The sequence below is a fragment of the Ruegeria sp. BI7 genome, from assembly GCF_056537925.1.
In genome coordinates, this window is the sequence record NZ_JBQFSK010000001.1 from 1,353,818 (window position 1) to 1,466,705 (window position 112,888).

General features: G+C 57.7%; 114 protein-coding genes (2 of these 114 cut by a window edge). 50 read left to right on the forward strand and 64 right to left on the reverse strand.

What is annotated here, in order from left to right; translation table 11 throughout:
* The 4 genes in view from ACR0JB_RS06790 to ACR0JB_RS06805 are tightly spaced (at most 38 nt apart) and all read right to left on the reverse strand, a layout consistent with a single transcriptional unit that may run on beyond the window.
* A protein-coding gene (locus ACR0JB_RS06790) for an RSP_2647 family RNA methyltransferase (protein WP_170396120.1) crosses the window boundary here: on the reverse strand, positions 1–1,092 show its 5' portion. The gene continues 111 nt to the left of window position 1, outside the view; only the first 1,092 of its 1,203 coding nucleotides appear in the window; its start codon is at positions 1,090–1,092; its stop codon lies off the left edge, out of view.
* Between the two features lie 38 nt (positions 1,093–1,130).
* Entirely contained in the window at positions 1,131–1,403 is a 273-nt protein-coding gene (locus ACR0JB_RS06795; RefSeq protein ID WP_170396122.1) for a hypothetical protein, read from the reverse strand.
* Complete coding sequence (locus tag ACR0JB_RS06800; protein ID WP_170396124.1) at positions 1,390–4,179, reverse strand: [protein-PII] uridylyltransferase family protein; 2,790 nt, start codon at positions 4,177–4,179, stop codon at positions 1,390–1,392. The genes ACR0JB_RS06795 and ACR0JB_RS06800 overlap by 14 nt, the downstream gene beginning before the upstream one ends.
* Positions 4,176–4,565, reverse strand: a complete 390-nt coding sequence (locus ACR0JB_RS06805; protein WP_170358901.1) for a nuclear transport factor 2 family protein — start codon at positions 4,563–4,565, stop codon at positions 4,176–4,178. The genes ACR0JB_RS06800 and ACR0JB_RS06805 overlap by 4 nt, the downstream gene beginning before the upstream one ends.
* A gap of 152 nt (positions 4,566–4,717) precedes the next feature.
* Here ACR0JB_RS06805 and ACR0JB_RS06810 point away from each other — a divergent pair, with 152 nt between their 5' ends.
* The 4 genes from ACR0JB_RS06810 to ACR0JB_RS06825 all read left to right on the forward strand — a co-directional run bounded on the left by ACR0JB_RS06810 (position 4,718) and on the right by ACR0JB_RS06825 (position 6,934).
* Positions 4,718–5,140, forward strand: coding sequence for a DUF2852 domain-containing protein (locus ACR0JB_RS06810; RefSeq protein ID WP_170349002.1), 423 nt, complete (start codon positions 4,718–4,720; stop codon positions 5,138–5,140).
* A gap of 66 nt (positions 5,141–5,206) precedes the next feature.
* Positions 5,207–5,638, forward strand: coding sequence for an RDD family protein (locus tag ACR0JB_RS06815; protein ID WP_170349003.1), 432 nt, complete (start codon positions 5,207–5,209; stop codon positions 5,636–5,638).
* 75 nt (positions 5,639–5,713) lie between these two features.
* Positions 5,714–6,538 (forward strand): arginyltransferase, encoded by an 825-nt coding sequence (locus ACR0JB_RS06820; RefSeq protein WP_170396126.1) that lies wholly within the window; start codon positions 5,714–5,716, stop codon positions 6,536–6,538.
* Positions 6,539–6,544: 6 nt separating this feature from the next.
* Positions 6,545–6,934 carry a VOC family protein gene (locus ACR0JB_RS06825; RefSeq protein ID WP_170396128.1) on the forward strand — a complete coding sequence of 130 codons (390 nt, stop codon included), beginning with the start codon at positions 6,545–6,547 and terminating at the stop codon, positions 6,932–6,934.
* Between the two features lie 131 nt (positions 6,935–7,065).
* Here ACR0JB_RS06825 and ACR0JB_RS06830 read toward each other — a convergent pair whose 3' ends face one another.
* The 3 genes from ACR0JB_RS06830 to ACR0JB_RS06840 form a co-directional block, all read right to left on the reverse strand.
* Positions 7,066–9,420, reverse strand: a complete 2,355-nt coding sequence (locus tag ACR0JB_RS06830) for a TRAP transporter large permease (RefSeq protein WP_170396130.1) — start codon at positions 9,418–9,420, stop codon at positions 7,066–7,068.
* Positions 9,421–9,437: 17 nt separating this feature from the next.
* Entirely contained in the window at positions 9,438–10,364 is a 927-nt protein-coding gene (locus ACR0JB_RS06835; RefSeq protein WP_170396132.1) for a TRAP transporter small permease subunit, read from the reverse strand.
* Positions 10,365–10,484: 120 nt separating this feature from the next.
* Complete coding sequence (locus ACR0JB_RS06840; protein WP_170396134.1) at positions 10,485–11,567, reverse strand: TRAP transporter substrate-binding protein; 1,083 nt, start codon at positions 11,565–11,567, stop codon at positions 10,485–10,487.
* A 248-nt stretch (positions 11,568–11,815) separates the two neighbouring features.
* Between ACR0JB_RS06840 and ACR0JB_RS06845 the strand changes: the two genes are divergently transcribed.
* Positions 11,816–13,249: a cache domain-containing protein gene (locus tag ACR0JB_RS06845; RefSeq protein ID WP_170396136.1), complete on the forward strand. Its 1,434-nt coding sequence runs from the start codon at positions 11,816–11,818 to the stop codon at positions 13,247–13,249.
* Positions 13,246–13,893, forward strand: coding sequence for a response regulator transcription factor (locus ACR0JB_RS06850; RefSeq protein ID WP_170349009.1), 648 nt, complete (start codon positions 13,246–13,248; stop codon positions 13,891–13,893). Before ACR0JB_RS06845 ends, ACR0JB_RS06850 begins: the two co-directional genes overlap by 4 nt.
* 79 nt (positions 13,894–13,972) lie before the next feature.
* On the opposite strand, the gene ACR0JB_RS06855 is transcribed toward ACR0JB_RS06850, so the two are convergent.
* On the reverse strand, positions 13,973–14,356 hold the full coding sequence (locus ACR0JB_RS06855) for a bleomycin resistance protein (protein ID WP_170396138.1): 384 nt from the start codon (positions 14,354–14,356) through the stop codon (positions 13,973–13,975).
* A 47-nt stretch (positions 14,357–14,403) separates the two neighbouring features.
* On the reverse strand, positions 14,404–15,249 hold the full coding sequence (locus ACR0JB_RS06860) for a HalD/BesD family halogenase (protein WP_480789771.1): 846 nt from the start codon (positions 15,247–15,249) through the stop codon (positions 14,404–14,406).
* Between the two features lie 425 nt (positions 15,250–15,674).
* On the opposite strand from ACR0JB_RS06860, the gene ACR0JB_RS06865 reads away from it, so the two are divergent.
* The 3 genes from ACR0JB_RS06865 (at position 15,675) to ACR0JB_RS06875 (ending at position 19,089) form a co-directional block, all read left to right on the forward strand.
* Positions 15,675–17,426: an acetolactate synthase 3 large subunit gene (locus ACR0JB_RS06865; protein WP_170349012.1), complete on the forward strand. Its 1,752-nt coding sequence runs from the start codon at positions 15,675–15,677 to the stop codon at positions 17,424–17,426.
* Between the two features lie 59 nt (positions 17,427–17,485).
* On the forward strand, positions 17,486–18,046 hold the full coding sequence (gene ilvN, locus ACR0JB_RS06870; RefSeq protein ID WP_170349013.1) for an acetolactate synthase small subunit: 561 nt from the start codon (positions 17,486–17,488) through the stop codon (positions 18,044–18,046).
* Positions 18,047–18,336: 290 nt separating this feature from the next.
* The gene (locus ACR0JB_RS06875) at positions 18,337–19,089 is read left to right on the forward strand and encodes a helix-turn-helix domain-containing protein (protein WP_226688333.1); all 753 of its coding nucleotides are present in this window, start codon (positions 18,337–18,339) and stop codon (positions 19,087–19,089) included.
* 2 nt (positions 19,090–19,091) lie between these two features.
* Here the strand turns inward: ACR0JB_RS06875 and ACR0JB_RS06880 are convergent, their stop codons facing one another.
* From ACR0JB_RS06880 to ACR0JB_RS06905, 6 genes are all read right to left on the reverse strand, one after another.
* Complete coding sequence (locus ACR0JB_RS06880; protein ID WP_170349014.1) at positions 19,092–19,874, reverse strand: DUF2189 domain-containing protein; 783 nt, start codon at positions 19,872–19,874, stop codon at positions 19,092–19,094.
* A gap of 25 nt (positions 19,875–19,899) precedes the next feature.
* Positions 19,900–21,300 (reverse strand): amidase, encoded by a 1,401-nt coding sequence (locus tag ACR0JB_RS06885; protein WP_170396144.1) that lies wholly within the window; start codon positions 21,298–21,300, stop codon positions 19,900–19,902.
* Between the two features lie 172 nt (positions 21,301–21,472).
* The gene (gene prfB, locus ACR0JB_RS06890) at positions 21,473–22,597 is read right to left on the reverse strand and encodes a peptide chain release factor 2 (protein ID WP_170349016.1); all 1,125 of its coding nucleotides are present in this window, start codon (positions 22,595–22,597) and stop codon (positions 21,473–21,475) included.
* Positions 22,598–22,687: 90 nt separating this feature from the next.
* Complete coding sequence (locus ACR0JB_RS06895) at positions 22,688–25,174, reverse strand: penicillin-binding protein 1A (RefSeq protein ID WP_170396146.1); 2,487 nt, start codon at positions 25,172–25,174, stop codon at positions 22,688–22,690.
* Between the two features lie 95 nt (positions 25,175–25,269).
* Positions 25,270–26,490: an N-acetylmuramoyl-L-alanine amidase gene (locus ACR0JB_RS06900; protein WP_170505592.1), complete on the reverse strand. Its 1,221-nt coding sequence runs from the start codon at positions 26,488–26,490 to the stop codon at positions 25,270–25,272.
* Positions 26,491–26,556: 66 nt separating this feature from the next.
* Entirely contained in the window at positions 26,557–27,720 is a 1,164-nt protein-coding gene (locus ACR0JB_RS06905; RefSeq protein WP_170505588.1) for a pyridoxal phosphate-dependent aminotransferase, read from the reverse strand.
* Here ACR0JB_RS06905 and ACR0JB_RS06910 point away from each other — a divergent pair.
* The 4 genes from ACR0JB_RS06910 (at position 27,719) to ACR0JB_RS06925 (ending at position 32,212) form a co-directional block, all read left to right on the forward strand.
* The gene (locus tag ACR0JB_RS06910; RefSeq protein ID WP_480789772.1) at positions 27,719–29,101 is read left to right on the forward strand and encodes a M48 family metalloprotease; all 1,383 of its coding nucleotides are present in this window, start codon (positions 27,719–27,721) and stop codon (positions 29,099–29,101) included. The genes ACR0JB_RS06905 and ACR0JB_RS06910 overlap by 2 nt on opposite strands.
* On the forward strand, positions 29,098–29,856 hold the full coding sequence (locus ACR0JB_RS06915; RefSeq protein WP_170396154.1) for a DsbA family protein: 759 nt from the start codon (positions 29,098–29,100) through the stop codon (positions 29,854–29,856). Before ACR0JB_RS06910 ends, ACR0JB_RS06915 begins: the two co-directional genes overlap by 4 nt.
* A gap of 193 nt (positions 29,857–30,049) precedes the next feature.
* Positions 30,050–30,946, forward strand: a complete 897-nt coding sequence (locus ACR0JB_RS06920; protein WP_480789773.1) for an FkbM family methyltransferase — start codon at positions 30,050–30,052, stop codon at positions 30,944–30,946.
* A 195-nt stretch (positions 30,947–31,141) separates the two neighbouring features.
* Positions 31,142–32,212, forward strand: coding sequence for an agmatine deiminase family protein (locus ACR0JB_RS06925; RefSeq protein WP_480789774.1), 1,071 nt, complete (start codon positions 31,142–31,144; stop codon positions 32,210–32,212).
* Between the two features lie 21 nt (positions 32,213–32,233).
* Here ACR0JB_RS06925 and ispG read toward each other — a convergent pair whose 3' ends face one another.
* From ispG to hemA, 3 genes are all read right to left on the reverse strand, one after another.
* Positions 32,234–33,355 (reverse strand): flavodoxin-dependent (E)-4-hydroxy-3-methylbut-2-enyl-diphosphate synthase, encoded by a 1,122-nt coding sequence (gene ispG / locus ACR0JB_RS06930; protein ID WP_170396160.1) that lies wholly within the window; start codon positions 33,353–33,355, stop codon positions 32,234–32,236.
* A 71-nt stretch (positions 33,356–33,426) separates the two neighbouring features.
* Entirely contained in the window at positions 33,427–34,638 is a 1,212-nt protein-coding gene (locus ACR0JB_RS06935) for a helix-turn-helix domain-containing protein (RefSeq protein WP_170349025.1), read from the reverse strand.
* 128 nt (positions 34,639–34,766) lie between these two features.
* Positions 34,767–35,990, reverse strand: coding sequence for a 5-aminolevulinate synthase (gene hemA, locus ACR0JB_RS06940; RefSeq protein WP_170358931.1), 1,224 nt, complete (start codon positions 35,988–35,990; stop codon positions 34,767–34,769).
* A 320-nt stretch (positions 35,991–36,310) separates the two neighbouring features.
* Between hemA and ACR0JB_RS06945 the strand changes: the two genes are divergently transcribed.
* Positions 36,311–37,696 (forward strand): M20/M25/M40 family metallo-hydrolase, encoded by a 1,386-nt coding sequence (locus tag ACR0JB_RS06945; protein ID WP_170396162.1) that lies wholly within the window; start codon positions 36,311–36,313, stop codon positions 37,694–37,696.
* Between the two features lie 144 nt (positions 37,697–37,840).
* Here the strand turns inward: ACR0JB_RS06945 and lpdA are convergent, their stop codons facing one another.
* Complete coding sequence (gene lpdA / locus ACR0JB_RS06950; RefSeq protein WP_170505574.1) at positions 37,841–39,235, reverse strand: dihydrolipoyl dehydrogenase; 1,395 nt, start codon at positions 39,233–39,235, stop codon at positions 37,841–37,843.
* 216 nt (positions 39,236–39,451) lie between these two features.
* Between lpdA and ACR0JB_RS06955 the strand changes: the two genes are divergently transcribed.
* The gene (locus ACR0JB_RS06955; RefSeq protein ID WP_170375761.1) at positions 39,452–39,886 is read left to right on the forward strand and encodes a hypothetical protein; all 435 of its coding nucleotides are present in this window, start codon (positions 39,452–39,454) and stop codon (positions 39,884–39,886) included.
* Here ACR0JB_RS06955 and ACR0JB_RS06960 read toward each other — a convergent pair.
* The 4 genes from ACR0JB_RS06960 to ACR0JB_RS06975 all read right to left on the reverse strand — a co-directional run bounded on the left by ACR0JB_RS06960 (position 39,883) and on the right by ACR0JB_RS06975 (position 46,419).
* Positions 39,883–40,461 carry a DUF924 family protein gene (locus ACR0JB_RS06960; protein WP_170375763.1) on the reverse strand — a complete coding sequence of 193 codons (579 nt, stop codon included), beginning with the start codon at positions 40,459–40,461 and terminating at the stop codon, positions 39,883–39,885. The genes ACR0JB_RS06955 and ACR0JB_RS06960 overlap by 4 nt on opposite strands.
* A 109-nt stretch (positions 40,462–40,570) precedes the next feature.
* Positions 40,571–41,842 carry an MFS transporter gene (locus ACR0JB_RS06965; protein ID WP_170375765.1) on the reverse strand — a complete coding sequence of 424 codons (1,272 nt, stop codon included), beginning with the start codon at positions 41,840–41,842 and terminating at the stop codon, positions 40,571–40,573.
* A 112-nt stretch (positions 41,843–41,954) separates the two neighbouring features.
* The gene (gene queA / locus ACR0JB_RS06970; protein ID WP_480789797.1) at positions 41,955–43,001 is read right to left on the reverse strand and encodes a tRNA preQ1(34) S-adenosylmethionine ribosyltransferase-isomerase QueA; all 1,047 of its coding nucleotides are present in this window, start codon (positions 42,999–43,001) and stop codon (positions 41,955–41,957) included.
* A 31-nt stretch (positions 43,002–43,032) separates the two neighbouring features.
* Entirely contained in the window at positions 43,033–46,419 is a 3,387-nt protein-coding gene (locus tag ACR0JB_RS06975) for a YhdP family protein (RefSeq protein ID WP_367648488.1), read from the reverse strand.
* A gap of 68 nt (positions 46,420–46,487) precedes the next feature.
* On the opposite strand from ACR0JB_RS06975, the gene ACR0JB_RS06980 reads away from it, so the two are divergent.
* The 6 genes from ACR0JB_RS06980 to aqpZ all read left to right on the forward strand — a co-directional run bounded on the left by ACR0JB_RS06980 (position 46,488) and on the right by aqpZ (position 51,574).
* A complete protein-coding gene (locus tag ACR0JB_RS06980) occupies positions 46,488–46,949 on the forward strand; it encodes a peroxiredoxin (RefSeq protein WP_170396168.1) in 462 nt (153 codons plus the stop codon).
* A gap of 61 nt (positions 46,950–47,010) precedes the next feature.
* Entirely contained in the window at positions 47,011–47,850 is an 840-nt protein-coding gene (locus ACR0JB_RS06985) for a ferritin-like domain-containing protein (protein ID WP_170505568.1), read from the forward strand.
* Between the two features lie 180 nt (positions 47,851–48,030).
* Positions 48,031–49,356, forward strand: coding sequence for a DUF5930 domain-containing protein (locus ACR0JB_RS06990; protein WP_170505565.1), 1,326 nt, complete (start codon positions 48,031–48,033; stop codon positions 49,354–49,356).
* The gene (locus tag ACR0JB_RS06995; RefSeq protein WP_170349036.1) at positions 49,346–49,846 is read left to right on the forward strand and encodes a bactofilin family protein; all 501 of its coding nucleotides are present in this window, start codon (positions 49,346–49,348) and stop codon (positions 49,844–49,846) included. Before ACR0JB_RS06990 ends, ACR0JB_RS06995 begins: the two co-directional genes overlap by 11 nt.
* Positions 49,847–49,943: 97 nt before the next feature.
* Positions 49,944–50,765, forward strand: coding sequence for a M90 family metallopeptidase (locus tag ACR0JB_RS07000; RefSeq protein WP_170505562.1), 822 nt, complete (start codon positions 49,944–49,946; stop codon positions 50,763–50,765).
* Between the two features lie 122 nt (positions 50,766–50,887).
* Positions 50,888–51,574, forward strand: a complete 687-nt coding sequence (gene aqpZ, locus ACR0JB_RS07005) for an aquaporin Z (RefSeq protein WP_170358950.1) — start codon at positions 50,888–50,890, stop codon at positions 51,572–51,574.
* Between the two features lie 42 nt (positions 51,575–51,616).
* Here the strand turns inward: aqpZ and ACR0JB_RS07010 are convergent, their stop codons facing one another.
* Positions 51,617–52,165 carry a peptidylprolyl isomerase gene (locus tag ACR0JB_RS07010; RefSeq protein WP_170396176.1) on the reverse strand — a complete coding sequence of 183 codons (549 nt, stop codon included), beginning with the start codon at positions 52,163–52,165 and terminating at the stop codon, positions 51,617–51,619.
* Entirely contained in the window at positions 52,158–52,664 is a 507-nt protein-coding gene (locus ACR0JB_RS07015; RefSeq protein ID WP_170349040.1) for a peptidylprolyl isomerase, read from the reverse strand. Before ACR0JB_RS07015 ends, ACR0JB_RS07010 begins: the two co-directional genes overlap by 8 nt.
* 132 nt (positions 52,665–52,796) lie before the next feature.
* On the opposite strand from ACR0JB_RS07015, the gene ACR0JB_RS07020 reads away from it, so the two are divergent.
* From ACR0JB_RS07020 to ACR0JB_RS07050, 7 genes are all read left to right on the forward strand, one after another.
* On the forward strand, positions 52,797–53,993 hold the full coding sequence (locus tag ACR0JB_RS07020) for a phosphoglycerate kinase (RefSeq protein WP_170396178.1): 1,197 nt from the start codon (positions 52,797–52,799) through the stop codon (positions 53,991–53,993).
* Between the two features lie 64 nt (positions 53,994–54,057).
* A complete protein-coding gene (locus tag ACR0JB_RS07025; RefSeq protein ID WP_170396180.1) occupies positions 54,058–54,402 on the forward strand; it encodes a lysozyme inhibitor LprI family protein in 345 nt (114 codons plus the stop codon).
* A 132-nt stretch (positions 54,403–54,534) separates the two neighbouring features.
* Positions 54,535–54,834 (forward strand): FtsB family cell division protein, encoded by a 300-nt coding sequence (locus tag ACR0JB_RS07030; RefSeq protein ID WP_170349043.1) that lies wholly within the window; start codon positions 54,535–54,537, stop codon positions 54,832–54,834.
* Positions 54,835–55,000: 166 nt separating this feature from the next.
* The gene (gene pdhA, locus ACR0JB_RS07035) at positions 55,001–55,990 is read left to right on the forward strand and encodes a pyruvate dehydrogenase (acetyl-transferring) E1 component subunit alpha (RefSeq protein WP_170349044.1); all 990 of its coding nucleotides are present in this window, start codon (positions 55,001–55,003) and stop codon (positions 55,988–55,990) included.
* 15 nt (positions 55,991–56,005) lie between these two features.
* Positions 56,006–57,376: a pyruvate dehydrogenase complex E1 component subunit beta gene (locus ACR0JB_RS07040; RefSeq protein WP_170396184.1), complete on the forward strand. Its 1,371-nt coding sequence runs from the start codon at positions 56,006–56,008 to the stop codon at positions 57,374–57,376.
* 14 nt (positions 57,377–57,390) lie between these two features.
* The gene (locus ACR0JB_RS07045; protein ID WP_170396186.1) at positions 57,391–58,695 is read left to right on the forward strand and encodes a pyruvate dehydrogenase complex dihydrolipoamide acetyltransferase; all 1,305 of its coding nucleotides are present in this window, start codon (positions 57,391–57,393) and stop codon (positions 58,693–58,695) included.
* 154 nt (positions 58,696–58,849) lie between these two features.
* A complete protein-coding gene (locus tag ACR0JB_RS07050) occupies positions 58,850–59,089 on the forward strand; it encodes a hypothetical protein (RefSeq protein WP_170396188.1) in 240 nt (79 codons plus the stop codon).
* Between the two features lie 7 nt (positions 59,090–59,096).
* On the opposite strand, the gene cysE is transcribed toward ACR0JB_RS07050, so the two are convergent.
* Positions 59,097–59,906 (reverse strand): serine O-acetyltransferase, encoded by an 810-nt coding sequence (gene cysE / locus ACR0JB_RS07055; RefSeq protein ID WP_170349048.1) that lies wholly within the window; start codon positions 59,904–59,906, stop codon positions 59,097–59,099.
* An 84-nt stretch (positions 59,907–59,990) separates the two neighbouring features.
* On the opposite strand from cysE, the gene ACR0JB_RS07060 reads away from it, so the two are divergent.
* Positions 59,991–60,329 carry a TraR/DksA family transcriptional regulator gene (locus ACR0JB_RS07060; protein ID WP_170505559.1) on the forward strand — a complete coding sequence of 113 codons (339 nt, stop codon included), beginning with the start codon at positions 59,991–59,993 and terminating at the stop codon, positions 60,327–60,329.
* Here the strand turns inward: ACR0JB_RS07060 and ACR0JB_RS07065 are convergent.
* The 19 genes from ACR0JB_RS07065 to ACR0JB_RS07155 all read right to left on the reverse strand — a co-directional run bounded on the left by ACR0JB_RS07065 (position 60,310) and on the right by ACR0JB_RS07155 (position 76,137).
* On the reverse strand, positions 60,310–60,606 hold the full coding sequence (locus tag ACR0JB_RS07065) for a DUF7742 family protein (protein ID WP_170349050.1): 297 nt from the start codon (positions 60,604–60,606) through the stop codon (positions 60,310–60,312). The two genes, ACR0JB_RS07060 and ACR0JB_RS07065, sit on opposite strands and share 20 nt — an antisense overlap.
* An 8-nt stretch (positions 60,607–60,614) precedes the next feature.
* A complete protein-coding gene (locus ACR0JB_RS07070) occupies positions 60,615–64,577 on the reverse strand; it encodes a baseplate multidomain protein megatron (protein WP_170396192.1) in 3,963 nt (1,320 codons plus the stop codon).
* On the reverse strand, positions 64,577–65,023 hold the full coding sequence (locus tag ACR0JB_RS07075; RefSeq protein ID WP_170396194.1) for an NlpC/P60 family protein: 447 nt from the start codon (positions 65,021–65,023) through the stop codon (positions 64,577–64,579). Before ACR0JB_RS07075 ends, ACR0JB_RS07070 begins: the two co-directional genes overlap by 1 nt.
* Positions 65,020–65,907 (reverse strand): DUF2163 domain-containing protein, encoded by an 888-nt coding sequence (locus ACR0JB_RS07080; protein ID WP_170358971.1) that lies wholly within the window; start codon positions 65,905–65,907, stop codon positions 65,020–65,022. Before ACR0JB_RS07080 ends, ACR0JB_RS07075 begins: the two co-directional genes overlap by 4 nt.
* On the reverse strand, positions 65,907–66,539 hold the full coding sequence (locus ACR0JB_RS07085; RefSeq protein ID WP_170375798.1) for a DUF2460 domain-containing protein: 633 nt from the start codon (positions 66,537–66,539) through the stop codon (positions 65,907–65,909). Before ACR0JB_RS07085 ends, ACR0JB_RS07080 begins: the two co-directional genes overlap by 1 nt.
* A gap of 16 nt (positions 66,540–66,555) precedes the next feature.
* Complete coding sequence (locus ACR0JB_RS07090; RefSeq protein ID WP_170349055.1) at positions 66,556–67,218, reverse strand: phage tail tape measure protein; 663 nt, start codon at positions 67,216–67,218, stop codon at positions 66,556–66,558.
* Entirely contained in the window at positions 67,205–67,414 is a 210-nt protein-coding gene (locus ACR0JB_RS07095; RefSeq protein ID WP_170505549.1) for a rcc01693 family protein, read from the reverse strand. The genes ACR0JB_RS07090 and ACR0JB_RS07095 overlap by 14 nt, the downstream gene beginning before the upstream one ends.
* Entirely contained in the window at positions 67,411–67,731 is a 321-nt protein-coding gene (locus ACR0JB_RS07100) for a gene transfer agent family protein (RefSeq protein ID WP_170505546.1), read from the reverse strand. Before ACR0JB_RS07100 ends, ACR0JB_RS07095 begins: the two co-directional genes overlap by 4 nt.
* A 4-nt stretch (positions 67,732–67,735) precedes the next feature.
* On the reverse strand, positions 67,736–68,149 hold the full coding sequence (locus ACR0JB_RS07105; protein ID WP_058280596.1) for a phage major tail protein, TP901-1 family: 414 nt from the start codon (positions 68,147–68,149) through the stop codon (positions 67,736–67,738).
* Positions 68,150–68,169: 20 nt separating this feature from the next.
* Positions 68,170–68,583 (reverse strand): DUF3168 domain-containing protein, encoded by a 414-nt coding sequence (locus ACR0JB_RS07110; RefSeq protein ID WP_170505544.1) that lies wholly within the window; start codon positions 68,581–68,583, stop codon positions 68,170–68,172.
* Complete coding sequence (locus ACR0JB_RS07115) at positions 68,580–68,918, reverse strand: phage head closure protein (RefSeq protein WP_170505540.1); 339 nt, start codon at positions 68,916–68,918, stop codon at positions 68,580–68,582. The genes ACR0JB_RS07110 and ACR0JB_RS07115 overlap by 4 nt, the downstream gene beginning before the upstream one ends.
* Positions 68,915–69,514: a head-tail connector protein gene (locus tag ACR0JB_RS07120; RefSeq protein WP_170505537.1), complete on the reverse strand. Its 600-nt coding sequence runs from the start codon at positions 69,512–69,514 to the stop codon at positions 68,915–68,917. The genes ACR0JB_RS07115 and ACR0JB_RS07120 overlap by 4 nt, the downstream gene beginning before the upstream one ends.
* Positions 69,515–69,692: 178 nt before the next feature.
* Entirely contained in the window at positions 69,693–70,871 is a 1,179-nt protein-coding gene (locus ACR0JB_RS07125) for a phage major capsid protein (RefSeq protein WP_480643928.1), read from the reverse strand.
* Between the two features lie 34 nt (positions 70,872–70,905).
* A complete protein-coding gene (locus ACR0JB_RS07130; RefSeq protein ID WP_480789775.1) occupies positions 70,906–71,451 on the reverse strand; it encodes an HK97 family phage prohead protease in 546 nt (181 codons plus the stop codon).
* A 26-nt stretch (positions 71,452–71,477) separates the two neighbouring features.
* The gene (locus tag ACR0JB_RS07135) at positions 71,478–71,696 is read right to left on the reverse strand and encodes a GTA head formation protein, RCAP_rcc01685 family (protein ID WP_058280601.1); all 219 of its coding nucleotides are present in this window, start codon (positions 71,694–71,696) and stop codon (positions 71,478–71,480) included.
* Positions 71,689–72,858, reverse strand: coding sequence for a phage portal protein (locus ACR0JB_RS07140; protein WP_480789776.1), 1,170 nt, complete (start codon positions 72,856–72,858; stop codon positions 71,689–71,691). Before ACR0JB_RS07140 ends, ACR0JB_RS07135 begins: the two co-directional genes overlap by 8 nt.
* Positions 72,859–73,024: 166 nt before the next feature.
* Entirely contained in the window at positions 73,025–73,837 is an 813-nt protein-coding gene (locus ACR0JB_RS07145; protein ID WP_170396211.1) for a class I SAM-dependent methyltransferase, read from the reverse strand.
* Positions 73,838–73,957: 120 nt separating this feature from the next.
* Complete coding sequence (locus ACR0JB_RS07150; protein WP_480789798.1) at positions 73,958–75,328, reverse strand: DNA-packaging protein; 1,371 nt, start codon at positions 75,326–75,328, stop codon at positions 73,958–73,960.
* Between the two features lie 434 nt (positions 75,329–75,762).
* Positions 75,763–76,137, reverse strand: coding sequence for a VOC family protein (locus ACR0JB_RS07155; protein WP_170349066.1), 375 nt, complete (start codon positions 76,135–76,137; stop codon positions 75,763–75,765).
* Between the two features lie 39 nt (positions 76,138–76,176).
* Here ACR0JB_RS07155 and ACR0JB_RS07160 point away from each other — a divergent pair, with 39 nt between their 5' ends.
* Positions 76,177–76,713, forward strand: a complete 537-nt coding sequence (locus ACR0JB_RS07160; protein WP_170505525.1) for a winged helix-turn-helix transcriptional regulator — start codon at positions 76,177–76,179, stop codon at positions 76,711–76,713.
* A 295-nt stretch (positions 76,714–77,008) separates the two neighbouring features.
* The gene (locus tag ACR0JB_RS07165; protein ID WP_480789777.1) at positions 77,009–78,265 is read left to right on the forward strand and encodes a DEAD/DEAH box helicase; all 1,257 of its coding nucleotides are present in this window, start codon (positions 77,009–77,011) and stop codon (positions 78,263–78,265) included.
* Between the two features lie 39 nt (positions 78,266–78,304).
* Here the strand turns inward: ACR0JB_RS07165 and mltG are convergent, their stop codons facing one another.
* From mltG to fabD, 7 genes are all read right to left on the reverse strand, one after another.
* A complete protein-coding gene (gene mltG / locus ACR0JB_RS07170) occupies positions 78,305–79,465 on the reverse strand; it encodes an endolytic transglycosylase MltG (RefSeq protein WP_480789778.1) in 1,161 nt (386 codons plus the stop codon).
* Positions 79,466–80,731, reverse strand: coding sequence for a beta-ketoacyl-ACP synthase II (gene fabF, locus ACR0JB_RS07175; RefSeq protein WP_170396220.1), 1,266 nt, complete (start codon positions 80,729–80,731; stop codon positions 79,466–79,468). It abuts the gene before it with no gap.
* A 204-nt stretch (positions 80,732–80,935) separates the two neighbouring features.
* Positions 80,936–81,679: a 1-(5-phosphoribosyl)-5-[(5-phosphoribosylamino)methylideneamino]imidazole-4-carboxamide isomerase gene (locus ACR0JB_RS07180; protein ID WP_170349071.1), complete on the reverse strand. Its 744-nt coding sequence runs from the start codon at positions 81,677–81,679 to the stop codon at positions 80,936–80,938.
* A 119-nt stretch (positions 81,680–81,798) separates the two neighbouring features.
* Positions 81,799–82,338 carry a GNAT family N-acetyltransferase gene (locus ACR0JB_RS07185; protein WP_170396222.1) on the reverse strand — a complete coding sequence of 180 codons (540 nt, stop codon included), beginning with the start codon at positions 82,336–82,338 and terminating at the stop codon, positions 81,799–81,801.
* Positions 82,339–82,476: 138 nt separating this feature from the next.
* Complete coding sequence (locus ACR0JB_RS07190) at positions 82,477–82,710, reverse strand: acyl carrier protein (RefSeq protein WP_008756330.1); 234 nt, start codon at positions 82,708–82,710, stop codon at positions 82,477–82,479.
* Positions 82,711–82,919: 209 nt separating this feature from the next.
* Positions 82,920–83,657: a 3-oxoacyl-[acyl-carrier-protein] reductase gene (fabG, locus tag ACR0JB_RS07195; protein WP_170359008.1), complete on the reverse strand. Its 738-nt coding sequence runs from the start codon at positions 83,655–83,657 to the stop codon at positions 82,920–82,922.
* Positions 83,658–83,697: 40 nt separating this feature from the next.
* Positions 83,698–84,636 (reverse strand): ACP S-malonyltransferase, encoded by a 939-nt coding sequence (fabD, locus tag ACR0JB_RS07200; RefSeq protein ID WP_170349074.1) that lies wholly within the window; start codon positions 84,634–84,636, stop codon positions 83,698–83,700.
* A gap of 170 nt (positions 84,637–84,806) precedes the next feature.
* Here fabD and ACR0JB_RS07205 point away from each other — a divergent pair, with 170 nt between their 5' ends.
* Positions 84,807–86,033 (forward strand): cytochrome b/b6 domain-containing protein, encoded by a 1,227-nt coding sequence (locus tag ACR0JB_RS07205; RefSeq protein ID WP_170396224.1) that lies wholly within the window; start codon positions 84,807–84,809, stop codon positions 86,031–86,033.
* 57 nt (positions 86,034–86,090) lie between these two features.
* Here ACR0JB_RS07205 and ACR0JB_RS07210 read toward each other — a convergent pair whose 3' ends face one another.
* Together ACR0JB_RS07210 and ACR0JB_RS07215 are read right to left on the reverse strand one after the other, a co-directional pair.
* Positions 86,091–86,663: a YceI family protein gene (locus ACR0JB_RS07210; RefSeq protein ID WP_170349076.1), complete on the reverse strand. Its 573-nt coding sequence runs from the start codon at positions 86,661–86,663 to the stop codon at positions 86,091–86,093.
* A gap of 126 nt (positions 86,664–86,789) precedes the next feature.
* Positions 86,790–87,308, reverse strand: a complete 519-nt coding sequence (locus ACR0JB_RS07215) for a hypothetical protein (RefSeq protein WP_170577641.1) — start codon at positions 87,306–87,308, stop codon at positions 86,790–86,792.
* A gap of 294 nt (positions 87,309–87,602) precedes the next feature.
* Between ACR0JB_RS07215 and rpsF the strand changes: the two genes are divergently transcribed.
* The 6 genes from rpsF (at position 87,603) to ACR0JB_RS07245 (ending at position 91,362) form a co-directional block, all read left to right on the forward strand.
* Entirely contained in the window at positions 87,603–87,956 is a 354-nt protein-coding gene (gene rpsF, locus ACR0JB_RS07220) for a 30S ribosomal protein S6 (protein ID WP_170349078.1), read from the forward strand.
* 27 nt (positions 87,957–87,983) lie between these two features.
* Positions 87,984–88,211, forward strand: coding sequence for a 30S ribosomal protein S18 (rpsR, locus tag ACR0JB_RS07225; RefSeq protein ID WP_005982441.1), 228 nt, complete (start codon positions 87,984–87,986; stop codon positions 88,209–88,211).
* Between the two features lie 12 nt (positions 88,212–88,223).
* Complete coding sequence (rplI, locus tag ACR0JB_RS07230) at positions 88,224–88,844, forward strand: 50S ribosomal protein L9 (protein ID WP_170349079.1); 621 nt, start codon at positions 88,224–88,226, stop codon at positions 88,842–88,844.
* Positions 88,845–89,034: 190 nt separating this feature from the next.
* Entirely contained in the window at positions 89,035–89,475 is a 441-nt protein-coding gene (locus ACR0JB_RS07235; RefSeq protein ID WP_170396481.1) for a lytic transglycosylase domain-containing protein, read from the forward strand.
* 239 nt (positions 89,476–89,714) lie between these two features.
* Positions 89,715–90,416 (forward strand): helix-turn-helix transcriptional regulator, encoded by a 702-nt coding sequence (locus ACR0JB_RS07240; RefSeq protein WP_170349080.1) that lies wholly within the window; start codon positions 89,715–89,717, stop codon positions 90,414–90,416.
* 97 nt (positions 90,417–90,513) lie between these two features.
* Positions 90,514–91,362, forward strand: coding sequence for an acyl-homoserine-lactone synthase (locus tag ACR0JB_RS07245; protein ID WP_170349081.1), 849 nt, complete (start codon positions 90,514–90,516; stop codon positions 91,360–91,362).
* Between the two features lie 98 nt (positions 91,363–91,460).
* On the opposite strand, the gene tig is transcribed toward ACR0JB_RS07245, so the two are convergent.
* The 3 genes from tig to ACR0JB_RS07260 all read right to left on the reverse strand — a co-directional run bounded on the left by tig (position 91,461) and on the right by ACR0JB_RS07260 (position 96,141).
* Positions 91,461–92,792 (reverse strand): trigger factor, encoded by a 1,332-nt coding sequence (tig, locus tag ACR0JB_RS07250; RefSeq protein WP_170359017.1) that lies wholly within the window; start codon positions 92,790–92,792, stop codon positions 91,461–91,463.
* Positions 92,793–92,976: 184 nt separating this feature from the next.
* On the reverse strand, positions 92,977–94,101 hold the full coding sequence (locus ACR0JB_RS07255) for a porin (protein ID WP_170375824.1): 1,125 nt from the start codon (positions 94,099–94,101) through the stop codon (positions 92,977–92,979).
* Positions 94,102–94,404: 303 nt separating this feature from the next.
* A complete protein-coding gene (locus ACR0JB_RS07260) occupies positions 94,405–96,141 on the reverse strand; it encodes an NAD(P)H-hydrate dehydratase (protein WP_170577639.1) in 1,737 nt (578 codons plus the stop codon).
* 169 nt (positions 96,142–96,310) lie between these two features.
* On the opposite strand from ACR0JB_RS07260, the gene ACR0JB_RS07265 reads away from it, so the two are divergent.
* The 5 genes from ACR0JB_RS07265 (at position 96,311) to ACR0JB_RS07285 (ending at position 100,461) form a co-directional block, all read left to right on the forward strand.
* Positions 96,311–96,649, forward strand: coding sequence for a P-II family nitrogen regulator (locus tag ACR0JB_RS07265; protein ID WP_058280621.1), 339 nt, complete (start codon positions 96,311–96,313; stop codon positions 96,647–96,649).
* A gap of 27 nt (positions 96,650–96,676) precedes the next feature.
* Positions 96,677–98,083, forward strand: a complete 1,407-nt coding sequence (gene glnA, locus ACR0JB_RS07270) for a type I glutamate--ammonia ligase (protein ID WP_170410281.1) — start codon at positions 96,677–96,679, stop codon at positions 98,081–98,083.
* A 139-nt stretch (positions 98,084–98,222) separates the two neighbouring features.
* Entirely contained in the window at positions 98,223–98,501 is a 279-nt protein-coding gene (locus ACR0JB_RS07275; protein WP_170349086.1) for a hypothetical protein, read from the forward strand.
* A gap of 54 nt (positions 98,502–98,555) precedes the next feature.
* Positions 98,556–99,350 (forward strand): lytic murein transglycosylase, encoded by a 795-nt coding sequence (locus ACR0JB_RS07280; RefSeq protein ID WP_170396233.1) that lies wholly within the window; start codon positions 98,556–98,558, stop codon positions 99,348–99,350.
* 199 nt (positions 99,351–99,549) lie between these two features.
* Positions 99,550–100,461, forward strand: a complete 912-nt coding sequence (locus tag ACR0JB_RS07285) for a hypothetical protein (protein ID WP_226688305.1) — start codon at positions 99,550–99,552, stop codon at positions 100,459–100,461.
* A gap of 36 nt (positions 100,462–100,497) precedes the next feature.
* Here ACR0JB_RS07285 and ACR0JB_RS07290 read toward each other — a convergent pair whose 3' ends face one another.
* Positions 100,498–101,238 carry a heme-dependent oxidative N-demethylase family protein gene (locus ACR0JB_RS07290; RefSeq protein WP_170396235.1) on the reverse strand — a complete coding sequence of 247 codons (741 nt, stop codon included), beginning with the start codon at positions 101,236–101,238 and terminating at the stop codon, positions 100,498–100,500.
* A 122-nt stretch (positions 101,239–101,360) separates the two neighbouring features.
* On the opposite strand from ACR0JB_RS07290, the gene dddP reads away from it, so the two are divergent.
* A complete protein-coding gene (gene dddP / locus ACR0JB_RS07295) occupies positions 101,361–102,704 on the forward strand; it encodes a dimethylsulfonioproprionate lyase DddP (RefSeq protein WP_170505507.1) in 1,344 nt (447 codons plus the stop codon).
* A gap of 4 nt (positions 102,705–102,708) precedes the next feature.
* Here dddP and ACR0JB_RS07300 read toward each other — a convergent pair whose 3' ends face one another.
* Positions 102,709–102,900, reverse strand: coding sequence for a hypothetical protein (locus ACR0JB_RS07300; RefSeq protein WP_170505504.1), 192 nt, complete (start codon positions 102,898–102,900; stop codon positions 102,709–102,711).
* Between the two features lie 235 nt (positions 102,901–103,135).
* On the opposite strand from ACR0JB_RS07300, the gene ACR0JB_RS07305 reads away from it, so the two are divergent.
* Positions 103,136–104,350 (forward strand): bifunctional alpha/beta hydrolase/OsmC family protein, encoded by a 1,215-nt coding sequence (locus ACR0JB_RS07305; protein WP_170505501.1) that lies wholly within the window; start codon positions 103,136–103,138, stop codon positions 104,348–104,350.
* Between the two features lie 361 nt (positions 104,351–104,711).
* Here ACR0JB_RS07305 and ACR0JB_RS07310 read toward each other — a convergent pair whose 3' ends face one another.
* From ACR0JB_RS07310 to ACR0JB_RS07325, 4 genes are all read right to left on the reverse strand, one after another.
* The gene (locus ACR0JB_RS07310) at positions 104,712–105,272 is read right to left on the reverse strand and encodes a hypothetical protein (RefSeq protein ID WP_480789779.1); all 561 of its coding nucleotides are present in this window, start codon (positions 105,270–105,272) and stop codon (positions 104,712–104,714) included.
* A 138-nt stretch (positions 105,273–105,410) separates the two neighbouring features.
* Positions 105,411–105,998, reverse strand: coding sequence for a biotin transporter BioY (locus ACR0JB_RS07315; RefSeq protein ID WP_170359042.1), 588 nt, complete (start codon positions 105,996–105,998; stop codon positions 105,411–105,413).
* A gap of 76 nt (positions 105,999–106,074) precedes the next feature.
* Positions 106,075–106,497 carry a DUF6314 family protein gene (locus ACR0JB_RS07320; protein WP_170396239.1) on the reverse strand — a complete coding sequence of 141 codons (423 nt, stop codon included), beginning with the start codon at positions 106,495–106,497 and terminating at the stop codon, positions 106,075–106,077.
* A complete protein-coding gene (locus tag ACR0JB_RS07325; protein ID WP_170349096.1) occupies positions 106,494–106,826 on the reverse strand; it encodes a hypothetical protein in 333 nt (110 codons plus the stop codon). The genes ACR0JB_RS07320 and ACR0JB_RS07325 overlap by 4 nt, the downstream gene beginning before the upstream one ends.
* 88 nt (positions 106,827–106,914) lie before the next feature.
* Between ACR0JB_RS07325 and purB the strand changes: the two genes are divergently transcribed.
* From purB to ACR0JB_RS07345, 4 genes are all read left to right on the forward strand, one after another.
* Entirely contained in the window at positions 106,915–108,219 is a 1,305-nt protein-coding gene (purB, locus tag ACR0JB_RS07330; protein WP_170396241.1) for an adenylosuccinate lyase, read from the forward strand.
* A 379-nt stretch (positions 108,220–108,598) separates the two neighbouring features.
* Entirely contained in the window at positions 108,599–109,141 is a 543-nt protein-coding gene (locus ACR0JB_RS07335) for a tetratricopeptide repeat protein (protein ID WP_170396242.1), read from the forward strand.
* Positions 109,142–109,209: 68 nt separating this feature from the next.
* Positions 109,210–110,301: a flagellar motor switch protein FliG gene (locus ACR0JB_RS07340; RefSeq protein WP_480789780.1), complete on the forward strand. Its 1,092-nt coding sequence runs from the start codon at positions 109,210–109,212 to the stop codon at positions 110,299–110,301.
* A gap of 97 nt (positions 110,302–110,398) precedes the next feature.
* Positions 110,399–111,322 carry a lysophospholipid acyltransferase family protein gene (locus tag ACR0JB_RS07345; protein ID WP_170349100.1) on the forward strand — a complete coding sequence of 308 codons (924 nt, stop codon included), beginning with the start codon at positions 110,399–110,401 and terminating at the stop codon, positions 111,320–111,322.
* On the opposite strand, the gene ACR0JB_RS07350 is transcribed toward ACR0JB_RS07345, so the two are convergent.
* Positions 111,323–112,024, reverse strand: a complete 702-nt coding sequence (locus ACR0JB_RS07350) for a DUF1223 domain-containing protein (protein ID WP_170396246.1) — start codon at positions 112,022–112,024, stop codon at positions 111,323–111,325. It abuts the gene before it with no gap.
* 218 nt (positions 112,025–112,242) lie between these two features.
* Here ACR0JB_RS07350 and acnA point away from each other — a divergent pair, with 218 nt between their 5' ends.
* On the forward strand, positions 112,243–112,888 hold the 5' portion of the coding sequence (gene acnA, locus ACR0JB_RS07355) for an aconitate hydratase AcnA (protein WP_480643953.1). It continues 2,045 nt past the right edge of the window; only the first 646 of its 2,691 coding nucleotides appear in the window; its start codon is at positions 112,243–112,245; its stop codon lies beyond the right edge, outside the window.

Genomic DNA, 112,888 nt, shown 5'->3' on the forward strand with positions numbered 1-112,888 from the left:
CCGGCCAATCCCCCGCGAGGACGCGTCGCGGAACCGACTCAAATCGGCTGCGTGTGAACAAGAACAAAGCCCCAGATAGCCGCCCGGTTTCACCAACGGTGCGGCCAGCCGTGCGATACGCTCATAAGCGCGCAGGCCCGCGTCCAGGGCTTGTTTCGACGGCGCAAAAGCGGGTGGATCACAGATGACAACTTCAAATTGCGCACCTTCTTCGCCCAATTTGGTCAGCACCTCGAACGCATCGCCCTGACGGGTTTCAAATCGATCCGCGCATCCCGAAGCCTCGGCACCGTTCGTCGCCAATTCCAGCGCCGCAGCCGAACCATCGACAGACAGGGCCTGCGCCGCGCCGCCAGCCAGCATCGCCAGACCAAAACCGCCCACATGGCTGAACACGTCCAGCACTTGCGCACCCGGCTGCACCAGCCGTGCAGCAAATGCATGGTTGGGGCGTTGGTCGTAAAACAGGCCGGTTTTCTGGCCTCCGGTAAGATCAGCCATATAGGTCGCGCCATTCATTGGCACCGGCAGCGGAGCGTCAGGCGCAGTTCCACGCAAGGTCTGGTTTTCATCATCCAGCCCTTCCAGTCCCCGAGTGCGGCCCGAGGCATTTTTCAGCACAGTTGTAACACCCGTCACAGCAACCAACGCGTCGGTCAGCGTTTCCAGATGCGCCTCGGCCCAGGCGGCATTGGGTTGGATCACGCAGGCAGCACCAAAGCGGTCGATGATCACGCCAGGAAAGCCATCCGCTTCGGCGTGGATCAGGCGGTAATAGGGGGCGTCAAACAGGCGTTCGCGCATGTCCAAAGCGTGGCGCAGGCGGGATTCGAACCATTCAGCATTCAGATCGGCGTCAAGGTCGCGATCCAGTACGCGGCACATGATTTTCGACTCGGGGTTCACGGCGACCAACGCAATGGGCGCGCGTTTGTCATCCTCCAGCACGGCCAATGCGCCAACCGGTATCTTGCGTGTACGCCGGTCGGTGACAATGTCGTTGGCATAGACCCACGGGAAGCCATGGCGCAGGCCGCGCGCGTTGGCTTTGGGTTTCAGGCGGATACGGGGGCGGTCGGTGGCTTGGGTCATGACGCCCTCATAGTGGTGAACGCGCCGGGGGAAAAGCCCTAGCGAGACCGGGACCGCCAGCCGCCGCGCCTCTTGGGTGTCTGAGCCGATTGTAGCCCTTCGGCCAGCACTTGTGTCATCGGATGATCGGCCTCTTGCGTGGCATAGATGGCGTGTAACGCAGTAAGGGCCTGTGTCTGATCGCGATCCGCAGGCAGGCTCAGCGCCCAGTCCAGAAAAATGCTGCGGCATTCGGGCAGCGTGATGCCGTCGATGCGGTACGCCTCGCGGATCAGGCCCTTGTGATCGTTTGGATCGTCATTGCGCGGCATCTTGCCCCTCCTCAAGCACGCGACCGATAATACCGGCGGCGGCGGTGTAACTGTCCTGCAGCGCGCCCTGCAGGTGTTCGACCTGTTCGAACCCGGTGGCCCGACACAGGAAAGCCGCGCCGCCCTCGCCGATCTTGTCCGCTTCGATCACTTTACCCGACAGCAGCCGGGCAGCGCATTGCACGGACCAGCATAAATCGTAGCAATCCTTGAGCGTTTGCACTTGCGCGACGTCCAGCAAACCGGCAGCGACAGTGCCGTCCAACCCGGACTGCACGTTGCGCTGTGTCACACCAGACAGTAATGCCCCCGTTTCGGCCATCAGTTCGATATCCATCATCCGCCCGGCGCCGTTCTTGGCATCCCATATCCCCGCCGGGGATTTGGCGGCGGCCAAACGGGCGCGCATTTCGGACACTTCGCGCAGGACCTTCTGGCGGTCTTCCGGTTGCGCCAGAAAATCAGCGCGGAAGCTCTCGATATCCTGCGTCAAACCCGCGTCGCCTGCGACCACGTGGGCACGGGTCAGGGCCAAATGCTCCCAAACCCAGGCTTCGTTGCGCTGGTAATTGGTGAAGCTTGCCCAGCTGGTCGCCACCGGCCCCTGATTGCCAGACGGGCGCAGGCGCATGTCGACCTCATAAAGCCGCCCCTGCGACATCGGAGCAGAGAGCGCCGTGATCAGCGCCTGTGTGAACCGGGCGTAATAGGTACGCGTGGCCAGAGGGCGCGGACCGTCCGACATGTCCTGATCCAGCGGGTCATAGATCACGATCATGTCCAGATCGGATTGCGAGTTGATCCGCCCTGCCCCCAGCGATCCCATACCCAGTACAGTCGCCCCGCGCCCCGGCGCAGGTCCGTGCTTTTTGGCGAATTGTTCAGTCACGCAAGGTAGGATCGCGGCTATAACAGCGCTGGCCAGTTCGGCATATTGTTGTCCGGCCTGCACACCGTCAATCAGACCGCGCAGGTGATGTACACCGATACGGAAATGCCATTCCTTGCACCAGCGACGTGCGAAATCCAGCTGCGTTTCATAGTCCGATTCCTGCTGCAGCGCCTGCTCAAGATCAGACTGAAGTACCGTTTGCCCTGGCCAGTCGCTGAAGAAACTGCCCCCAATCACCGCGTCAAACACGGCGGCGTTATGGGACAGATGCGCCGCCAATGCGTGCGAGGTGCCCACGATATCGACCAGCAGGTCGATCAGGTGGGGATTAGCCTCGAACAGGGAAAACAGCTGCACACCTGCTGGCAACCCTGCAAGAAAACCGTCCAGCGCCCGCAGTGCCTCGTCCGGTTTTGCAGTTTTCGACAGGCGCGAGAGCAGCTCGGGCTTGAGACGTTCAAAGATCCGCGCGCCGCGTTGCGAGCGTAGCGCTGGATAGGTCGTCCAGCGGGCCAGGACATTTTGGTCAAAATCGGCCTCACTGGCAGGTGCGGGCGTCGAAGATCCTGGGGCAAAGAACCCCTCGGTCAGCTCATGCACTTCGGTCAGACGACGGGTCAGATCTGCGGTCAACTCGGCGCTGTCCATCCCCATCAGGCAGGCAACGCGTTCGATCCCATCCGGTGATTGGGGCACCTTATGGGTCTGAGCATCGTGAACCATCTGAATGCGATGTTCGACCTCGCGGTGGGAGCGGTAGTGGTCGGTCAGCTTTTCGGCCACGTCCTGCGGTATCCAGTCTTTTCCGGCCAATGCAGCCAGACCGGGCACCGTGCCGCGCACGCGTAGGTCAGGGTCGCGACCTCCCGCGATCAACTGGCGGGTCTGGGTGAAGAATTCGATCTCACGAATGCCACCCTGCCCCAGCTTCATATCGTGGCCGGGAATGGTCAGCGTGCCGCCGGTGCCTTTGTTCTCGCGAATGCGCAGGCGCATGTCATGGGCGTCCTGAATGGCGGCGAAATCCAGATGCCTGCGCCAGACAAAGGGGCGCAATGCATCAAGAAAGCGTTGCCCGGCGGCAATGTCACCGGCACATGGGCGCGCCTTGATATAAGCTGCCCTTTCCCAGGTGCGGCCAAGGCTTTCATAATACCGCTCGGCCGCCTCGGTCGCCAAACAGACCGGGGTCACCGCCGGATCGGGACGCAATCGCAGGTCAGTGCGGAACACATACCCATCAGCGGTCTTGTCGCTGAGCGTGGCGCAAAAATTGCGCGTGGCCCGCACCATCCCCTGACGCGCATCGAAGAAATCATCGGGGTCAAAGCGGGTCTCATCAAACAGAACGATCAGGTCGATATCCGAGCTATAGTTCAGCTCGTGCGCGCCCATCTTGCCCATGGCCAGAATGATCATCCCGGCAGCGGTTTCCACATCGTCTTCGGTCATCCCCGGCAGCTTGCCGCGCCGGATCAGTGCCGCGATCTCGGCCTTGGCGGCAACATCCGCAGCCAGCGCGCCGAAATCCGTAAGCGCAGCGGTCACTTTCTCTAACGGCCACGCGCCCGCCAGATCGGCCAGCGCGGTCAGCAAAGCCATGCGCCGCTTGGCTTGCCGCAAACCGGATTTCAACTGATCCGGTGGTAAGGCACGCGCTGCATCCATCACATCCGCAAAAGCCTGATCGGGCTCTTGCAAGGCCGACGGCAACCAATCGCGTTCGTGTTCGATCAATCCCTTTAGGTATGGACTCGAACCCGCCGTCCCTGCAATCAGCTCCCCTTGTTCAGGCGTGATACCAGATACCGCATTCAGCGCTTCATCACCCAGCGATGCATCAAACGCCCGCGGAACACGGTGGATGGTCAGCGGACCGGTCATTGCGCCTCCAATGGAGTGTCCTGACTGAAACTGTTGACCCAGACGTCATGGCGGCGCTCCCACAGGGAAGAGATCAGCATCGCCTCCCAAGCATCACTGTCCGGGCGTTGGTAATCGGCACGATAGGACAACAGGACAATATCAGCGTTCAGAACCCGCAGTTTTGTCTCGCTCAACTCGTACCGCGACATCGTTGGCGCATCAGCGAATTGCCCGACATGATCATCGCGGTTGGCGAACCCGGTGGGATAGACCCCCAGAAAATCCGCGCTCAGCAACGCCCGGTCGGCCGAGGCGTTGCCTTCAACTAGTGCAGTCCAGACTTGCTTTTCCAGTTCCAGAATTTCGGCAAGTGACGGGGCGGTTTTTCGTTCTTCGACAGACATTTTTGCAAACTGCTTTGTTCTCTGGGTGACGTCAACCAAACTCGGCCCCGACGCATAATGTAAATCTTTTTCACATCGACCTCTTGCATCCAGCCATCTGCTTCCCATCTTATCAATGTGAAAACGATTTACATCAACCCCGGAGACCCCAAATGACCGCACTGTCCGACCCCGCCGTCCCAGAAAATCCGGGATGGCTGCACCGCATCGAAACTTGGCTTGACGACAAAGGCAAAGGCGCCTGGATCGCCGTCATGGTCCTTGGTTTCATCTTCTTCTGGCCCGTTGGCCTGGCCCTGTTGGCCTACATGATCTGGAGCAAACGCATGTTCAGCAAATCCTGCAGCCGCCGCAAATCCTGGCACAGTCACATGAGTGCAATGAAACCCTCGGGCAACAGCGCGTTTGATGCCTATAAGGCGGACACTCTGGCGCGGCTTGAACGTGAACAGCAGGACTTCGAAGCCTTCCTGCGCCGCCTGCGTGACGCCAAGGACAAGGCTGAATTCGACCAGTTCATGGACGAACGCGCCCGCGAAAACCACGACGAGCCCGAAAACGGCGAGCGCGCCTGATCAAAGCTTGCCCTGTCCCGCCATCCGGGACAGGGTAATTTCCGAACAATATCCGGATATTACAACATGACCCACCTGCCCGACCCTGATACCCAGCCCGAGTTCTACCAGTCGGTAGCAACCAAACGCTTTGTCGCGTGGCTGTTTGATATCGCCTTCATTTCGCTGCTGTGCATCGTGCCGGTTTTCCTGACATTTGGCGCGGGGCTGCTGTTTCTGCCCTTGATCTATGGCGTCATCAGCTTTGTGTACCGCGTTGTTACCATCGCCAACGGATCGGCGACACTGGGCATGCGTTTCATGGGCATTGAATTGCGGGACGCATTCGGGTCCCGTCTGGATATGGGCAAAGCCGTGGCCCATACCGCCGGGTATTTCATCAGCATGGCGTTTTTCGTGGTTCAGATCATCTCGGTCATCATGATGCTGACCAGCGCACGTTGTCAGGGCCTGACGGATTCGTTCCTTGGCACGGTCATGATCAACCAGCGGGCTTAAAAATCTGCCAATTGAATCACTTGGCGGCTCAGGGAACCGTTGTTATCATCCTGTGTCAGGAAACACGGAACCTTCATGCGACACACGCTGCCCATCGCGCCGCAATTTTATGTGACGGCCCCGCAACCCTGCCCTTACCTTGAGGGCAGGATGGAGCGTAAGCTGTTCACCGCCCTACAGGGCGAAGGTGCCGATCAGCTGAACAATTCCTTGTCGCAACAGGGGTTTCGCCGTTCTCAAAACGTGCTTTACCGCCCATCCTGCACTGATTGCGCAGCCTGTCTGTCGGCCCGCATCGACGTGTCGGCTTTTCGCCCCAGCAAAAGCCAAAAGCGCACGGCCAAACGCAATGCCTACCTACAGCGCCGTGCAAACTCGCCTTGGGCAACTGATGAGCAATACGAACTGTTCCGCCGCTATCTGGACACACGCCACGCCGATGGCGGTATGGCCGATATGGATGTGTTCGAATTCGCCGCAATGATCGAAGAAACTCCGATCCGCAGCCGCGTGGTGGAATATGCCGACCCCGAAAACGGAGAACTGATTGCCGTCAGCCTGACTGACGTTTTGGATGACGGGCTTAGCATGGTTTATTCCTTCTATGACCCTAAACAGCCGCAAAGCTCTCTGGGAACGTACATGATCCTCGATCACATCGACATCGCGCGAGAGGCTGGCCTGCCCTACGTCTATCTGGGCTACTGGGTACCAGGCAGCCCCAAGATGGGGTACAAGGCGCGGTTTTCAGGGCTCGAAGCCTATATCCAAGGCAACTGGAAGCGTATCAACAATCCGTCTGAACTGGCGGACGGCAAGCATCACCCGCTATCCACCGCGCCGATTGCCGAGCAGGTCGCCAGTATTCAACTGCCCGACCGCCACCCGACCAAGGGCTAAACTTCCATGCGCCAAACACTATACGCCGTCACCCTGGTGGTGCCGGATTACGATGCAGCTATTGCGTTCTACACCCAAAAACTCAGCTTCACCCTGACGCAAGACGTTGACCTGGGTGGTGGCAAACGCTGGGTGCTGGTGTCTCCTCCAGGATCAGATTGCGGGTCACTATTGCTGGCGCAGGCAGACGGTCCAAACCAGATCGCCGCCGTGGGCAATCAGACCGGAGGCCGCGTTGGCTTCTTTCTGCAAACGGATGATTTCAAACGCGATCACGCCGAAATGTTGTCAAAAGGCGTCCATTTCGAAGAAGGCCCCAGACAAGAACCCTACGGTTGGGTCGCCGTCTGGCGCGATCCATTCGGAAATCGTTGGGACCTGATTCAGTTCACCTGATCCACCTTCATCTGGCCAAAAATATCTCGGGGTTGAATTGGCCGCAGGCCAAGATGGGGCTGGCCCCTTCAACAAACAAAAAAGCAAAGGGGGCCAATCGGCCCCCTTTTCCGTGGGATCACAGTAACCAATCAATTCGGGATCAGGTCCGGCACAATGGTCACAATCGACGGGAAGGACCACAAGATACCAATCCCCACCACCTGAATGATCACGAATGGTATAATCCCACGATAGATATGGCCCGTCGTCACCTCTTTCGGCGCAACCCCCCGCAGGTAGAACAGCGCAAACCCGAACGGTGGCGTGAGGAACGAGGTCTGCAGGTTCACCGCCACCATGATCGTCACCCATTTCGGATCGAACGACCCGCCATAGATCACCGGGCCCACGATGGGGATCACGATGTAGATGATCTCGAGGAAATCCAACACAAAGCCCAGAATGAACAGCACCAACATCACGATCAGGAAGACCGTGAACTCGTTGTCAAAGCTGCGCAGGAATTGCTGGATGTAATGTTCGCCGCCAAACGAGATCACCACCAGGTTCAACAGCTGCGAGCCGATCAGGATGGTAAAGACCATTGACGTCACCTTGGCCGTCTCGCGCACAACCGGGGTTAGAACTCCGCTTGAGAACAGAACCCAACAGGCAAAGATCAATCCGAACAGCGCATAGAGGTAAGCCGCGTAGGCAAAGATGAAGGCGATCCAGCTTTCGACCGAGACATCGCCTTGATTGATGCGCAGATCGAAATTTATGCCCATCAGCATGCAGATGATGACGGCGAAAGTTGACCAGATGATCACTTTCCCCGAGCGCCCCTGATCCTGCAGCTTGCGATAAGCCGCCAGCATGATCGCCCCGCCGGCACCCAGCGCCGCCGCCGGTGTCGGGTTGGTAATGCCGCCAAGAATCGACCCCAGCACCGCGATAATCAGAACCAGCGGTGGAAAGACCACACGGATCAGATCGTTGGTGGCACAGCGTTCAGCCGCGAACTTGCAGCCATAGATCGCCAGCGCAAACGGTATCGCCATGATCACGAAGGCCACCCCTGACGAGGTCGTCGGCGCAATCAGCAGCACATCCACCAGCACCATCAACAACAGGCCGATGGATCCAATGATCAGTGGTTGTGTGGATTGCGACGGTGCTATGCCGCGACCAAACAGCAAGGTCAGACCCAGCAGCACAACGATAACCGCGACACCAGTACCAATGGGTGCAGTAGCGGCAATCTTGGCCCCCTGCGCAGCGGCCAGCTCTTCTTCGGTCAGGCGCTGAGCCTGAGAAACACCGCCCGCCTCATCCAACGCTTGCTGCTCGGCCACGGCCTGATCCCAGGCGGATTGACCGTGCAGTTCGATCATCGAGACCTTGCATTCCTCAGATACGTTGGTGCGCAGCGAAGCGCCCTCACCGATATCCGAAAAGGCCGAGACAGTGATGTTCTGGCTGCCAATCACACCTGTGCTGCCCAGCAGAACGGCACCCACGATCAGCGCGACGGGCGCCCCCAGCAGCCATGTCAGACCTTCACCGCGGGTGATCGGTTCACCGCCACCGCCGCCCAGTTCCACGGCCGGGGCTTTTTCGGGGTTCATCAACGCATAGCCAAAAGCATAGAGCGCATACAGCAAGGCCAGCATGATCCCCGGCAGCAAGGCCGCCTGGAACAATGTGCCGACCGAGACCACCGCAGGCTCACCCAGATAGGTCAGCGCGTCGGTACACCCGGCCTCAACCGCGCGGGTTTCCTGCGCAGTTGAATACAAATCACCAGCCAGCGTGCCTAGCAGAACGATCACGATAGAAGGCGGGATGATTTGCCCCAACGTCCCCGAGGCGGCTATCACACCGGTTGCCAGTTCAGGCGAGTAGTTGTTTCGCAACATGGTCGGCAGCGCCAACAAACCCATGGTCACAACGGTCGCGCCCACAATCCCGGTCGAGGCCGCCAGAAACGCCCCCACAACCACGATCGACACGGCCAGACCACCCGGCAACGGGCCAAAGACACGCGCCATTGTCGTCAGCAGATCGTTGGCGATCTTTGAACGCTCCAACGTGATGCCCATCAGGACGAACATCAGCACGGCCAAAAGGGTTTCGATGGATTGCCCAGCCAGAACACGTTCGTTGATACGGTTCACAATGAACGACACGTTGCGGTCCAGCGCAGTTTCCCAGCCAGAGGGGAAGACCGGCTCGCCAATGGTTGGCAATTCCGGGTATCGGAAAACAGATATGGTGTCAGGTTTGACGCCCGAATTCACCAGATCCCGATAGGCCTGCGTGCCCGAGTCGATGGCCTGATGCACCAGCAACCCGGCACTGTCCAATGCCGCGATGATCCCGAATGAGATGATACCAGCCCCACCGATGGCAAAAGCCACCGGGAACCCGGAAAGGATGCCTCCGAAAAGGCAGAAAAATACGATAATGAGGCCTATCTCGACGCCATCAAGTCCGAATAGCATAGTCTTGGTCTCCGTCCTTAATGTACGCCTTCGAAGGCTTCTTCACCCTCACCAAGGCTATCCTTGTCGAGGTATTTTCCAGCACTGTCCGGTCCTTCCACGTATTCAAGATACGATCGGTACAAGAATGCGATCGCATGCAGGAACACCATTCCCGCAAAAAGGACCAGAAGGACCTTGAACAGGAAATACGCATTGAAGCCATTTGGGCTGAAACCTATGGTTTCGACATTCCAGCGCAGCGCGCGGGATTTCATAACCAAACGGTCCAAGGTGTCACTTGCCGATGGCTTCGGCACGATCAGGTGCCGCCACATGAAGTACCAGCCATACATCCATGTCAGCACCGCCATTGGCATCATGAACAGCAGCGAACCCAGCATATCGATCACGCGTTTGGCTCGGTGGCTAATGCCAGCATAGATCAGGTCAACCCTGACGTGCCCACCCTGAACGAATGTGTAGGTACAGCACAGGCAGACTACCATGGCGTTGTAAAGCTTTAGCTCTTCGGCATACCAGCTGATGTCCAACTGGAGCGGAATACCCAGACCGAAGGCTATATCCGGTCGGGTGAAGATCCGTTGCATGAAAACGATAACGATCTGCTGCAGCACCATCAGCAGGCCTGCCCAGGCAAAGAACCGCCCGGTGGTGTTGGCGAACCCTTCAAGGCCCCGCACCATCCCCCACATGAAATTCCGGTAGTACAGCCCAATGACAGTCAAAACCAGGAAGATGGTGAAAACCACAAAGAAGAACTCAACCGATCCGCCATAATAGACGAAGCGCATAATGGCCTCTTTGTCCGACCAATCTAGCCAGAGCTGCGGATGCGTGATGGCGTATCCGAAATTATAGAAGGCTTCGGCAATGTTCTGAACGAACCAAACAAGTCCGTTCCACAGGGCGCCGAAGAACGAGAAACCGTTTTCGTCCTGCATGTTGTCCCCAGGTCTCGTCAGTTGCACTGCTGATTATAACGGGTTTGATAGGTCCGCGCATTCGCAACAGGAAAGGGTTCCCCGAACAAGCGGGGAAACCAATTGATTAATGTCTGAGATTTAACCCAGAACGCGATTACGCTGCTCTGTGTAGATTCCTTCGGAGATGGACAGCCAACCGGAAGTGTTCGTTACGGCATCTTTGACACTGTCATGGATTTTCGCAAACAGGTCGTCGCTGCGATAACCTTCCATAACTTCCACAGTCTTCTCACCAAAGGCATCCCAAACTGAATCCGGGAATTCCTGAACTTCTACGCCTGCTGCGCGCAACCGGCCCAATGCGGGGCCGTTGTTAGACAGGAATTGAGCATAGTTCCACTGGTTGGTTTCAGCGGCTGCAATCTCAATAATTCTCTGCTGAGCATTGCTGAGGCCATCAAATACTTCGCGGTTGGTTGCCAGCGACAGACCCACGCCCGGCTCATGGAAACCAGCAGTGTAGTAGGTTTTCGTGATCTCGAAGAAGCCAGCCTTTTCGTCCGCCCACGGTCCGATCCATTCAGTCGCGTCGATAGCACCCGATGACAGTGCCTGATACACTTCTGATCCAGGTATGTTCTGAACAGACGCACCCAGCTTACCGATGACTTCACCACCAAGACCAGGCATACGCATTTTTAAACCATTGAAATCGTCAGGACTATTGATCGTTTTCGAGAACCAGCCGCCCGCTTGTGCGCCGGTATTGCCGGCAATGAATGATTTCAGGCCAAAAATTTCACCCAGTTCATCATGCAGTTCGTGACCGCCTTGCTGATAGTACCAGGTGTTGAATTCCTGCGTGGTCATCCCGAATGGCACGCCAGTGAAGAAAGCATAACCAGGGTGCTGACCCACGAAATAGTAATCGGCGGCATGGTACATATCAGCTTGACCCGACGACACCGCGTCGAAAACTTCAAACGCACCAACCAATTCACCCGCCGCTTTGATTTCAACTGTCAGATTGCCGTCCGACATTTCGGTAATCATGTCGGCCGAACGCTGTGCCGCATCAAAAACACCTGCAAGGCCACGACCCCACGAGGTGACCATGGTCAGCGTACGCTTGCCCTGCGCAAAAGCCGGAGCCGCCAGCGTGGTGGCCGCAACTGCCGAACCGCCCAGAGCAGATGTTTTTAGAAATGAACGACGATCCATGTGAGTGTTCCTCCCAACTTTCTCTTGACCCGGGTCAATGCCGGGCTTTGTCGTTATCAGTGCGCGCCAGACTAATGAGCATGTGTTGAAAGTGAATACCTACTACTACGTAGACGAAGGTAAATTTGACTGTTTCTGCCGATGAAACTGCGTCGATTTAAGCCATTTCTTCGTGTTCTCAAGCATTTCAGCATGCGCAGTTTCATAAAGTTTTGCATTTTCCCTCTCTGTTTCGTATCGATTCGACCATGAGGGGATTTCGCAATCTGATTTCGCTGACATACGGCCAGAAACTATCGCTTGTTGCCGCGATTCCACTGGTCGTCGCGGTGGCCGCAATTGCATTGTTGGTTGCCTATGAATCCCGAGCAACCGCCCAACGCGAGATTCAGGCGTTGGAGCACCGTTTGATAGAAGCTAAGAAAGAAGAGCTTCGGAACTACGTCACGCAGGCACGGAATGGCTTTGCCTATATCTATGGGCGCGCGTCTCCGGATGATCGTGATGCTAAGAATCTGGTGACCCAAATCCTGTCGGCCATGATCTACGGTAAGGACGGTTTCTTTTTCGTTTATGACTATGACGGCACCAATCTGGTCAGCCCACGCCAGACAGAGTTCATCAACCGCAATTGGGAGGGTCTGAGCGACAGTGACGGCACGCCAATTGTAGAAGAATTCATCCGCCTCGCCCGGCAAGGGTCGGGGTGGCACAATTTTATGTGGCAAAAACCATCGACCGGGGAAGAGGCGCAGATGATTGCCTATGTCGTGGGCTTGCAGGACTGGCGCTGGGTTGTTGGCACCGGTGTCTTCATCGACGACATAGTGGCGACCGTTGCCAACGCCCGCGCCGAGGTTGAGGCCCGCGTGCAACGGACGTTTATGTATATTGGCGGCATCGTTCTGGCAGCGGTGCTGGTCGTTTTTGCCTCGGGCATGTTCCTGAACTTTCGAGAAAGGCGGCTGGCGGATGCCAAGCTGAAGGACCTGACGCAACGGGTTCTCGACGCGCAAGAGGAAGAGCGGGGCCGAGTGGCGCGCGAACTGCATGACGGGATCAGCCAGATACTCGTCGGTGTGCGCTACGCGCTGGACAATGCCCGGCGGCGGCTTGCGCGGGGCGATGACGACGGGGCCCACGCTCCTTTGGACAAGGGGATCGAGCATCTCGGCACCGCAATCACCGAGGTGCGCCGCATCAGCCGCGATTTGCGCCCTGGTGTGCTGGACGATCTGGGCCTTGGCCCCGCAGTGAAGGCGCTGACCGACGATTTCCGCGAACGTACGGGGATTGAGACCGAATTCTCGACCGTCGTGTTTCGAAACCGGTTGGATCAGGACGCCAAGATCGCCCTTTACCGTATCGCACAAGAAGCCCTGACCAATATCGAACGCCACGCCGACGCAACACATGTTACAATTGATCTGCGCGGTCACAAAAAGGGTGCCACCATGCGCATCACCGACAATGGTCGCGGCCTGCCCCGCGAGGCTGAAGGCGTCAGCACCGGGATCGGGCTGCGCAACATGCAGGAACGCATCGAACAGCTTGACGGATCACTGCGTATTCTGTCATCACGCAGCCCGCACGGCGGCACCGTAATCGAGGTTACCCTGCCGCTTAGCCACTTGCTTCCGCCTCAGGAAGACGCAACTCCGAACCGAAAGGCCGGTACATGAGCGCACAGTCGATCCGGGTCCTGATCGTGGATGACCACCCGATGGTGGCTGAAGGGATTCAGTCGATCCTTGAAAGCTATCCCGACATCGAAGTGGTCTGCACACTTGGCACCGGGCAAGAGGCCGTCGATCAGGTAGCCGATCTGTCCCCCGATGTGATCCTGATGGATCTGAACATGCCTGGCCTAGGCGGGCTCAGCGCCACCGAGATGATTTTGGAGCGCCTGCCCGAGACCCGCATCCTGATACTGTCGATGCATGACAGCCCCGAATATATTTCGACCGCACTGAACCACGGCGCCAAGGGTTATGTCCTCAAAGACGTACCGACGGATGAGATCAAACAGGCCATCGACGCGGTGATGCGCGGCGAGCAGTACCTTTGCACCGGTGCCAGCGGGTCGCTGCAGCCCAAACAAGACAGCGCACGTGAGGCGCTGACCGGCCGTGAACAGACCATCCTGCTGGAACTGGCGCAGGGAAAGTCCAACAAAGAGGTGGCGCAGACCTTGGAAATCTCTGTGCGCACGGTGGAAACTCACCGCAAGAACATCAAACGCAAACTGGGTATCTCATCCACTGCGGGTCTGACCCGATACGCGCTGGAACACGGTGTCCTGCAAGGCACCAGCCCCGGTTTCTAAACACGCCCACAGCGCGCAGCGCTGCCCGGCCTAACCGGAGGAGATGCGCCGCAGGTGTATTGACAACGGGCGGGAGGGCCTACCCCCTCGGGCTGATATCCTGTCCAAAGAATACCAACGTCCCGTCTTCGTCGATAACGTGAAACTCGCGCTGCAGATAGAGTTGATCAAACGGCGGGCGCACGCGCCCTTCGGGCAGATCAGCCAGGCCCGGTCGTAAACTTTCGTACAATGCGTCGATCCCGTCGACGTCTATGTAAAACGACTGATCCTCTCCCAACGGGCGACCATCATCGCGTGGCGGACATTCCAATAGCCGAATTGCGACCGAACCCAATGACAAAAAAGCGTAATTGTCCTGCCGAAACCCGCAAGAAAATCCCAAACGGTCGCAGTAGAAATCAATCTGCTTTTGCAGGGAAGAACACAGAACAAATGGCGTAAGCTGTAAAATCGTAGGCATCGGACCCTCCGGTCGCTGAAAACCCCTTTATTCTAACCCCAGATTTTTCAGTCCAGCAATTGATCCTTTCGCATCCCTTCACGCGCTTGATGATGCGGTAACACGCGCCCGTACAGTTGCCGTGTGCGTTCAACACCTCCACACATCCCTTCCGCTTCGACGAATGAGAAGATCCCAACGTACCGGGTGCGCGCACCCGTTACTGGGGCCACCCTGTGCAGCGCGTACCGTCCCTTGAAAATCTGTAGGTCCCCCGGTTGCAACACCAGCTCTCGCACCCGCGCCCTGTCTCCGTCCAAAACCGAGGCCACGGACTTAAAATTTTCATCCTCGGCCGTGCGCAGGTTCGGTACATATTCAAAGGTGCCTCCAACTTCTCCGTTCTGGATGGCCAGCGTAACGGTGTAGTTGTTGGTGTCGAAATGCCAGGGAAAGCCCTGCCCCTCTTCGACCACGTTAATGATCACATCTGCCAGCGGATCATCATAGCGAAAGAACCGATCCTCGGGCTCGTCCAATGCGTCACGGACAAAAGGCATGAACCATTCATATTCGTAAATCCGCCGCAAAGGACCCGACGTGGGGAAATTATCTGCGGGAACAAAGGCGTTTGAGCGGTCATAAAAACGGCGTATCGGATGCCCGATCCCAAAGCGCGGATCATCCTTGGTGAAATAGGCGTTGGTCCTGTTGAAAGAGCGATGCGCTTGTGGGGCAACCTCATCCGCCTCGCTCACCAGCAACTCCAAACCGTCCTCATGCACAAATCCTGGCAGAACCGCGCAGCCGTCTTGATCAAGTTCTTTCCGCACATCTGCAATCGTCTGATCATAGCCCCGCGACCCGGGCCGATCGATCGGATACCGCCCTAGATCTATGAGGTCCTGCAACATTCTTCGCCTCCCTTATCTGTTCAACTGAGACCAGCGTGCCGCACAGAACCGGGTCGCTCATGTCAATTTTGGACATTGCCTTGACGCTTTCAGACCTGCCAAATTCCAGCCCAAACCATCATGAGCGGGCAGAAATTCGCGGAAATTCCCAACCTGCGGCAATCTGCGCAATAAAATGTCGCAAAATCTGCATCTCAGGTTACAAAATTGGTACGATTGCCTGTTGACGCCCCTTTCGCCCGCCCATAATGTCCCTGCCAAGCTGAAAAGGAGCCTCTGGCGATGAAAGCGCTAGTCGTAATCGTAGGAAACACGCGCATGGGCCGGTAACGGTAAACCATAATCGAACCCATGCGCCTCCGAAAAATCTCGGGGGCTTTTTTTATGCTAAACGCAAGACACATGTCGCGAACGGAGCAAAGCAGATGACACGTGAGATGACCGGCGCAAAAATGGTAGTTCAAGCCCTCAAGGATCAGGGCGTGGACACGGTATTCGGATACCCCGGTGGCGCCGTGCTACCGATCTATGATGAGATCTTTCTGCAAAACGACATTCGGCACGTTCTGGTGCGCCACGAACAGGGCGCGGTTCACGCCGCCGAAGGCTATGCCCGGTCAACCGGCAAACCCGGCGTTGCACTGGTGACTTCTGGCCCCGGCGCCACCAACGCGGTGACCGGCCTGACCGATGCGTTGCTGGATTCGATCCCGATTGTGGTTCTGACCGGGCAGGTTCCGACCTTCATGATCGGCTCGGACGCCTTTCAAGAGGCCGACACAGTCGGTATCACCCGCCCCTGCACCAAGCATAACTGGCTGGTGAAGGACACGGATTCGCTGTCTGAGACGATGCATGAGGCATTTCACGTCGCCATCTCGGGCCGCCCCGGGCCGGTGCTGGTCGATATTCCCAAAGACGTTCAGTTTGCCTCGGGTGAGTATACCGCGCCAAAACCGTCAACATCGCACTACCAACCGGTTCTGAAAGGCGATCTGGAAGAGATCACCGAACTGGTTGCGGCAATCGAGACCGCAAAGAAGCCGGTCTTTTACACTGGCGGCGGCGTCATCAACTCGGGCCCTGCTGCCAGCCAATTGCTGCGCGAATTGGTTGATGCGACGGGCTTTCCGGTCACCTCGACTCTGATGGGTCTGGGCGCTTATCCGGCATCGGGTGAAAACTGGCTGGGCATGCTGGGGATGCACGGCCTGTATGAGGCCAACCTGGCGATGCATGACTGCGACCTGATGATCAATGTCGGCGCACGGTTCGACGACCGGATCACCGGACGGATTGATGCGTTCTCGCCGAACTCGAAAAAGGCGCATATCGACATTGATCCCTCGTCGATCAACAAGGTGATCCGCGTGGACATCCCGATTGTCGGCGACGTGGCACATGTGCTTGAGGATATCCTCAAGGTCTGGAAATCGCGCGGCCGCAAGACCGATGCGGCCGCCGTCAAGAAGTGGCAAGCCCAGATAAGCGACTGGCGCAAGGTGAATTGCCTAGCGTTCACCAACAGTGAAAAGACCATCAAACCGCAATATGCGCTGCAACGCCTTGAAGAGCTGACCAAAAAGCACGACCGCTACATCACGACCGAGGTCGGTCAGCATCAGATGTGGGCGGCGCAGTATCTTGGGTTCGAAGACCCTAACCGCTGGATGACCTCGGGTGGTTTGGGTACGATGGGCTATGGTTTCCCGGCCTCTGTTGGAGTGCAGATGGCACATCCGGACGCGCTGGTGATCAACGTGGCTGGTGAGGCGTCGTGGCTGATGAACATGCAGGAAATGGGCACGGCCGTTCAGTACCGCCTGCCCGTGAAACAGTTCATCCTGAACAACGAACGCCTTGGCATGGTCCGTCAGTGGCAGGAGCTGCTGCATGGCGAGCGGTATTCGCATTCGTGGTCCGAGGCCCTGCCCGATTTCGTCAAACTTGCCGAGGCATTCGGCGCCAAAGGCATCCTGTGTTCTGACCCTGCCGATCTGGATGACGCGATCATGGAGATGATCAACTATGACGGTCCGGTGATTTTTGACTGTCTGGTGGAAAAACACGAGAACTGCTTCCCCATGATCCCGTCAGGAAAGGCACACAACGAGATGTTGCTGGGCGAGGCCGAAACACAGGGCGTGATCGACTCCAAAGGCTCGGTTCTGGTTTGACGAAATTTGTTGGGCGCGGCGGCGCGCCCAACACCACAAGGATGATGAAAGGGACGTAAATGTCTGCCCTACATATCAAAAAAGGTTCTACCCGCCATTCTGCCTATAACCTACGCCCGACCTTTTCGGACGTGCAGGAGCGCCACACGATTGCGGTTCTGGTCGAAAACGAACCCGGTGTCTTGGCCCGTGTGATCGGGTTGTTCTCGGGCCGTGGTTACAACATCGAAAGCCTGACCGTGGCCGAGGTTGACCACACCGGGCATCTGAGCCGTATCACCATCGTCACCACCGGTACGCCGCAGGTGATCGAGCAGATCAAGGCGCAGCTGGGTCGTATCGTCACCGTTCACGACGTGCATGATTTGACCGTCGAAGGCGACGCGGTCGAGCGGGAACTGGCGATCATCAAAGTGGTTGGCGCAGGCGACAAAAGGGTCGAGGCGCTGCGTCTGGCCGATATCTTCCGCGCCAACGTGGTCGACAGCACGCTGAACTCTTTCATTTTTGAAATCACCGGAGCCCCAGACAAAATCGACGCCTTTGCCGATCTGATGCGCCCTCTGGGTCTGGTCGAAGTGGCCCGCACTGGCGTAGCGGCCCTGCTGCGTGGCGAGTAACATTTACCCCACCCTGTCGGCTCGCGTATGGGTGGGGAAACTCTGGCCTGTCATGCTGCCTTGTAAGCTAAAACTGGCCGAATAACGTTTATTGGCGCCAAAGCGCCCAAAAAGATCACGCAAAACAAGATAAAGCCTATTGCGTTTGTAAGATTGGACGTTAGCCTCTGGGGGTGACGTGGCGTTGGGATGCGCCCGTTCGTGTCATCTGTACGATATGTGCGTTATGTCGACCGTCAGGTCGAACATGTTGCGTACTATAAAACAAGTCGCGAGAACCTGGGACACCTATGACCAAAGACATCCGCAACCCGGACGAATTGCGCAGGATGTTCGGCGCCAATCTCAGACAACTTGCGCAGCAATATACATCAGTATCAGAACTTTGCCGACAATTGGGCGTCAACCGGACGCAATTCAACCGATACCTTGGTGGCGAGAGTTTTCCAAGACCTGACGTGCTGGACCGGATTTGCCGGTTTTTCGAAGTGGACGCCCGTATTCTGCTGCGCCCGCTGGACGAGATCGACCGCTCTCCGACACATCCCGCAGCGTCTGCCCTTACAGATTTTCTGGGCTCGGGCCCCACAACACTGACCGAGAACCTGTTTCCGGCGGGGTTCTACTATGCGACGGAGACCGAACTGGATGATCCTAAGCCCTCGCGTCATCGGTTGATTCACGCGCGCCGGTTGCCGCAATGCACGCTGGTGCGTGGTTATGAGCCGCGCCCTGGCATGCCGAGCGCCGCTCCGACAGAACGTGAAGTGCAAGGCATCGCCGCCTGTGCTGGCCGGCAGATTTATATCCTGATGTCCAGCCGAGCCTCGCAAAACAGCCGTATTTATCTGGTAACGCGCGGGACCGATGAGCATTCGGACCGTTGGCGCGGGGTGGCTATCTGTTTGTCCAGAACGACCGCCAGCGAGACAACGACCCGGCGCATTCTACTGCGTCATCTGGGCGAAGACCCTTCGGCCGTTCTGGCAGCGGCGCGAACCGCCCGCCGTGCAGAACGCTCGCTACAGCAAGCGGCAAGCTGACGTCACGCAGCGTTTTCGCCCGACGCTTGAGTGATCAGCCGATATAAATGCCAGCTAGCATGCCCCAACAGCGGCAGCACAAAAAACAAGCCCAAAAACCACGGAATCATGGCTAGAAAAGTCAGGATGGCGATAAAGATTCCCCACAACAACATGACGCTGAAATGATCACGGACATAGCTGAAACTGGCGATCATAGCGGTCACGAAATCCAGCTCTCGGTCCAACAGCATGGGGATGGAAAGTACGGTGATCATATAAAGCACCGTCGCAAACACAGCGCCCACAACGCTTCCCACAGCCAACATCGTCAACCCGTTGGCGGTCAAATACACCTCTAACGAGGTCGACACGTTTGTCATCGTCGACAACCCCATGAACAGGGCAAAGATCATGTGGCCCAGAAAGAACCAGAATAAAAACATCACCACAATAATCGCGCATATCGAGGGCAACTGACGGCGCCCCTGCTGCACCACCACTCCGAAAATAGACTTGAATTCCAAGGTCTCACCCTGCTCCAGCCTGTGAGAGACTTCATACATCCCCACCGCCGCAAAGGGTCCCAGCAAAGGAAACCCGATAGCAGCCAGAACCAACCAGTACGACGTGCCCGTCTGCAAGGTGATCCAGGCCATGAACCAACCGGCCAGCACGTAAAACCCCGCAAACAGAAGCCCAAAAACCGGAGCCCGACGAAAGTCGGTCCAGGCCCGGCGCAGGGCTTCGCGCAACATCCCCAAATTCACCGGCCCCATTTCCGGAACACCAAATGGCTTGTCCATGTTCTGTCCTCCTCCCTTGCCGACCCTACGGTTGGGCCGGTCGTTTTTGCGGCCACATGGTGGTGGCGTGATAGGCTGCGCCAATCGACAGGATGCGGGCGTCGGAGCCGCGTGGACCAAACACCTGAATTCCCATCGGTAATCCGTTGGCTCCAAAACCCGCCGGTGCTGACAGGCAGGGCAAGCCGATCAGGCTGACTGGCACCATGACCTCCATCCACCGATGATAGGTATCCATCCCTCGCCCCGCAATTTCCGTTGGGTATGGCGTCTCAATCTCAAAGGGCCAAACCTGCGCAGACGGCAACACCATGGCATCATAATCACGCATCAACTCTGCCACGCATCGAAACCATTCGGACCGGATGACGCTGGCTTCATGCACTTGCATCGCCGTCAGAGTCTGCCCTCGGTCCAACTCCCATTGCGCCGTGTCTTTCAACACGTCACGTTGATCTGCAAGCGGCGCAAGACTTGCGGCCACGCTCCAGGATCGCAGGGTTATCCAACTCTCCCAAAGGCGCTCAGCCTCAAATGGCGGCGCAACGGGGATGACCTCGGCCCCCAGCTGAGTGAACACATTCAAAGCACTTTCACATTGCGCGTGTATGCCATCCTCAAATGGATAAGCCCCTCCCCAGTCATCCAGCCACCCAATCCGCACGCCGCGCATGTCTGCCGCCTGCACCGGCGACACTATGGGGTTGGCCCCACCAAACGGCTGCCGCACATCCGGCCCTGAGATCACGTCCAGCAACAGGCCCAGATCCTCGGGGCTGCGCGCCATCGGGCCAAGCGTGGACAGCTGATGCAGAAAGCCATCACCTACCGGTTCCGACGGCACCCGCCCCCAACTTGGCCGAAACCCGTAAACATTGTTCCAGGCCGCCGGGTTGCGCAGGCTGCCCATCGCGTCTGACCCATCCGCAAGCGCCACCATCCCGGTCGCCAGCGCCACCGCCGCGCCGCCGGATGACCCGCCGCAGGTCCGGACCCGATTATAAGGGTTCGTCGTCGCGCCATGGACCGGATTAAAAGTATGGGACCCCAGCCCGAATTCGGGAACATTGGTCTTGCCGATCAGGATCGCTCCGGCCGCCCGCATCCGCGCGGCAATCAGATCATCCCTTTGCGCAACGTGATCCCTAAAAATCGGAGATCCCTGCGATGTTACGATCCCCGCCACGTTCACCAGATCTTTGACCGCAATCGGCAATCCATGCAGGGGGCCACGGATTGGACCAGCATCCAAAGCGCGGGCCTCGGTCATCAAATCATCCCGCTCGCGCAAAGCCACAATGGCGTTCGCGGCCTCGTTGACCCCGCCAATCCGCTCCAGCGTTTGCTGCATCACCTCTTGCGCCGACACCTGCCGGTCCGTCAGCGCGTTCAACAGGCCACTTGCAGTTGCTTGGCTCAGATTCATCTCAGGTTCGTCCCTTTTGCAAGGTCAACCTAGCCGGGGCATCCCCCCATTTAAACCCACTGTTTAAATGAATCTTTTCCGTTCCCACAGAAAACTGGGATCCGCTTCATCTGGCCAAAAATATATCGGGGGAGGCTCCGCTTGCGGAGACCGGGCAAAGCCCCTGCCCGCCTTAGTCGCCCTGCGCCTCGGACCGGCTTTTGCCCGCCACGTTCAACGCCAGTGTGGCAGCCATGAACCCATCCAGATCACCATCCAGCACACCCTTGGTGTCTGATGTCTCATGGTTGGTGCGCAGATCCTTTACCATCTGATAAGGCTGCAGGACATAGGACCGGATTTGGTTTCCCCAGCCCGCGTCGCCCTTGGCCTCGTGCGCAGCGTTGATATCCGCGTTGCGGCGATCCAGCTCTTGCTGATACAGGCGCGACTTCAGCGCTTTCATCGCAATATCGCGGTTTTGGTGCTGCGACTTCTCGGAACTGGTTACAACGATCCCGGTCGGAATGTGCGTAATCCGAACTGCCGAGTCGGTGGTGTTCACGTGCTGACCACCCGCGCCCGAGGACCGGTATGTATCGATACGGATGTCCGAGGGGTTCACCTCGATCTCAATATTGTCGTCGACCACCGGATAGACCCAGACCGAGCTGAACGACGTATGCCGCTTAGCCGCCGAGTCATACGGTGAAATCCGCACCAACCGGTGTACGCCGCTTTCGGATTTCAACCAGCCATAAGCGTTATGACCGGAAATCTTGTAGGCGGCGGATTTAATCCCCGCCTCTTCACCCGAGGTCTCGGATTGCAGCTCGACGGTATAGCCTTTTTTCTCGGCCCAACGCACATACATCCGCGCCAGCATCGAGGCCCAGTCGCAGCTTTCCGTGCCACCCGCGCCCGAGTTGATTTCAAGGAACGTATCGTTGCCATCAGCCTCGCCATCCAGCAGCGCCTCCAGCTCTTTCTTGGCGGCTTTGGCCTTCAAGCTTTTGATGGCGTTTTCGGCGTCGGTGACAACCTCTTCGTCCTCCTCCATCTCGCCCAGTTCGATCAATTCGATATTGTCGCTTAGATCGGTTTTGATGGTTTCATAGGTTTCGATGGCATCAACCAACATCTGACGTTCGCGCATCAGTTTCTGCGCGTTCTCGGGGTTGTCCCAAAGGTTGGGGTCCTCGACGCGCGCATTAAATTCCTCAAGGCGGTGGGGCGCAGTTTCATAGTCCATACGCTGCGCCAGCAGCTCCAGCGACTTTTCAATTTCCGCCACGGTATTCTGGGTTTCGGCGCGCATGGTCTTGTCCCAACTTGCTCAATCAGGCCTGCGTGATAGCAAGAGGTTCGGGGCACCACAAGACAGCGAAGCCCCTAAACATATCGGTTATCAGTAAAGCCCACCGGTCGAGAGATCACCCTGGCTGGCATTGGGGCCAACAGTGACCGTATTCCCGGTTGATGTGGTCACCTGACGGCCGGTGTTGACCTCTTCGAACAGCGGCAGGTCCGAACCAACCGCAAAGCCACCGTCGTAGACACGATCGATAAAGCCGTCGACGCCATCGCGGAAATACTCGGCCACGACATAATCTCCGGTCGCATCCGCAGGCAGGCGCGCGCCACTGAAACGGTCGATTTTGATAAAGTGGCCACCCTCGGGCACTTCAAACGGACCGCCGCCATATTTCTCGACAGCTTTTTCCATAAAACTTTGGAAAACCGGGCCACACATTGTGCCGCCATAGGCCCCCCGCCCCATCGGGCGCGGGCGGTCATACCCGATATAGCAGCCGGCCACGATATTGGACGTAAAGCCGATGAACCACGCATCTTTGGATTCGTTGGTCGTACCGGTTTTACCCGCTGTGGGCACGGGCAGATTGACGACGCTCGACGCAGTTCCCCGATCCACCACGCCCTTCATCATCGACGTCAGCTGATACGCGGTGATCGCATCCATGACCTGCCAGCGATCGGTCACAATGGTGGGCGACTCGTCCGGCTCAAGCCAGCTAGAGTTACAGTCCACACACTGGCGGTCGTCATGTCGGTAAATCGTCTTGCCGAACCGGTCCTGAATTCGGTCGACCAGAGTGGGCTCGACCCGTTCACCACCATTGGCGAACATCGCATAAGCCGCGACCATCTTGTACAACGTGGTTTCCTCGGATCCCAGCGAGTTGGCAAGGAACGCACCCATCCGATCGTAAACGCCGAAACGCTCAGCGTAGCCCGCGACAACCGGCATCGTGACCTCTTGCGCCAGACGGATCGTCATCAGGTTCCGCGACTGCTCGATCCCGGTGCGCAGTGGCGTCGGACCATAGAACTTGTTTGTCGAGTTCTTGGGCCGCCACAAACCTTGCGGCGTGTTCACCTCGATCGGGGCATCCACCACGATTGTTGCTGGGCTATAACCACTGTCCAGTGCCGCCGCGTAAACAAAAGGCTTAAAGCTGGACCCCGGCTGACGCTGCGCCTGCGTAGCGCGGTTGAACACCGTATCCTGATACGAGAACCCGCCCTGCATCGCCAGAACCCGGCCCGAATTCACGTCCATCGCGACAAATCCGCCCTGTACTTCGGGAATTTGACGCGCCGACCACTGACCTTCTTCGCCGGCCATGACCAGGATGACGTCACCACGTTCGAAATTGGCGGCGAAATCGCCCTGCATCCATTTGATATCGGAACGGGGCACAACGCCGTCGGCTGGGCCGTTCTCGATACCGACCGTTAGGGATTGATCGGCCACGTTCAAAACCACCGCCGGATACCACCGCGTTGGCAGCACTACGTCGCGCGGGATTTCCAAGATCGCCAGCGCCTCGCGCCACTGGGCTTCATCGGTCAGTTTATCTTCGGCGATCACTTCTTTCGTGCCGCGCCATTTACCGCGTGAGCGGTCGTATTTCTGCAGCGCGGTACGCAGGGCCTTGGCCGCTTCAACCTGCATCTCTTCGTCCACCGAGGCGCGGACGGTAAAGCCGCCAGTAAAGAACTCACCCTCGCCGAAATCCTCGCTCAACTGGCGGCGGATTTCGTCGGTGAAATAGTCACGCGGTGGCAGCGCAGTGCGGAAGCTTTCGAAGTCACCGTTTTGGACCGAGCGCAGGGGTGCATCGACCTCGGTCTCATAGGTCGCCTTATCGATATAGCCATTCTGGTGCATTTCGCGCAGTACGTAATCACGGCGCGCCAGCAGGCGTTCTTTCTGGCGAACTGGATGGTAATCGGACGGCGCTTTGGGCATTGCGGCCAGTGTGGCCGCCTCATGCGGGGCCAGTTCCTGCAACGTCTTGTTGAAATAGGTCTGCGCCGCAGCCGTCACACCATACGAGTTCTGGCCCAGAAAGATCTCGTTCATATAGAGTTCGAGAATCTGTTCCTTGTCCAGCGTATCCTCAAGCCGGGTGGCGAGGATGATTTCCTTGATCTTGCGCTCGGCCCGGCGGTCGCCGGACAGCAGGAAGTTCTTCATCACCTGCTGCGTGATCGTAGACGCACCACGCACGTTTTCACCCTTGGATTTCACAGCCTCGACACCGGCAGCGATGATGCCGCGCGGGTCATAGCCTTGATGCGTGTAAAAGTTCTTGTCCTCGGCCGAGATGAACGCCTGCTTCACCAGGTCGGGAATTTCTTCGGACGGGGTAAACAAGCGGCGTTCCTGCGCGAACTCGTCGATCAGTTGACCTTCGCCCGAATAAATCCTGCTGATCGTCGGCGGCTTGTATTGCGCCAGCGATTCATGGCTGGGCAGGTCGCGCCCATACATCCAGAACACCGCGCCGATCACCAACGCAGCCATGAAGATACCCAGGGTGACGAGGCTGAAGATCGCCCCGAAAAACGAAAGAATGAAACGGATCACGTTACTGCCTTTTACTCGCGCTGCCGCCTATATAGTGGTGCCCCGGCGCAGGGTCAAAACACGATGGCCAATTTTAGCCGGTTTGCGCCGCAGGGTCACTGCCCAATCAGGGCGCGTTTAACCAGATCGTCCTGCCGCCATTGCTCTAGCCCGGCCAGGATTCCGCGCGCCATCCGTTTGCGCCATTCTGGATTCGTGACGTTTTTTAGATCTCTGGGGCTGGACAGAAACCCAAGCTCGACCAAAATCGACGGGATATCCGCCGCCTTTAGCACAGAAAAAGATGCCGTGCGGATCGGTCTGTTGTTCATCGGCCCGCCCTGCTGCGTCATCCCATCGGCCACGGCCCGCGCCAACGCGTCTGTGCGTGGTTTGGTCTCTTGCCGCGCGATATCCAGCAGGATGTCGGCCACCTGGTCGTCGGCACCGCTGAGGTCCACGCCCGAGATCAGATCGCCCCTATCGTGACGTTCGGCCAATTTGTGGCTGGCAACGTCCGAGGCATCGTCGGACAGCGTATAGACCGCCGCACCATGCGCGCGACCCTCGGAGAGACTATCGGCATGAAGCGAGATAAACACGTCCGCACCCGCCCGATGCGCCAGAGCTATGCGTCGTTCGAGGCTGACAAAATGGTCGTCCACACGGGTCATCACCACCTGATATCCGCCGGCCCGCAGCAGTGTTTCCCGCAACTCGCGCGCGAAGGTCAGCATCAGGGTCTTCTCGTTAGATCCCGCGACCTCGGCCCCCGGATCGATACCGCCGTGGCCTGGGTCCAGCATCACCAGCAAAGGGCGTGTTCCGTTTGGACCGGGCTTGGCAGGCGTCACCGACGGTTCCGGCAGGTCCCATCCTGGCTGGCGCGGCGCCCCGGCGCTGGCCGCGAAACTGTCGAAATCGGTGCCGCTCAGACCAAGCGACAGGTGCGCTGTTCCATTGACCTGATCCACCCTCAAGTCAGAGGTATCAACGGCCAGTGGTGCGCCCAGCTCCAACACCATGCGCGACCAGCCGGGAACATAGGCGCCGAATTGCACACCACTGATCCGGTCGGTTTGCAGGAAAGTGTCGGCGTCCAGGCCAGTCCAGTCGACCTCCTGAAAATCCAGCACGACACGGTACGGATCGCGCAGTGTGAAGACACGGTAAGGAACGCCCTGACTGAGGCCAAGTTCAACGCGAACTCCGGCGCGGCCATCTTGAGTTATGCGGCTATCGTCGGGCAAAACCCGCGCAAGCGCGCTGAAATCATGCGCGAGCGCAGCACTGCTCAGCGCCCAGATCAGCGCGATGACGTAGAAAATCCTGCTCATGGCCTCAAGTTTTCCCGAGATCGTTTGGCGGTCAGACTAGCGGACCGAAGCTAATTTGTGAACGGGTTACGCCGGAGTTGTGATCGCACCGCGTTCAACCATGAAACGCTGAAGCCGCATCAGACCTTCCTCGATATCTGCCGTTGATCGCGCATAGGAAAACCGCAGCGTGTGGTGCCCGCGCACTGGGTCGAAATCCAGCCCCGGAGTCACGGCCACCCCGGCCTTGCCCAGTATCTCGGCCGCGAAGGCACGGCTGTCTTCGGTCAGGTCCGAGACATCGGCGTAAACGTAGAACGCCCCGTCAGGCGGCGCGATATTGGTGAAGCCGGCCTTGGGCAAACCGTCCAACATCAAAGTGCGATTGCGGCGATAAACATCCAGATTGGCTTGCAATTCCGCGTCGCAATCCATCGCGGCTAGTGCTGCCAACTGGCTGGCATGGGGCGCACAGATGAACATGTTCTGGGCGATACGCTCGACGACGCGCACCTGATCTTTGGGCACCACCATCCAGCCAACACGCCAGCCGGTCATCGAGAAATACTTCGAAAATGAGTTGATCACATAGCACTCGTCCGTCAACTCCAGCGCAGTGACGGCTTTGGCCTCATATTCCAGACCATGGTAAATCTCATCGCTGATGAACGAGGCTCCCTGCCCGTGCGCGGCCTCGATCAGCGCGCCCATTGACGCATGATCCAGCATGGTACCGGTCGGATTGGCAGGTGACGCGACCATCAGCCCCTGCAGATCAAGCCCTGCGAAATCTGCGGGCACCGGTTGCAGGCGGTTTTCCGGCGCAGTGGGCAGATCAACCGGCACCAAACCCAGTGCTTTCAGAATCTGCCGGTAAGACGGATAGCCCGGCGCGCCGATGCCGACGCGGTCACCGCTGTCGAACAGCGCGGTGAAAGCCAGTAGAAATCCGCCAGAAGATCCCGGAGTAATCACAACGCGTTCGGGGTTCAGATCAACATTATACCAATCGCCATACAGACGTGCGATCCGTTGCCGCAGTTCAGGCAATCCCAACGCGACCGTATAACCTAACGGGGCTTGCTCCATGGCCTTCGCCAGAGCCTTAACTGCCCCCTTAGGCGCACCGGTGCCGGGCTGGCCGACCTCCATATGGATAATGTGGCGCCCGGCCTCTTCGGCGCGGCGCGCGGCCTCCATCACGTCCATCACGATAAAGGGATCGACCCCGGACCGGGTTGAGTTTCTCATGCCAATCTCCCATGTTTCAGCCATGGCTTTTGAACGCTTATCCAGGGTGGCGTCAATCCCGACCCTGTTGCTGGTGGCAGTGACATGGATGGCAAGCCTTGTTCCGGCAAACGCTCAGGGCCTGATCCGAGACCCCGATATCGAACATGGGCTGCGCGAACTGGCCTTTCCGATCCTGCGTGCGGCCGGGCTGAACACCAATCGGGTCAAGATATTTGTCGTCAATGATCGCACGTTCAACGCCTTTGTCATCGATTACAGCGCGATTTACCTGAATTACGGGCTGATCCTGACCGTCGAAAGCCCTGAAATGCTGCAGGCCGTGATCGCGCACGAGGCCGCGCATATCGCCAATGGCCATCTGGCCCGGCGGACGCAAAACCTGCGCGCGGCGCAACGCAAGGCGGGGTTAGGGACTGCGCTGGCCCTAATTGCCGCTGCCGCCGGAGGTGGTGAGGCCGCAGTAGGCATTGCCGCAGGAACCCAAAGTGCTGCTCTGCGCAGTTTTCTGGGACATACCCGCGCCGAAGAATCCTCGGCCGACCAAAGCGCCGCCAGTTACCTCCGATGGGCCGGTATCTCGCCCATCGGGATGGTTGAACTGCATCGAAAGTTCGCTGGTCAAGAGTTGCTAAACGCGGTCAATCAAGACCCCTATATGCGGTCGCACCCCACCAGCCGCGAGCGCCTGCGCGTGGCTGAGAGGTTTCTAGCGCAATCTGGCGACTGGTCCAAATCGGACCCAAATGCCGATTACTGGTTCGCGCGGGTCAAGGGTAAGCTTTCGGCTTTCCTCCGATCCCCAACATGGACCATGCGACGCGCAAAAGAGGAAGACGCGCAAGACATCCGTCTGATGCGTGAGGCATCGGCCTATCATCAGAACCATGATCTGACCAACGCCCGCGCCGCCATAGATGGCGCCCTGGCCATTCGCCCAAATGATCCGTTTTACTATGAGCTTAAGGGCCAGATTTTACTGGAAAACCGGCAAATACAGGACGCCGTGAAAGCCTATGGCAAAGCTGTTGAAATGGCCCCGAATGACGCGTTGATCCTGGCTGGGTACGGGCGTGCATTGCTGGCGCAAGGTCAGACAAAGAACGCCTTGCAAATGCTTGTAAAGGCACGTCAAAGAGATTACCGAAATGCCCGACTGATGCAGGACCTCGGGGTCGCATATGCGAAGGTCGGCAATAATGGCATGGCTTCGGTCGTGACCGCTGAACGATATGCCTTGCGCGGCCGGTTGGCCGACGCGGGTATTCACGCAAAACGGGCCTTAGGGCAATTGCCCGAAGGCTCTCCGGGTTGGCAAAGGGCGCAGGATGTGCTGATTGCCTCGGAACGCGCTAAGAAAGCAAAAAGGAAACGGAAATGATCCTCAGACATGCAGCACCTGCCCTACTGGGGCTTTCCTTGATCACTGGCCCTGCGCAAGCGTTGGATTTGAACGCGCTTAGCGCCTCGGAAAAGGAAGAATTCGGCGCCCAGGTGCGCGAATATCTGCTGGAGAACCCCGAAGTGATCATCGAGGCGATCAACATCCTTGAACAACGCAACGCGGTTGCCGAGGCCGCCGCTGACCAAGAACTAGTGGCCGCCAATGCCGAAGAACTGTTCAATGACGGCTATAGCTGGGTGGGTGGCAATCCAGAAGGCGACATTACTCTGGTCGAATTCATGGACTACCGCTGCGGCTATTGCCGCCGTGCGGTGCCCGAAGTGGCCGACCTGCTGGCTGAGGACGGCAATATCCGTTTGGTGATCAAGGAATTCCCGATCCTGGGCGAAGCTTCGGTCCTGTCTTCGCGCTTTGCGGTGGCGACCAAACATGTGGCCGGCGACGACGCATATAAACAAGTTCATGACGCGCTGCTGGAATTTGGCGGCGAACCGACCGAGGTTTCTCTGCGTCGCATTTCCGATGGTTTGGGTCTGGACAGCGATGCAATCGTCGCGGCGATGGACAGCGATCAGGTGACCGATGAGATCACCCGCACCCGCGCCCTTGCACAACGGATGCAGATTACCGGAACGCCGTCGTTTGTTTTGGGCACTGAAATGCTGCGCGGTTTCCTGCCTGCGGATCAAATGCTTCAAATCGCCAAAGGCGTGCGCGCTGAACAAGGCTGAGTAAAGGGGCGGTTCACCCGCCCCCCCCCCTCTCGCTTCTGACGCAAGTGTTCGGGCAATAGGTCGGACTTGTTCAGCAACCTATTGCCACGCACATCTTTCAAGGTTTGAAATCCAAATTTTTGTGTTGAACGAGATTTTGGTCTCGGGCATTGAACACGCTAAAGTAATTTATCCAAAGTCAGAGGCACGCATGAGCGATAACAAGAAATCTGGACTGTCCCGCGCGGCGCGAAGCGTACGCGAAGCAGGTCGTGTTCTGCGTGGCAAGAAAAAACATACCAAACCAACCTATATTGATCAGCAATCCAAGGATAAAACATCGGCAGAGAACCAGTTCCCCGCTGCGGATCAGGGAGTTATTGTCGATATCGGTATGAATGACGGAAAAGACACCGTTTATTACCGAAAAAGGGGATTTGAGGTCATCGCCGTAGAGGCCATCCCAGATTTGTGCGCTGCAATGTCCGACTATTTTTCCGACCTAGAGGTCGATGGCGTCGACATCAGGAATTTTGCTGTTACCGATGACGGCAAGGACGAAGTCACTTTCTATGTGAATAAATACAACACAGCGTGGAGTTCCGTCAAAGAAGAATACGGAAGCCGGAAGGACGGAGCCGAGAAAATCGTTGTTCCAACGATTGATCTTTCGCAGGCGCTTCAGCCGGTTTCGAAACAAATTCTTTACGTCAAAATTGATATTGAGGGTCTTGATAAGGTTGCTCTTAAGCAAGTCATGGCCCTGCCTGATCTGCCATCCTACGTTTCGGTTGAGAACGGAAGCCTGAGCATGCTCAATACCCTGCACGAGAACGGGTATGACAGATTCAAGTTCTCCAACCAAAAATATGTTGAATATCAAATAATTGCCCCGTCTTCCCCACACGGACATATTCCCGTGCACACGTTTAAGTCCAGCGCATCAGGTGTGTTTGGTGAAGACCTACCGGGAGCTTGGATTCAATATGAAGACGCGGTGAAAATCCAACAAGCGTTGAAAGAAGCAAGACGAACCGCCCCTGACAACCTGTTTTCCATGGCCATCGGGTGGTTTGATCTGCACGCCAAGCACTCATCGGCCAAGTAAGTGCACCCGCTTTGCCGGGGATACCGGGTCAGAGGTATTGCGAAATGCCAATGTCTTTGCCCCTTAGGGTTCGACCCTGAAAGTCTTCGCACTGGCCAGCCTACACTGCGTCAATCGGAAGGTCCAAAACCTTAACTACTTTCGGGCCATAAACGATGACGTGCTTTAACGTCCGGGAACCGATATAAGATTGCCATGAACAGAAGGCATTTGATCCTGACCGGAGGGGCGCTGGGATTGATGGGTTGGTCCAATCGCTCTGCATCGCAACCGGACTTGGGCTATTTTGTACCCGCCGAGGAAACCCGCCATCAGCGCACCTTTATGCAATGGCCTAGCAGCCGACGGGTGTATTGGGATGCAGCCCATCTGGAAGACACGCAACAGACCATCGCCGACATAGCCAACGCCATATCCGCATTTGAGCCCGTAGTCATGCTGGCTTCTGCGGCTGAGCATGCATCGGCAAAGCGAAAGCTCTCGCCATCCATCGAACTCTGGGACATTCCGACCGAAGATCTTTGGTGTCGCGACTCTGGGCCGGTATTCGTCGTTAATGAAAGCAGTCAGTTGGCGATCCGTCAGATTCAATTCAATGGTTGGGGCAAGAAGCAGGTCCATACGCATGACGCGCGCATCGCTGGTCGCGTAGCGGAACACTTGGACCTGCCCCTGCTGACAAGCGGTTTACAAGGCGAGGCTGGAGGGGTTGAACAGGACGGGCACGGGCTGCTAATGGCGCATGAAAGCTCGTGGGTGAACAAGAACCGCAATCCTGGCCTATCGCGAGACCAGATCGAAACGCGCTTGCTGGCCGCCTACGGAGCAGATCGCATGATCTGGTCCGAGGGGGTATGGGGCGAAGATATCACCGACTACCATATCGACTCTTTGGCTCGTTTCACGGGGCCGGGGCGCGTTTTGATGAACCTGCCCGATGAGCCCGACATGCGGGACCCGTTTCATCTGGCTGCACTGGATACACATGACCGATTGGCCGCCGAAGGGCTGCAAATCGAGGTGATCCCAGAGCCCCATTCACCGCGCATCAGAGACCTGGATTTCGTCGCGTCTTATGTGAACTATTATGTGTGCAATAATGGTGTGATCATGCCTGAGTTCGGCGACATTGAAACCGATCTACTAGCGCAAGATGCAGTTACTAGCCACTATCCTGGGCGCGAGGTCATTGCCCTGAACGTGGACGTACTAGGGCAATCTGGCGGCGGGATTCACTGTGCAACACAGCAGATGCCAGCGGTTTGAAACTGCCCACCTTAGGTTATGTTATTCTGCCGCTTCCTGCGCGGCGTCCAGCTCGGCTGCCTTCTTTTCGACCTCTTCAACGATGTGGTCGATCATCTGGTCGTTGGACATCTTGTGGCTGGCCTTGCCCGCCAGATAGACCATACCCGACCCAGCCCCACCGCCGGTAAAGCCGACATCGGTCATCAAGGCCTCACCCGGGCCGTTGACCACGCAGCCGATAATGGACAGGCTCATCGGGGTCTTGATGTGTTCCAGCCGCTGCTCAAGCGCCTCGACCGTCTTGATCACGTCGAAGCCCTGCCGCGCGCAGGACGGGCATGAGATGATGTTCACGCCGCGATGGCGAAGGCCCAGAGATTTCAGGATCTCATAACCCACCTTCACCTCTTCGACCGGATCGGCAGACAGGCTGACACGGATTGTGTCGCCAATACCCATCCACAAAAGGTTACCCAGCCCGATGGCCGATTTGATGGTACCGGACACGAGCCCCCCTGCCTCGGTTATCCCTAGGTGAATAGGGGCGTCGGTGGCCTCGGCAATACCCTGGTAGGCAGCGGCGGATAGGAATACGTCGCTGGCCTTCACACTGATCTTGAATTCGTGGAAATCGTTGTCCTGCAGGATGCGGATATGCTCCAGCCCGCTTTCGACCATCGCTTCGGGGCAAGGTTCGCCATATTTCTCAAGCAGGTGCTTTTCCAGACTGCCCGCATTCACGCCAATTCGGATCGAGCAATTGTGGTCGCGCGCCGCCTTGATGACCTCTTTCACGCGCTTTTCGTCACCGATATTGCCCGGATTGATCCGCAAACAGGCAGCACCAGCCTCGGCAGCCTCAATCCCACGGCGATAATGGAAATGAATGTCAGCGACGACCGGCACCGGGCTTTCGCGTACGATCTCTTTCAGGGCTTTTGATGACGCCTCATCCGGGACAGACACACGTACGATATCGGCACCGGCCTCGGCGGCGGCTTGCACCTGTGCCACGGTCGCCGCAACATCGGTTGTCAGCGTGTTGGTCATCGTCTGAACGGCAATGGGTGCGTCACCACCGACAGCAACATCCCCAACCATGATCTGACGGGACTTGCGGCGGTAGATATTGCGCCACGGGCGAACGTGATTGAGCGACATGAGGACGGGTCCAAGACAACCTAAGTTGCGTCTTTAGATAGTCCGCCTGTCAGGACACCGCAATGGCTAGATCACTCGGCGGGGTCTTCTGAAACCTGTGCCTGAAGTTCAGCCACCAATTGTTTCAGCGCGCTGTTCTGATCAGCCTCAAGATCGGCAACTGCATAGGTTTCGGCAACCGCGTCCTTGGACAGAACAACGCCTTTGGCGACGGTCCCCGGCGCGCCCGCCGGTCCGTAATGTTCGCCGTTCATCGAAAAGAACACCGAACCCGAAGCACCCGCGCGCAGTTGAGGCGGCTCTTCCGTTAGCGGAACCTCGAACACATTACCTTGTTCAACCGTGCCAAGGGTGCCTTCGAAGATGACGCTTCCATCAGCTGCGGTGACCCGCATCCAGGCTGGTTTCACGGCGACAATTTTCAAGGTGGTGTCGATCTGCTCGACCACCTGCGGCAAGGCCGGGCGTTCGACAGTGTGGACCTCGGCGACCTCAACCTTTGGCAATTCCTGTGGCAGGAAGGTGCCCACAGTGCGCGGGTCCAAGGTAGAGATCGGAGCATCACGGGCGACCAGAACAGGAACGTCCAGCGCCTGTGGACGATACAGACGGTCCAACGCCTCGGCGCTGGGGGTGGCCGCAACGGCAACTTCAGTTTCGGCACTGTCGCGCGCCGCATCCAACGGATCGAGATCGGAAAGAACCACCGGGGCCTGTTCGACCGGGCTTACCTGTACCTGCTGAATCTTGTTCAGCACCGACCAGCCGCCATAGCCAATGCCGCAGATCACTGCGACCAGAACCAGTGACGAGCCGATAGCCCGCGGTTCAATCTGGCTGACAAGGGATTCGCGACCGGGAATGTATGGCGTGTTGGGCGAGGTAAACGGATCACGCCCCATCGGACCGCGCGCCGGAACCGCGCCCGTGGGCTTGCGAACAACCGAAGCCTCGGCCGACATGCCATGCGCAACCTCGAACCCGCTTTCCTTACAGAAGGCAGCAAAAGTCTCATCCGGGTTCATCCCCAGATACCGGGCATAAGAACGCACATACCCGGCAATGAAGCCGGGTGTGTCGAACGCGTCAGGATCGGCGTCTTCGATGGCAGCTATGTAGTTGGCTTTGATCCGCAGTTCGCGCTGAACATCCAACAGGGACTTGCCCATCGTTGCCCGTTCGCCGCGCATCCTGTCACCAAGCCGCACTTCGTAATCGTCAAAACCCTTTGGCCTGACGTCGGCTTCGTCCTTGGAATCGCGCTGAGATCTGCGCCCAATCATCCCTGCTGCCCCATTCTGCCTGCGCGCGTTTCGCGCTAACGGCGAATCATCCCATTAACGATTCGTCCGATACTTTTGTTAGCCTAAGCTTAACACGCGGCAAACGCGTTGCACACTTTAGCGTGAGGTTAACCGGCAAGTTCGGCGCGATTTAGCGCACAATGTGACCAAAGTTCGTCCATCGCCTGTACCAAACGGTTCATTTCGTCAGGCCCATGTACCGGAGATGGGGTAAAGCGCAGACGCTCGGTTCCGCGCGGGACAGTGGGGAAATTGATCGGTTGAACATAGATGCCATGATCATCAAGCAGCCGGTCGCTGAGGATCTTGGTGTGTACCGGATTTCCAACAATCACCGGCACGATATGTGTACCGTGATCGATCAATGGCATGCCCAGCCCCTTGAGCCGCAGCTTAAGGATCTTGGCCTGTGTCTGATGCTGCTCACGCAGATCGCTCGCCGTTTTCAGGAAAGCGACCGAAGCCGCTGCCCCTGCGGCCACTGCAGGCGGCAACGAGGTGGTGAAGATGAAGCCCGGTGCATAAGAACGCACGGCATCGCACATTTTCTCGCTAGCGGCGATATAACCGCCCATTACGCCAAAGGCTTTGGCAAGGGTTCCGTTGATAATGTCGATGCGATGCGCCAGGCCATCGCGCTCAGTCACGCCGCCACCGCGCGGGCCATACATGCCAACTGCGTGGACCTCGTCGATATAGGTCAGCGCACCAAACTCATCGGCCAGATCACAAATCTCTTCTATCGGACCAAAATCGCCGTCCATCGAATAAACGGATTCAAACGCAATCAGTTTGGGGGCTTTGGGATCGTCGGCCTTAAGCAATTCGCGCAGATGGGCAACATCGTTGTGACGGAAGATACGCTTGGCCCCACCATTGCGGCGCACGCCCTCGATCATCGAGGCATGGTTCAACTCGTCCGAATAGATGATCAGGCCGGGGAACAATTTCGGCAATGTGCTGAGCGTCGCGTCATTGGCGATATAGGCACTGGTGAAAAGCAGCGCGGCCTCTTTGCCATGCAGATCGGCCAACTCGGCCTCAAGCTTTTTGTGATAGACGGTCGTCCCCGAGATATTGCGGGTCCCGCCCGAACCGGCGCCGGCTGCGTCAACGGCTTCGTGCATTGCGTTCAGAACAACCGGGTGCTGGCCCATGCCCAGATAGTCATTGCCGCACCACACAGTTATATTCTGCTGCGACCCGTCCGGGCGGGTCCGCACCGCATGCGGGAAATGACCATTGCGACGTTCGATGTCGATGAAGGTCCGGTAACGTCCTTCATCATGCAGCTTGGCAATCGCTGTATCGAGCTGAGCAGTATAGTCCACCGGTATCTCCTTACATGCCCGACCCCTTGCATTTGTAGCCGGACAAAATTTCTGACGCTCTCACCGGACGAATCCGATTATACGCCAATGCGTTCCCTTGTGCCCCGTACGTATAGACAACATTGGGATCACACATTTGATTTGCATCAAATATCCCCTCGCACTCGCATCGACAAGTAAAGTTACGGCCATCGGGCGCGAGGAAACGACGCAGGCGCCACTCGGAGTTTCCGATATTATATCATATTCCCGCCAAAGCGCACTGGACGGCGCCGATTGCGCTGATAGGTTCTGCCAAATCTTGAAAGCAGGAGAACCCCATGTCGCTGGACGCCGTTCTGAACCGCATCGACACTGATCTGCAAACCTCAATCGATCGCCTGATGGAGCTGCTGCGCATCCCATCCATCTCGACCGACCCTGCGTATAATGCGCAGGTAGATCAGGCCGCAGACTGGTTGGTCGCTGACCTACAAAGTATTGGCATCGCAGCGGAAAAGCGTGAAACCACCGGCCACCCCATGGTCGTCGGCCATGTCGGAGAGGACAGCAACGCACCGCATGTGCTGTTTTACGGGCACTATGACGTGCAACCCGTTGATCCGCTTGAGCTGTGGAAACGCGACCCGTTCGATCCCGCCATTGAAGACACCGACAACGGCCCCGTCATTCGCGGTCGCGGGTCGTCGGATGACAAAGGCCAGTTGATGACCTTTGTCGAAGCTTGCCGGGCCTGGAAGGCCGTCAATGGCTCCCTGCCCTGCCGCATCACCTTTTTCTTCGAGGGTGAAGAAGAATCAGGATCGCCGTCCCTGGTGCCTTTCTTGCGGGAAAACGCGGCCGAGCTGAAAGCTGACTTGGCACTGGTGTGCGACACTTCGATGGTGTCTCGCGGTGTACCGTCAATTTCCTCGCAACTGCGCGGCATGCTCAAGGATGAATTCACTATCACTGGCCCCCGCATCGATCTGCATTCGGGCCATTACGGCGGCCCCGGCCTGAACCCCCTGCGGGAATTGTCCAAGATCATCGCCTCGTTCTATGACGACGAAACCGGCCGTGTTGCGGTCGAGGGGTTCTATGAAGGCGTTCACGAAGTGCCCGCCGAGCAACTGCGCCAGTGGCAAAACTGTGGGTTTGACGAGGTCGAGTACCTGAGCTCGGTCGGCTATTCGCAACCCCATGGCGAAAAAAGGTATTCGACGCTGGAACAGCAATGGGCGCGCCCTACGCTTGAGGTTAACGGGTTGTGGGGCGGTTACAATGGTGCAGGCTCGAAAACCGTGATCCCGTCGCAGGCACATTGCAAGATCACCTGCCGTCTGGTCGGTGACATGGACCCTGACGCTTTGCGCACCAAAATCCGCAAACATGTGGAAGAGCGTCTGTCGCCCGACGCCACGGTCGAATGGGACAATGATCTGGAAGGGTCCCCAGCGTCGGTCATGAATCTGGATCGCCCCGAGTTCGAAGCCGCCCGTGGCGCCCTGTCGGACGAATGGGGGCGCGAGGCCGTGTTCACTGGGATGGGTGGTTCGATCCCCGTCGTCGGTTATTTCAACACTGAACTTGGGTTGGATTCGATGCTGGTTGGCTTTGCCAACGATGACGATGCAATTCACTCGCCGAACGAAAAATACGACGTGAAAAGCTTTCACAAAGGCATCCGGTCCTGGGCTCGCATTCTGGACGCGCTGACGCGCTGATGAGTCCATGCGAAGCTCTGCCTCGCGCTCCGAGGTGTTTTCGGCCAGATGAAGTTAAGGATCCCTTGCTTCATCTGGCTATGAACATCTCGGGGGAGTCGCCCGGAACGGGCGGCGGGGGGCAAAGTCCCCACCCACCGCAGATTACATGTGGATGACCTTTCCATAAGCGTCCAGAACGCTTTCATGCATCATCTCTGAGAGTGTCGGATGCGGGAAGACCGTGTTCATCAGGTCTTCTTCCGTGGTTTCCAACTGACGACCAACCACATAGCCCTGAATCAGCTCGGTCACCTCGGCACCGATCATGTGGGCCCCCAGTAATTCGCCAGTTTTGGCGTCAAATACTGTTTTGATCAGACCTTCGGGTTCACCCAGCGCAATGGCCTTGCCATTTCCGATAAAGGGGAAACGACCGACTTTGATGTCGTAACCCAACTCTTTGGCTTTTGCCTCGGAGTATCCGACTGAAGCCACTTGCGGCTGACAATAGGTGCAGCCGGCGATGCTTTCGGGCTTTACGGGATGCGCGTGTTTGCCTGCGATCAGTTCGGCGACCATGACGCCTTCGTGGCTTGCCTTGTGCGCCAGCCACGGTGCGCCCGCGATGTCACCAATCGCATAGAGACCATCAACTCCGGTGCGGCAGAACTCATCCGTTACAACATGGGTGCGGTCGATTTTCACGCCCAAAGCCTCAAGCCCAAGGTCTTCGACATTCCCGACGATCCCCACGGCAGAGATCACGGTATCGAAATCGTGCTTTTCGACCTTACCCTTCACTTCGATATGCGCGGTGACCTTGCCCTTGGCCCGATCCAGCTGCTTGACCATCGCTTTTTCCATGATGGTCATGCCTTGCTTGGTAAAGGCTTTCTTGGCCAGTCCGCTGATTTCGGCATCTTCTACCGGCAGCACGCGGTCCATCACCTCGACAACGGTCGTGTCAGCGCCCAACGTGTTGTAGAAGCTGGCGAATTCGATACCAATCGCGCCCGAGCCGATGACCAGAAGTTTCTTGGGCATCCGCGGCGGTTGCAGCGCGTGCTTATAGGTCCAGACCAGATCGCCATCAGCTTCAAGCCCCGGCAATTCACGCGCTCGTGCGCCGGTGGCCAGTACGATGTTTTTGGCCGTCAGCTGTTCGGTTCCTTTCTCGGTTTTGACCGAGACTTTGCCCTTAGAAGGAATCGTCGCTTGCCCCATCACCACGGTGACTTTGTTCTTTTTCAGCAAGTGACCGATGCCGCCTGAAAGCTGCGCCGCCACACCGCGCGAGCGTTTAACGACAGCATCAAGATCGTATCCGACCTTGTCCGCCTTGAGGCCGAAATCCTTGGCGCGCTCCATCAGGTGAAACACTTCGGACGAACGTAGCAGTGCCTTGGTAGGGATACATCCCCAGTTCAGGCAGATGCCGCCCAGATGCTCACGTTCAACCACGGCCGTTTTCAGGCCCAGCTGCGCCGCACGAATGGCAGCGACATAGCCGCCCGGACCAGCGCCGATTACGATCAGATCAAAAGATTGTGCAGCCATGTTTCCCTCTCGGCGCAGGACGATTGAAAATTTAGTTTACCATTAAACTAATTTTCGAAACGCATCAACACACCATTCCCGCGACAAATACGACGTGGGATCATCGGTATCAGTTTATGCGGTTTTCAGCCTATACCGGGCATCCTTCAATGGCTAGAACATAGATGTCGGGTTCACCCGCCATTTCATAAACGCAAATCATTCGAGAGGCTTACCATGGCCAAAACACTTAAAGATCTGCTGCTTGCATTGCTCAACGCGACACTCATCCTCGTGGCTCTTTGCTTATTTCTAGGCTGGAAACTGGCATCGACAGTCGAGGGCGTCACCACGGTCTTCTCGGAAAAAGTCCAGGTTATCGCGCCCTTGAAGGACGAAATTCTCGGCGTTCGGGGGGAACTTGCGGCGCTACGCAATGATCTTGCCGAGGTGCAATCAAGCGGCTCAGTCACAGATATTGCCGAAAAACTGCGGATATCCACGGCGCTGGTAAAACTGGATAATCTGGAACAAAGAATGCAAGGCGCGCAAGCCAGCATTGCCGAGTTGACCGACTCTCCGGACAAGCTGATCAATTCCGCCATAGAGAAATCAGCCGACGTGGTCGCCGACCGAATTATTGCCATTCGAGGTTGCGTGCCGCAGTCCTAGAGGGACGCCTGCAATTCGCGTACCGTCGAACCATATCCACCCATGTCGACATAGGCGGCTTCGTGTTCGGTCATCGGACGGTCCAGTGCTTCGTTCCGATAAGGGAAACGCCCAAATTTACGTATCACCTCACGATGTGCTCGTGCGTGCAGCAGATTGCTTTTATCGCTGTCACTCATGTTCTGGCACATCAAACGGACACAGCGTTCCTGATCACACAGATTTTCCGAATGCATCATCGGCAGGTAAAAGAACTGCCGCGCTGGTTCGTCGATCTTGAGATCCCACCCCTTGTCCACCGCACATTTCGCGGCCGACAATGCGGCGCGATCTGACGCGAAAGCCTTGGCGCTGCCGCGGAACATGTTGCGCGGGAACTGGTCCATCAAAATGATGTAGGCCAGTGACCCACTAGGATACGTCAACCAAAGAGAGAATTTGCCTTCATTCGCGGCTTCCCAGGTGGTCAAAAACCGTTCGCGAATGTCTGCGTCCAAGGCATCGTCCTGTAGATACCAACCTTCGGGACCAATCTCATCTAACCAAAAACTCAATACTTCTTCAGGCCCTACCATTGCCCTAACTCCGTCGTGTTGCCCTCCCCAGGGACGTAAGGTCATTTAAGGATGTTTTTCAGGATTGTAACAGTAAAAAATTGCAACATTCGCGACATATTCTTGTGTCTTAGGCAACATCTTGCGTTTCGGCCTCGGCTTCGGCGGCTTCAATGGCAACCTCTTGCGCCACTTCAACCGCAACTGGCGAGGCCGTCGGATAGACCGGGGACATGGTGCCCGTCTCATCCACCGGGATCGCCGCACGCTGTGTCATACGGTACAGCGCATAAACAGCCATCGTCGCAAGTAACGCGGCGATGAACAGGAAGAACCCCTGCGGGCCAAAGACGCTGTCCCCCATCAGCCAGCCGGTGATCAACGGGCCGGCAATCGCGCCAAGACCGTTGATGAACAGCAAACCGCCCGAGGCTGCGGCCATGTCTTCATGATCCAGAAAATCGTTCGCGTGGGCGATCAACAGCGAATAAAGCGGGTTCGACATTCCCCCGATCACAAAGGCCGCGCCCAACAGGATCGGGAAAGTGACGCCGAATAGCATGCCCGCTAATGCAGCACACGTTCCCACCCCTGCAACCAACATGATCAGGAAACGACGGTCCATGCGGTCCGACATCCAGCCCAGCGGGTATTGCAGCACCAAGGCACCGACATAGAACGCAGCGATAAAGGTCGAGATTTCAACCAACGACAGGCCCGCGCGGGCGCCGTAGACCGACGCCATACCGAACTGAGCCGAGAATACACCACCCAGAAGAAACATACCGACACAGCCCAGCGGCGAGCTTTTGAAAAGTTCGCGTAAGGTCATTGGTTTGGTTGTGTCGAACGCCGGTGTTGGTGAAATAGACAGCAGGATTGGCGCAAATGAGACGGAAACCAGGATGGAGGCAATCACGAAAGTGTCAAACCCAGCCGGGTCGCCCAACAATACCAGCCCTTGGGCAGTGATGATGCCCGTCATCTGGAAGATCATATAAAGCGACAGCGCCTGACCGCGGTTCTCGTTGCTGGCCGCGTTGTTCAACCAGCTTTCTGCGGTGACGTACACGCCGGAAAAGCAAAATCCGATCACGACACGACCCAAAATCCAGATGACCGGGTCGGTCATCAATGGGTACAGGATCATGACGGCCGAGATGAATGAGGCCAACGCCGCAAACACACGCACATGCCCAACCCGTCGGATCATCTCGGGCGCCAGACGCGACCCGCCCAGAAATCCCATAAAATAGGCTGACATCACGAAGGACATTTGCAGGGTCGAAAAGCCCTCAATCTCACCCCGAACCCCCAGGATCGTCCCTTGCAGGCCGTTTCCGACCATCAATAGGCCCATACCAAGAAGAAGCGCCCACGCGCTGGACAGGACCTGAATCATTGGGGCCTCCGAAAAATGCCGACCTGAACTCTGGATTCGTTTTTATATGAAAAACGGCTCTGATCGCGCTTGTCTACGACATTGCAATCAGACGATCCCGACAACGCGCCCCTTATGGGATCAAAAGCGACGCGTCCCCGTAAGAAAAGAAACGATATTTCTGTTCAATCGCATGCGCGTAGACATCACGCATCCGGTCCTGCCCCATCAGTGCCGAAACCAGCATCAGCAGGGTAGATTTCGGCAGATGGAAGTTGGTCATCAACGCGTCGCTGACGTGGAATTCAAAACCGGGATAGATGAAGATATCAGTATCACCCTCCCACGGCTCGATCTGCCCGGACCGTGCGGCGCTTTCGATCAGGCGCAGGGCAGTTGTGCCCACGGGGATCACCCGCCCTCCGGCGGCTTTGGTGGCGCGGATTTCTTCGACGGCCGAGACGCTGACCTTGCCCCATTCGGCGTGCATCTTGTGGGTGGTCACGTCCTCGACCTTGACCGGCAGGAAGGTCCCCGCCCCCACATGCAAGGTTACATGGCTGATGGCGACGCCGCGGCCTTCAAGCGCCTGCATCAGCACCTGATCAAAATGCAACGACGCCGTGGGGGCTGCGACGGCACCCGAATTGCGTGCCCAGATCGTTTGATAATCGGTCTTGTCTTGTTCGTCCGCCGGGCGTTTGGCCGCAATGTAGGGCGGCAACGGCATTGCGCCGGCCTGTTCCAGCGCGGTATCGAAATCCTCGCCCGTCAGGTTGAATCGCAGATAAGCCTGGCCATCTTCGACCCGGTCCAGCGTGGCGCTGAGGTCATCGGAAAACCTGATGTCTTCACCAAGCTTGACCTTTTTCAGCGGTTTGATCAGCGCCGCCCATGTGCCGTCGGCCTGCGGGTCCAGCAAAGTCGCTTCGATCGCGGCCGAGACCGGCCCCTGTGCGGTGTCGCGATGGCGGCGACCGTTCAGGCGCGCGGGGATAACGCGCGTATCGTTCAGCACCAGCCGGTCACCGGGTTTCAGCCAATCCGGCAGATCAAACACATGGGCGTCCGTTACCGTTTCACCATTGGCCACAAGCAGCCGCGCAGACGAGCGTGGGCTCGCCGGGCGCGTGGCAATCAGGTCTTCGGGCAGGTGGAAATCAAAGTCGCTGAGTTTCATGGCCGCGCCATACAGCGCCCCACTTCCCAATTCAACGGTCTGATGGTGGTGCCCCGAAAGTTCGTTTCGGCTCATCCGGTTTTATCGGCTGTGCATTTGGCCCATCGGACACCGTGGGTGCTGGAGCCCTCAGTAGGTTTCGCAGAAACAGTGGTGCCAGCCCAGACAACGGATTGACCGACACTTTCGGGTCCCGCAACGGTCCGGTCAGGGTATAGTTGAAACCAATGACGCCCTCACCTTTTTTAGTGAAAACACTGCCAATCGCGTTCACCAGATAGATCGGAGAAATCGCGCCACGCAGGTTCAGCGTTCCGGCAACCGTGTTGATGGTGCCGTCAAAGGACAATCCCATCGACGGCCCGACCGCACTGCCGCTGAGAACTTTGACCTCGGTCGGGGTGATGCGCATCCGGCTTTCGATTGACGAGAAAAAGATGCCCTGCCCGGCCATTTCATTGACCAGACCAACAAGGCTGATGGCGTTCAGCAGCGCGGCCATGGCCGGGGCATCCTTAATATATGTATTGGTGATCTTCGCGATGACGTCGTAATTTCCGGGCCCCGCAACCGGTTCCAGTTGCACGTTCAGGGACCCGCTTCGCGCCTGTGTGATCATGCCCGCAGACCGCAGTACCGCCCCCGCATCATCCGAGGTCAGCGTCACCGCGCTGCGATCCGCACGTGGAGAGACCTGCCCACGCACAGACGCGCCCCCGTTTACGTTGGCGGTGAAGGCACCGTTGACGCCGCCGGTGGTTTGAAAAGCGCCCTTGAACCCGGTCAGGGCTATGGTCTCGGTTACTTGCAAACGGTCCAATGTCACGTCCATTCGGGGGCCGGTACCGGAACCGCCACCACTACCGCCGCCGCCACTGCCAAAAGTCGCGCGCCCCAGATCCATCACGCCACCCAGCACCCGAATATCCGGCACTGCCCCACCTCGATTGACAAGCTCGGCCGGAACCGCCAGCCAATTGCCCAGATCAAACGAGCTGAACTGAACCCGGTCGAAATTTCCGTCGTTGAACGAGATCGACGCAGTGGTGCGCAATCCGGCTGCATCCAGCTTGAGTTCGTCCACTCGCAGGTTGTCCCCCAACGTGGCCTCAAGCGTCATTGTGCCGGCCGTGCCGGTCCCTTTGCGCCAGCCCAGTTCGGGAATAGCCAGCGCGACGCCTTTCAAGTCGGACGATGCGGTCAGCTTTGGCGGAGTACCTGCGCCAATACCCAGCGCAATATCCGCCGTGCCCTGCCCCGTCAGCATCCCCCGAGGCAACCCGGCATTCAACTCGGTCATCAATCGGGGGGACAATTCGATCTGGCCCGTCAATTCGCTGCGCTGCGCTTCGGTTTCACCGATCGGTTGTTGCCACGCAGCTTGGATGGGAACATCGCCAAACAATCCTTCGCCGGAAATTTCAACGCCGGTTTGGTTGCCTTCAAGCGCAAGCTGGTCGGCGCTGACCGAAAAGCCAGGAACCAGTTTGTCACTTTCTACATTGTCGATATCACCAAGAAAGTGGAATTCGGTGTCTTCGAATTTCAACCCCTTCTTCATTGGCAGCGACAATGTTCCGGCAAGATTTACAGTACCTTCGACCAGATCAACCGGCAGGTTCGCTTTGGTTAGCAAGCTGAGCGGCGGGCGATCAAGCAGCGACAACGCAGCGGTCGCACTCCCTTTGGCCGTGATCCGGGTAATCGACGGGGAAATCCCCTTGATCTCGGTATCGGGGATGATGAAGGACGTGCCCGTGGCATCAACTGCGCCCCCTTCATCCGCGATGACAACACCCGATTCAGCGGTGGCGGTGAAACGGTGATTGATCAGACTGGCCTGTCCCTGTGCGTTCTCAAGCGGCGGCAGGGTCTTGGCGAACCTGATCTTTGCCTCGTCAAAACCGAAATCCAGATAGATATCTGGTTTGCTGTCTGGCCGCAGCCGCAAAGCAAAGTCAACGTCCGAGAACCGCCCCTCATACAAATTCTCTTGAACCCAAAGCCGTGGTTTTGACGCCAGGCGTTCAGGCCAGTAGTTCAACAGCTCATCCCCGTTCATGCTGTCCAGATGCGCATCCAGTTGCGCCGCCCAACCCTCGGGTTCGCCGATCAGCTTGCCAGAACCCAGCAACCGATAGTTGGCGTCTTCGACCATGATCTGACCCAACCGCAATTCGAACGGGGCCAATTTCATCTTCATATCAAGTTCGGCGCGTGCCAGGTTCAGCGATTCTGGAAACAGGTTGGCCGGGTTGATGTTGATGTTGCTGAGGCTCAGCTGCGAGGTCAGACTTTCCAACGCACCGTTTTCAATTCCACGCAGGAACGCCTTGCCCTCGGCATGAAACGCGCCCCATGCGGACACCACCGAGACTTCGTTGAAGTCCAGCTCCTGCCGCGTGGGGTTGTAGGTGAAGTAGGTTCTGGCGGACTCGAAGGGAATGGGGCGCGTTTCCTGCGTGGGCTGCACCGCGCCTGCCCCAAGGTTTAGCGTTGCAAACAGCGGCCCCAACGCCGCCTTGTCGTCAATGCTGCCGCGCAACGCCCCAGAGATCGGTGCCTTGAGAACCTGCAACCACGACAGAGCAAGACTTTGGCTGGCGATGTCTTCGGCTGGCAGGTCGGTGATCGAAATGCCAAACCGCGCCTGTGGCGTACCCAGAACACTGGTATAGTTCGCCTCGATCGAGCTTGCATAGTCGCGCCCGGTCAGCACGGAAAACCCCGTGGCCAGATGCATTTCATCGCCGGTGCGGGTCACAGTGATATGCCCCCCGTCGAATACCCAGGCCCGCCCAAGGCGCAGATCCTGATAATCCAGCGTCAGCGATTCCAAGTCGACCGAACGCAACCCGGACAGGATAGGCGACAGGAATACATCATCCGATTGCTCGATCAGTTGGGCCAGGTCCGGTGCTTGCTGCACAGGGGCGCTGCCCGAACCAACTGTCAGCGACAATGCCCCGTCCAGGCCCCGGGTCAGCGCGATCTGTGCATCGCGAAGGATGATGCGGCGCGGGCGGATTTGACCCCGTAAAAGCCCGCGCATCGACAATCGGGTGCGCAGGTCCGAAACCTGCGCAATCTGCTGCCCGGCTGCGTCGCTGATCGTCACGTCCCTCAGCTGCAGACGGGGACGCCATTCCTCATTCACGATAAAGTTGACGTCGCCAAACCGGATTTTTAGCCCTCCGAGGCTGTGTTCAAGGCGCTGTTCAACCTGCTTTCGCAACCATTCGGGTGCATGAAGATTCTGGCCGATCAGAAAAAACCAGCCCACAAAGACCAACAGCCCCAGCGACAGGACCGTCCAACCGGAAAAATGCGCGGCAATACGACGACGGGACCGGCGACGCCGGGGCTTTTTGGGCTGCGACGCACTTTTGTCTTCGTGCTGCACCAATTTTCTATCCACGTCTTCCAACCCGCCCGCGCCGCCCTATGATGTCTGGCAGCCCTTAAAAAACTTTAGCGGAGTTTCCAATGCCCGACGTTTCAGACATCGCCCCTGATTTCACTTTGCCCCGCGACGGAGGCGGCGAGGTCACATTGTCAGCCCTGCGCGGCGGCACCGTCGTTCTGTTCTTCTATCCTCGTGATGATACGCCGGGCTGCACCAAGGAATCCATCGGTTTCTCGGAACAACTTCAAGCCTTTGGTGACGCGGGCGCTCACGTTTTCGGCATCTCGCGGGACAGCGTCGCCAAGCACGACAAGTTTGTTGCCAAGCACAATCTGACCACTCCGCTGTTGTCGGATGAGGGCTCGTCGGTCTGCGAGGACTATGGCGTATGGGTTGAAAAGAATATGTACGGTAAGAAATCGATGGGCATTCAGCGCTCGACATTCATCATCGACGCCGATGGCAAAATCGCCAAGATCTGGCGCAAGGTTAAAGTGCCCGGTCACGTGGATGAGGTGCTGGAAGCCGTACGGGCGATGTAACGCCCCTCGACCACGCGCGCCATCCGGTCTAAGAGCCGCGCGTGCAATCAAGCGGAGAAACATGGTGCCCAAAACGCTGACCCAGATGGCGACTGAGGTTCTGACAACGGCGGATGGTCGGGAAAAAACCGCCCTGTCCAAAAGTCATGCCGCCGCGTGGTTCGCATCGCGCAGCGGTGAAACGCCAGAGATCGAGATCGGCACCGCTACGCCACCGCTGCAACCCGCACGCCCGGATCAGCCTGAACTGCTTTCCCCGCGCGAGGTACCAAAACGGAAACCGGGTACAGAAGCGGGCCGTGTCGCCCTGCTGCACGCTGTCGCGCATATCGAGTTGAACGCCGTTGATCTGCATTGGGACATCATCGCCCGCTTCGGTCATGTGCCGATGCCTGTCGGGTTTTATGACGACTGGGTTAAATGCGCCGAAGAGGAATCGCGTCATTTCGAGATGGTGTGCGATTGCCTTGAGGCCATGGACAGCAACTATGGCGCTCTGCCCGCCCATGCCGGGATGTGGCGCGCGGCCGAGGACACCGCCGAAGATTTGATGGGTCGATTGGCCGTGGTTCCCATGGTGCTTGAGGCACGCGGGCTGGACGTGACCCCCGGCATGATCGACATATTCCGCAAGGCCAAGGACGAAAAAGCTATTGCTGCGCTGGAAGTCATTTATGCCGAAGAGGTTGGGCATGTGGCTTATGGCTCAAAATGGTTTCATTTCCTGTGTGGGCGCGAGAATGCCGATCCCAAGGATGTGTTTCACCAATTGGTTCGCCGGTACTTTCACGGCGTGTTGAAGCCACCTTTCAACGAAGAAAAACGCGCCGAGGCCGGGTTGCCGCCTGATTTCTACTGGCCCCTGACCGAGGAGCTGCCCGCGCCCGGCTCAGCTCAATAAACGCGCGCAAATTGATGTTATCGGCAATTTCCCGCCGAGATTTGGCGGGAATAACGCGGTTTCATGTGTGAACTAGTTTACAAACTTGCCCAAATCACGCGTGCCCTCTATGCACTTCGCCAAAGGGACGGCTATCACTCACGACCGGTCCCGAATCTTGGGGATGAGAGGTGAAGACGCGTGCGAACACGTCTGGCAATTAAGTTACACTCACTGCTCGAGCGGCATTTTCCCGAACGCCGAGTCTTTCTGAAATCTGACAACGACACGCGGTTTATCCGGCTCAGCTCGGAAACGCAGATTTTCGCCGTTGCTGGCGTTGCAGTATTCGTTGGCTGGACCGCCGTCGCCACGGCGATCCTGCTAATGGACAGCATCGGATCGGGTAATTTCCGCGAGCAAGCCAAGCGCGATCAGGCGACTTATCAAGACCGTCTGAACATCCTGTCGACGGAACGGGATGCCCGGGCGCAAGAAGCGCTGGCCGCGCAAGACCGGTTCAACGCGGCGCTGGAACAGATCTCGGCGATGCAATCGGAGCTGCTGGCGTCGGAAAACCGCCGCCGCGAGCTTGAGACCGGGATCGAGGTCATCCAGACCACCCTGCGCGCCACGATGAAACAGCGCGAAGAGGCCCGCACTGAGCTGGCCAGCATGCAGGTCGAGACCGATGACGGCGACATTTATATGACCGCGGCAGGCGACCCGGAACAAATGAATTTCATGACCGACGCTCTGGTCCGGACGGCACTAGAGCGCGACCAAATCGCCGCCGATGCACAGGATGCTCTGGCACAGCGCGACGATCTTGAGTTGGAAATCCGTTTGATGCAGGAACGCAGCGACGAGATTTTCCGCCAACTGGAAGAGGCGATGATTATCTCGGTTGAGCCTCTGGACAAAATGTTCCGCCAGGCCGGTATGCCCACCGACCGTATTATCGAAGAAGTCCGCCGCGGCTATAGCGGCATGGGTGGCCCCCTCACCCCCATCTCATTCAGCACGCGCGGAGAGGACCTGACCCCCGACGAAATCCGCGCGAATGTGTTGCTGCAACAGATGGACCAGCTGAACCTGTACCGCATTGCCGCCGAAAAAGCCCCCTTTGCCAGCCCGGTGCATGATGTGGTGCGCTTTACCAGCGGTTTTGGCACGCGACGGGATCCAAAAACCGGGGGGCGGCGCATGCACAATGGGGCGGATTTTGCCGGTGCCCACGGAACCGACATCTTTGCCACCGCCGACGGAATCGTCACCCATGCGGGCTGGCAATCCGGGTTCGGCAGGCTGGTGAAAATCAAGCACGCGTTCGGGGTTGAGACTCTTTACGCTCATAATACCAAGATCCGGGTCAAGGTTGGCCAAAGGGTCTCGCGCGGGGATCATATTGCTGATATGGGTAGCACTGGACGGTCTACCGGCACGCATCTGCACTATGAGGTTCGCGTCGACGGTGTGCCAAGAAATCCAATGACTTACATTAAGGCTGCGAGAAATGTTTTCTAAGAGCAAAATCAACGAGCCCGCATCCGACGCCCCCGAGACAGCAAAACCTGCTGCTCCGGCGACACCGGCTGCCCCTGCACCGGCGGAAACCAAGGCCAGCACCGCACCCAAGCCCAAACCTCCGGCATCGGTTCTGTCCTCGGATCTGCACATCACAGGCAATCTGAAAACCACGGGCGACATCCAGGTCGAAGGCACAGTAGAAGGCGACATCCGCGCGCACCTGCTGACCATCGGCGAAACCGCGACCATCAAGGGCGAAGTCACCGCTGATGACGTCGTGATCAACGGCCGCATCGTGGGCCGCGTGCGTGGCCTGAAGGTGCGCCTGACCTCGTCTGCCCGTGTCGAAGGCGACATCATTCACAAGACCATCGCCATCGAAAGCGGCGCGCATTTCGAAGGTTCAGTGCAGCGTCAGGACGACCCGCTGAATCCTGGCCGCAGCGGCAAGTCGGGCGCCAACCCGGCGGCCGAGGTCAAGCAGTAACACTGCCCCTAAATATGAATAAGCAAACGCCGCGGGTCAGCCTGCGGCGTTTTTCTTTTGCCCTTGCCGGTTGCTGTGGTCGGTATAGGGTTCTGACATGTTGATCTTTTTCTCTATCCTTCTGTTGATTGCGGGCTTCTTTCTGTACCGCCACTGGTCAAAGTCCCAAGCGCGGCAGGCCCTGCTGGCCACGCCCTTGACCGACCACCAGCGCAGGCTGATCGAGCAGCAAGTACCACTGATCCGCCGCCTTCCCGCCGATCTGCGGGCCAAGCTGGACGGCAAGGTGAACCTTTTTCTGGACCAGGTGGAGTTCCACGGCTGCGACGGGCTGGAGGTCACCGAAGAGATGGAGCTGGCCATTGCTGCGCAAGCCAGCCTTTTGTTGGTTAACAGCGACCTTTGGTACGATCACCTGACAACCATCCTGATCTATCCTAGCGCCTTCAAATCACGTCAGCGCCGGCAGGATGGCTATGTCGTCAGCGAGAAAGAGATCGTACGCACCGGCGAAAGCTGGGATCGCGGGCCGGTCATTCTGTCGTGGTCGCACAGCAAGCAAGGCGCCGCGAATGATCACGATGGGCAGAACGTCGTCCTGCACGAGTTTGCGCATCAGGTCGATGACCTGTCTGGGGGCACCAACGGCGTTCCGATCCTGAGCGACGGTCAGAGCTTTGCGGAGTGGGAACGTGTTTTCCTGACAGCCTATGACGCCCACGTTCGCGCAGTCGAGCATAGCCAACATACAGTTATCGATCCCTATGGTGCCGTGGGTCACGAAGAGTTTTTTGCCGTGTCGGTCGAGGTGTTTTTTGAACAGCCCCGGCAGCTCGAGGCCGCTGTTCCCGATGTTTATAAACAGCTGTCAAAGCTGTTTCGACTGGATCCAGCCAGTTGGGACAACGCAAAGAAATGAAGCCAACAGGGACGTGAAAAGTCATCCCTGAACACAGTTGGAGAATTTTCTCCTTATCCTGACATTTCACAAATTGTAATTTTTGAATTACGCTTAAACCAGTGTTTTCAGGAGGGATTTTCATGGCACCTAAACTCATGGCCGAGTTCTTCGGCACATTCTGGCTGGTACTGGGCGGGTGCGGCAGCGCCGTTCTGGCGGCTGGCGTTGCTGACGTAGGCATCGGCTGGTTGGGCGTTTCCTTTGCCTTCGGCCTGACGGTTCTGACCATGGCATACGCGGTTGGACATATCTCGGGCGGGCATTTCAACCCGGCGGTCAGCCTTGGTTTGATGATCGGTGGCAGGTTCCCGGCGCAAGAACTGATCCCCTATTGGATCGCGCAGGTGATCGGCGCCATTGCTGCTGCGGCCGTTTTGTACCTGATCGTCAGCGGCGCACCAGGGTTCGAAGGTGTTGGCGGGTTCGCCTCGAACGGGTATGGCGAGGCGTCACCCGAAGGTTATTCAATGATGTCCGCATTGGTGATTGAGATCGTGATGACCGCGTTCTTCATTGTGGTCATACTGGGCGCAACATCCAACTTTGCACCTGACGGGTTCGCTCCGATCGCGATTGGCCTTTGCCTGACCCTGATCCACCTGATTTCGATCCCGGTGACCAACACCTCGGTCAACCCGGCGCGTTCAACCGGCGTGGCCCTGTTTGCTGATGGCCCGGCGCTGGCGCAGCTCTGGCTGTTCTGGGTCGCCCCACTTATCGGCGCAGCCATCGGGGCGCTGATTTGGCAAATGATGGGTGACGACTGAGACAAAAAAGCCCTGATGCCGATGCGCATCGGGGCTTTTTTATTATTCGGTGACGGTGACTTTTTTCATCACGTCCGGTTGACCGATCACAGCGCCGTTCGGGCCGTCACCGCGCTTGATCGCGTCCACCACGTCCATGCCGTCAGTGACCTGACCGACAACCGTGTATTGGCCGTTCAGAAACGGACCCGGTTCGAACATGATGAAGAACTGCGAATTCGCGCTGTCTGGATCCTGCGCTCGCGCCATGCCGACGACACCGCGGTCATAGTTGAAGTCCGAGAACTCGGCAGGCAAATCGGGACGATCAGATCCACCGGTTCCGGCACGACGCATGTCGCCACCGATACGGCCGAATTCAACATCACCGGTCTGCGCCATGAAGCCATCGATGACTCGGTGGAACACCACGCCGTCATACTTGCCCTCAGAGGCCAGAGCGCTGATCTGCTCGACATGTTTGGGGGCGATGTCATCAAATAGGTCAACGGTGACGGTGCCGTTGGCGCCCTCACCTTCGATCTCGATCTGCAGGCCCGTGGCCAGCGCAGGGCTGGCCAGCAGGGCAAAAGCGGCGGCCAGCTTATACATCAGACGCAACCTTGACGCTGATCATGCGGTCGGGGCTTGCAGGCGGCTCGCCACGCACGATGGCGTCTACATGCTCCATCCCGTCGATGACGCGGCCGTAAACGGTGTACTGGCCATTCAGGAAATGGTTGTCCTTGAAGTTGATGAAAAACTGCGAGTTGGCCGAGTCCGGGTTTTGCGAACGGGCCGCACCCAAGGTGCCACGGTCATGTGGCAGCTTCGAGAATTCTGCCGGGACGTTCGGCAAAGACGAGCCGCCAGTGCCCGCCATACGCAGGTTGAACCCGTCTTCCATGTCGCCGTGCTGTACGTCGCCGGTTTGCGCCATGAAACCGTCGATCACGCGGTGAAAGGCCACGTTGTCATACTCACCACCACGCGCCAGCTCCTTCATCCGGGCACTGTGCTGCGGGGCAACATCCGGCAACAGCTCGATGACGACATTGCCGTCTTTCAGTTCCATGATGATCGTGTTTTCGGGATCCTTGATCTCGGCCATGAGGCCCTCCTGTCGTTTATCTTGCGCAAATACCTATGCGCCACGCGCGTGAATGCCAAGTGACGCATTGACCTGAAGGCAAAATGCAGGAAAAGAACCGCCTGAATCTGTTGTAATGGCAAGGATAGAGCGATGGGCTGGAAAACTCTCGACGATATGGACCTGAACGGCAAACGCGTGCTGGTGCGCGTCGATATCAACGTGCCGGTCGTTGACGGGGTTGTGACCGATGCGACCCGTATTCAGCGTATCGTCCCGACCGTGCGCGATATCCTCGCAGCCGGGGGCAAGCCCATCCTGCTGGCCCACTTCGGTCGCCCTGGTGGCGAGCGGCGCGAGAACCTGTCGCTGAAACAACTGATCCCCACGCTTGAAGCCGCCTTTGGCACCGAAGTTCTATTCGCCGCAGATTGCGTCGGCACCGAGGCTGATCTGGCCGCCGAAGCCCTGAAGCCCGGTCAGGTGCTGCTGCTGGAGAACACCCGCTTTCACGCCGCTGAAACCAAGAACGACGCCGATCTGGCCGCGGGCATGGCCAAGCTGGGCGACATCTATTGCAACGACGCCTTCTCGGCTGCTCACCGCGCCCACAGCTCGACCGAGGCCATCGCGCGGTTGCTGCCCGCCTGTGCCGGTCGCCTAATGCAGGCCGAACTGGAAGCGCTGGAAGGCGCACTGGGTGCGCCCAAGCGCCCTGTGACAGCGGTTGTTGGGGGGGCAAAGGTATCTACCAAGCTAGAGCTGCTGGGCAACTTGGTCGACAAGGTTGATTACCTGGTGATCGGTGGCGGTATGGCGAATACGTTTTTGGTCGCTCAGGGAGTTAGCGTTGGCAAATCATTGGCGGAAACAGCGATGAAGGACACCGCAGCCGAGATCTTGACCAAGGCTGAAACCTCGGGCTGTAAGATCGTACTGCCTTCGGACGTTGTGGTCGCCGAGAAATTCGAGGCAAATGCCCCACATCAGGTGTTGCCAGCCGATCAATGCACCGAAGACGGAATGATCCTGGACGCTGGTCCTGAAAGCGTAACGGCCATTACGGACATATTTGGTCAGAGCCAGACCCTGATCTGGAACGGCCCGCTGGGCGCGTTCGAGATCGAACCCTTTGACACCGCCACCAATGCAGCAGCCCTAAAAGCGGCGGCGCTGACACGGTCGGGACAGCTGGTTTCGGTCGCTGGCGGCGGTGACACAGTCGCGGCGCTGAATGCATCCGGTGCGGCCAAGGATTTCTCGTATATCTCGACCGCTGGCGGCGCGTTCCTGGAATGGATGGAAGGTAAAACCCTACCCGGCGTCGCCGCCCTAGAAGGTCAGGCGTAAAGTCAAAATTGGTCGCATTTCAGGCCTCATGGTAGTCTCTCCTTGTTGAATCGGAGATTTCGTCATGAGGTTCATAGTCTGCCTGGTCGCCATATTGATACCTGCCTACTCTGCGGCACAATCCAGCTGCGACGGGCAAACGCAACTCGACGCCAATTTCTGCGCCAAGGAAAAGTGGGAAATCGCTGATCGCGAACTGAACCGTATCTGGGCTGAGGTCAAACCAATGGCCGATGCACGCGGAAACGGTCAGGCCCTATTGGACGAACAGCGCGCCTGGCTGAAAGCGCGCGACGCAGCCTGCGACCCGGAGCTGGATAGTGACGGCAGCGCGGCGCCCATGTTCTATTGGGATTGCATGGAACAACAAACTCTGACGCGCAATCAGATCCTAAAGTCTGCGCGCTGAGAAACTTAAACCGACCATTCGCGAAAAAGTGCGAATCAAGGGATTCACAAGCCGAATCACCTGTGACATAGTGCGAACAGATGCCCGCAAAGGGCACGTTTTTGAGGCAGACTTCATACGGCGGTAAACAGAGTGTCCCGTTCCCATCGGCCCGGTTTGGGCGCAGTTGTATTCTTCATGGTAGCTTTCATGCTGGGTGTGTATTTCACCTTCGCCGCCGTGCAAGGCGACTATGGCCTATTCAGACGGGTCGAGATTGCAGCGGAACGGGACGCCCTGTCACAAGACCTGGCCAAGCTTAAGGCCGAGATCGCCGAGATGGATAACCTGACCCGCCGTTTGTCCGACACTTATTTGGACCTCGATCTGCTGGATCAGCAGGCCCGCTCGGTTCTTGGCATGATCCGTTCGGACGAAATTGTCATCCGCTAAGCCGGACCGACATTTTTCTTGGAAATCCAACTTTGCCCGAAGGTTCCTCCGGCCTGAAGTCGCGCGAAATGACGATGCGTCATATTTACTCTCGCCAGATTGCCGGAAATGCTTTATGAGATAGTTTAACGCTAAACTATCTGTCCGGAAGGGGGAGATCGCCACGATGGCTGCGCGAAAAACCACAAAGAAACCAAATGTTTCTGCGGAAGAGCTTAAAACCTACTACCGCGAAATGCTTTTGATCCGCCGATTCGAAGAAAAAGCAGGTCAGCTTTACGGCATGGGCCTGATTGGCGGGTTCTGCCACCTGTATATCGGGCAAGAAGCTGTCGTTGTGGGCCTTGAGGCTGCAGCCAAGGAAGGTGACAAACGCATCACCTCATACCGCGACCACGGCCACATGCTGGCATGTGGGATGGAGCCGGGCGGTGTGATGGCCGAACTGACCGGGCGCGAAGGCGGGTTGTCCAAAGGTAAGGGCGGCTCGATGCACATGTTCTCGAAAGAGAAGCACTTCTACGGCGGCCACGGTATCGTTGGCGCGCAGGTGCCATTGGGTGCAGGTCTGGCTTTTGCCGACAAGTACAAGGGAAACGGCGGCGTGACCTTCACCTATTTCGGTGATGGCGCAGCGAACCAGGGTCAAGTCTATGAGACCTTCAACATGGCCGCGCTGTGGGAACTGCCGGTGGTGTTCGTGATCGAGAACAACCAGTACGCCATGGGCACCGCTCAGGCGCGTTCGACGTCTTCCGCTGACATCTACCACCGAGGTCAAGCCTTTGGGATACCGGGCGAAATGGTCGACGGCATGGATGTTCTGGCGGTTAAAGCCGCAGGTGAAAAAGCCGTCGCGCACTGCCGCGCAGGCAAAGGCCCCTACATTCTGGAAATCAAGACCTATCGCTATCGCGGCCACTCGATGTCCGACCCGGCCAAGTACCGCACCCGCGAAGAGGTTCAGAAGGTTCGTGAACAAAGCGACCCGATCGAACATGTGCGCGAGCTGTTGCTGACCGGCAAACACGCGACCGAGGAGGATCTGAAGGCGATCGACAAAGAGATCAAAGAGATCGTCAACCAGGCCGCCGAATTCTCGAAAGAAAGCCCCGAGCCGTCGCTGGATGAGCTCTGGACAGATATCTACGCCTGAGAGGACGATTAAGACATGGCAACCGAAATTCTCATGCCCGCACTCTCGCCCACGATGGAAGAGGGCACATTGGCCAAATGGCTGGTCAAGGAAGGCGATACCGTTTCTTCCGGCGACATCATGGCCGAAATTGAAACCGACAAGGCGACAATGGAATTCGAAGCGGTCGATGAAGGCATCGTCGGCAAGATCCTGATCGCGGAAGGCACCGAAGGGGTCAAGGTTAACACCCCAATCGCGGTTCTGGTCGAGGAAGGCGAAGACGCCTCGGCCCTGCCCGCGGCTGCGCCTGCAGCCACAGCGGTGGCCGAGGCCGCCCCAGCGGCGGTTGAGGCCCCCGCTCCATCCACGGCGCCGGCAGCACCAGTTGTTGATCTGTCACCCGATTGGCCTGCCGACGCCGAGATGAAATCTGAAACGGTCCGCGAAGCCCTGCGCGACGCCATGGCCGAAGAGATGCGCCGCGACGAAGATGTCTACCTGATGGGCGAAGAGGTCGCCGAATATCAGGGCGCTTACAAGATTTCCCAAGGCTTGCTGGACGAATTCGGGTCCAAGCGCGTGATCGACACCCCAATCACCGAGCATGGCTTCGCCGGTATCGCGGTTGGCTCTGCCTTTGGTGGGTTGAAACCGATTGTCGAGTTCATGACTTTCAACTTCGCCATGCAGGCGATGGACCAGATCATCAACTCGGCCGCCAAGACACTCTATATGTCCGGTGGTCAGATGGGCTGCCCCATCGTGTTCCGTGGCCCTAACGGTGCCGCTGCCCGCGTGGCTGCACAGCACTCTCAGGACTACGCCGCATGGTACATGCAGGTCCCCGGCCTGAAGGTAGTGATGCCCTATTCTGCAGCCGACGCCAAAGGCCTGCTGAAATCAGCGATCCGCGATCCCAACCCTGTGGTCTTCTTGGAAAACGAAATCCTCTATGGCCGCTCCTTCGATATGCCACAGGTCGATGACCTGGCCATTCCTTTGGGCAAAGCCCGTATCTGGCGCGAAGGCTCGGACGTGACCATCGTCAGCTTTGGCATCGGCATGCAATTCGCGTTGGAAGCAGCCGACAAGCTGGCCGAGGAAGGCATCAACGCCGAAGTGATCGACTTGCGCACCATCCGCCCCATGGATACCGGCGCGATCATCAACTCAGTGATGAAAACCAACCGCCTGGTGACCGTAGAAGAAGGCTGGCCGCAAGGTTCGGTCGGCAGCTACATCTCGTCCGTAGTGATGCAGGATGCGTTCGACTACCTCGACGCGCCCATCATTAATTGCACCGGCAAGGATGTGCCAATGCCCTACGCCGCCAACCTTGAAAAGTTGGCTCTGATCACCACCGATGAGGTGATCGCCGCTGTCAAACAAGTGACTTACCGGTAAGGAGCGACAGATAGATGCCCACAGAAATTCTGATGCCCGCCCTGTCACCGACGATGGAAGAAGGCACGCTTGCTAAATGGCTGGTCAAGGAAGGCGATACCGTCTCGTCCGGTGACCTGCTGGCCGAGATCGAAACCGACAAGGCCACGATGGAGTTCGAAGCCGTCGACGAAGGCACCATCGGCAAGATCCTGATCCCCGAAGGCACCGAAGGGGTTAAGGTCAACACTGCCATCGCAGTTCTGCTGGAAGATGGCGAAAGCGCCGATGATATCGCGTCCACGCCCGTCGCCGCACCTGCGGCTGCCCCCGCAGCCGCCGCGGGCAACGAGGCCGCCGCGCCAGCGGTGTCCGAGGCGCCCGCCCCTGCCCCAGCTGCTCCGGCCAAGGCGGATGGCGGTCGTATCTTTGCATCTCCGCTGGCCCGCCGGATTGCGGCACAAAAAGGTCTGGACCTGACGCAAATCGCAGGGTCCGGTCCGCATGGCCGTATCGTCAAGGCAGATGTCGAAAGCGCCACGGCTGCTCCGGCCACTGTTGCCGCTTCGGCCCCTGCTACGGCACCCGCACCCGCTGCGGCACCGGCTGGCCCCTCGGCAGATGCCGTGGCCCGCATGTACGAAGGGCGGGAATATGAAGAGGTCAAGCTGGACGGTATGCGCAAGACCATCGCCGCGCGCCTGTCCGAGGCCAAACAAACCATCCCGCATTTCTACCTGCGCCGCGATATCAAGCTCGACGCGCTGCTCAAATTCCGCGGCCAGTTGAACAAACAGCTGGAAGGCCGAGGCGTAAAGCTCAGCGTCAACGACTTCATCATCAAGGCCGTCGCCAACGCCCTGCAGCAAGTACCGCAATGCAATGCCGTCTGGGCGGAAGACCGAGTTCTGCAGCTGAAACCTTCGGATGTGGCCGTTGCGGTTGCTATTGAGGGTGGCCTGTTCACTCCGGTCCTGCAGGATGCTGACACCAAATCCCTGTCGGCCCTGTCGACCGAGATGAAAGACCTTGCGGGTCGCGCCCGTGAACGCAAACTGGCACCGCACGAGTATCAGGGCGGCACATTTGCCATTTCGAACCTGGGTATGTTCGGCATCGACAATTTCGACGCCATTGTAAACCCGCCTCACGCCGGCATTCTGGCCGTGGGCTCGGGCGTCAAAAAACCGGTTGTCGGCGACGATGGCGAACTTACCGTTGCCACAGTCATGTCGGTCACCATGTCAGTGGATCACCGGGTCATTGATGGCGCGTTGGGTGCGGAATTGCTGCAAGCCATCGTCGATAACCTTGAAAACCCCATGGTTATGCTGGCGTAAAGCCTTTTGAACACAGACCACGCCGGATCATTCCCCGGCGTGGTCTACCAAATCACTGCCATGTTGTGAGCAGTCGTGATCGCTGCGATAGTTGCTCAGACACACGCAACAAACCACCTTGATTGCATTGCTAGTTCTGATGCAAAGGTGCCCCATGACCCTCATGAACTCGGCCAAGTGCTTTCTGGTGGTTTCATTGTTGGCGACGTCGCTGCCCGTTGCTGCGATCGCAAAACCCAACGGCTATCCGGGCGAGAACTCGACCTATAACCCGGATCCCGCTGAAGTCGCCAAGCGCAAAGCTGAGCGCGCCAAACGTATCGAGGCGCGCAAAAAGCGCCGCGAGGAAAAGCGGCTCGAGCGGTTGAACAGAAAGAAAAACCGCTCGAACTAAGGTTGAATTACTGGTCTTTGCCCAGCATATGATCCATCGAGATCGAGGGCTGATCGCAGCCGGCCTCTCCGACGATCTTTGCAGGAATGCCTGCCACGGTCTTACAGGCGGGGACCTCTTGAAGAACCACAGACCCCGCTGCGATGCGGCTGCAATGGCCGACCACAATGTTGCCCAGAACCTTGGCCCCGGCCCCGATCAGCACACCGTTACCGATGGTCGGGTGGCGCTGCTCTTCTTCCTTGCCTGTCCCACCCAGTGTCACGGAATGCAGCATCGAGACATTGTCACCGACAATAGCTGTTTCACCAATGACAATCGAATGGGCATGGTCGATCATGATGCCCTTACCAATTTTCGCCGCCGGGTGAATGTCGATCCCGAAAATCTCGGACGAGCGCATCTGGAAGAAATACGCTAGATCGTGGCGCCCTTTTTTCCACAGCCAATGCGCCACGCGATAAGCCTGCATCGCTTGGTAGCCTTTGAAATAAAGGATCGGCTGCAACAATCGGTGGCATGCCGGATCACGTTCATAGACTGCCATCAGGTCCGCACGGGCCGCTTCAAGCAGCGAAGCGTCATCCGCATAGGCTTCATCCACGATTTCACGCAGCACCATCATCGACATTTCGTTCGAACACAGCTTGGCCGACACCCGGTATGACAGGGCCCGCTCAAGGCTTCGGTGGTGCAGGATGCAAGCGTGAACCAGACCACCCATCAATGGTTCGCTTTCGACCGCTGCATGAGCTTCGGTCGTGATACGATCCCAAACCGGGTCGACCGGAGTAACCTGACTGCGCTTTTCCAACATAGCTTTTGATCCTTTGCTGCGCCTAGAATGCCATTTAGTGGGAAAAACGCCAAACGCAAACCCGTGATCGGCAGAGTAACGAAAATGAATGAAACTGATTTGGCAGGCTATGAAGCGAAAATTCAGGCAAGATTGGCTGAACTTTCAGAACATTCCGCGGCGGAAAAGCAGGCTCGGGCCATTGTTGAGCTTGATCAACAGGCCGTCGGCCGCCTTAGCAGAATGGATGCCCTGCAGAATCAGGCGATGGCCAAGGCACAACAGGCTAATCGGGATATCGAAACGCACCGGTTACAAGCCGCCCTGGACCGCATACATGACGGAGAATTCGGGTATTGCGAAGATTGCGGCGATGAGATTCCTGGCGGTCGATTGAATCTGAACCTTGCCGCCACGAAATGCGTCAGTTGTGCGTCCGGCTGATCTGAAACCGGATCAGATGCTGCAAAACCAGTTCGAAACAGCGACAATATTGCACATCATCAAATCCGGGTTCATCCGCCAGCCGCCTGTTTCGCGCGGCTGCCATTAAAGATCCATTCCCGAACAATGGATGAAGATTACCCGTCTGGCCGACATATTGGTCGGCCAGCGCTGCTTCTTGGATGAGACGTGTACAAAGGCGGTCGCGATCCTGCGGCAGCGCGGCCAGCAAGGCCCGCGCCGCCGCCGCGACATCTCCATGCAGGATAGGGCGCATTCAGTGGATCACCCGACTGCTACTCGGGCGAATAGTCCCGGCCCGTAGCTGGCTGAAACCTGTGCAATGTGGACTTCATATGGCCCGTTGATCCCATCGTCTGCTTTCATTGCTGACGTGTAGGTCCAGTTTGGAACGCTCACGATCTGTTCCCGTACCAGGGTCCCGTTGGTTCGTATTTGCAGAAGGTAGGATTCGCTTTCCTCGGCCAGCGGAACCTCGATCCCCGCCCAATCGTCCCCATCCAGCCGGGTTCGACGTATCCACGACAGTTGATCACCTGCGGCTGTTCCCATCGCCTTCAGATGCACTGGTGTGTATGGGCGCAACCCGTTGCCGTCGAACGCCTCGACAAGATGTACATAGGACGGGTCATCATACCCGCGCGTTGCCGGACCAATGCGGTAGTGCTTGCTCACGCGCCGCTCGGACCGCAACAAGCCGGTTTGGTAAACACGCTGATCCAACAGGACGAACATCGACCCATCGGGCCAGACATCGGGAATGATCGCATCCGTCCCAAGCTGACCGCGCAAGCGACCGGACAATGTATAGATGCCCGTTTCTTGCAGCGTGGCGTCGGCGAATTGGAACAGCTCCCAATTGCCGGGTGTTCCATCACCGATCGCGGCCAGATTGGCCCCGTTCAGCAACGCATCCCGAGGGCGCGATTCCAGCAGGCCATCAACCAGATTGACGCGCAGCGGCGTTCCTTCATCCCAGACACCGGCGCTTGCCCGTCTCAGCGGGGTTTCGGTAAATCCAATTATCGCTTGCCCCGAGATCACCTCTTGCAGAGCATAGTCTTCGTCACTGGCCGCCGAATAGACGGCAACACTGCCGGGCCATGGGTTGGCCGAAGTAGCAAGGTATGGGGCATGTGGGGCTTCGGACCCGGTCAGCAGCGGCAAATCCAGGAACACAGGCAAAACAGGAACCGGTGCCACAAAGGGTTTGATCGAAACTTGATCGTCAGGCAGATCAGATGGCGCATAGACGCCGGGTTCGATGCGCACTGCCTCGGCCAGTTGCAGATCGGCCTGCTCTAGCCGGTCGATGCGATAGCGTGCACTCTGCCCGTCTTTGGTCAGGCTCACGACGTCACCCGCCCCCAGATGCAACATCGACGGCGGCAATGCAAAGCGCGCTGTCTCGCGTGAGACTCGCGCCTCGCTTAGCCAGCGTTCAGCGGTTTGGCGGCCTTCGGCCCGTGTCAGCGATAGAGGCATCTCGTTCACGGCCACCGAATGCGTTCGAGTGCCCGGCAAGATGGCTTCTTCAGACACTACATCATGATCGGCGTCCGATTGTACAAAGCGCAACCGAACGCGGCCTGTCATTTCGGCCTCGGCTTCTCTGCGATATTCCACGCGGCCTTCGATATCAGAGCTGTCTGCCAGATCGTCTGTATCCAATCCGACCACCTTGCGACCGTCGCGCATCTGAAACAGCAGCACACCATCCCGTTCAATCGCATCAAACCCATAACGCAGCATCAAGGGCTGCAATGCAGCGCGCGCGCTAGAGACATCTTGAACCAGATAGCCCCGTACGACGCCATCCAGACGCGACACGTCGATGTCCGTTACTCCGGCACCGTGGCAGATTTCAGTGACCACAGAGGCCAGAGTCCGCGTGCCTGACCGTCCATTCAACCAATGACCTCGGGGATAGTTCGCCCCGTCGCTCCACTGGCTTCGCAGGTTCGGAAACGTTGGAAACGGACGCGCATCCCATGCCCAAACATAGGCGTTCGCCATATCAACCATGTGACCATCATATTGATCCGAAAGCGGGTTGATTGCCGGATCAGACCAGTAGCCATACATCGCTTTCAAGTACTGCACCTGCATGAAATCATCGCGCCGACCGGAAGAGTATTTCGGCAGGCTGGATTCCGAGGATTTCGGGTCAAGAAACTTGTTCGGCTGATTGGTTCCTTTGTCGATGGCCGCGCAACCCAGTTCCGTAAACCAGATAGGTTTTGAGTTAGGCACCCAATCGGTCGGGTTCGATTGACGTACACCGCCAATGCGTTCGTGATGCCGGTTCGACCACCAATTGCGAAGGTCCTTGTAACGCCAGACCCATGCCTCATCATGCTCCTCATCCGTGATCGGCGTTCTTATCTGGGCTTCGGCCTCTTCCGGCGAGGCATAATACCAGTCATAGCCTTCTCCGCCTTCGATATTGCCTCGAAGGTAGTCGAGGTCATAGATCGCGTCTGTGCCGGCCTTCAGATCCACGTGATCCTCACCATCCCGCCAATCCGACAGGGGCATGTAATTGTCGATACCGACGAAATCGATGTTTTCATCTGCCCACAGTGGATCAAGGTGAAAATAACGGTCCCCGGTTCCATCATTCGGCTGATAGCCGAAATACTCGCTCCAATCCGATGCGTACCCGATTTTTGTGCCTGGCCCCAAGATTTCGCGCACTTCGGCGGCCAAGGCTTGCATTTGGGAAACTGCTGGAAAGCCGGTCAGACCTCGGATTTGGGTCAGCCCGCGCATTTCGGAACCGATGCAAAAAGACTCCACCCCTCCAGCAGCTTTACACAATGCCGCATAATGCAGAATGAAGCGGCGCAAACCCCATTCCTGAGGGCCGCTATAGGTCACTTCGCCATCGCCAACGGCAAAGTCACTGGCGCGTGCGTGTCCAAAGAACGCGGCCACCTGCGCGTCGGCCGTCGCCGTTTTATCCGGTGATCCTTTTCTACCGGGTGCGGTGCTAAGCGTGATGCGCCCCCGCCAAGGCAAATGCGGCTGGTTGGGTGCATCCGACCACGGGTCTGGCAAACCGTTGCCTTGCAATTGATCCATCAGGATAAACGGATAAAACATAACCCGTTTGCCAATACTTTTCATATGCCAGATTGCCTGAACTACGGATTGATCCGCAGGGGTTGCGCCATAGACGGGGCGGTCATTTTCGTACCTGACAGCTTGGGCGGTCTGTCGGGTCACACCTGCCACGCGCCAGGGCATGTTCTTGCCTTCGATGTCTTTGCGCAAAACCTTGGGCTGAATTTGACATTGCCCGCACCGCAAATCATCGCCAAACCACGACACGATCAAAGAGGCCGCCTCGCAGGAAGGCAACTCACGTTGCAGCGCCCGGGTCGAAGTCACCAGGTCCGGCCTCCCCGAGGCAGAGTTGACATTCGCCGCCCAGCTTTGCCCACGCCCTTTTGTGTAATTGATCTGTTCGCTGGCCAGCGCATATTCACCGGTGCCCGGCATCAGGGCAACGCCCCGGATGGTCTTGAACAGGGCATCCGGCGTATCCGGCAATCCCGGCTGTTCCTGACGTACGACTTCGAATGAAAATTGCGGCACCCTGTTTCCAAACGGCGCCAGTTGCAAACCTTCGATCACAACATAAGCCGTGCCACGATAGGCCGGAACGTTGCCCGCGCCCTCAATGGCTTCGATCAGAGGGTCCGGCAATTGATGGTCGTTCCCCCGATAGATACGCATGTTCAGGGTTGAGAGCTCCAGTTCCTCTCCATCAGCCCAAATGCGCGGGACGTCCGAAATTTGTCCCGCCCCTACCGCAATGGCCAGAGAAATCGAATAGCTGTAGCTGTGCGTGGTTGTTGTGACCTCGGACGATTTCGGAGATCCCTTGCCACCTCCGCCACCCTGCGAGGTTGTGCTTGTGCTTTTGGTTTCCAGAAAATCCGACGCCCAGATAACCTGACCACCCACCCGCATACGCCCGAAAACCTTAGCGACCGGAGAACCCTCTCCGGATTCGGTCAGGCGGAAACGGTCCAAGCGCCCGGTTTCGACCACTTCGCTGCCACCGCCCATGACCGACTGGCTCATTAACCGCTGGTCGATGACCCGGCCCAGCGTTGCCCCAATGGCGCGGCCGATCACTGCGGTCGACAGCCCCGCAACAGTGCCGCCAATCGCTCCGCCGACCGCAGCTCCTGCCGCAGACAGAATTATTGTAGCCATCACATATCCTCCAGCGGGAATTCAAAACAGGCGACCACCCGGCGGCGCCAGGGATCACTCAGCGTGTTTTCGACGACGCCGTAGCCGGAATAGGCGTGAATAAACCGAAGCGCGGGTGCGGTTTCGCTGACGATACCTACATGCTTGGCAACACGCCCATCGCGCATACGGAACAACAAAACATCGCCCGCCTTCGCAGAACTGGGGTTCTTTTCGATCAGGTGACGGCGGGCCGCTGCCCACATGCGCTCTTCGCCCTGCGGCTCAGACCAGTCCATGCTATAGCTCGGCACCGTTTCGGGTTCGTACCCCAGCAGCGCGCGCCACACACCACGCACAAGGCCCAGACAATCCGTACCCACCCCTTTGACCGAAGCCTGATGCACGTAAGGCGTTCCCAACCAGCCCCGCACCTCGTCGACAATACCCTGCCTATGGCCGCTCATCGTCTGCTTCCCCCAGTGTTGGGATTGCCTTGCTTGGGCACCGCCATTACCCAGTCTTCACCGGGCAGGTCAGGAAACCCCTGAAAGTTGATGATGTTATTGAATTTTTTCCGGCAGGTGTGCATACTTTTGTTGCACCCGGCTGTCAGCTTTACCCGGTCCCCGACGGCCAGGCCGCCGCTGATCCCGGACCAAAGCGTAACATTGCGCCCACCTACGATCCGGTCGTCCTGTTTGATTGCGGCCCACAACCCAGTTGCCCGACCGGACAAAACATCTAATCTGCCCCGCCTGAACCAGGCTTCATCCGGTGCTTCTGCCCCTTTCAATTGCAGGACAGTGCCGGCAATCAAAGCGACCACTTCAGCCTCGGCCTGATACCCTGGCGCGCCGAGATTGAACTTGCAATCACCGTCCCCCAGAACTGCCGTACAAGGTTTCTGGTAAACCCTGCCCATCGGTCGGTTGAGCAGATCAGTCAAACCGCGCAATTCGGCGTGAAATGCACCACCTGCGCGGCGCATCTCACCGATCGAGCCTTTGAATTGCAGAAAACGCTGTTCAGGCCTGGCCCAGTTGACCAGCCACGCCCGGACCTGAGCATTGTCGAACCGACCCGCTTCGATGTCTTCTTCTGTGACCGCAGCATCGGACAAGGCCCCCATGGCCTCAGAGTTGTCGACGGACAGTCCGGTGGCTTGTTCGATAGCCGTGGCCGTCAGGCCCGTGCTGGCCTTGAAGGTCATCCCGTCAAAGCTCAGTTCCATGTCATGATCGGTGAAACCGTATTCCTGCCCGTCCTCACGCCGGATCGCCCAGCATCGGCAGGTTGTGGTCAACCCTGTTTGCAGATGGGTGTGCAACCCTTGCTTATCACCGCTCATCAGACACGTACCTCGACCACTGGAACGTTGGGTACGTCGCCCGCTTGAAAACTAGCGACACTGGTCTGAATCTTGTCGGTGTCAAAACGAACCGGGACGTCAAACTCAAACCCGGCGGTGACTTCCACCTCTTCAGGCGGCGGCGCAGTAAACGTGATCAGACCGCTGTTTAGATCCACTTCAAAATCTACGCCTTCGCGCATTTGATCCTGTTCCAAACCGATCCGCACGGTACCCAAAACCGGTTTGACGATTGGGCGGACATAGCTGAACCCGCCCGAGCTGTAGGTTTTGACCAGCTGAAACTCGGTGCTTGTACCGTCACCACGAGCAATGACCTGATCATCCATTGCCACGTCCGCTGTCGCAGCCCCGGACTTGTAATCCGACCAGTCTTTCCAACGAAAACCGAACATCTGCCCCTGACGGGCTTCGAAAAACGAAACCAGCGTCTCGATATCGTCCAATGATCGCATCCCCAGCCCGGCGTCATAGCGGCGACGGGAATGCGCCCAGGGCGTGTTGCGTTCTTCGAACCCGTTGGCCAGCGTCACGATATCTGTGCGCCGTTCGGGACCACCAACCGAGCCAAAGCTCAGGCTGGCGGGAAATCTGACTTCGTGGAAATTCATCACCTGCTCCCTCGTGTTACCTGTTGCGATTGCCGCGACCCAAGGCGCGGCTCATCTGAGCGGCGATCTGACCCTGACTGCGTCTGAACCCCTGCACGTCCGGCGTTGTGATATTCATCACCACGTTCACTGCGCGCCCTCCGCCGGATGTCCGCACGCCCAACTTGCCATCTGGCCCGCGCGCTAGAGGCATAATCGCCTCGGGGCCGGCCTCGCCCATCAGTCCGGTGCCGCCCCGCATCGGAAATGTCGTTGGGCCGCTGACCACACCGCCATTGGCAAAGGGCATCACCCGGCCCTGCGAAAAGCTGCCGCCATTGGCAAAGGGCAAAATTCCCTGCACCAGACCACCAACCGTATTGGCCAGCATGCCGCCAAAGTGATCGGTCACAGGCTTGATCGCCGCCGAATAGGCCGTGCGGATCATCGAGTTCTTCAGCACATCCAGCGCATCCGACAGATTCATGCCGTCCAGCACCACGCCGTCAAATGCCTTGCGCAAACCGCCGGACATGCCGCGCTCCAACGTGGCGACGTCCTTGCCGGTTTCTTCAAAGGCTGCGCTGATCCGCTTCATCTGATTGTCGAATGCCGCAGCCATCGACGCCGCATCCCCCAACGAGTCGCCCAGCGCCTCACCCCGTTCCTGCAGGTCATCCAACCCGTCACGATCCGTCATCACGCTCTCCTTGTTGCTTGTCCGGATAGGCCGCCAGCAAAGCGTCCAACCCCGCCCGGTTCATCGCTGGCATCCCGACCCCTTGCCCCAACATCAGTCGCAATTCAGCCGGTGTCAGACGCCAGAACTGATCCGGCGTCAGGCGCAGGCCGACGAAACCGGCCCGCATAAGGGCGGGCCAGTCGAACCCGCTCATGCGCCACCCGGTACCATGAAGGCCCGTGCCAGCAGTTCAGCCGCAGCCTTGGCGCCAGCCATCGGCCCGCCATCGATCTCGGCCCGCAGCAGATCCGATCGGGCGACATCGGCGCCCCCGCCTCTCAGCCCGGCCACGATCAATGCCAGCACATCTCCGCTGGAATAGGTCCCGCCTTCGAATCGCTGAACCAGTTCCACCAAAGACCCGGTGCCTAGCTCCTGTTCCAATTCTGCCAAAGCGCCCAGCGTCAGCTTGAGCACCCGCCGCTCTCCATCGATGGTCAATGCCACCTCGCCCGTCCACGGATTGGCCATAGGATTACAGTGCCGTGAAGGCCAAAGCGCCGGCGCTGGCCAGGCTCATCTCATAAGTCGCCTCGCCATTGTGCGACCCCGCATATTCGATGCCGGTGACTTGAAACGCGCCTTCAACGATGCCGAAATCGGGAATGATCACCTGAAAGTTCGGTGTCTCACCGTCAAAAAACAGCTGTCGTGCGCGTTCGTCGGTGCCTGCATCCTTGAATACGCCCGAACCCGAGATCGCAGCGGACTTCACCCCTGCCCCCGACAACAGCTCGCGCCAACCACCCTGACTTTCCAGGCTGGTGACATCCACACTTTCTGCGTTGAAACTGACCCGCGTGGCCCGCAGCCCCGCGATGGTCTCGAACAGGCCCGAGCCGTTCATATCCACTTTGACCAACAGGTCTTTTCCGTTCTGGGCAGCCATATGTTCTCTCCGTTGATTGCTTAGTCGTCTTCCACGCGGGCGCGGAATCTCAGGTCGATCTGGCGGATGGCACCGCCGGTTCCCGTGCGGCGGGCCGAGGCGCGTTCGAACCACAGCCCCACCAGTCGCCCGCGATCCAGGGTCAGTGCTGCACCCTCAAGCGCATCGCACACCGCCCCCGCAAGGGCCTTGGCTGCGCCAAACCCGGCGGCCTCGGACATCACCGACACCGTGAACCGATGCAGGGCACCAGCGCCCGATCGGTCCGAGGCATTCCGCACCTCTTCCGGGCCCAGCGTCACATAAGTCTGGGGCACCGCCCCTGCCGGCACCGCGTCATAGATCGCGCCGCCCGACAGCGTGCTGACCTGCGTATCGCCTGAAAGCTGCTGATACACCGCCGCCTGCAAAGCCGCTGAAACGCCATAGCTCATGCCGCCACCTCTTCGTCCGCGAAACAGGTCAAGTACTGGCCACGCGGGTCACGCTCGGCGACCGCGCGAATAACAAAACGCCGTATGCCTTCGGCAAAACGCTGGTCCGGCGACGGGCGCATCAATGACCCCTCGGGCGTACCCCGCACAACGATGCGGTAACCCACGCGCGAAACTGGCACCCCGGCCACCTGACGCTCGGACCCGCTGCGTGCAGTGACTTCAGCCCAAACCGTACCCAACGAGGCCCATGTTTCGATGTACCCACCTGCGCCGTCGGCAGTTCGGACTGGCGCTTCGAGAACCAGCTTTCGGTTCAATCGCGGCGCCTTCATTGCGTCACCCCTGCGCCAAAGCGCACGACGCGATAGCGTTGGATCAGGCTGGTTACGCCAAAGGGCATACATCCAGCACCCAAAGCAGTCTCGTCGCGGTATTCGTAGTAATGCGCGGCCAGCAACAAAACTGCCTGACCCAGATCAGCAGGTAGCCCACCCCAATCTGCCGACATCCCTGCAGCAAAGGTGATTTTCACCGAGCCGCCTGTCGCAATGTTCGGCAACATTGCGCCCTTTGGGCGCAGCCTGGGGCGCTGGCTGTCCTGTTCCAGCCGATAGGCATCGGGCGCGATTGTGCTTTCCAAACCCGCCGCATCGCGGATTGTCACCGCGCCCACTGTCACCACCGGGGTTACCGGCAGCACCTCGCCTGCAGCATCGAGCCATTCGCTCAGGCTCCAAGAAAACTCGCGTTCAATCAGCACCTTGCCGGTGCGCGCCTCGATCGCAGCGATCGCCGCCCGCAGGAAACCGTTCAGCACCTCGTTCTGCACACTGCCCTCGGCAAAGCCCGTGCCCAGACGCAGATGCGCCTTGAACTGATCTACCGGCAACGCCGCATCCGCGATGGCGGTTTCTTCGATCAACATCATCCATTCACTCCGCAATCTCGGCCCCCTCCGGGGGTCGTCACTTCAGGAAATTGGCAGGCACGCGCCGCCCCACGTTGCTCGGACGGAGGGGAGCAGCTAGACAACGCAGAGGATCTCACCCCGGCCCGTACCCGCCGCCCGAGAGGCCGGTTACCCAGCCCCCCGGATCCGCCACCGCTTAGGCAGTGCCGAATTTCACCAGTTTGATTGCGGCAAAGTCGCTCACGTCGCCGCCGACGCGTTTGGTCGCATAGAACAGGACGTGTGGTTTGGCGCTGAACGGGTCGCGCAGAACGCGCAGATCGGGGCGTTCGGCGATGGTGTATCCTGCCTGGAAATCACCAAAAGCGATCGAGAAACTGTCAGAGGCTGCATCCGGCATGTCCTCGGCAATCAGCACCGGATAACCCATCAGGCGCGCGGGCTCACCGGCGGCCAGTCCGTCAGACCACAGGAAGCGACCATCACTGTCTTTCAACTTACGGATCAGGCCGGCAGTTTTGGAATTCATCACGAAAGTACCATTGACCCGGTACTGCGCGCCCAGCGCATAGACAACATCAACAATGGCATCCGCCTCAACACCGCCATCAATGCCGGTCGGAACGTAGCCGATATTGCCCCAATTCCAGACGTCATTGTCGACTTTGGCGTGATCCAAAATGCCCTTCGGCTTGTCGGCACCATCGCCACTGATAAACGCCGACGCCTCGGCGCGGGCAAACTTGTCAGCGATACGACCGGCCAGCCAACCTTCGACGTCAAAGGCGCTGTCATCCAACAGGCGCTGCGAGGCCTTGGGCAGCGCGCTCAACTCGTGCAGCGCGATTGAGATGCGGTCAATCGATGGAGTCGCAGTCTCGTTCGCGTTCGAGGCCTCATCCGCCCATCCCGCACCCACATCGGTGTGGTCGATCAGCACGTCGAACGAGTTCGCTTCGACATTCACGACCGAGGCGATCGAACGGATCGAGGCGGTGGATTTCAGCACCGATTTGATGATCTCGGCGGTTTGCGGATCAACTAGGTAACCGCCATCGCTGTTGACCGCACTGGTCAGCGACTTGGCCTCCATATCCAGCCCACGCAGGCCGTCATCGTCACCCGAACGCACATAAGCGTCAAAAGCCTTTTGGTGCGGTGCGCCTTCGGTGATCGAGGCAGCAAGATGCGGGCGTGCCGCGATGGTTGATTTACGATCCAGCATAGTCAGTCGCTCTTCTGTCTGTTGCAGTTTGGTTTTCACTTCAGCCTTCAGGCCCTTGAATTCATTCACGAAGCCAGCCATCGCCTGCTTCACCTCCTGAACCAGGGGCGCACCCTCTCCGGTCAAGGCCGGGGTCTCGGTCTTGCTCATCAGCACTTCCATTCTTGGGTGGGTTTGAGGCGCGCTAGGGTCGCGCCAGCTCCTGCCGGGCGTCGTTGAACACCTCGGCAATACTGCGCAGGGTTTCTTCGGCATCCAGGATCGCCCCCTTTGCCGCCACCCGCGCACTGGGCAGCATCGGGAAAGTCACAAGCGACACCTCCCACAGCTCCAGTTCCGTCAGGACCCGCTGGCCCTTGTCATTCTTCACGGCTCGCTTAGTGCGATAGCCAATCGACAGACCGTCCATGGCACCCGCCCGGATCAACTCCGCCGCCTCGCGACCCTTTTGTGTGCTTTCCAGCAGACGTCCCTTGACCCATAGGCCCTTATCGTTTTCGCGCACTTCGTCCCAAACGCCGATTGGTTGCGCCGGGTCGTGCTGCCACAGCATTTTAACCCGCTGACCAGCCTTCACCAGCCCATCCAGTGATGCGCGATAGGCGCCTTTTTGCACCACATCACGGCCCTGATCGACCTGACCGAACAGACTGGCATAGCCTTCGATGACTGCATCCTCAGACACAGACAGCCCATCGCCAAATCGCGCAAACTTATGCTCTAGTTCCATCAACAACTCCTCGTAAGCCTCTGAACTCATGGCGTTACCGACAAAAACGACTGAAACGCCTGTGCCAGGATCACTGCGGCCACACCGTAGACCGTCAGCCACAACCGGCGCTCTAACCGCTCCATCATTTCTTCGATCTGATCCAACCGTTTGCACAGGTGCGCATGCTGAATCTCGGCCACCCGTTCATGCGCAGCCAGACGCAAGCCCGGCGCGCAATCGAATGGCGGATACCCTTCAGCCATCCGCATCCTCCGCCAGTGCCGGCAACCCCAGCAAAGACCGCTTCTCGGCATCTGTCAGGAAATCGGCACGACTGACGCGGGTCCAATGCGCATCACGTTCGGTAGCCAACGCGGGCACCTGATCCAGATCGGGTTTCAGCATCAAATCCTCGCCAGAAAAGCCCGAGAGCCACTCTGACACTGCCGCCGCCACCCGCGTCACCAGGGGCAGAACGGTCAGGCGATAAAACGCCCGGTTGGCCTCCTGATAGTTCGAATAGGTCGCGTCGCCCTGAATTCCCAGCAACATTGGCGGGACCCCAAAGGCCAGCGCGATCTCGCGGGCGGCGGCTTCCTTGGTCTTTTGAAACTCCATGTCCGAAGGGGAAAAGCCCATCGGCTTCCAATCCAGCCCCCCTTCCAGAACCATCGGACGGCCAGCATTGCGCGCCCCGCGATAGTTCTGCTCAATCTCGTCTGACAGACGCCGGAACTGATCCTCGGTCATCACCCCATGGCCATCGCCTTTCCAGACCAGCGCCCCCGAAGGCCGCGCCGCATTGTCCAACAGCGATTTCGACCACCGAGACGCGCTGTTATGCACATCAATAGCCATCGCCGCCGCCTGCATCGGCGAGAACCCGTAATGGTCATCCTGCGGATGGAACGATTTGATATGACAGATGTTTTCCGCCGCAAACCGGTGCTTTTTGCCACCGACCGCGTAATCATACGCCTTGGGCCACCCGTCTGCGCCGGGCACCACGCTCATCCGGTCGGATCGCAACACATGCAACTCAACCGGCAGGCCTTCCTCGGCCTGCACTGCCTCGACATAGGCATTGCCCGACAGCAGCAACTGCCCGAACAAGGCCTCCATCAATTCCGCCCGCCCCTGCGCCGCATTCGGACGACGCATGAGGCTCAGGATCGGATGTACATCATAGCGCTGCGCCTGGTCCTGCAACACCAGTGGTAATGCCGCCGCCGCCTCGGCAATCAACTTAACCGAGCGAAACCCCACCGGGTTCCCCGAAAACCCCGTCCGCGTCAGCGATACCGCATCCCGAGGGCTCCACGCCACGCGCCCACCCGTCTGCCACGCCACCACAGGCCCCGCCGCGCTCGCCTTCACCTCGGGCGCCTCGCCAGCCGATCCACGACGCAAGAAATCGAATACCATCTGTGCTCCTTTCTGCCGCCGCACTGCCCGGCTTGTTGAAAGGAGTTATGACGGAAAGAAGTTTAAGCCTCGGGAATGGGGCGTACGGGGGGTGGGCAACGGGTTGGAATTCTTACTAGTTCACAACGCAGAAGCGAACAGAGTACGTGGAAAAACCAATTTCGGTTTACGGTCTCGCAAGAAATACATGCCCCTGAATTTTGCCGGACACCGGCCCTTTACCAAACAGCTTTTCGATGTCAGCTGCTGCCGCGTCTGTAATCTCAGCCAATGAGCCCGCAGCACGTTCTTCCAACTCATTTCTTAGCGGTGTCCCCTGGCAATAAGCCACTGCCGGAGCTTGGGGGGTGCTCGCTCGGCTTTGCTCGGAAATTGTCAATGTTTCAATATCAGTAAAACCAGCTTCCTTTAGATCATCGACAATTGGACCAATATTGCCGTGCCCATGGGGTGTTCTTGCTAAAAACACTGGGGGGTCTTCCGGGAAAAAACGAGATGCCGTCTTCGTCACGCTATGCGCAAACTCGTTCTCTTCGATACTGTCCCAGACATTGAAGATAAAACACCCGCCATCCTTCAAAACGCGAAGGGCTTCCTTGTAGCCTGCTACTTTGTCAGGAAAAAACATCACTCCAAATTGACAGCACACAACGTCAAAGGTACTTGCCTCAAAGGGCAACGCCAACGCATCTGCCTGCCTCCATTCCAATTGATCGGCGTTCGGCTGCTGCGTTGACGCTCTGTCCAGCATCGGTTGGTTCAAATCAGTAACGACATAACGAATTCCGTCGCTCAGCAGCGGGGCCAACGCGCGTGTTACTACGCCGCTGCCCGCTGCAGTTTCCAAAACAGCTTTGGGTTTTGCATCAGCGACTCTCTTTGCCATGTCTGAGGCATAAGATTCGAAAATCAACGGAACTAGGAATTCATCATAAATGTCTGGAATTGAGCCGGTGAAGTTTTTGTCTTTTGTAGACATTAGGAATTCCCTTCCCGACCCTGTGGCCGCAAAGGGTTTGTCCATAGCATAATTCTCTGGTTACGTCACTTCAGACCGCGAGCAGCCTTTTAACCGCCGCTCTCCGCCTATTTTCTTCGCTCACAAACTCCGAACCCTAGGCCACCGATACACCCCCGCAGGCCCCACAACCAACTCATGCAGCGCCCAGACCAGCGCGTCGACCCGGTCGGGCGAGCCCTGCCCTTCGAACCCCCGCGCGGTCATCTGGCACATCTGTTCCTCCAGCGCATCCAACCCCGAGACATGCGCCACACGCCCCTGTTCGTACAGCGCCGCCACAGGCTCGGCCCGGGCGACCTTGCCGCGGGAGGCCCGAACCGCGCGATAGGGCACCAGAGGGTCCACCTGCCGCACCACCTCTTCTACAAGCTGCCCGCCCTGATTGACCTCGGCCACCAGACGCTCGGCCCCGAACTCATCCATTGCGTCAATCGCCGCCTGCGCCCAACCAGCTGGGCCGACGCCCTGAACCGTTCGGTCGGCCAGCACATAGGCGCGCCACTCCTCGGGCGGCCCCTGCACCTGAGCGCCCACGACCACGATCCCGCAGGCATCCGCATCTGAACCGGCCGTCACAGCAGGATCCAGCGCCACCACGATGCGGTCCAATTCGGGCACCTGCGCGCACCGTGCCGCCTCGAGCATCGAACCGGTCCAGAGCGCCCCCTCGGCATCCGACAGCAATACGCCATCCAACTCCTGCCGTCCCAGCCGCGTGCCTGCATAGCGCGCGCGCACTTCGTCCAGAAACGATGCGGCCAGATTTGCCCGGTTCGCCTCGGTCGGCGCGTGCGTCTGCACCGTTGAAGGTGACGCCAGCAACTTTTTCAAAACCTTCACATTCCGCGGCGTGGTCGTCACGCAGACCCGCGGCCGCTCACCCAATCTCAGCGCAAATTGCAGCATATCCCAGGTTTCCCCGGCCTTTTTCCATTTGGCCAGCTCATCCACCCAAGCTGCATCGAACTGGGGTCCCCGCAACCCTTCGGGATCATGTGCCGAAAATGCCTGTGCCTCGGCCCCATTGGGCCAGATCAACTTGCGTTCAGATGCCTTCCAACTGGGTCGCCTGTCTGGGGGCGAACATCGCAATATCCCGCTGTCACCAAAAATCATGACATCGCGCACCTGATCGAAGGTCTCTCCAACCAAAGCCACACGGCGGGCCTCACCCCGATCCAGCGGTTTTGCCCCCTCGACCATCGACCGCACCCATTCGGATCCAGCCCGTGTCTTGCCCGCGCCACGTCCGCCCATGATCACCCAGCATCGCCAATCACTCTCGGGCGGCAACTGATGCGGCAGCGCCCAAAACTCAAACAGGAAAGGGAGGGCACACAGCCCCCCCTCCCCGATCTCACTCAGAAATCTCTCCCGAACCGCAGCATCTGCGGAGGCGAGCCAACCTGCACCCGATTTCAAATCGAGCGCGCTCAAGGTCGATCGCATACCCTCCTTGGGCAATTCCGGCTTGTCTGTGATGTTGTTCGACAAAGCTTGTCTCCACTTTCTGACAACTTCGGATCAGCCCCTCTAGCTGCCCCAGTTGCTTGCCTGCTCCGGCAAGGTCTGCATCCTCCCCGGCACCAATCTGCTGGCGCAGTTCTTCCGCTGCTTGGCGCAGATCGCGAATGGATCTTTCAAGGGACTGCAACAAGTCAGCCGTCTGAGAAATCCGCTCTTCCGGGGTAATCAAAGTCATGTTTGCCTGTGACCTCATGCGTGAGTTTTCTCCGCACGAGAGAAACGAAAAACGGCCACCGGGTCGCCCCGGGGCCGTCGCCCACTTCTTCTAGCATGACATAACTTCTACGGGATTAAGCACGCAAAGTCAATATGTTACGCAACATCGAACGCAACAACAATCGTACGCTGTGTTAAGATTAACCGCCCGTCAAATCTTGCGCCAGCATCATCGCATTGCGATCCGGATCATAGAATGTGGCCGTGCTGACCATCCCCTCGATCGTTTCCGTCGGGCCATCAAACGCCACCCCGGCAGCTTCCAGCGCACCACGCGCCGTGGCAATATCACCAACTTCATAGACCGGAACGCAATTACCCGGTGACGGCTCGGCCTGTTCTCCCAGACCCAATGTCACTCCGTCCACATTGGTGCGCATTTCGCTCCACCCGGCTTCATCGATGTGATGGGCAAGTTCGAACCCAAGCATGTCACGATACCAATCCGCACTGGCGTGACGATCCCTGACTGAAATCGCAAACGTGATCGTGTTTTTTAACGAAACATGCGGCATTGAACTTTCCTTTATATTTAAATATAGTTACTATACTTTATGGACATAACTCTACTTGTCAAGCTCACCTCCCGCGCATGGTCACTGAACATTCTGGCGCTGATGCATTCCGGTGTTTCTGGGCGACAAGCCCCTTTACTCGCCGCAACCAGCGCCAGTCGAACGGCCTTCGCGGCCAGTCTCGATCACCTCGTCCAACTCGAACTGCTCGAGCGTAACCCCGGCCATGGCCATCCCCTACGCCCCGAGTTTCGCCTCACCCCCGCAGGCACCCAAGCCGCGCGTATCGCCAGCGCGATCATTCAGGTTGCCCCGGATGACGTCACGCACAAGCTTCTCCGAAAATCGTGGACCGTTCCCATCCTGGCCCTAACCGGCACCCCGCATCGCTTTTCGGCGATCAGGTCGGATCTGATCACCATCACCGATCGTGCCTTATCCGCCTCATTGCATCAGTTAGAGGATCACGACTGGATCCAGCGCGATATTGAGACCTCGGGGCGGATGCCCTTCCCGACCTATCGCGCGGTCAAAACCGGTTTTGCCATCCATCAGGCCGTCGGGTTGGGTCAGTAATCAAGCAACACCGTCGTACAAGACATAGAAAACCCTACCCGATAGCTTGACATTCGACCTCTCAACCCGCATGTGCCCATGAAACAGCGCTGCCGCGTGAGCATTCGGGCCCTCAACGGCCCCACAGCGCCCGATCCACCATAGTTCCCCATCACGCAGGGTTCTTGATGCGACGACCGGATGGTGCAGGAGCCGCCTGCATTTCCCGAGGTCTCGTACAACCCCTGCCGGTCGCAGATGCGGCCCGTGACGACTTGCCTTTGGGTTAATACCGAGGGCTGCAAAGGATAGTTATTTGTTCGACTTTGACATGCTGGGCCTCGCGCCCGCCCTGAACGACGCGCTGAAACGCGCCAATTTCACCCAACCTACGCCGATACAAAACCAGGCCATTCCGCTGGCGCTGAACGGGCATGATATTCTTGGGCTGGCCCAGACCGGCACCGGCAAGACCTTGGCCTTTGGCTTGCCTCTGATTGATCATCTGCTGGCGCAACCGGGCAAACCTGCGCCGAAAACGGTGAAGGCTTTGATCCTCGCACCCACCCGCGAACTGGTGAACCAGATCGCGGAAAGCCTGCGCAATCTGACGCAAAAGACGAAACTGCGCGTGGCCACTGTGGTTGGCGGACAATCCATTGGCAAACAGATCTCGTTCCTGTCGCGAGGCACTGATATTCTGGTTGCCACTCCGGGCCGCCTGATCGACCTGATGGAACGCGGTGCCGTTGACCTCAGTTCAGTGCGTCATCTGGTGTTGGATGAAGCTGACCAGATGTTGGATATGGGCTTTATTCACGCCCTGCGTAAAATTGCACCTGCACTGGGCACACCGCGTCAAACCATGTTGTTCTCCGCCACCATGCCAAAGCAGATGGAGGAACTCAGCCAATCCTACCTGACCAACCCGCAGCGGGTACAGGTTTCACCTCCGGGTAGGGCGGCAGACAAGATTACGCAGTCTGTGCATTTCCTCAGCCGAGGAGAAAAGCCGCAAAAACTGCGCGAAATTCTGTCCGCTGACATGGACGCCCTGACGTTGGTCTTTTCCCGCACCAAACACGGTGCTGAAAAGCTGATGAAAGGTCTTGTGGCCGATGGCTTCAACGCGGCATCGATCCACGGAAACAAAAGCCAAGGACAGCGCGATCGCGCAATCAAGGCGTTCCGCGCCGGTGAGATCAACGTGCTGGTCGCCACCGACGTGGCGGCACGTGGCATCGACATTCCCGGCGTTGCCTATGTGATCAACTATGACCTGCCAGAGGTGCCAGACAATTATGTCCATCGCATTGGCCGCACGGCCCGTGCCGGTCGTGAAGGCGAAGCCATTGCCTTCTGCGCGCCCGATGAGCTGGACCAGCTGCTGCAGATTCAAAAGCTGATGAAGATCGAAATTCCGGTCGCCAGCGGTACCATGCCTGAATACGCCGAGCCCAAAAAACCGCGCAATCGTGGTGGGTTCCGGGGGCGCAAACCGCACGGAGCGAATTCGACGTCGAAACCTGCGTCGTCAAAACGTCGCCGCCCCCGCAGACGTCCCGCTGCATAAGAAAAAGAAAGGGCCGCGTTTTTCGACGCGGCCCTTTTCTTAGTTGCTCGAGCTGTTTCTCTCAGCTTCTATTTCTCGCCATTTGGCGACGTTGCGGTTGTGCTCATCCAGAGTTTCCGCAAACGCGTGCCCGCCAGTTCCGTCTGCAACAAAGAACACATAGTCTGTGCTGTCTGGGGCCACCGCGGCCTCAAGGCTTGCAAGGCCGGGATTGGCGATCGGTGTGGGCGGCAAACCGTCAATCACATAAGTATTCCAAGGGGTTGCACGGCGTAACTCACTGCGGCGCAAGCCACGGCCTAGCACACCTTGTCCCTTGGTGACACCATAGATCACTGTCGGGTCTGTCTGCAGCTTCATGCCTTTTTCAAGTCTGTTCACGAACACACTGGCCACTTGGCCGCGCTCATGTGGAACGCCGGTCTCTTTCTCGATAATCGAGGCAAGGATCAACATCTCCTCTGGGCTGCTAATCGGCAAATCGTTCTGCCGGCTTTCCCAAACCGCGTTGATCCGCAACTGTTGCTTCGCCTGCATGTCCTGTAACACAGCGGCCCGGTCATCACCTGGGGCCAGCTCATAGCTGTCGGGCGCCAACATGCCCTCGGCCGGAATTTCGGACACCTCACCGGTCAGGGCGTCAATGCCCTTAAGCGCCTCGACCACCTGCCAAGAGGTCACGCCCTCAGCCACCGAAACACGATACCGCGTATCGGAGTCCTGACGTTTTTCAACGTATTCAGCAGGGGCTTCCTCTTCACCAGCCTCGAAACTCGCAATTTCGACAAACTCCAAGGTGGCCGGGTTCAGCTCTCGCACGCGGGTCTGTACCCGTGTGACACCAACGCGATATTCAATCTCGGATCCACAGGTGCTGGCACCGCTGCTGGTGATATCGTCGATGATCTGCGCCATCGATGCGCCTTCGCGAACCAGAAAACTGCCCGCTTTCAGCTGCTGCGCCTTGTCAGTGTAATCCGCACCCATCCGGAAGATCATGGCGCTGCTTATGGCACCCTCATCTGCAAGCTGCTGGCTGACGCGAGTCATGTTCGAGCCGCTTTTCACCTGTAGGCACATGGCGGTTTCCAGCGGGCCTTCGGCCTTGTACTGCGATTGCCCCCAAAGGATCAGACCGCCGATCAGAAACAGGCCGACCACCAGGATGGTCAGCGCGTTTGATGCCAAAGCCCGCCACATTTAGCTGGCCTTTCCGAAGATCACGCTGGCATTGGTGCCGCCAAACCCGAATGAATTCGACAAGGCCACGTTGATCTCACGCTCGCGTTTGGCTTTCGGCGCCAGGTCAATCGGTGTCTCAACCGCCGGGTTGTCCAGGTTGATCGTCGGCGGAGCCACCTGATCGCGGATTGCCAGGATCGAGAAGATCGCCTCGATCGCGCCAGCCGCGCCCAGCAAGTGACCCGTGGCCGATTTGGTCGAAGACATGGTTGCGTTGCCCGCATGATCGCCCAACAGACGTTCCACCGCGCCCAGTTCGATCGTATCCGCCATGGTCGAAGTCCCATGCGCGTTGATATAATCCAGATCCTTTGGCTCTAGCCCGGCACTGCGCAGGGCGGCTTTCATGGAACGCTCTGCCCCGTCGCCGTCCTCGGACGGTGCGGTGATGTGATAGGCGTCACCGGACATGCCATAGCCCAGAACCTCGGCGTAAATCTTCGCACCGCGCGCCTTGGCATGTTCGTATTCTTCCAGCACGACAATGCCTGCGCCTTCACCCATTACGAACCCGTCGCGGTCGACGTCATAAGGGCGGCTGGCTTTCTTAGGGTCGTCGGCATACTTGGTCGACAGCGCCTTGCACGCGTTAAAGCCCGCAATGCCAATCTCACAGATGCAACCCTCGCCGCCACCCGCAACCATGACATCCGCGTCACCGGCACGGATGATACGGCTGGCATCGCCAATGGCATGTGCGCCGGTCGAACAGGCGGTAACAACCGAATGGTTCGGCCCTTTGAACCCATGACGGATCGAGACCTGACCCGAGGCCAAGTTAATCAGCGCGCCGGGGATAAAGAAGGGCGAAACGCGGCGCGGACCCTTGTCACGGATCAGATTGGCCGTGTTCGCGATAGAACCCAGCCCACCGATACCCGAGCCGATCAGCACCCCAGTGCGCAGGCGATCTTCTTCATTCTCAGGCAGCCAATTCGCATCCTGACAGGCCATATCAGCCGCAGCGATGGAATACAGGATAAAGTCCTCGATCTTGCGCTGTTCTTTCGGTGGCATCCAATCGTCGGGATTGAACGTCCCGTTCGTACCATCGCCACGAGGCACTTCGCAGGCATAGGTCGTGGTGACCCCACTCGCCTCAGCATCAAACTGCGTGATCGGGCCCGCGCCGGATTCTCCGTCCAGCAGCCGTGACCAGCTTTCCTCGACCCCACTGGCCAACGGAGTGACCAATCCCAGACCGGTTACAACGACTCTGCGCATGAAATGCCTCTTGCCTGCTTCCTATTTGAGAACCGCTCATACCCCGGCGCGGGGGCCGGGGGCAAGAGCCACGGCGCAATCCCTTCCGGCATCATCCCGCCAAACCCGAAAGAAAATCCGCCTGTCACCGTTGGAAGGGTTCAGAAATGAAAAACCGCCTTCTGCCCGCGCGGGGCAAAAGGCGATTTCCGGGTGACTTGTCTTTTACTGGAACTGCGCCACGGGCTCGTGCGCGGTTTTGGCAACTTCCAGCGCATCTTCCAGGCTCAAAGATTTGCGGAACAGCGCCCGCCCGACAATCGCGCCCGAGATGTTGTGGATATAGGCCAAGCGCGAGATATCGTCCGCCGTGCGCACCACACCGCTGGCGATAACGGGGGTACGGGACTTTTCCGCAAGACCCGAGATCAGCCCCAACTGCGCTTCGACATCTTCCATGTCACTGTCGATATCCGTCACCACAATACCCGCGAACGGGGTGTCCGCGAACGCTTCGATAAAGGCTTCGGGGGTAAAGGCGCTTTGACTGCGCCAACCTTCGGTCATGACAAAGCCCTGCCAGACATCAACCGCCAGAACGATCTGATCCGGGTAAAACTTGGCCAGTTCCTTTACCAAGATCGGGTCGCGCGCAGCCAAGGTACCGATGACGACCCGCCCTGCCCCTTTGTCGATCCAATGTTCGACATGTTCGCGCGCGCGCATCCCACCGGCCAATTGCACCGGCATTTCAGCCGAGCGGATGATTTCCTCGACCAGCTCGGCATTGGTATCACGGCCTTCGATCGCGTCGAAATCCGTCAGCTGCATCCATTCGGCCCCGGCGGCCGACCAACTGCGCGCTGTTTCAACCGGGTCCACGTGCCAGATCATGGCATTGTCCAGACGGCCCTTGTCCAGCGTCACGCACCGGCCGTTCTGCAGTTCCATAGTGGGGTAAATCCTCATGAGCCCGCTCCTCCGCTCAATCGCATGTCAATCCAGTGTACCATACACACTGGACCGACACCGGATTTTACCAGTTTCGGCAAACTGAGGACATTTTGCGGCATTGCCGCGATTGATAACTAATGGCGTTTCGGAGGGCCATTCCGGCGCAGCAATACAACCTCAGACCCGTTGTACTTATCTTGACGCATCGGCACATATCCCAGCTTCTCAGCCAGTTTCTGCGAGACGGCATTGGCCGAATTTACCATTGCAACCAAAGGCCCAGGCATGATGCGGTCGAACCAATCATGCGCCGCTTGGGCCGCTTCTATGCCCAAACCCTGCCCCTGCGCTTCGGGTACCAAAATCCATCCGGCTTCGGGGTAACTGTCGAAATCTTCACCCATCGAGCGGTTGCCGTAGAAAAAACCAGCCTGACCGATCATCTGGCGATTCGATTGCTGCAAAACCGCCCAATGTCCGAACCCGGCCATCTGCCAGTGCCCGGCATTGCGCAGGAATGAATCCCACGCCTCACCACGCGACCTTGGTTTGCCACCGATATGCCGCACGATGCACGGGTTGCGCCAGATCTCGGCGAACCGGTTAAAATCTTCGGGACGCATGGCGCAAAGCATCAAGCGTGCCGTGTTTATCGTCGGGGTGGATCGTATCATGCCCTGCCCGCTCGGAAAAAATTGCCTCTGTTCAGACAGTGCTTAGCGGAAAAGCGTCAAGCAAGAGTGAATTTGTTTCGGGCATAAAAAACGGCGCCTCCGTTGCCCGGAAGCGCCGCTTTTAAGGATTTGAAACGCTTAGGACGCTTCAGAGATGAATTTGACGGCGTCGCCAAAGGTCTGGATGGTCTCGGCTGCGTCATCGGGGATTTCGATGCCGAACTCTTCTTCAAAGGCCATGACCAGCTCAACAGTGTCCAGGCTGTCTGCGCCCAGATCGTCGATGAAGGAAGCGTTTTCTGCCACTTTGTCTTCTTCAACACCCAGGTGCTCAACAACGATCTTTTTAACGCGATCTGCGACGTCGCTCATGTCTATTCCTCATTCCATTTCAGGGCGTAGCGCCCGGTTCTGCCCTTGCCCGCTCAGGCTGGCTTGATTTTGCCCGGTCCGGGCGGTTTGGTTTCCCGATTGCCGGGAAAGTAGAAGGCCGACCCACTGGCCGACCCCCGCATACATGCGCCGCCTATAGCACAGACAACGCCCGACGCAAACGCTTTCGCGCCTGCCCCGGTGTGCGCTCACAACATGGCCATACCGCCGTTCACATGCAAGGTTGTTCCTGTGATATATCCCGCTTCAGGGCTTGCAAGGTACAGAACTGCCGCAGCAATTTCTGACGGCTCGCCCATACGACCAGCTGGAACCTGACCCAGAATTCCCGATTTCTGGTCGTCGGTCAGCTTATCCGTCATCGCAGTTGTGATGAATCCCGGGGCCACTGCGTTTGCCGTGATTCCGCGGCTTGCGACCTCATAGGCCAGCGACTTGGTCATACCGACCATACCGGCCTTGGACGCGGCATAATTGACCTGACCCGGATTGCCGGTCGCGCCGACCACGGACGAGATGTTGATGATCCGACCCCAACGCGCTTTCATCATGCCGCGCAACACACCTTTGCACAGTTTTGCCGTGGCAGTCAGGTTCACGTCAATCACGCTTTGCCATTCGTCATCCGACATCCGCATAAACAGATTGTCCCGCGTGATGCCCGCGTTATTCACCAGAACGTCCACGGATCCCATCGCGTCGGCGGCTTGCTTCGGCAGCGCTGCAACTGCTTCGGGGTCGCTTAGGTTGCAAGGCAATACATGCGCGCGCTCACCCAGCTCATCCGCCAGTGCTTGCAGCGGTTCGACCCGCGTACCAGACAACCCCACAGTGGCACCCGCGCCATGCAGTGCGCGTGCGATATCGCCCCCGATACCACCCGAAGCGCCGGTGATCAGCGCGTTCTTACCTGTCAAATCAAACATTCGGTTTCCCTCTTGGTGCGTCCGTTGCGACGTTTTCAACTTACGATTCAGCCTGAATGACCTTTTGCACGTCTTCCGGCGTACTGACGGCCTTGCCCGCAATGGCCCGATCAATCTTGCGGACCATACCTGACAGCGCTTTACCTGCGCCAATCTCCCATGTCTCGGTCACGCCTTGCGCCGCCATGTATTGCACGCTTTCACGCCACCGAACCGAACCCGTGATCTGCTCGACCAGCAATTGACGGATCAGGCTAGGGTCCGAGACCGCCTCGGCCCGCACATTGGCCACCAGCGGCACAGCAGGTGCCTTGATTTCAACCTCTGACAGCGCCTCTGCCATTACGTCTGCGGCAGGCTGCATCAGAGCGCAATGGAACGGCGCGCTAACCGGCAACATCACTGCGCGCTTGGCACCTTTTTCCTTAGCGATCTCGGCAGCACGCTCTACGGCGGCTTTGGAGCCTGAAACCACGACTTGTGTCGGATCATTGTCATTTGCGGCCTGACAGACTTCGCCCTGCGCGGCTTCCTCGGCCACGACGCGGACGGCGTCCAAATCCAAGCCCAAAATGGCAGCCATTGCGCCTTCGCCTACCGGCACGGCGCTTTGCATGGCCTGACCACGGGTGCGCAGCAGGCGGGCAGTATCGGCAACCGACAAAGCTCCAGCAGCGGCCAGCGCGGAATACTCACCCAGCGAGTGACCGGCTACAAATGCTGCGTCAGTAACCGAAACACCTTCGGCATCCAGCGCGCGCATCACCGCCATTGACGTCGCCATAAGCGCAGGCTGCGCGTTCTGCGTTAGCGTCAGATCCGCTATATCACCTTCCCAGATCAGGCTACTCAGCTTTTCACCCAGCGCCTCGTCGACCTCGTCGAACACAGCCTGAGCAGCCGGATAAGCCTCGGCCAGAGCCTTGCCCATCCCGATAGTTTGGGCACCCTGCCCCGGAAAAACGAATGCGCGTGTCATTGCGACCTCTTGGATGACGTTAGGTTGCGGCGGGGTGTAAACCGTGCGCGGGCGCGGCACAAGCACTGCCTGACCTCTGCAATCTGGCACTTTTGCTGTGCGTGGCTCGCTATTGCGTCCTGATCCCATGGCTTTAGGTTGAACGCAGCCACCCCAGTACGGAGCAACTGATGCCCTCGACCAACACCTTTTCCAGCTATGGCAGTGTGGCCAAGACCTTTCACTGGTTGACCGCCTTGCTGATCTTTACCGCCCTGCCGCTGGGATGGTTCGCCAACAATCTGGCCCACGCAATCTATGATCCGTCCATCCCCACCACCGAAGAGGACCTTGTTCGGGCGGTTCAGTTGTTCTCGCTCCATAAAACAGTCGGGGTCACCGTCTTTTTTGTCGCGCTGGCCCGCATCTTATGGGCGATGACCCAGACCAAGCCCGGCCTGTTGAACGCAGACAACAAACCCGAAGCCTTCGCCGCCGAGCTCGTTCACTGGATGCTCTATGCCTCGCTGGTTCTGGTTCCCCTGACTGGCTGGCTGCACCATGCCGCAGCGGAAGGTTTCGCCCCGATCCTGTGGCCCTTTGGGCAAAATCTGCCCTTCATTCCCAAGTCGCCATATGTCGCAGAGGTTACGGCTGGCCTGCACTGGCTGTTCATTCTGGTTCTGGCGGGTTCACTAATCCTGCATATCGCAGGTGCCCTCAAGCACCATGTGGTCGACAAGGACAGCACTCTACGCCGGATGCTGCCCGGCCGTTCAGACGCGCCTCAGCCCCCTGACCAACATCACTCTGCCCTACCCGCTGTTGCTGCGCTGGCTATTTGGGGTGCGGTCCTGTTGGGTGGTTGGTCCACGGGCGTATTCTCGGATCACTCCGCCGCCGCAACCGACACCGCAGAACTGTCCGAGGTGCAATCGGACTGGCAGGTGCAAGAAGGCACACTGTCCATTACCATCACCCAACTGGGCAGCCCGGTGACCGGCACATTCGCCGATTGGACCGCAGCAATTGCCTTTGAAGACCCATCTGAGCCGGGCCTAGCCGGTACAGTTGACGTCACAATCGCGATCCCTTCGCTGAGCCTTGGAACGGTTACGGGTCAGGCCATGGGGGCCGATTTCTTTGACAGCACCCAATTCCCAACCGCCCAGTTCAAGGCCGACCTCTACAAGACCGACACCGGGTACGAGGCCCGCGGTCCGCTGACCATCCGCGACAAAACTATGGATGTGGTGCTGCCTTTCATGCTTGATCTTCAGGACAACACCGCCGCGATGTCCGGGGCGTTGGAATTGAACCGGCTGGATTTTGATGTTGGCAAATCCATGCCCGGCGAGGACTCGCTGGCCTTTGTGGTTGCAGTCTCTGTGGAACTGATCGCGCAACGAGCCGAATAACAAAAAACCGCCGAGGCGACGTGCCTCGGCGGTTTTGTTCAGAAGATCGCGTGCGACTTATTCAGCCTTAACTGCTTCGACCGAGATCCGGACTTCGACTTCGTCACCGACAAAAGGCGCAAACTGTCCCAGATCAAAATCGCTGCGTACCAGCGTGGTGGTCGCGTCAAAACCCGCCCACGGCTTTTTCGCCATTGGGTGTTCGGACACCTGGTTCAACTTGGCATCCAGAACGACCGACTTGGTCACGCCGTTCATGGTCAGATCGCCGGTGATGTTGGCCGTGTTCTCACCGGTGACTTCAATACCGGTCGAGGTAAAGGTGACCAGGTCACCTTCGGCGGCGCCAAAGAAATCTTCGGTCATGAAGTGATCTTCGCGTGGCTTCCAACCGGTGATCATTTCAATCACGGGCATCGAAACAGAAACGCTGGATGCTGCAGGGTCTTCTTGGTCAAACATGATCTCGCCTTCGAAGCCCGAGAACATGCCGGTCGTGGTGGAATAACCCAGGTGGTTATAGCTGAAGACGACCTGGCTGTGGCTGGGGTCCAAAACGTATTTCTCGGCGCTGGCAAACGCCGAAGTTGCCGAAACGGCCAGTGCAGCAGCAAGAAGGGTGGATTTCATAACAATCTCCGAAAAATTATGGATGCAACCCGAATGGGTTGCTCGATAACGAAAATGTGCTGCCCAAGGGCAGCACACAAGTATTATTCTCTAACAGTTTCTGTTCCTAGATGAACAGAATAAATTTCACGCGAAGATTGTTACGCTTCCACTGAGTTGCCCCTTGAGCGCTCGACCGACATCCGCCGATTGCAGCGGCAGTTTCATCAGCAGGCTGCCATCAACATCGTACAATTCGACCTGATCGTCAGCAAAGCGGGCACCACCCAAGGTGTCATAGCTGCGGCGCAGAACGGTCTGCGGGCGGCCATTTTCGTTCTTTTGCAGAACCCGAACCTCGCGGCGGATCGGATCAAAATAAGCGTCCGGGCGGGCATCCAGCAACTGAATCGTCAGCAGGCTAACCCCGACCAGTAGGAACATAAGTGACGCGGCCAGCTTGATTGGCCAGACTTCGGCGGCCATTGCTGAACCGGCCACCAACCACATGGAAAACGCCATCACGATCAGAAAGGCGCCCAGGACGCGGGCCAGTACCATCCGAACCTTCCAATTCGGCGCAAAGGCGATCAGAACTGGTACAGATTTCTCATAGTTCGCTGAGGTTGCGGACTCTTCGAATGCATTCGTATTCATCGCGGTCATCTCTCTCACCCTGTTTTTCAGGTTGCCGTTCTGGGTCCGGTAGTTCCGGATAGTCCCCGGTATGAAAAACAACTTTGAGCCGAAAAGCGTCAGGAATTGGGCAGCGCAATGTTAATTGGATGTTAATAGCACGACACCGCCGAGGCGTCTGTGGCGGGGCTTGCCCCTCGCGCTCAAACGTGTATACGAGGCCATCCTTCGCAAATCTTATGAATCGCGCAGCCTCTCGTGGCAGGGTCGCGAAGGAAAATGGCCCCGCCTATGAAATGCGCCTTGATAGAAACAGGAGTACACATGCCGCTGTATGAGCATGTAATGATCGCGCGTCAGGACCTGTCCAACGCGCAGGCAGAAAGCCTTGTCGAACATTTCGGCACCGTTCTGGCGGACAACGGCGGTAACGTCGTCGAAAGCGAGTACTGGGGCGTTAAGACAATGGCCTACAAGATCAACAAAAACCGCAAGGGTCACTATTCCTTCCTGAAGACCGACGCCCCCGCTGGCGCCGTTCAGGAAATGGAGCGCCTGATGCGCCTGCATGATGATGTTATGCGCGTTCTGACCATCAAGGTCGACGAGCATGCCGAGGGCCCTTCGGTCCAGATGCAGAAGCGCGACGAGCGCGAAGGCCGCCGCGAGCGCCGTTGATCAACGCCTGACGAAAGGACATAAACCATGGCCGCAAAACCATTTTTCCGCCGCCGCAAGGTCTGCCCGTTCTCGGGCGACAACGCGCCGAAGATCGACTATAAAGACACCCGTCTGCTGCAGCGCTACATCTCTGAGCGTGGCAAGATCGTACCTTCCCGCATCACCGCCGTTTCGGCGAAAAAGCAGCGTGAACTGGCCCGTGCTATCAAGCGCGCCCGCTTCCTCGCCCTGCTGCCCTACGCCGTGAAGTAAGGAGAGACTGACATGCAAGTTATCCTTCTGGAACGCGTTGCGAAACTGGGTCAGATGGGCGACGTCGTTGACGTCAAGCCCGGCTACGCCCGCAACTTCCTGCTGCCCCAAGGCAAAGCGCTGAGCGCGTCCGAGGCAAACGTCGCCTCGTTCGAAGCCCAGAAAGCGCAGCTTGAGGCCCGTAACCTGGAAACCAAAAAAGAAGCTGAAGCACTGGCTGAAAAGCTGGACGGTCAGCAGTTCATCGTGATTCGCTCGGCATCGGATGCCGGCGCTCTGTACGGTTCGGTCACCCCGCGTGACGCCGCAGACGCAGCAACCGAGGCTGGTTTCACCGTCGACAAGAAACAGATTGCCCTGATCGCACCGATCAAGGAACTGGGTCTGCACTCGCTCGCAGTCAAACTGCATCCTGAGGTCGAAGTTGAAATCAAGATGAACGTCGCCCGTTCGGAAGAAGAAGCCGAACTGCAGGCGTCGGGCAAATCGATCCAGGAACTGGCTGCTGAAGAAGAAGCCGCTGCTGAGTTCGAAATCGCCGAACTTTTCGACGACATCGGTTCCGCTGCTTCGGAAGATGAAGAGCTGGTTGCCGAAGAAGCTCCGGCTGAAGAAGACGAAGCCAAAGCCTGATCTGGTTCAATCGAATTTCGAAAAGGCCGCACCAATTTGTGCGGCCTTTTTGCATGCACACGCAAAACGGGCAAATTTCAGCCACATCTCAAACCTACGCTTGCAGATGGGCACTCGTTTCCTATCATCGCGCCCTGAAATTCGGAGTACACAGATGACCTCTTACCTGCGCCGCAGCGCTCTGGCCATGATGCTGATGATCCCCTTCGCTGCTTGCGGAGGGCCGGAGACGGTGTCGCAAGACGCATTCGATCCCCCTCTCTATCCCAACGAAACGCCTGAATTGCGGGCCTTGATCAATAAGTGGGCGGATCACTACGAAGTCCCCCGCGAGCTTGTACACAAACTGGCGATCCGGGAAAGCACTCATCGCCCGTGGGCTGTGAACCGGCCTTATTACGGACTGTTGCAAATCCTGCCCGCGACGGCACGCTCTATGGGCTACAGCGGAAATGCACAGGGGCTGCTGGACGCCGATACCAATCTGGAATTTGCCGGAAAGTATCTGCGCGGGGCCTGGTTGCTTTCGGATGGCGATCAGCAAAGGGCAGTCTTCCTGTACGCCAAAGGGTATTGGCCCGAAGCCAAAGCCCGCGGAATGCTGGTTGAAACTGGGCTTGTACCCGAATGAATTCCCGCTCAACTTGTACAAAGAACGTAAACATCCGATGCCAATTCGCGTCAGAATCGGCGGAATTCCACCCAAATACCCCAGCTTCACGCAGTTCTGTTGCTCTAAGTACGCATTATGCCTGCGCGATATGAACAATTCCCTTGCGCTTAATACCTCGGTTGACGCAACGTAGGCTTGAATACGGACAGACTGTGCGCTTTCGGGGGGTGGAAAGCGCTATGTAAAAGGTTGGACAGGTGAAACTCATAGACTTGGCCGCGCTCGACCAACAGGAAAAGTCGACCGCAGACATAATCAACTCGGTCTGCGAGGAACTCGGCTTTGACTATGCGTCTTATGCCACTTTAAATCCTGTGAAAGGTGACGTTCAGGGGTATGCGAATTACCCTGACGAATGGAAAATCCATTACGGCAGCCATGGATACCACCATTTCGATCCAACAATATACCAGTCGGTTCTCAGCATTGCACCGGTCGATTGGGGCCGTTTCAATCACGACGAAAAATTTAATGCCGTTTTCCGCGATGCACATGACTTCGGCATTACCCCGCGTGGTTTAACCGTTCCTGTCCGCGGCCCTTACGGCGAATGCGGAATACTAAGCGTGACCCGCGATTGTTCAGATGCTGAATGGGAGTCGCTCAAAAGAGAAGTTATGGGCGACCTGCAAATGGCCGCTGTGCATGCGCATGATACGGTTATGCAGTCCGGGGTTCTGGCCAAAGCATTGTACCTGCCCGCCCTTTCGACACGCGAAAAAGAGATCCTTCAATGGGTCGCTGAGGGTAAATCGCAGCAAGATATTGGTGATATTTTGTCGATTTCCCACCGAACCGTCGAGGTTCACATGCGCTCTGGCCGCGAAAAACTGGGCGCGTTAACCACGCCTCAGGCCATTGGCCGGGCGATAGGTTTGGGCTTAATCGCCCCAGGATAAGCAAAAAATCGAAAAAAATACGGGAAACCCCCAATAGTTTCCGCCCGCGACATGGTTAACTCTCGAGTCACGGTAACCAGACTGTAGGGGGATGGAAATGATCATCGTAATTGATGGTATCAACCAGCATATGTTTAGTGATGTCCTGGACGAAATGTTCAAACTACGAGCCCGCGTGTTCGGCGATCGTTTGGGTTGGGAGGTCAACATAGTAGACGGCCGTGAACGCGATATGTTCGACGACCTGAATCCTGCACACGTGGTCAGCATCAACGACGAGGGGGAAGTCGTTGGGTGTATGCGCCTGTTGCAGACCACAGGTCCACACATGCTTGCGGATGTCTTCAATTCAATTCTGGACGGTGAACCGCCCTTGCGCAGTTCACAGGTCTGGGAAGCGACCCGGTTCTGTGTCGACACCAAACGACTGGGCCAAGGGCGCGGCAAAAATTCAGTGTCCTATGTGACCAGCGAGGTCATGATCGGCTCGTTCGAATACGCCAAAACCGCAGGCGTACTGGACTCGATCGCTGTGATTGACCCAATTATGAACCGTGTTCTGCAACGGTCGGGCAATGCCCCGTATGATTACCTCGGTAGTGCAAAACCAATGGGCAAAGTGGTTGCGATGGCGGCGTTGATGGATTGCTCGGATGAACGAATTTCGGGCATTCGGGACTATGCGGGAATCGAACATGACGTCTTCCTGACCGAAGAACAGGCGCTGAGTCTGTTCGCGCTCGGCAAGGCCGAAAAACCCGCTAATGTCGATCACCAACCGCTGACCGAGCTTGAGAAATACTTCGTCGAACAGATGCATTCAGCAAAATCGAAAGACGAAGTCAAAGACGTGCTTAAACTGATCGAAGCGCTGTCAGATCGTTTCACGCCAGAGCAAAAGACTGCTCTGCTGAGTACCCCCCGTGCTTTTGCTCATGAGGCCTGACCCCCTCACCTCATAAGATCAAAAGCCACCCACCGGAGCCGTCTGATTGTCAGACGGCTCCGTTTTTTTGTGCCCCGTGGGCAGGGGGCGGAAGAGGATTACTCCTCTTCCAGTGCCTCTACGGCTTTCTGCAGGTCGTCTTTGCTGACTTCTTTGTCGGCAACCTGAGCTAGTTCAACGATGTAGTCGATGACTTTGTCTTCGAAGATCGGCGCGCGCAGCTGCTGCTGCATCTGAGCGTTCTGCTGCACGAACTCAAAGAACTGACGTTCCTGACCCGGGTACTGACGCGCCTGGTTCATGATCGCCTGCGTCATCTCGGCATCGGTGACTTCAACCTCGGCCTTCTGACCCAGCTCGGCCAGCAGCAGGCCCAGACGCACGCGGCGCTCGGCCAGTTTGTTGTGCTCGTCGGTGGGCTCGATCTCGGCGTGGTCGTGGCCTTCCACTTCCGGGTTTTCCTCGTGCCACAGCTGGTGCGCGATCTGCTTGGCTTCGGCTTCAACCAGCGACGGCGGCAGGTCGAAGGAAACGATCTTGTCCAGCGCGTCCAACAGCGCGCGCTTCATGACCGCGCGCGACGCACCGGAATACTCTGCCTCCAGACGCTCAGCGATCTGAGCTTTCAGACCAGCCAGATCTTCGGCACCGAACTTGGTGGCCAGCTCGTCGTTAATCTCGGCAGCAACCGGCTCTTTCACTTCTTTCACCGTGCAGGTGAAAACAGCGTCCTTACCGGCCAGGTTTTCGGCGCCGTATTCTTCTGGGAAGCTGACGTTCACGTCTTTTTCTTCTTCGGCCTTCACACCGACCAGCTGCTCTTCAAAGCCGGGGATGAAGCTGTTCGAGCCCAGAACCAGCGGGTAGTCTTCGGCCGAACCACCTTCGAATTCTTCGCCGTCCACTTTGCCAACAAAGTCGATCACAACCTGATCGCCGTCTTTGGCTTTGGACCCCTTGCGGCGCGCTTTGAAGTCCTGCGCGGTTTCTGCCAGGCTTTTCAGCGCTTCTTCGACGGCCTCATCGTCTGCTTTGACAATCAGCTTTTCCAGCTCGACCGATTTCAGATCAACTTCGGGGATTTCCGGCAGCGCCTCATAAGACATCTCGACGTGAACGTCGTCGCCTTCTTTCCAATCTTCGTTGGTCATCTTGACGTCGGGCTGCAGTGCAGGGCGTTCACCGCTGTCTTCAAAGTGCTTGTTCATGGCACCATCGATGCTTTCCTGCATCGCTTCGCCCAGCAGGCGCTGACCAAACTGCTTTTTCAGCAGGGCCATCGGCACCTTGCCTTTGCGGAAGCCCTTCATCTCGACTTCGGGCTGTGCTTCGGTCAGTTTTTCGTTAACCTTGTCGTCCAGCTCGGCTGCGGTCACAACGATGTTGTAGCCGCGTTTCAGACCTTCGTTCAGCGTCTCGGTAACCTGCATTATGGTAGTCCCCATAGGATTCGGGGCGCGCAAAACGGCGCGCCGGGCAAATTTGACGCCTTCTATTTGCCCAGCCGCCTGCGTGCAAGGGGGCAAAGCCCGGATCAGCCTTATTTTACCGCCGATTTGAACAAAAAAAACGCCCCGGACTGACCCGGGGCGCCTATTCCCAAGAAGGTCGGGATCAGAACTTCCAGAGCGCACCCAGAACCCAGGCTTCGTTCTTGTCAAAGTCGACCGTGTCGTCGAAGTCATGGTTGCGATATTTCAGGTACGCATCAGTGTTGATGCTGTCGATCCGCTGAACGACCGCGACACCCCAGGATTTTGTGCTGGACCCGTCGTTTTCGAAATCCGAACCATCGAAATAGTCGATCCCGACACCGGTTTTCCCCCAGGACACCCAGTCCCCTTCATAGGCCAGTTTGGTGTACCAATAGTCCGGGTCGCTGGCACCGGTGGCAGTGTCGTCACGCGTACCCAAAGCCGCCGTAAAGCTGAAACCGCTGGGCAGCAAAACCGAAGCGGACCCGATCGTGTCCTTGCGTTCACCCGAGCTATTGTCGAAATCCCGCACCGCATAGGCCACGCTTGCGGCAAACTCCACGCCATTTGCGAAAGTATTGCCGTAAGAAACCGCGATGTCGTAGTAGTCATCATCGTCGCTGCTGGACAGAATGTTCTGGCCATAGGCAATTGCCGCTGAGAAACCGTTGAAGTCGGGGGTGTCGTAACGGATCCGGCCACGGCGAGCGCCATCAAAGTTGCTGGCAGAGTCACCGACGGTGATACCGCTTAGTACACCGTCCGTGCCGCGATAGAAAAACGCGCCGTTTTCGTCGTTCGTAAAGGAATACAAAGCCGTTCCAACATAAGACAGGTCAACCTCGGCCGCACCGTCCGACGCCATGCTCCCCTGCCCGGCCGAGAACTTGCCGTATCCCCCTTTTAACGAGAAATCGACATGTCGGATGTCTTCCCGTGACCACCCGTCATTGTTGGTTCCATTCTGGTTGGCCGTTCCCGTACTCGGCAGACCCAGTCCGGTTTCGAAACGGAACATGAATTCATTGCTGCCATAGGGCTGCATCAGCCGCAGGCCGACGCGGCTGTTGGACAGGTCATTGTCCAGCAAGCGCGTTTCCGTTTCCTCGCCATCATCGACCGAGACTATCACCGGATCGAGCTGTCCGTACAACAGAACATAACCGCCACTGTTGTTGTTGTATTTCAGTTCCGCTGCCGCGGGAATTGCCGTTGTCGCAACCAACATCGCAGCCATTGAGGACAGTTTTAGTTTCTGGGTCATTTCATTCACCTTGAAAATTCCGGCTTTCGTTGCTCATTAATCGCGTGCATGCCGCCATGGCTCCAGAGGCCTCTTGCGATACTTTCAAAGTATTGCATGTCCGCCACTCAGAGCAGGAAAGTCAGAAATAATTCCTATTTTAATCAACGCATTATCTGCAGGAAGACCGCAGCCGGAGACCCCCTCCAAGCGAATTCTGACGCCCGGCTATGCGTCTGGCAAACACTCGATTTGATGACACCGCAAACCCGTCGGCCAAATGCTGCCGAAGATCGGGTGGATCGGCCAAATCTCGCCTAAAAATCATATATTAAGTTGTTTGAAAACTTCAGGAAGCAACTCGGGCAAGTCTTCAGCGATAAGCCCCGGGCCAAACGCACGCGCGCATTCCACATGCAACCAAGCCGCTGTTTCAGCGGCCTGCATCGGGGCAAACCCACGCGCGAGCAGCCCGGTGATAAAACCAGCCAGAACATCGCCGGACCCGGCCGTAGCCAACCAAGGGGCCGCACGGTCGTAGACTGCTGCATTGACCGAACACCGTCCGTTCGGCGCCGCGATCACCGTGTCCGGCCCTTTGAACAAGATCACGCACCCTGCCCGCTTGGCGGCCTCGCGTGTTGCATCCACTTTGGAATATGCCGGGCCTTTGGTTGCGGGCGCCGACAGCTTTTCGGCGATATCCGGAAACAGCCGTGCAAATTCACCACCATGCGGCGTCAAAACACAGCTTTCGTGCAATTGCGCAAACAAGGCTGCGGGATCATCCACAAAAGCCGTCAGCGCGTCCGCATCCAACACTGTAGCGCGCTTGGCGTTTAGAGTAGCTGAAACCAATTCCCACGCGCGCTCCAACCCTAATCCAGGGCCAAGGCACAAAGCGTTCAATCGCTCGTCCTGCAGCACTCCAGTCAGGCCATCCGGCCCCTCGACCCGCTGCAACATGATGGCCGTCACCTGCGCCGCGACTTCCATCTGAGCCGCCGGAGGCACCCCGAGCGTCACCAATCCCGCCCCAATGCGCAATGCCCCACGCGCTGCCAGCCGCGCAGCGCCGGTTTTAGCCGGACCCCCCGAGAAAATGAGGGCGTGGCCGTGGGTGAACTTGTGATGCTGTTTGGATTTTGGCAAGCGATAGAGCGGCAACCCACCCCATGTTCGCTCGTCCTTCACGCGGCCCGGTGCTTCGGCAAGGGTTAGAAAAGCAGGGCGGTTCGCTCTGCGAAAAGGCTTTGGGCCTAATGTGAACGCATCGTCATATGGTTCACCGTTAAAGCGACAACGCTGAATGGAGATACCGATGTCTTTCACAACTAGCTTGCCACACAAATCCGGCCCTTGCGCCAGGAAATGCCCGGGCTTTGGGCTGTCGAAACAAACAGTCAGCCACGCAAAACGGTCGCGCAAAGCACACGCGCCGCCCGCTTGGGCAGCCTTGCTCCGTATCTCTGCAGGAACACTGTCCAGCAACTTGCTAGACCATGGGTTCGGAGCCTCTTGATGCAACACCCGCCCGCTGTCCAGACACAATCCGGACGGGGCGTCGATGCTGATCATGCGGTCGGTGTAGTGGTCCCCATTCACACCAGAAAGATGCCGAACGACCTTGAACAACTCACCGTCCAAACCGCGTTTCAGCCCCGTACCGAACAGTGCGTCAACGTATAGATCGGCAAAACCACCCTTGCGCATGTCCTGTTCAGTCAGAGGTACAACCTCTCCAAACTCCAACCATCGATCATAATTCACTCGCGCATCTGCCGGCAGCTTCTTGGGATCGCCGTAGAGAAAGACCTCGACCTTCCAACCCCACTCTTTCAGCAGCCGGGCAACGACAAACCCATCTCCACCATTATTCCCCGGCCCGCACAAAACCACAGCGCCCCCCGAGGTCTTCGACAGCTCTGGCCACTCCTCGAAAATCGCCTCGACAACGCCGCGCCCGGCCCGCTCCATCAACTCCAGCCCTGTCACCTCGCCAGACTCAATCGCGGCCTGTTCGATGGCCCGCATCTGCGCGGCTGTCAGCAATTCCGTCATCTCAAATTCCCCTGACGATTCAATTCTGATTACTTTTTGTGCAAATCGATCAAAATTTCACCCACCGCTTAATTTCTCACCACAAGGGCCCGGCCATTTTCGCAATCAGATTGCCGACTGATCTTAGACGTGATCAGTGCCTTTCTGACAAGAGTTATAGGAGCCCGGGATGAAGAAGATCGAAGCGATCATCAAACCGTTCAAACTGGACGAAGTGAAAGAGGCGCTGCAGGACGTAGGTGTCCAGGGCCTCAGCGTGATCGAAGTCAAAGGGTTCGGCCGACAGAAAGGTCACACCGAGCTCTATCGCGGCGCTGAATACGTGGTCGACTTTCTGCCCAAGGTGAAGATCGAGGTCGTTCTGGACGATGACCAGGTTGACGCCGCCATCGAGGCCATCGTCTCTGCTGCAAAAACCGACAAGATCGGCGACGGCAAGATCTTTGTCTCGCCCGTTGAACAAGCCATTCGCATCCGTACCGGCGAGACCGGTTCGGAAGCCCTGTAATCGAACACCCAATAGAGGAATAAGAGTATGAGCAAGGACGCAGTTCTTCAGCTGATCAAGGACGAAGGCGCCGAATACGTCGATGTTCGCTTTACCGACCCGCGCGGCAAGTTGCAGCACGTGACCCTGATGGCCGATCAGGTTGACGAGGATTTCCTGGAAGAAGGCTTTATGTTCGACGGTTCGTCCATCGCGGGCTGGAAATCGATCGAAGCATCGGACATGAAGCTGATGGTCGACACCGAAAGCGCCTATGTCGATCCGTTCTACGCTGAAAAAACCATCTGCGTACACTGCTCGGTTGTCGAGCCCGACACTGGCGAAGCTTATGAGCGTGACCCGCGCGGCACCGCTCAGAAAGCCGAAGCATACCTGAAGGCATCGGGTATCGGTGATGTGGCCTATATGGGCCCCGAAGCTGAGTTCTTCCTGTTCGACGATGTTCGTTTCTCGAACACTATCAACAAAGTATCGTACGAAGTTGATGCGACCGACGCATCGTGGAACACCGACACCGAGTACGAGATGGGCAACATGGGCCATCGTCCGGGCGTCAAGGGGGGCTACTTCCCGGTCAACCCGATTGACGAAGCGCAGGACCTGCGTTCGGAAATGCTGTCGACCATGAAGCGTCTGGGCATGAAGGTCGACAAACACCACCACGAGGTTGCCTCGTGCCAGCACGAGTTGGGTCTGATCTTTGACAGCCTGACCAAACAGGCCGACGAGCTGCAGAAATACAAGTACATCATCCACAATGTTGCGCACGCATACGGCAAATCGGCGACGTTTATGCCGAAACCGATTGCAGGCGATAACGGCACCGGCATGCACGTGAACATGTCGATCTGGAAAGATGGCAAGCCGCTGTTTGCCGGCGACAAGTATGCTGATCTGTCGGACGAAGCCCTGTGGTTCATCGGTGGTGTTCTGAAGCACGCCAAGACCCTGAACGCCTTCACCAACCCGTCGACCAACAGCTACAAGCGCCTGATCCCAGGTTTCGAAGCTCCTGTTCTGCGCGCCTACTCGGCCCGTAACCGTTCGGGTTGTGTCCGTATTCCGTGGACCGAAAGCCCGAAAGCCAAGCGCGTCGAGGCCCGCTTTCCCGATCCGGCTGCGAACCCTTATTTGGCGTTTGCCGCACTGCTGATGGCCGGTCTGGACGGCATCAAGAACAAGATCGATCCGGGTGAAGCCATGGACAAGAACCTGTACGATCTGCCCGCCGAGGAACTGGCCGATATCCCGACCGTTTGCGGCAGCCTGCGTGAAGCTCTGGAAGCTCTGGCATCGGATCACGACTTCCTGCTGCAAGGCGACGTGTTCACCAAAGACCAGATCGACGGCTACATCGCACTGAAGATGGAAGAGGTCGAAACCTACGAGCATACTCCGCACCCGGTTGAGTACGGCATGTACTACAGCTGCTAAGCGGCGGTTGAACTTAAGAAAAGCTGAGGGCGTCCTACCGGGCGCCCTTTTGCCGTTCAGGACAACACATCTTGACTGACACGCACGAACGTCCGAGCCTCGTCCCAAAGTATTGATCAGAGGATTTTGGGAGGGCGCGATGCGGTTGATGTTGAAATTCACAATACCGGTTGAAAAAGGCAATCAAGCAGAACGGGACGGATCGCTGGGAAAAGCCATTGAAGCGCTTGTGAAAGACGTCAATGCCGAGGCCGCCTATTTTGCGCTGGAACACGGAAAACGCATGGGCATTGTCATTTTCGAGGAAAGCGATCAGGCCCGCATGCCGAAAATCAACGAGCCCCTGTTTGCCGCATTGAACGCCAATATCGAAATTCAGCCCGTCCTGACGGCCGAGGATCTGCAGCGTGCATTATAAGTGCCACTCGGATCGCGGGGTCGGTTGAAATTAGCTTATTTAGGGATTCTTTTCATGAAGCGATTTGCAATTTTACTGACCCTTACGCTGGCTCTGCCCACAATTGCGGCCAGCGCCCCTTGCGGCAATACCAGCAGCGGGTTTGAGGTCTGGAAGAAGGACTTTGCCAAACAGGCTAAACGCGCGGGCGTCAAAAAGAAGGGATTGCAGGCGCTGGCGCAAAGCCAATACGCCACCCGTACAATCGCGGCGGACCGCAATCAAAAAAGCTTTAAGTACTCGTTGGACAAATTCATGCGGGTACGCGGCGCCGACGCGATCGTGTCACAAGGACGCAAGCGCAAGGCCCGCAACCCACAGTTCTATGCCGCGCTGGAGCGCCAATACGGCGTCCCCAGCGGAGTGCTTATCGCCATTCACGGAATGGAAACGGGTTTCGGAAATTTCATGGGGGACAGTCAGGTTGTTTCCGCGATTACAACACTGGCCTATGATTGTCGCCGTTCTGACTTCTTTATTCCACATGCCATCGGTGCGTTAAAATTAGTCGATCAAGGCAGTATTACGACAGCAACCCAAGGGGCCAAACATGGCGAATTGGGGCACACTCAATTCCTGCCGGGCAATGCGTTGACCTATGGGGTCGATGCAACCGGTGACGGCCAGGTCGATTTCTACAATATGACAGACGCGCTTGCCTCAACCGCCAATTTTCTACGCCAAAAAGGGTGGAAACCGGGGCGTGGCTATCAGCCGGGGCAGCCCAATTTCGCTGTAATTCAGCAATGGAACGCGGCCACGGTCTATCAGCAATCCATTGCGATTATGGCAACCCGAATCGACGGCTGAGATCTGCCACAAATCCGCGCCTGCACACCCCAATCCGGCCACATTGTTGCCACAGACATTAATTGGCCCCTAAAATGTCTAGGTTTCCATAGAGTAATCAATCTTGCCAATTTTGGATTTTTTTCCATTTCTGCCAAATTCTGCCCCATATCGCTTGTTAACCTGTTTGGTAAGACAGGATGCGACAAGGGACAGCGCAGTGACTACGAAGCACAGCTATCATGGTGGTCTTCAATTCGACGGTGAGACCGACGGCGCGATCGAGCGGTTCGGTGCCATCGTCGCCACGACATTGGAAGACTATGGCCATCTGGTCGAGCGTAAGACCATGCTAAGCGCCACCGAAGCCAGCATCGTATCCAGCCAGTATCTGGTGCGCCTGACTTTGGAAACTCAGGCGACCGGAGCAGAAGACCGTTTTGAGCGGTTGGACCGTGCCGCCGGGTTAAAGACCGCCCATCGGCCGATCGTGACCCTTCCGCAGAGCCGTTTGGCAATTACAATCTCTCCGGTATCAGCGCTGCTGGATGACAGTGAAATCTCAGAGCTTATGTTGGTGGTCATCCTGTATCGGATGGTTGATATCTGCGCGACGCAGCGCGTCGAATGGCTGTCGCCCAACACAGTTCTGACCGTGGAACAGTTCATGAGCGCGTTCAACACGCTGACGCCTTCCAAACCACGCAACAGACAACAGATTTTCGAGGCAGTGACAGGCCCGTTCGCGGGGCTGGCCATTACTGAAGAAGACCTGGATGAGCCACAAAAAGAGGCGCTGAAACCAGCAGCCCGGCCGATCCAGCTGTCGGATGAGCAGTTGCTCAGCATCGCTTTCCGGACAGAACCTATCGAGCAGCCTACTGATCGGGACGAAGATACGCCCCCCCTCGACCACGATAAGCCCAGCGATATCCTGCGACTGTCCAGTTGGGGATTGACCGGGGCCGTGGCAAGCGTGTCAGTTCCGATCGCGGTCTCTCTGGCCGCAGTGAACCTGATCAAAGGTGAAGATTTTCGCCTTAATACTCAGGTACTTGCCTACTCCGTCGCAATCTCCGCTCTCAGCACAAGCGGGGCAATTGCCGGTGTCGCAAACGCGTTTGGCATGTAGCACTAAACCGAAGACCCTCCTTGGAAGCCCCGCCACTTAGGCGGGGTTTTCCGCTTTGCGCAGGTGCTTTGCCTCAAGCACATAAGTATGGATTGAAAAGACCACGGCCTTCGTTTCAGGCAGACGCAATAGCGTCTGTCGTTCGCTGCGCAGATACTGTGCGACCCCAGGTTCTTGGACATCACGCGGTGCGCTGGCACTGCGGGGTTGGTGCAGTTCCGCGTCCTCGTACCACAAGGCATTGAAGCGCCAAAGCGGACGTTCAGGTTGTATTCCATCAAACAGACGCTGCACGCGGCGGGCGATATCGGCATCATAGCTGGCGACTGGCCCATGAATGTCGATCAAGGGGCGCATGAATTTTTCAGACAAACGCCAACTGGCGGGAAAACACAGGATGGCACCGGTCAGAACGTGTTCATCCCCGTGCTTTTGAAGGATGCAGAAATCTTCCTGCACCAGACGACACAGCATATCCATGGGGTTGGAGCGGTCGATTTCAACACCCTGCCCGTCCGGACGTGTGACCCGGTCCGAACACCCTGGGTAAGCGTGCTTTAGGACAAGGTCCAACAGCTCTTGCGCCGCAGGTTCGGCACTTGGGTCCAGCGCCAGAACCTCTGCCCGTCTTTCGGCCAACAACGTCGTGCGCCGCTGCATCTGCGCGGCAAACACATCATCACAATGCAGCCAATCATCCATGCTGCCCGGTTGGATACCGGGCAAAGGACGTGGGGCAAGCGGATCATAAGGAATTGAGGTCTGGAGGATCGTCATGCCTTTGACCTAACACCAGTTTACTGGATTGTCGGTCAAAAAGCGACGGATGCCCGGTCGCAAACCTTCAAGACGTGGGGGAAATGATTCTCCACGCTCGACCGCAGGCAGGGAGACCCACTATGAACCAGCACTATCGCGACACCCGCAAGATTGACCCGGCAAAGGGCGCTACGCTTGGCGACGGCACCCCGAACGAGAATGATCGGATTGAGATCGGGCCGACGCAGCTGGCCTTTGCCGAATGGGAAGCCGCCGGGCTTGCCCTGCCCGATCTGGCGCGGATGCGGAAATACCGGTGGAAGCGCCTTACGAAGGCCATCGTGGATCGTGGCTATGGTGGGCTGCTGATGTTTGATCCGCTCAACATTCGTTATGCCACCGACAGCACCAATATGCAGTTGTGGAACACCCATAACCCGTTCCGCGCCGTGCTGCTGTGTGCCGATGGCTACATGGTGATCTGGGACTATAAAAACTCTCCCTTCCTGTCGAAATTCAATCCTCTGGTGCGTGAACAACGCTCGGGAGCGGACCTGTTTTATTTTGACCGTGGTGACAAGGTGGATGTTCAGGCCGACGTGTTCTCGAACGAGGTACGGCTGCTGATCGACGAACATGGCGGTGGCAACAAACGTCTGGCCGTCGACAAGATCATGTTGCACGGCCTACGCGCGCTTGAGGCGCAAGGGTTCGAGATCATGGAGGGCGAAGAGGTCACCGAAAAGAGCCGCGCCGTGAAAGGACCCGATGAAATTCTGGCCATGCGCTGTGCCAATCACGCCTGTGAAACCGCGGTGGCCGAGATGGAGAAGTTCGCGCGGGCGAATGTAGGGGATGGCAAGACCTCGGAAGACGATATCTGGGCCGTTCTGCACGCCGAAAACATCCGGCGCGGAGGTGAATGGATTGAAACCCGCTTGCTGGCCTCGGGGCAGCGTACAAACCCTTGGTTTCAGGAATGTGGTCCACGGATCACGCAAAAGAATGAAATCATTGCCTTTGATACCGATCTGATCGGCTCGTACGGCATCTGCATCGACATCTCACGCACGTGGTGGATCGGGGATGAAAAACCTCGCCCCGACATGATCTATGCCATGCAGCACGCGCATGAACATATCATGACCAATATGGAAATGCTGAAACCCGGCGTGATGATTCCGGAACTGACCGCCAATGCACACAAGCTGGACGACAAGTTTCAGGCGCAAAAATACGGCTGCCTGATGCATGGCGTGGGTCTGTGTGATGAATGGCCTCTGGTTGCCTATCCGGACAAGGCGGTTGCGGGCTCATACGACTATCCGCTTGAGCCCGGCATGGTGTTGTGTGTCGAAGCCGCCTGTGGCGAGGTTGGGGGCGATTTTTCGATCAAGCTGGAAGATCAGGTGCTGATCACCGAGGACGGGTATGAAAACCTCACCACATACCCGTTCGACCCTCAGCTTATGGGGCTTGAGTAAAAGTTCAGTCCGGCCAGGTTGAGCGCCGAACGTTCCCGTGCCAATCCTCGGATGGGATGGCGGCTTCGATTGTAGCCGACCCTGCCTGTGGCCAATTTTGCCCGACTGAGAACCCCAAAATTCCGGTCAGGGCAATGATGATCAAAAGATCAGGTCGAATAACAACGCCACGCGGGGCGGATGCAGTGTGTGCCATGTTAGCCTCCTTGGCTGACTGTGTGTGACACCTGCAAGATGGACATCAGAGCAAAATAATTAAAACGAATATTTGATTGATCAAACATCACAAATATTGAACCTCGTATTCTCGCAAGAATCCGACCCAAATATCTGTATTCCCCTCACCTTCCCGTGACGCTTCTTACAATGGGGTTGAGTGCCCAGACCGAAGCACACACTATTGGGGCCATCCCGATAGGTAAGGAATTGTCATGCCCACCGAACGCATCACTTTTGCCGGTCACGACGGCAACCAGCTGGCTGCGCGCCTTGATTTGCCGGATGGACCGGTACTTGCGACCGCGTTGTTTGCGCATTGTTTTACCTGTTCCAAAGATATTCCCGCCGCCCGCCGTATTGCTGCGCGTCTGGCGGCTATGGGCATTGCTGTATTGCGTTTTGACTTCACCGGTCTGGGCCATTCGGGCGGAGAGTTCGCGAACACCACCTTTACCTCGAATGTAGAAGACCTGATTGCCGCCGCGCATTATCTGGCCGGGCGAAACATGGCTCCCGCCTTACTTATCGGTCACTCATTGGGTGGGGCTGCCGTTCTACGCGCGCGCGCAGGTATCCCAAGCGTCAAGGCAGTGGTCACGCTGGGCGCGCCTGCTGATCCCGGACATGTCTCGCACCATTTTGAGGCTGCACTGCCCCAGATCGAACAGGAGGGATCAGCCGAGGTCATGCTGGGCGGTCGCCCGTTCCGCATCGGCAAGGCTTTTGTCGACGACATTTCAGAAACGGCTCTGACTCCTGCCATTGGCGACCTGAAAGCTGCCCTGCTGGTCCTGCACGCCCCCCGGGATGAAACCGTCAGCATCGACAATGCCAGCACCATCTTTCTTGCTGCCAAACATCCCAAAAGCTTTGTTACGTTGGACGATGCCGATCACCTGATCACGCGGGCCTCGGATGCGGAATACGCGGCGGATGTGATCGCCGCATGGGTCAAGCGATACGTCACTCTCTGCCCACCGGCACCACCGCCGGGCGCGCCCGAGGGCGTGGTGCGCGTGACCGAAGTTGATCCCTCCGGGTATTTGCAGGACATCCAATCCGGCCCCCGGCATCACGCGGTTGCGGATGAGCCTGAATCCTATGGCGGTACGGATCGGGGCATGTCGCCTTATGGCTTTGTTTCCTCGGGTCTGGGGGCGTGTACGTCGATGACGATCCGCATGTATGCGCGGCGCAAGCGGTGGCCACTGACGGGTATCTTGGTCGATGTCTGCCACAACAAAGTACATGGTCAGGATGCCGGTCTTGCCGGAGACGGCAAGATCGACGTGTTCCGCCGCAAAATCCGCCTGGAAGGACCGCTGGATCAGGAACAGCGTACCCGACTGCTGGAGATTGCAGATAAATGCCCTGTACACAGAACGTTGGAAGGGTCAGCCCATATCACTACGGAACTTCTGACCTGACCCTCTGAAACTATCTGCGCGGTCGTGGCGCCGGGCGATGGATCGGCGGTCTGGCTGCGGGTGGTCGCGCCACTGGCGGACGCGGTCGCGCAGGTGGCTTTGCAACCGGCGGCTTTGGTCTTGCCGGAGGTTTGCCAGCAGGCGGTTTCGGCCGCGGAGGCCGGTCGACGTCAATATCTACGTCAACATCGCGTCGATAGTAGTCATTCCATAGCATCGAGTCATAAAACGGGTCGTAACCGTATCCATAGCCGACACCAACTGAAACACCATCACATGCAGAGAGCGTAAAACTTGCAGCCCCAAGCCCCAGCGCAAGGATTGTACGTTTGATACGTTTTGTGATCATCAGCACATCTCCTTACTGCGAGGCCCGAAACGACCCGAACACGGCATTCAGGTCGTCAACATAAGCCGGATCAGCGCCATTGCGCAGGATCGCGACAACAACGGCCACGCGACTGTTTGGCAGGTCAATGACCGAGGCCGTAAAGTTGATGCCACGCCCGTCGCGGGTACCGGTCCCCCGGATCACCCGCGCCGGTAAACCGCCAATTCGTGTGTCGGACGTGTTGGTAACTTCGGGATCTTCAACAAGAAACTTATCAATATCTTCAAGATATTGCAGTCCATCCTTAATTGACTTTACGCCAGCAGGTGAAACGAACCCCATCCAGACGTTGTCATCGGTCAAAGGCCGTATGGCCATGACACGTGCGACAGCGCGAAGATCACCCAGTTCGGTATCCTCAATCTCACGCGGACCGCCCGTTCGCACGACCCAATAATCGGGCACGGAAAAGCCAAACAGGGCGCGCCCTGCTTCGGTATATGTGACAGGAGTATCCGCAGACGCCGGTGCCACGGCCCCTAACCACAGGGCGGCACAGGCGGCCAGAGTCGAGCCAGTAAAAATTCTCATTTCTAAATAACCTGATGTTTTCGTTGAATGCAGCTTGGACTGCGGTGGCCGGTTTTGTCCAGCATCTCTTGGAATAGGCCAAAAAAACCGCGCCCGGATTGCTTTGGGCGCGGTGTCATTCACAAGGTTATTCGGAAATCAGTTGCGGGCGTCACCAACTAGTTTCCACAGGCCGGGGATCAGCAGAGCGGCCAGCGCCAGTTTGATCACATCCCCCATCAGGAAGGGCGTCAGACCCCATTCCAGGATCGGCTTATCCCAACCATAGAGCTGACCCAGCCAAAGCAGGCCGGGCACATAGATCAGTACATTGGCCAGCACCAGCGCCAGCGCCAGTTTCCCGACCGAGCGATCCCAACCGCGCGCGGCCAACGCGCCCAGCAGTACGGTAGCCATCAGGTAGCCGACCAGATAGCCGCCAGTGCCGCCCATCATGTAAGTCAGCCCAAATTTCTCGGCCGAGGACCCGGCGAAGACGTCAAAACCCAGCGCGCCGATCAACAGATAGCCCAGCATGGTGATCAGACCCAGACGCGCACCATAGGCGGTACCGATGGTCAGAACGGCAAAGGTACCCATGGTGATCGGTACCGGCCACATCGGAACCTTAATCTTTGCGGCAATCGCCAGCGTAACGATACCCACCGCGACCAAGGCCACCTGTTTCACGCGCAGCGCTGTGCCCTCGCGCGGACCGATTGCCTCGGCCAGAACATTTGTAGTCATTTTCGTTTCTCCACGTTCGGATGGAAATTGGGGCACAGGATGGCCCATTTCACATCGAGACTTCAAGATGATTGCGCTATCGAGGGCGGTATTCGGTTTTCATTTCATAGGCTTTTCGCGGTCCGTTCACCGTCCAGCGGACGGACCAAACCGGCCAGGCTGAGAAATCATAGACCGCATCATAGCTGTCTGGCGGACAATCATGATGATCCCTAGACTGCGAATGCTCCAGCTTCAATGTATGAAAAAACCGTCCGTCTTCGAAATGAACCGCAATCCCTTCGCCTGCATCCCGCCACAGGTAGCGCCGGGTGCCTGTCATCTCGGCCTGACCCGGAATGCGCAGCGTGACCTCTTCATCATAGATTAACCCATTTTCAGACAGGCGCAGAACCGCGTGACCTTCGGCTTGCACGAACTGCCCTGCCCGCGCGTCGTTTATGGTTCGGCTCAGACTCCAGCTCCCTTCGAACTCGGATAGGCTGCGAGGCTGGGTCATTCGGCATAGGTCCCGTCGGTGGTGCCTCCGCTGTCATCGACGAACCGGATCACGTCACCCTTTTTCTGAACGTCATAACAGGCCCACAAATCAGAGGGCGGCCAGACCGAGCAATACCGATCCTCGCGCACCGCCCAACGGCCCGCGCTTGGGCGACCCGAGTAATACTGCGTCAGCATCGTTTCATCGAATGTCTGCCAGACGCCGTCCCCGTAATCGAGCTTCTGGCCGGTCAGGGCATCCAGAATCTCGTCTCCGGTCAGTGTCCGGAACTCTTCCGCGGCCAAAAAACCGGGCCAAACGGCCAAAATCAGGGCAAACCGTCTCATACTTGCACTCGTGCCTTGTTCCCTTGTGCGGCTGGGTTTAAACCCCGCGCCAACGCTCTATCCCAAACACAAAAAGGTCTCACCGCCAATGATTCCACGTTATTCCCGCCCCGATATGGTTGCCATCTGGTCGCCCGAGACCAAGTTCCGCATCTGGTTCGAGATCGAGGCCCACGCCTGCGACGCCATGGCCGATCTGGGCGTCATCCCGCGCGAAAACGCCGAGGCGGTGTGGAAGGCCAAGGACGTGAAATTCGACGTGGCTCGCATTGATGAGATCGAGGCCGTCACCAAGCACGACGTTATCGCCTTTTTGACCCATCTGGCCGAGCATGTCGGCAGTGAAGAGGCACGCTTTGTCCATCAGGGCATGACCTCTTCGGATGTACTTGACACCTGCCTGAACGTACAGCTCACCCGCGCCGCGGACCTGCTGATTGCTGACCTCGAAAGCCTGCTGGCCGCCCTGAAACGTCGCGCGATCGAACACAAGAACACCGTCCGCATCGGTCGCAGCCACGGCATCCATGCGGAACCCACCACAATGGGTCTGACCTTTGCCCGATTCTATGCCGAGATGGACCGCAACCTGTCACGCATGCGCGACGCCCGTGCCGAAATCGCCACCGGTGCGATCAGTGGTGCGGTCGGCACTTTCGCCAATATCGACCCCCGCGTTGAAGAGCATGTCTGCGATCAGCTAGGTCTGGTGCCTGAACCGATCAGCACGCAGGTCATCCCGCGTGACCGCCACGCGGCCTTCTTTGCGACCCTTGGCGTCATCGCCAGCAGCATCGAAAACATCGCCATCGAAATCCGTCACATGCAGCGGACCGAGGTGTTGGAGGGTGCCGAGTTCTTCTCGATGGGCCAAAAAGGCTCCTCGGCCATGCCGCACAAGAAAAACCCGGTCCTGACCGAGAACCTGACCGGTCTGGCGCGCATGGTGCGCGCAGCGGTGATCCCTGCGATGGAAAACGTGGCGCTCTGGCATGAACGCGATATCTCGCATTCCTCGGTCGAACGCATGATCGGCCCGGATGCGACAATCACACTGGATTTTGCGTTGGCCCGCCTAACCGGCGTGGTCGACAAGATGCTGATCTTCCCCGAGAACATGCTGGAGAACATGAACAAGTTTCCCGGTCTGGTGATGAGCCAGCGGGTTCTGCTGGCGCTGACGCAAGCAGGGGTCAGCCGCGAAGATGCTTATGCCATGGTTCAGCGCAACGCGTTGAAAGTGTGGGAACATCGCACCGACTTCAAAGAAGAACTGCTTGCCGACGCCGATGTCACCGCAGCGCTGAGCCCTGAAGAAATCGAAGAGAAGTTCGACCTCGGTTACCACACCAAACACGTCGACACGATCTTCGCCCGCGTGTTTGGCGAATAAATCCTGACCGTTCAGTCAGTTCAATGGGCCCGGTTCGCACAACGCGATCCGGGCCCTGCTCTTTTGCCAGACGGGTCAAAATCAGCTATGGTGCGCGTATATTTCCAAACGGGAGAAATAGCATGATACGCACCATTCTCTGCGCCTTGGCCCTTACGTTTTCAGCTTCGGTCGCTTTGGCCTGTACTGGCCATTCCAAGCAAACCCAGTCCTGCGCAGACGGGACATATTGGGATTCCGAAACCCAAACATGCGCGAAAATTGTAAACAGCTGAGAATTTTATTTCCTACTTGTGAATAAAAGCGAGGCCGCGATTGTTAGCTTTTTATCAGATCGCACTATGCTTGATCAGAGCAGCCCAGAGAACGGAGTAGGAAAATGCGTCTTGTATTAGTTTCAGCTATTGCCCTTCAGGCCTTTGTGTTTGCACCGGTGGCATACGCTGCGGGCGGTGGAAGCGGCGCCGCACCCAAGCCAACGAACACAACCAAGAAATGCCTGTTTGGCCGCGTTTACGACAAGGATGCCGGGCGCTGTGTCAAGCCGGACAAGACCAACTTCACCCAAGATGAGCTGTATGAAGCCGTGCGGGAATTGGCATATGACGGCCAGTTAGAAAACGCTCAGAATATTCTGCGCATCATGGATCAAAACGATGATCGTGTGCAGACCTACTGGGGCTTTACCTATCGCAAAATGGGTGAGCTTGAACTGGCTAACGTCTTTTATTCCAACGCCATCGAAACCAACCCCGACAATATCCTGGCACGCAGCTATATGGGTCAGGGCTTTGTGGCCGAAGGGAAAACCGATCTGGCAATTGCACAATGGCGCGAGATCAAGGCGCGCGGTGGTGAAGGCACCTGGGCCGAGGCGTCGCTGCGCGAGGCAATCCGCACCGGGCTGACCTATAACTACTAAGCTTCAGCCTTTCTTTACCCGACTCTCCGTAATCTGCCTGTGGAACGCAACTATGGCACCGCAGGCAGATGCAGGATACAAACACTTTGATACAGGTGGCACCGGGGGCGGCTCCGGTGACAGATCAGGCGGACAGTGAAGCGCCGCGCGTCATTCCTCGCGCGCTCAGCAACCGACAGAAGGCCGCCGTGGTCGTGCGGCTGCTGCTGAATGAAGGCGCGGATATCCCGCTGGAAGACCTTCCCGACGATTTGCAGGAAAAACTGACCCATCAGCTGGGTGAGATGGGGCTAGTGGATCGTGTGACATTGGACGCAGTGGCGCAGGAGTTTGCACAGGCGCTGGACAGCGTCGGCCTGTCTTTCCCGCACGGTATGGCCGGTGCTTTGGACGCGGTGGATGGTAAGATTTCCCCAGCTACAGCCGCGCGGCTGCGTAAGGTGGCTGGAGTGCGCCAGATTGGTGATCCCTGGCAACGGCTGCGCGAGGTACCACCCGAAGACCTGGCTGCCATGGCACAAGCAGAAAGCACCGAGATCGCCGCCGTGATGCTATCGAAACTGGAAACCGCAAAGGCCGCGCAGCTTTTGGGGAACCTGCCCGGTCCTGTTGCCCGTCAGATCACCTATTCGGTTTCGAAAACCGCCAATGTCACACCCGAGGCGGTGGAACGCATCGGCTGGTCGCTGGCGGCTCAGCTGGACCAAAGGCCGTCGCAGGCGTTTGCGGATGGTCCCGGGGCGCGTGTGGGCGCAATTCTGAACCAGTCGGCGGCCTCCACCCGCGACGGGTTGCTAACCGCGCTGGATGAAGAGGATTCGGATTTCGCCAGCGTCGTGCGCCGTTCGATCTTTACCTTTGCGCATATCCCAGCCCGTATTCTGTCACGCGACGTCCCGGCGGTTCTCCGCAGTGTGGATCAGGCCGATCTGGTCACCGCGTTGGCCGGGGCCACTGCTGAGGATGACCAAAATACAACCGAATTCCTTTTGTCCAACATGTCATCGCGAATGGCCGACAACCTGCGTGAAGAAATCGGCGAACGCGGCAAAGTCAAGCAGTCCGAGGCTGAAGAGGCCATGACTCAGATTGTTGGCGCTATTCGTGCACTGGTTGACGAAGGAACGATCGCCCTGATCGAAGAAGACAATGAGGAATAGGCAAGCGCCGCGGTTTAGGTCATAGGAATGCTTGTGGTCGCGGAATGTGCCTTGTATGTCTGACCCGGCAAATTGCAACAGCCGGTGAGACCAGATTATGCCCGTCGAAAAGTCGGAACTAAGCCGCGGGGCGCTTCGAAAATATTATGTCACCGGCCTGTTTCTGAAAGGTGTAATCGGGGCAATGCGGCTGTTGCCGTATGAACGGCGTATCGCAACGATGGGGGCCATCGTACGCGGGCTTGCCCCTTTGGTCGGGTTCACTAAGCGCGTGCGCAGCAACCTGAAGCTCACCCGCCCCGACCTGTCGGACGCCGAGGTAAATCGCATCTGTCGCGCTGTACCCGACAATGCAGGTCGCGCCATCATGGAGCACTTTTCGCCAGAAGGCTTCACGGAACGGCAGGCCAGCGCCAAGGTGTCCGGCCCCGGCATTGCTGCCTTTGACGCCGCCGTGGCCGAAGGGCGACCCGTCATGATGATAACCGCGCATTTCGGTCACTATCTGGCAGCGCGGATCGCCCTGCAAACCCGCAGTGGACAGCCCATTGGATGCCTCTATCGTCGTATGGCGAATCCCTATTTCAACGACATGTATGTCGACGCGTTCTACAAAACCGGCGCGCCCATGTTCGAACAGGGCCGCCGCGGCATGGTTGAAATGGTGCGCTCCCTCAAGAGTGGCGGTATCATTGCCATCGTCTCAGACCTGCACGCCCACGGCGGGGAAGAGCTGACGTTTTTTGGCAAACCGGCCGTGACATCCGTCTTGAACGCCGAATTGGCGATGAAATACAAAGCCGAACTGATCCCGTGCTATGCGATCCGCCAGCCTAATGGCATTGATTTCGAAATCGTCCTGCATGACCCGGTTCCGCATACTGACGCCAAGACCATGACCCAGTTCACCAATGATGATCTTGAGGCTATGGTACGGCAGCACATGGGACAATGGTTCTGGATTCACCGACGCTGGAAAGCCTGGAACGGACTTGGCGTTCAGCCCGAGGATATGCCCTGATCACTTGACCTTGGTGGCGGCAATGATTGGGCCATGCCCAACCTTCTGCACAAGTACGACCGCTGGCAGGTCCGAGGTCAACACCGCCGAAAACTTCTGCGGCGCCACCCCGTCCCACTGCCCGGCGACCTGCCAGGTATCTACAACATTTGCATAGTCCAACTCATGCCCTGCCAGCTCTCCTCGGCGGATCGAGGCATGACGCATCGGCGCATACTGCACCACGCGCACGTCAAAAAGCTCACCCTCTGGCAGTTCGACCGGCGTCACATCGACCGTGACATCGTTGCCCGAACGGGTCGCCACCACTTCGGCCTCGGGCGCAGCTTTGAGATGGGCATCGATCAGATACTCCAACTCCTGCGACTTTGCACCGACCACATCCTGCTGACCGTTGATAACCATCTGCGGCGTGTAGATCATCGACCGCCCGCCCTGACGCGCATAGGCGCGCTGACGCAGGGTGTGATTGGGATCGGCATATTCGTCCTTCCAACCAATATAGTCCCAATAATCCACATGCAGGGCCAGTCCGATCACATCGTCACGTTGTGCCAGATCATGCATCAACTCATCGGCTGGCGGGCAGGACGAACACCCTTGTGATGTGAACAGTTCGACCACAACCGGGTCATTCTCGGCCACGGCTGAGGTGGCCAGAAACAGGGAAACAAACACAGTGACAGGAGCAATTCTGAACATATGAAATCTCGGGCTTTTGGGGTGCTTATCCGGTTTAAACGGATCGACGCTCAACCGCCAATCAAGGTTTCTTGAGATTTAAAACAATCGCCCTTGAATTGTATACGTTAGCATACAATTTAGAAGTCAAGGTATCTAAGCCTTGAATGCACGGCAATCATGCTCCAGAAAACAATCAGCAAATCCCCAAACCCAATATTTTGAAAGGGAGGCCAACAATGCCCATTACCGTTGGAAAGGATAGCGCCAAGACACGCCGCAGCCTGAGCGTGAACGGCAAGTCCATTGCCTATTACTCGATTCGCGCCGCGCAAGAGGCCGGTCTAGGTGATTTTTCCAGACTTCCTGCGGCACTGAAAGTGGTGTTGGAAAACATCCTGCGGTTTGAGGATGACGGGTTTTCTGTCTCGGTTGATGACATCAAAGCCTTTGCCGAATGGGGCGCAAATGGTGGTAAAAACCCGCGCGAGATTGCCTATCGCCCTGCCCGCGTATTGATGCAGGACTTCACGGGCGTCCCGGCCGTCGTCGATTTGGCCGCAATGCGTGACGGGATCAAGGCGCTGGGTGGTGACGCGCAAAAGATCAATCCGTTGAACCCGGTGGATCTGGTCATCGACCACTCAGTCATGATTGATGCGTTTGGCAATCCGCGCGCGTTCCAGATGAACGTGGATCGCGAATATGAACGAAACATGGAACGCTATCAGTTTCTGAAATGGGGGCAGTCGGCGTTTGACAATTTCCGCGTTGTGCCACCCGGCACCGGCATCTGCCATCAGGTAAACCTTGAATATCTGGCCCAAACCGTCTGGATCGACAAAGACCAGAACGGAGAGGAAGTTGCCTATCCCGATACTCTGG

Excerpts from the sequence above, each read along its gene's own strand:
- ACR0JB_RS06985 (WP_170505568.1), top strand. The coding sequence starts at position 47,011 with ATGGTGCCCAAAACGCTGACCCAGATGGCGACTGAGGTTCTGACAACG.
- ACR0JB_RS07300 (WP_170505504.1), bottom strand. The coding sequence starts at position 102,900 with ATGGCACACACTGCATCCGCCCCGCGTGGCGTTGTTATTCGACCTGAT.
- ACR0JB_RS07155 (WP_170349066.1), bottom strand. The coding sequence starts at position 76,137 with ATGCCGCATGTTTCGTTAAAAAACACGATCACGTTTGCGATTTCAGTC.
- ACR0JB_RS07265 (WP_058280621.1), top strand. The coding sequence starts at position 96,311 with ATGAAGAAGATCGAAGCGATCATCAAACCGTTCAAACTGGACGAAGTG.
- tig (WP_170359017.1), bottom strand. The coding sequence starts at position 92,792 with ATGCAGGTTACCGAGACGCTGAACGAAGGTCTGAAACGCGGCTACAAC.
- ACR0JB_RS07260 (WP_170577639.1), bottom strand. The coding sequence starts at position 96,141 with ATGACGGAATTGCTGACAGCCGCGCAGATGCGGGCCATCGAACAGGCC.
- ACR0JB_RS07320 (WP_170396239.1), bottom strand. The coding sequence starts at position 106,497 with ATGACCCAGCCTCGCAGCCTATCCGAGTTCGAAGGGAGCTGGAGTCTG.
- ACR0JB_RS07115 (WP_170505540.1), bottom strand. The coding sequence starts at position 68,918 with ATGAAGGCGCCGCGATTGAACCGAAAGCTGGTTCTCGAAGCGCCAGTC.
- ACR0JB_RS06845 (WP_170396136.1), top strand. The coding sequence starts at position 11,816 with ATGAGGGGATTTCGCAATCTGATTTCGCTGACATACGGCCAGAAACTA.
- queA (WP_480789797.1), bottom strand. The coding sequence starts at position 43,001 with ATGAAACTCAGCGACTTTGATTTCCACCTGCCCGAAGACCTGATTGCC.
- ACR0JB_RS06825 (WP_170396128.1), top strand. The coding sequence starts at position 6,545 with ATGCGCCAAACACTATACGCCGTCACCCTGGTGGTGCCGGATTACGAT.
- mltG (WP_480789778.1), bottom strand. The coding sequence starts at position 79,465 with ATGTGGCGGGCTTTGGCATCAAACGCGCTGACCATCCTGGTGGTCGGC.
- ACR0JB_RS07215 (WP_170577641.1), bottom strand. The coding sequence starts at position 87,308 with ATGACCGCGATGAATACGAATGCATTCGAAGAGTCCGCAACCTCAGCG.
- ACR0JB_RS06925 (WP_480789774.1), top strand. The coding sequence starts at position 31,142 with ATGAACAGAAGGCATTTGATCCTGACCGGAGGGGCGCTGGGATTGATG.
- ACR0JB_RS07280 (WP_170396233.1), top strand. The coding sequence starts at position 98,556 with ATGAAGCGATTTGCAATTTTACTGACCCTTACGCTGGCTCTGCCCACA.
- ACR0JB_RS07345 (WP_170349100.1), top strand. The coding sequence starts at position 110,399 with ATGCCCGTCGAAAAGTCGGAACTAAGCCGCGGGGCGCTTCGAAAATAT.
- ACR0JB_RS07105 (WP_058280596.1), bottom strand. The coding sequence starts at position 68,149 with ATGGCTGCCCAGAACGGAAAAGACCTGTTGGTCAAAGTGGATATGAAC.
- ACR0JB_RS06865 (WP_170349012.1), top strand. The coding sequence starts at position 15,675 with ATGACACGTGAGATGACCGGCGCAAAAATGGTAGTTCAAGCCCTCAAG.
- ACR0JB_RS07015 (WP_170349040.1), bottom strand. The coding sequence starts at position 52,664 with ATGGCCGAGATCAAGGATCCCGAAAACACGATCATCATGGAACTGAAA.
- ACR0JB_RS07100 (WP_170505546.1), bottom strand. The coding sequence starts at position 67,731 with ATGGCCAATCCGTGGACGGGCGAGGTGGCATTGACCATCGATGGAGAG.
- ACR0JB_RS07070 (WP_170396192.1), bottom strand. The coding sequence starts at position 64,577 with ATGGCTACAATAATTCTGTCTGCGGCAGGAGCTGCGGTCGGCGGAGCG.
- ACR0JB_RS07095 (WP_170505549.1), bottom strand. The coding sequence starts at position 67,414 with ATGAGCGGGTTCGACTGGCCCGCCCTTATGCGGGCCGGTTTCGTCGGC.
- ACR0JB_RS07125 (WP_480643928.1), bottom strand. The coding sequence starts at position 70,871 with ATGAGCAAGACCGAGACCCCGGCCTTGACCGGAGAGGGTGCGCCCCTG.
- ACR0JB_RS06885 (WP_170396144.1), bottom strand. The coding sequence starts at position 21,300 with ATGAATCTGAGCCAAGCAACTGCAAGTGGCCTGTTGAACGCGCTGACG.
- ACR0JB_RS06945 (WP_170396162.1), top strand. The coding sequence starts at position 36,311 with ATGTCGCTGGACGCCGTTCTGAACCGCATCGACACTGATCTGCAAACC.
- ACR0JB_RS06915 (WP_170396154.1), top strand. The coding sequence starts at position 29,098 with ATGATCCTCAGACATGCAGCACCTGCCCTACTGGGGCTTTCCTTGATC.
- ACR0JB_RS07075 (WP_170396194.1), bottom strand. The coding sequence starts at position 65,023 with ATGAGCGGCCATAGGCAGGGTATTGTCGACGAGGTGCGGGGCTGGTTG.
- ACR0JB_RS06875 (WP_226688333.1), top strand. The coding sequence starts at position 18,337 with ATGACCAAAGACATCCGCAACCCGGACGAATTGCGCAGGATGTTCGGC.
- glnA (WP_170410281.1), top strand. The coding sequence starts at position 96,677 with ATGAGCAAGGACGCAGTTCTTCAGCTGATCAAGGACGAAGGCGCCGAA.
- ACR0JB_RS07340 (WP_480789780.1), top strand. The coding sequence starts at position 109,210 with ATGCAGGATACAAACACTTTGATACAGGTGGCACCGGGGGCGGCTCCG.
- ACR0JB_RS07145 (WP_170396211.1), bottom strand. The coding sequence starts at position 73,837 with ATGTCTACAAAAGACAAAAACTTCACCGGCTCAATTCCAGACATTTAT.
- ACR0JB_RS06830 (WP_170396130.1), bottom strand. The coding sequence starts at position 9,420 with ATGCTATTCGGACTTGATGGCGTCGAGATAGGCCTCATTATCGTATTT.
- ACR0JB_RS07060 (WP_170505559.1), top strand. The coding sequence starts at position 59,991 with ATGAATGAAACTGATTTGGCAGGCTATGAAGCGAAAATTCAGGCAAGA.
- ACR0JB_RS06835 (WP_170396132.1), bottom strand. The coding sequence starts at position 10,364 with ATGCAGGACGAAAACGGTTTCTCGTTCTTCGGCGCCCTGTGGAACGGA.
- rpsF (WP_170349078.1), top strand. The coding sequence starts at position 87,603 with ATGCCGCTGTATGAGCATGTAATGATCGCGCGTCAGGACCTGTCCAAC.
- rpsR (WP_005982441.1), top strand. The coding sequence starts at position 87,984 with ATGGCCGCAAAACCATTTTTCCGCCGCCGCAAGGTCTGCCCGTTCTCG.
- ACR0JB_RS07235 (WP_170396481.1), top strand. The coding sequence starts at position 89,035 with ATGCTGATGATCCCCTTCGCTGCTTGCGGAGGGCCGGAGACGGTGTCG.
- ACR0JB_RS07335 (WP_170396242.1), top strand. The coding sequence starts at position 108,599 with ATGCGTCTTGTATTAGTTTCAGCTATTGCCCTTCAGGCCTTTGTGTTT.
- ACR0JB_RS07315 (WP_170359042.1), bottom strand. The coding sequence starts at position 105,998 with ATGACTACAAATGTTCTGGCCGAGGCAATCGGTCCGCGCGAGGGCACA.
- ACR0JB_RS06900 (WP_170505592.1), bottom strand. The coding sequence starts at position 26,490 with ATGAGCAGGATTTTCTACGTCATCGCGCTGATCTGGGCGCTGAGCAGT.
- ACR0JB_RS07180 (WP_170349071.1), bottom strand. The coding sequence starts at position 81,679 with ATGAGGATTTACCCCACTATGGAACTGCAGAACGGCCGGTGCGTGACG.
- ACR0JB_RS07020 (WP_170396178.1), top strand. The coding sequence starts at position 52,797 with ATGGGCTGGAAAACTCTCGACGATATGGACCTGAACGGCAAACGCGTG.
- ACR0JB_RS07025 (WP_170396180.1), top strand. The coding sequence starts at position 54,058 with ATGAGGTTCATAGTCTGCCTGGTCGCCATATTGATACCTGCCTACTCT.
- lpdA (WP_170505574.1), bottom strand. The coding sequence starts at position 39,235 with ATGGCTGCACAATCTTTTGATCTGATCGTAATCGGCGCTGGTCCGGGC.
- ACR0JB_RS06850 (WP_170349009.1), top strand. The coding sequence starts at position 13,246 with ATGAGCGCACAGTCGATCCGGGTCCTGATCGTGGATGACCACCCGATG.
- ACR0JB_RS07310 (WP_480789779.1), bottom strand. The coding sequence starts at position 105,272 with ATGAGAATTTTTACTGGCTCGACTCTGGCCGCCTGTGCCGCCCTGTGG.
- pdhA (WP_170349044.1), top strand. The coding sequence starts at position 55,001 with ATGGCTGCGCGAAAAACCACAAAGAAACCAAATGTTTCTGCGGAAGAG.
- prfB (WP_170349016.1), bottom strand. The coding sequence starts at position 22,597 with ATGCGCGCCGAAACCCAGAATACCGTGGCGGAAATTGAAAAGTCGCTG.
- ACR0JB_RS06855 (WP_170396138.1), bottom strand. The coding sequence starts at position 14,356 with ATGCCTACGATTTTACAGCTTACGCCATTTGTTCTGTGTTCTTCCCTG.
- ACR0JB_RS07350 (WP_170396246.1), bottom strand. The coding sequence starts at position 112,024 with ATGTTCAGAATTGCTCCTGTCACTGTGTTTGTTTCCCTGTTTCTGGCC.
- ACR0JB_RS07120 (WP_170505537.1), bottom strand. The coding sequence starts at position 69,514 with ATGATGTTGATCGAAGAAACCGCCATCGCGGATGCGGCGTTGCCGGTA.
- aqpZ (WP_170358950.1), top strand. The coding sequence starts at position 50,888 with ATGGCACCTAAACTCATGGCCGAGTTCTTCGGCACATTCTGGCTGGTA.
- ACR0JB_RS07080 (WP_170358971.1), bottom strand. The coding sequence starts at position 65,907 with ATGAGCGGTGATAAGCAAGGGTTGCACACCCATCTGCAAACAGGGTTG.
- ACR0JB_RS06905 (WP_170505588.1), bottom strand. The coding sequence starts at position 27,720 with ATGAGAAACTCAACCCGGTCCGGGGTCGATCCCTTTATCGTGATGGAC.
- ACR0JB_RS06995 (WP_170349036.1), top strand. The coding sequence starts at position 49,346 with ATGTTTTCTAAGAGCAAAATCAACGAGCCCGCATCCGACGCCCCCGAG.
- ACR0JB_RS07090 (WP_170349055.1), bottom strand. The coding sequence starts at position 67,218 with ATGACGGATCGTGACGGGTTGGATGACCTGCAGGAACGGGGTGAGGCG.
- ACR0JB_RS07010 (WP_170396176.1), bottom strand. The coding sequence starts at position 52,165 with ATGTATAAGCTGGCCGCCGCTTTTGCCCTGCTGGCCAGCCCTGCGCTG.
- ACR0JB_RS07185 (WP_170396222.1), bottom strand. The coding sequence starts at position 82,338 with ATGATACGATCCACCCCGACGATAAACACGGCACGCTTGATGCTTTGC.
- ACR0JB_RS06910 (WP_480789772.1), top strand. The coding sequence starts at position 27,719 with ATGCCAATCTCCCATGTTTCAGCCATGGCTTTTGAACGCTTATCCAGG.
- ACR0JB_RS06800 (WP_170396124.1), bottom strand. The coding sequence starts at position 4,179 with ATGACCGGTCCGCTGACCATCCACCGTGTTCCGCGGGCGTTTGATGCA.
- ACR0JB_RS06820 (WP_170396126.1), top strand. The coding sequence starts at position 5,714 with ATGCGACACACGCTGCCCATCGCGCCGCAATTTTATGTGACGGCCCCG.
- ACR0JB_RS07275 (WP_170349086.1), top strand. The coding sequence starts at position 98,223 with ATGCGGTTGATGTTGAAATTCACAATACCGGTTGAAAAAGGCAATCAA.
- ACR0JB_RS07210 (WP_170349076.1), bottom strand. The coding sequence starts at position 86,663 with ATGAAATCCACCCTTCTTGCTGCTGCACTGGCCGTTTCGGCAACTTCG.
- purB (WP_170396241.1), top strand. The coding sequence starts at position 106,915 with ATGATTCCACGTTATTCCCGCCCCGATATGGTTGCCATCTGGTCGCCC.
- ACR0JB_RS07140 (WP_480789776.1), bottom strand. The coding sequence starts at position 72,858 with ATGGTATTCGATTTCTTGCGTCGTGGATCGGCTGGCGAGGCGCCCGAG.
- ACR0JB_RS07130 (WP_480789775.1), bottom strand. The coding sequence starts at position 71,451 with ATGGAACTAGAGCATAAGTTTGCGCGATTTGGCGATGGGCTGTCTGTG.
- ACR0JB_RS07305 (WP_170505501.1), top strand. The coding sequence starts at position 103,136 with ATGCCCACCGAACGCATCACTTTTGCCGGTCACGACGGCAACCAGCTG.
- fabD (WP_170349074.1), bottom strand. The coding sequence starts at position 84,636 with ATGACACGCGCATTCGTTTTTCCGGGGCAGGGTGCCCAAACTATCGGG.
- ACR0JB_RS06805 (WP_170358901.1), bottom strand. The coding sequence starts at position 4,565 with ATGTCTGTCGAAGAACGAAAAACCGCCCCGTCACTTGCCGAAATTCTG.
- ACR0JB_RS07255 (WP_170375824.1), bottom strand. The coding sequence starts at position 94,101 with ATGACCCAGAAACTAAAACTGTCCTCAATGGCTGCGATGTTGGTTGCG.
- ACR0JB_RS07160 (WP_170505525.1), top strand. The coding sequence starts at position 76,177 with ATGGACATAACTCTACTTGTCAAGCTCACCTCCCGCGCATGGTCACTG.
- ACR0JB_RS07000 (WP_170505562.1), top strand. The coding sequence starts at position 49,944 with ATGTTGATCTTTTTCTCTATCCTTCTGTTGATTGCGGGCTTCTTTCTG.
- ACR0JB_RS06960 (WP_170375763.1), bottom strand. The coding sequence starts at position 40,461 with ATGGTAGGGCCTGAAGAAGTATTGAGTTTTTGGTTAGATGAGATTGGT.
- ACR0JB_RS06810 (WP_170349002.1), top strand. The coding sequence starts at position 4,718 with ATGACCGCACTGTCCGACCCCGCCGTCCCAGAAAATCCGGGATGGCTG.
- rplI (WP_170349079.1), top strand. The coding sequence starts at position 88,224 with ATGCAAGTTATCCTTCTGGAACGCGTTGCGAAACTGGGTCAGATGGGC.
- ACR0JB_RS07110 (WP_170505544.1), bottom strand. The coding sequence starts at position 68,583 with ATGAGCTATGGCGTTTCAGCGGCTTTGCAGGCGGCGGTGTATCAGCAG.
- ACR0JB_RS07190 (WP_008756330.1), bottom strand. The coding sequence starts at position 82,710 with ATGAGCGACGTCGCAGATCGCGTTAAAAAGATCGTTGTTGAGCACCTG.
- ACR0JB_RS07135 (WP_058280601.1), bottom strand. The coding sequence starts at position 71,696 with ATGGCTGAAGGGTATCCGCCATTCGATTGCGCGCCGGGCTTGCGTCTG.
- ispG (WP_170396160.1), bottom strand. The coding sequence starts at position 33,355 with ATGTCGCTCAATCACGTTCGCCCGTGGCGCAATATCTACCGCCGCAAG.
- ACR0JB_RS06840 (WP_170396134.1), bottom strand. The coding sequence starts at position 11,567 with ATGGATCGTCGTTCATTTCTAAAAACATCTGCTCTGGGCGGTTCGGCA.
- ACR0JB_RS06815 (WP_170349003.1), top strand. The coding sequence starts at position 5,207 with ATGACCCACCTGCCCGACCCTGATACCCAGCCCGAGTTCTACCAGTCG.
- ACR0JB_RS07045 (WP_170396186.1), top strand. The coding sequence starts at position 57,391 with ATGCCCACAGAAATTCTGATGCCCGCCCTGTCACCGACGATGGAAGAA.
- ACR0JB_RS06795 (WP_170396122.1), bottom strand. The coding sequence starts at position 1,403 with ATGCCGCGCAATGACGATCCAAACGATCACAAGGGCCTGATCCGCGAG.
- ACR0JB_RS06860 (WP_480789771.1), bottom strand. The coding sequence starts at position 15,249 with ATGTTGCAGGACCTCATAGATCTAGGGCGGTATCCGATCGATCGGCCC.
- ACR0JB_RS07205 (WP_170396224.1), top strand. The coding sequence starts at position 84,807 with ATGCCCTCGACCAACACCTTTTCCAGCTATGGCAGTGTGGCCAAGACC.
- ACR0JB_RS06965 (WP_170375765.1), bottom strand. The coding sequence starts at position 41,842 with ATGATTCAGGTCCTGTCCAGCGCGTGGGCGCTTCTTCTTGGTATGGGC.
- ACR0JB_RS07325 (WP_170349096.1), bottom strand. The coding sequence starts at position 106,826 with ATGAGACGGTTTGCCCTGATTTTGGCCGTTTGGCCCGGTTTTTTGGCC.
- ACR0JB_RS07290 (WP_170396235.1), bottom strand. The coding sequence starts at position 101,238 with ATGACGATCCTCCAGACCTCAATTCCTTATGATCCGCTTGCCCCACGT.
- ACR0JB_RS06980 (WP_170396168.1), top strand. The coding sequence starts at position 46,488 with ATGCCCGACGTTTCAGACATCGCCCCTGATTTCACTTTGCCCCGCGAC.
- fabF (WP_170396220.1), bottom strand. The coding sequence starts at position 80,731 with ATGCGCAGAGTCGTTGTAACCGGTCTGGGATTGGTCACTCCGTTGGCC.
- ACR0JB_RS06935 (WP_170349025.1), bottom strand. The coding sequence starts at position 34,638 with ATGATTGGGCGCAGATCTCAGCGCGATTCCAAGGACGAAGCCGACGTC.
- fabG (WP_170359008.1), bottom strand. The coding sequence starts at position 83,657 with ATGTTTGATTTGACAGGTAAGAACGCGCTGATCACCGGCGCTTCGGGT.
- ACR0JB_RS06920 (WP_480789773.1), top strand. The coding sequence starts at position 30,050 with ATGAGCGATAACAAGAAATCTGGACTGTCCCGCGCGGCGCGAAGCGTA.
- ilvN (WP_170349013.1), top strand. The coding sequence starts at position 17,486 with ATGTCTGCCCTACATATCAAAAAAGGTTCTACCCGCCATTCTGCCTAT.
- ACR0JB_RS07050 (WP_170396188.1), top strand. The coding sequence starts at position 58,850 with ATGACCCTCATGAACTCGGCCAAGTGCTTTCTGGTGGTTTCATTGTTG.
- ACR0JB_RS07065 (WP_170349050.1), bottom strand. The coding sequence starts at position 60,606 with ATGCGCCCTATCCTGCATGGAGATGTCGCGGCGGCGGCGCGGGCCTTG.
- ACR0JB_RS07040 (WP_170396184.1), top strand. The coding sequence starts at position 56,006 with ATGGCAACCGAAATTCTCATGCCCGCACTCTCGCCCACGATGGAAGAG.
- ACR0JB_RS07245 (WP_170349081.1), top strand. The coding sequence starts at position 90,514 with ATGATCATCGTAATTGATGGTATCAACCAGCATATGTTTAGTGATGTC.
- ACR0JB_RS06880 (WP_170349014.1), bottom strand. The coding sequence starts at position 19,874 with ATGGACAAGCCATTTGGTGTTCCGGAAATGGGGCCGGTGAATTTGGGG.
- dddP (WP_170505507.1), top strand. The coding sequence starts at position 101,361 with ATGAACCAGCACTATCGCGACACCCGCAAGATTGACCCGGCAAAGGGC.
- ACR0JB_RS06955 (WP_170375761.1), top strand. The coding sequence starts at position 39,452 with ATGGCCAAAACACTTAAAGATCTGCTGCTTGCATTGCTCAACGCGACA.
- cysE (WP_170349048.1), bottom strand. The coding sequence starts at position 59,906 with ATGTTGGAAAAGCGCAGTCAGGTTACTCCGGTCGACCCGGTTTGGGAT.
- ACR0JB_RS07150 (WP_480789798.1), bottom strand. The coding sequence starts at position 75,328 with ATGCGATCGACCTTGAGCGCGCTCGATTTGAAATCGGGTGCAGGTTGG.
- ACR0JB_RS07085 (WP_170375798.1), bottom strand. The coding sequence starts at position 66,539 with ATGAATTTCCACGAAGTCAGATTTCCCGCCAGCCTGAGCTTTGGCTCG.